This is a genomic window from Cryptocyanus atlanticus LEGE 06306 (assembly GCF_056633155.1).
The window spans coordinates 1-102,678 of sequence record NZ_JBSJOZ010000010.1 but is presented as its reverse complement, the minus strand read 5'-3'; the positions used below and the strand labels follow the sequence as shown (position 1 = coordinate 102,678).

Annotated in this window: 98 protein-coding genes, 1 tRNA gene, 1 other RNA gene, 1 pseudogene and 2 riboswitches; of the genes and pseudogenes, 49 read left to right on the top strand and 52 right to left on the bottom strand. The window is 69.1% G+C overall.

The window, feature by feature from the left end; genetic code table 11:
- Nucleotides 1–224: 224 nt before the first annotated feature.
- From ACWJI7_RS11185 to ruvB, 7 genes are all read right to left on the bottom strand, one after another.
- Nucleotides 225–1,196 carry an integron integrase gene (locus ACWJI7_RS11185; RefSeq protein WP_479937999.1) on the bottom strand — a complete coding sequence of 324 codons (972 nt, stop codon included), beginning with the start codon at nucleotides 1,194–1,196 and terminating at the stop codon, nucleotides 225–227.
- A 676-nt stretch (nucleotides 1,197–1,872) separates the two neighbouring features.
- Nucleotides 1,873–3,276, bottom strand: coding sequence for a phosphomethylpyrimidine synthase ThiC (gene thiC, locus ACWJI7_RS11180; protein WP_479938006.1), 1,404 nt, complete (start codon nucleotides 3,274–3,276; stop codon nucleotides 1,873–1,875).
- 94 nt (nucleotides 3,277–3,370) lie between these two features.
- Nucleotides 3,371–3,473: riboswitch (TPP riboswitch) on the bottom strand.
- Nucleotides 3,474–3,518: 45 nt separating this feature from the next.
- Entirely contained in the window at nucleotides 3,519–4,148 is a 630-nt protein-coding gene (locus ACWJI7_RS11175) for a HEAT repeat domain-containing protein (protein WP_479937997.1), read from the bottom strand.
- A gap of 42 nt (nucleotides 4,149–4,190) precedes the next feature.
- Nucleotides 4,191–4,433 carry a DUF3188 domain-containing protein gene (locus ACWJI7_RS11170; RefSeq protein WP_479937995.1) on the bottom strand — a complete coding sequence of 81 codons (243 nt, stop codon included), beginning with the start codon at nucleotides 4,431–4,433 and terminating at the stop codon, nucleotides 4,191–4,193.
- Nucleotides 4,430–5,698 carry an amidohydrolase gene (locus tag ACWJI7_RS11165; RefSeq protein WP_479937993.1) on the bottom strand — a complete coding sequence of 423 codons (1,269 nt, stop codon included), beginning with the start codon at nucleotides 5,696–5,698 and terminating at the stop codon, nucleotides 4,430–4,432. Before ACWJI7_RS11165 ends, ACWJI7_RS11170 begins: the two co-directional genes overlap by 4 nt.
- Complete coding sequence (locus tag ACWJI7_RS11160; RefSeq protein ID WP_479937992.1) at nucleotides 5,695–6,555, bottom strand: tetratricopeptide repeat protein; 861 nt, start codon at nucleotides 6,553–6,555, stop codon at nucleotides 5,695–5,697. Before ACWJI7_RS11160 ends, ACWJI7_RS11165 begins: the two co-directional genes overlap by 4 nt.
- Nucleotides 6,555–7,616, bottom strand: coding sequence for a Holliday junction branch migration DNA helicase RuvB (ruvB, locus tag ACWJI7_RS11155; protein ID WP_479937990.1), 1,062 nt, complete (start codon nucleotides 7,614–7,616; stop codon nucleotides 6,555–6,557). Before ruvB ends, ACWJI7_RS11160 begins: the two co-directional genes overlap by 1 nt.
- Before the next feature lie 67 nt (nucleotides 7,617–7,683).
- Between ruvB and smpB the strand changes: the two genes are divergently transcribed.
- The 6 genes from smpB (at nucleotide 7,684) to ACWJI7_RS11125 (ending at nucleotide 13,036) form a co-directional block, all read left to right on the top strand.
- A complete protein-coding gene (smpB, locus tag ACWJI7_RS11150; protein WP_479937988.1) occupies nucleotides 7,684–8,181 on the top strand; it encodes an SsrA-binding protein SmpB in 498 nt (165 codons plus the stop codon).
- A 58-nt stretch (nucleotides 8,182–8,239) separates the two neighbouring features.
- Nucleotides 8,240–9,235: a KpsF/GutQ family sugar-phosphate isomerase gene (locus tag ACWJI7_RS11145; protein ID WP_479937986.1), complete on the top strand. Its 996-nt coding sequence runs from the start codon at nucleotides 8,240–8,242 to the stop codon at nucleotides 9,233–9,235.
- Between the two features lie 80 nt (nucleotides 9,236–9,315).
- On the top strand, nucleotides 9,316–10,338 hold the full coding sequence (locus tag ACWJI7_RS11140) for an NAD-dependent epimerase/dehydratase family protein (RefSeq protein ID WP_479937984.1): 1,023 nt from the start codon (nucleotides 9,316–9,318) through the stop codon (nucleotides 10,336–10,338).
- 36 nt (nucleotides 10,339–10,374) lie between these two features.
- Nucleotides 10,375–11,562, top strand: a complete 1,188-nt coding sequence (locus tag ACWJI7_RS11135; protein ID WP_479937982.1) for a DegT/DnrJ/EryC1/StrS family aminotransferase — start codon at nucleotides 10,375–10,377, stop codon at nucleotides 11,560–11,562.
- 74 nt (nucleotides 11,563–11,636) lie between these two features.
- A complete protein-coding gene (locus tag ACWJI7_RS11130; protein ID WP_479937980.1) occupies nucleotides 11,637–12,635 on the top strand; it encodes a glycosyltransferase in 999 nt (332 codons plus the stop codon).
- Entirely contained in the window at nucleotides 12,632–13,036 is a 405-nt protein-coding gene (locus tag ACWJI7_RS11125; RefSeq protein WP_479937978.1) for a GtrA family protein, read from the top strand. The genes ACWJI7_RS11130 and ACWJI7_RS11125 overlap by 4 nt, the downstream gene beginning before the upstream one ends.
- Here the strand turns inward: ACWJI7_RS11125 and kdsB are convergent.
- Genes kdsB through ACWJI7_RS11105 form a run of 4 tightly spaced genes read right to left on the bottom strand, consistent with a single transcriptional unit; the run spans nucleotide 13,033 to nucleotide 16,409 of the window.
- Nucleotides 13,033–13,833, bottom strand: a complete 801-nt coding sequence (kdsB, locus tag ACWJI7_RS11120; RefSeq protein WP_479937976.1) for a 3-deoxy-manno-octulosonate cytidylyltransferase — start codon at nucleotides 13,831–13,833, stop codon at nucleotides 13,033–13,035. The two genes, ACWJI7_RS11125 and kdsB, sit on opposite strands and share 4 nt — an antisense overlap.
- Nucleotides 13,834–13,880: 47 nt before the next feature.
- Nucleotides 13,881–15,215: a tRNA nucleotidyltransferase/poly(A) polymerase family protein gene (locus ACWJI7_RS11115; protein ID WP_479937974.1), complete on the bottom strand. Its 1,335-nt coding sequence runs from the start codon at nucleotides 15,213–15,215 to the stop codon at nucleotides 13,881–13,883.
- Between the two features lie 25 nt (nucleotides 15,216–15,240).
- The gene (locus tag ACWJI7_RS11110; RefSeq protein ID WP_479937972.1) at nucleotides 15,241–15,711 is read right to left on the bottom strand and encodes an HIT family protein; all 471 of its coding nucleotides are present in this window, start codon (nucleotides 15,709–15,711) and stop codon (nucleotides 15,241–15,243) included.
- Nucleotides 15,702–16,409: a glycosyltransferase gene (locus ACWJI7_RS11105; protein ID WP_479937970.1), complete on the bottom strand. Its 708-nt coding sequence runs from the start codon at nucleotides 16,407–16,409 to the stop codon at nucleotides 15,702–15,704. The genes ACWJI7_RS11110 and ACWJI7_RS11105 overlap by 10 nt, the downstream gene beginning before the upstream one ends.
- 21 nt (nucleotides 16,410–16,430) lie before the next feature.
- Here ACWJI7_RS11105 and ACWJI7_RS11100 point away from each other — a divergent pair, with 21 nt between their 5' ends.
- The 9 genes from ACWJI7_RS11100 (at nucleotide 16,431) to ACWJI7_RS11060 (ending at nucleotide 28,077) form a co-directional block, all read left to right on the top strand.
- On the top strand, nucleotides 16,431–17,639 hold the full coding sequence (locus ACWJI7_RS11100; protein WP_479937968.1) for a glycosyltransferase: 1,209 nt from the start codon (nucleotides 16,431–16,433) through the stop codon (nucleotides 17,637–17,639).
- A gap of 10 nt (nucleotides 17,640–17,649) precedes the next feature.
- Complete coding sequence (locus ACWJI7_RS11095) at nucleotides 17,650–18,639, top strand: glycosyltransferase family 2 protein (RefSeq protein ID WP_479937966.1); 990 nt, start codon at nucleotides 17,650–17,652, stop codon at nucleotides 18,637–18,639.
- Nucleotides 18,632–19,579, top strand: coding sequence for a hypothetical protein (locus ACWJI7_RS11090; RefSeq protein ID WP_479937964.1), 948 nt, complete (start codon nucleotides 18,632–18,634; stop codon nucleotides 19,577–19,579). The genes ACWJI7_RS11095 and ACWJI7_RS11090 overlap by 8 nt, the downstream gene beginning before the upstream one ends.
- On the top strand, nucleotides 19,579–20,730 hold the full coding sequence (locus ACWJI7_RS11085; protein WP_479937962.1) for a glycosyltransferase family 4 protein: 1,152 nt from the start codon (nucleotides 19,579–19,581) through the stop codon (nucleotides 20,728–20,730). Before ACWJI7_RS11090 ends, ACWJI7_RS11085 begins: the two co-directional genes overlap by 1 nt.
- On the top strand, nucleotides 20,727–21,914 hold the full coding sequence (locus ACWJI7_RS11080; protein ID WP_479937960.1) for a glycosyltransferase: 1,188 nt from the start codon (nucleotides 20,727–20,729) through the stop codon (nucleotides 21,912–21,914). The genes ACWJI7_RS11085 and ACWJI7_RS11080 overlap by 4 nt, the downstream gene beginning before the upstream one ends.
- 61 nt (nucleotides 21,915–21,975) lie before the next feature.
- Nucleotides 21,976–22,830, top strand: a complete 855-nt coding sequence (locus tag ACWJI7_RS11075; RefSeq protein WP_479937958.1) for a sulfotransferase — start codon at nucleotides 21,976–21,978, stop codon at nucleotides 22,828–22,830.
- 31 nt (nucleotides 22,831–22,861) lie between these two features.
- Nucleotides 22,862–25,294: a UvrD-helicase domain-containing protein gene (locus ACWJI7_RS11070; RefSeq protein WP_479937957.1), complete on the top strand. Its 2,433-nt coding sequence runs from the start codon at nucleotides 22,862–22,864 to the stop codon at nucleotides 25,292–25,294.
- Nucleotides 25,287–26,687: an O-antigen ligase family protein gene (locus ACWJI7_RS11065; RefSeq protein WP_479937955.1), complete on the top strand. Its 1,401-nt coding sequence runs from the start codon at nucleotides 25,287–25,289 to the stop codon at nucleotides 26,685–26,687. Before ACWJI7_RS11070 ends, ACWJI7_RS11065 begins: the two co-directional genes overlap by 8 nt.
- A 73-nt stretch (nucleotides 26,688–26,760) precedes the next feature.
- Complete coding sequence (locus tag ACWJI7_RS11060; RefSeq protein ID WP_479937953.1) at nucleotides 26,761–28,077, top strand: O-antigen ligase family protein; 1,317 nt, start codon at nucleotides 26,761–26,763, stop codon at nucleotides 28,075–28,077.
- Here the strand turns inward: ACWJI7_RS11060 and ACWJI7_RS11055 are convergent.
- The 8 genes from ACWJI7_RS11055 to ACWJI7_RS11020 form a co-directional block, all read right to left on the bottom strand.
- Entirely contained in the window at nucleotides 27,981–28,457 is a 477-nt protein-coding gene (locus ACWJI7_RS11055; protein WP_479937951.1) for a hypothetical protein, read from the bottom strand. The genes ACWJI7_RS11060 and ACWJI7_RS11055 overlap by 97 nt on opposite strands.
- Nucleotides 28,454–29,545 (bottom strand): hypothetical protein, encoded by a 1,092-nt coding sequence (locus ACWJI7_RS11050; RefSeq protein WP_479937949.1) that lies wholly within the window; start codon nucleotides 29,543–29,545, stop codon nucleotides 28,454–28,456. Before ACWJI7_RS11050 ends, ACWJI7_RS11055 begins: the two co-directional genes overlap by 4 nt.
- Nucleotides 29,538–30,119 (bottom strand): KdsC family phosphatase, encoded by a 582-nt coding sequence (locus ACWJI7_RS11045; protein ID WP_479937947.1) that lies wholly within the window; start codon nucleotides 30,117–30,119, stop codon nucleotides 29,538–29,540. Before ACWJI7_RS11045 ends, ACWJI7_RS11050 begins: the two co-directional genes overlap by 8 nt.
- Before the next feature lie 21 nt (nucleotides 30,120–30,140).
- The gene (gene kdsA / locus ACWJI7_RS11040) at nucleotides 30,141–30,953 is read right to left on the bottom strand and encodes a 3-deoxy-8-phosphooctulonate synthase (protein WP_479937946.1); all 813 of its coding nucleotides are present in this window, start codon (nucleotides 30,951–30,953) and stop codon (nucleotides 30,141–30,143) included.
- A 75-nt stretch (nucleotides 30,954–31,028) separates the two neighbouring features.
- On the bottom strand, nucleotides 31,029–32,807 hold the full coding sequence (locus ACWJI7_RS11035) for an ABC transporter ATP-binding protein (protein ID WP_479937944.1): 1,779 nt from the start codon (nucleotides 32,805–32,807) through the stop codon (nucleotides 31,029–31,031).
- An 88-nt stretch (nucleotides 32,808–32,895) separates the two neighbouring features.
- A complete protein-coding gene (locus ACWJI7_RS11030) occupies nucleotides 32,896–33,954 on the bottom strand; it encodes a glycosyltransferase (RefSeq protein WP_479937942.1) in 1,059 nt (352 codons plus the stop codon).
- A 34-nt stretch (nucleotides 33,955–33,988) separates the two neighbouring features.
- The gene (locus ACWJI7_RS11025) at nucleotides 33,989–34,702 is read right to left on the bottom strand and encodes a biliverdin-producing heme oxygenase (protein WP_479937940.1); all 714 of its coding nucleotides are present in this window, start codon (nucleotides 34,700–34,702) and stop codon (nucleotides 33,989–33,991) included.
- A 78-nt stretch (nucleotides 34,703–34,780) separates the two neighbouring features.
- A complete protein-coding gene (locus ACWJI7_RS11020; RefSeq protein WP_479937939.1) occupies nucleotides 34,781–35,233 on the bottom strand; it encodes a hypothetical protein in 453 nt (150 codons plus the stop codon).
- 161 nt (nucleotides 35,234–35,394) lie between these two features.
- Between ACWJI7_RS11020 and ACWJI7_RS11015 the strand changes: the two genes are divergently transcribed.
- The 5 genes from ACWJI7_RS11015 (at nucleotide 35,395) to ACWJI7_RS10995 (ending at nucleotide 41,944) form a co-directional block, all read left to right on the top strand.
- Nucleotides 35,395–36,879 (top strand): NADP-dependent isocitrate dehydrogenase, encoded by a 1,485-nt coding sequence (locus tag ACWJI7_RS11015; protein WP_479937938.1) that lies wholly within the window; start codon nucleotides 35,395–35,397, stop codon nucleotides 36,877–36,879.
- Nucleotides 36,831–38,966: an acyltransferase family protein gene (locus ACWJI7_RS11010; protein ID WP_479937936.1), complete on the top strand. Its 2,136-nt coding sequence runs from the start codon at nucleotides 36,831–36,833 to the stop codon at nucleotides 38,964–38,966. Before ACWJI7_RS11015 ends, ACWJI7_RS11010 begins: the two co-directional genes overlap by 49 nt.
- A gap of 35 nt (nucleotides 38,967–39,001) precedes the next feature.
- Nucleotides 39,002–40,375, top strand: coding sequence for a (Fe-S)-binding protein (locus ACWJI7_RS11005; protein WP_479937934.1), 1,374 nt, complete (start codon nucleotides 39,002–39,004; stop codon nucleotides 40,373–40,375).
- Nucleotides 40,376–40,723: 348 nt separating this feature from the next.
- Nucleotides 40,724–41,368 carry a Crp/Fnr family transcriptional regulator gene (locus tag ACWJI7_RS11000; RefSeq protein WP_479937932.1) on the top strand — a complete coding sequence of 215 codons (645 nt, stop codon included), beginning with the start codon at nucleotides 40,724–40,726 and terminating at the stop codon, nucleotides 41,366–41,368.
- A 27-nt stretch (nucleotides 41,369–41,395) separates the two neighbouring features.
- Nucleotides 41,396–41,944 carry a phosphate-starvation-inducible PsiE family protein gene (locus ACWJI7_RS10995; RefSeq protein WP_479937931.1) on the top strand — a complete coding sequence of 183 codons (549 nt, stop codon included), beginning with the start codon at nucleotides 41,396–41,398 and terminating at the stop codon, nucleotides 41,942–41,944.
- Nucleotides 41,945–41,953: 9 nt separating this feature from the next.
- Here ACWJI7_RS10995 and ACWJI7_RS10990 read toward each other — a convergent pair whose 3' ends face one another.
- Entirely contained in the window at nucleotides 41,954–43,354 is a 1,401-nt protein-coding gene (locus ACWJI7_RS10990) for a four-carbon acid sugar kinase family protein (protein ID WP_479937929.1), read from the bottom strand.
- A gap of 14 nt (nucleotides 43,355–43,368) precedes the next feature.
- Here ACWJI7_RS10990 and ACWJI7_RS10985 point away from each other — a divergent pair, with 14 nt between their 5' ends.
- The 3 genes from ACWJI7_RS10985 to ACWJI7_RS10975 are packed head-to-tail and all read left to right on the top strand — an operon-like array spanning nucleotide 43,369 to nucleotide 46,697.
- On the top strand, nucleotides 43,369–44,559 hold the full coding sequence (locus tag ACWJI7_RS10985; RefSeq protein WP_479937927.1) for an FAD-binding oxidoreductase: 1,191 nt from the start codon (nucleotides 43,369–43,371) through the stop codon (nucleotides 44,557–44,559).
- Nucleotides 44,560–44,574: 15 nt separating this feature from the next.
- Nucleotides 44,575–45,429 (top strand): formyltetrahydrofolate deformylase, encoded by an 855-nt coding sequence (purU, locus tag ACWJI7_RS10980; protein WP_479937925.1) that lies wholly within the window; start codon nucleotides 44,575–44,577, stop codon nucleotides 45,427–45,429.
- Entirely contained in the window at nucleotides 45,426–46,697 is a 1,272-nt protein-coding gene (locus ACWJI7_RS10975) for an O-antigen ligase family protein (RefSeq protein WP_479937923.1), read from the top strand. The genes purU and ACWJI7_RS10975 overlap by 4 nt, the downstream gene beginning before the upstream one ends.
- Here the strand turns inward: ACWJI7_RS10975 and ACWJI7_RS10970 are convergent.
- The 5 genes from ACWJI7_RS10970 to acnB form a co-directional block, all read right to left on the bottom strand.
- Nucleotides 46,667–47,851 (bottom strand): acyltransferase family protein, encoded by a 1,185-nt coding sequence (locus ACWJI7_RS10970; RefSeq protein ID WP_479937921.1) that lies wholly within the window; start codon nucleotides 47,849–47,851, stop codon nucleotides 46,667–46,669. The two genes, ACWJI7_RS10975 and ACWJI7_RS10970, sit on opposite strands and share 31 nt — an antisense overlap.
- The gene (locus tag ACWJI7_RS10965; RefSeq protein ID WP_479937920.1) at nucleotides 47,844–49,436 is read right to left on the bottom strand and encodes a B12-binding domain-containing radical SAM protein; all 1,593 of its coding nucleotides are present in this window, start codon (nucleotides 49,434–49,436) and stop codon (nucleotides 47,844–47,846) included. The genes ACWJI7_RS10970 and ACWJI7_RS10965 overlap by 8 nt, the downstream gene beginning before the upstream one ends.
- A 134-nt stretch (nucleotides 49,437–49,570) precedes the next feature.
- Complete coding sequence (locus ACWJI7_RS10960; RefSeq protein ID WP_479937918.1) at nucleotides 49,571–50,032, bottom strand: hypothetical protein; 462 nt, start codon at nucleotides 50,030–50,032, stop codon at nucleotides 49,571–49,573.
- Nucleotides 50,033–50,138: 106 nt separating this feature from the next.
- Complete coding sequence (locus tag ACWJI7_RS10955; protein ID WP_479937917.1) at nucleotides 50,139–51,548, bottom strand: ClC family H(+)/Cl(-) exchange transporter; 1,410 nt, start codon at nucleotides 51,546–51,548, stop codon at nucleotides 50,139–50,141.
- An 8-nt stretch (nucleotides 51,549–51,556) separates the two neighbouring features.
- Nucleotides 51,557–54,205: a bifunctional aconitate hydratase 2/2-methylisocitrate dehydratase gene (gene acnB / locus ACWJI7_RS10950; protein WP_479937915.1), complete on the bottom strand. Its 2,649-nt coding sequence runs from the start codon at nucleotides 54,203–54,205 to the stop codon at nucleotides 51,557–51,559.
- A gap of 155 nt (nucleotides 54,206–54,360) precedes the next feature.
- Between acnB and ACWJI7_RS10945 the strand changes: the two genes are divergently transcribed.
- Nucleotides 54,361–55,470 carry a 3-deoxy-7-phosphoheptulonate synthase gene (locus tag ACWJI7_RS10945; RefSeq protein WP_479938004.1) on the top strand — a complete coding sequence of 370 codons (1,110 nt, stop codon included), beginning with the start codon at nucleotides 54,361–54,363 and terminating at the stop codon, nucleotides 55,468–55,470.
- 181 nt (nucleotides 55,471–55,651) lie between these two features.
- Nucleotides 55,652–56,002, top strand: a complete 351-nt coding sequence (locus tag ACWJI7_RS10940) for a hypothetical protein (RefSeq protein WP_479937913.1) — start codon at nucleotides 55,652–55,654, stop codon at nucleotides 56,000–56,002.
- Nucleotides 56,003–56,062: 60 nt separating this feature from the next.
- On the opposite strand, the gene ACWJI7_RS10935 is transcribed toward ACWJI7_RS10940, so the two are convergent.
- From ACWJI7_RS10935 to ACWJI7_RS10920, 4 genes are all read right to left on the bottom strand, one after another.
- Nucleotides 56,063–56,761 (bottom strand): diacylglycerol/polyprenol kinase family protein, encoded by a 699-nt coding sequence (locus ACWJI7_RS10935; protein WP_479937911.1) that lies wholly within the window; start codon nucleotides 56,759–56,761, stop codon nucleotides 56,063–56,065.
- A gap of 58 nt (nucleotides 56,762–56,819) precedes the next feature.
- Entirely contained in the window at nucleotides 56,820–57,800 is a 981-nt protein-coding gene (locus ACWJI7_RS10930; RefSeq protein WP_479937909.1) for an RpoD/SigA family RNA polymerase sigma factor, read from the bottom strand.
- A 185-nt stretch (nucleotides 57,801–57,985) separates the two neighbouring features.
- Nucleotides 57,986–60,124: a polyphosphate kinase 1 gene (ppk1, locus tag ACWJI7_RS10925; protein ID WP_479937907.1), complete on the bottom strand. Its 2,139-nt coding sequence runs from the start codon at nucleotides 60,122–60,124 to the stop codon at nucleotides 57,986–57,988.
- Between the two features lie 41 nt (nucleotides 60,125–60,165).
- A complete protein-coding gene (locus ACWJI7_RS10920; RefSeq protein ID WP_479937905.1) occupies nucleotides 60,166–61,449 on the bottom strand; it encodes an MFS transporter in 1,284 nt (427 codons plus the stop codon).
- Nucleotides 61,450–61,513: 64 nt separating this feature from the next.
- Here ACWJI7_RS10920 and moaC point away from each other — a divergent pair.
- Nucleotides 61,514–61,990: pseudogene (gene moaC / locus ACWJI7_RS10915) on the top strand (cyclic pyranopterin monophosphate synthase MoaC); the annotation flags it as partial.
- A 30-nt stretch (nucleotides 61,991–62,020) separates the two neighbouring features.
- Nucleotides 62,021–63,274: a molybdopterin molybdotransferase MoeA gene (locus ACWJI7_RS10910; protein WP_479938003.1), complete on the top strand. Its 1,254-nt coding sequence runs from the start codon at nucleotides 62,021–62,023 to the stop codon at nucleotides 63,272–63,274.
- A 22-nt stretch (nucleotides 63,275–63,296) separates the two neighbouring features.
- Here ACWJI7_RS10910 and ACWJI7_RS10905 read toward each other — a convergent pair whose 3' ends face one another.
- The 5 genes from ACWJI7_RS10905 to ACWJI7_RS10885 form a co-directional block, all read right to left on the bottom strand.
- Entirely contained in the window at nucleotides 63,297–63,788 is a 492-nt protein-coding gene (locus ACWJI7_RS10905) for a molybdopterin synthase catalytic subunit (protein WP_479937903.1), read from the bottom strand.
- Nucleotides 63,751–64,026: a MoaD/ThiS family protein gene (locus ACWJI7_RS10900; protein WP_479937901.1), complete on the bottom strand. Its 276-nt coding sequence runs from the start codon at nucleotides 64,024–64,026 to the stop codon at nucleotides 63,751–63,753. The genes ACWJI7_RS10905 and ACWJI7_RS10900 overlap by 38 nt, the downstream gene beginning before the upstream one ends.
- A 50-nt stretch (nucleotides 64,027–64,076) precedes the next feature.
- Complete coding sequence (locus tag ACWJI7_RS10895; RefSeq protein ID WP_479937899.1) at nucleotides 64,077–65,120, bottom strand: class I SAM-dependent methyltransferase; 1,044 nt, start codon at nucleotides 65,118–65,120, stop codon at nucleotides 64,077–64,079.
- Nucleotides 65,121–65,401: 281 nt separating this feature from the next.
- Entirely contained in the window at nucleotides 65,402–65,770 is a 369-nt protein-coding gene (locus ACWJI7_RS10890) for an AbrB family transcriptional regulator (protein WP_479937898.1), read from the bottom strand.
- A gap of 705 nt (nucleotides 65,771–66,475) precedes the next feature.
- Nucleotides 66,476–66,850 (bottom strand): AbrB family transcriptional regulator, encoded by a 375-nt coding sequence (locus ACWJI7_RS10885; protein ID WP_479937896.1) that lies wholly within the window; start codon nucleotides 66,848–66,850, stop codon nucleotides 66,476–66,478.
- A 240-nt stretch (nucleotides 66,851–67,090) separates the two neighbouring features.
- Between ACWJI7_RS10885 and ACWJI7_RS10880 the strand changes: the two genes are divergently transcribed.
- The 7 genes from ACWJI7_RS10880 (at nucleotide 67,091) to ACWJI7_RS10850 (ending at nucleotide 72,239) form a co-directional block, all read left to right on the top strand.
- Nucleotides 67,091–67,978 (top strand): GNAT family N-acetyltransferase, encoded by an 888-nt coding sequence (locus ACWJI7_RS10880; protein ID WP_479937894.1) that lies wholly within the window; start codon nucleotides 67,091–67,093, stop codon nucleotides 67,976–67,978.
- Between the two features lie 33 nt (nucleotides 67,979–68,011).
- Nucleotides 68,012–68,923, top strand: coding sequence for an ion channel (locus tag ACWJI7_RS10875; RefSeq protein ID WP_479937892.1), 912 nt, complete (start codon nucleotides 68,012–68,014; stop codon nucleotides 68,921–68,923).
- On the top strand, nucleotides 68,889–69,317 hold the full coding sequence (locus ACWJI7_RS10870; protein ID WP_479938002.1) for a thiol-disulfide oxidoreductase DCC family protein: 429 nt from the start codon (nucleotides 68,889–68,891) through the stop codon (nucleotides 69,315–69,317). Before ACWJI7_RS10875 ends, ACWJI7_RS10870 begins: the two co-directional genes overlap by 35 nt.
- 26 nt (nucleotides 69,318–69,343) lie before the next feature.
- Nucleotides 69,344–69,766 (top strand): hypothetical protein, encoded by a 423-nt coding sequence (locus tag ACWJI7_RS10865; RefSeq protein ID WP_479937890.1) that lies wholly within the window; start codon nucleotides 69,344–69,346, stop codon nucleotides 69,764–69,766.
- Nucleotides 69,767–70,717, top strand: coding sequence for a gamma-glutamylcyclotransferase family protein (locus ACWJI7_RS10860; protein ID WP_479937888.1), 951 nt, complete (start codon nucleotides 69,767–69,769; stop codon nucleotides 70,715–70,717).
- Nucleotides 70,718–71,145: 428 nt separating this feature from the next.
- Nucleotides 71,146–71,337, top strand: coding sequence for a hypothetical protein (locus tag ACWJI7_RS10855; protein WP_479937887.1), 192 nt, complete (start codon nucleotides 71,146–71,148; stop codon nucleotides 71,335–71,337).
- A gap of 44 nt (nucleotides 71,338–71,381) precedes the next feature.
- On the top strand, nucleotides 71,382–72,239 hold the full coding sequence (locus ACWJI7_RS10850; RefSeq protein WP_479937886.1) for a sugar phosphate isomerase/epimerase family protein: 858 nt from the start codon (nucleotides 71,382–71,384) through the stop codon (nucleotides 72,237–72,239).
- On the opposite strand, the gene ACWJI7_RS10845 is transcribed toward ACWJI7_RS10850, so the two are convergent.
- The 8 genes from ACWJI7_RS10845 to speB all read right to left on the bottom strand — a co-directional run bounded on the left by ACWJI7_RS10845 (nucleotide 72,175) and on the right by speB (nucleotide 79,671).
- Entirely contained in the window at nucleotides 72,175–73,290 is a 1,116-nt protein-coding gene (locus ACWJI7_RS10845; protein WP_479937885.1) for an aromatic ring-hydroxylating oxygenase subunit alpha, read from the bottom strand. The two genes, ACWJI7_RS10850 and ACWJI7_RS10845, sit on opposite strands and share 65 nt — an antisense overlap.
- 4 nt (nucleotides 73,291–73,294) lie before the next feature.
- Complete coding sequence (locus ACWJI7_RS10840; RefSeq protein WP_479937884.1) at nucleotides 73,295–74,062, bottom strand: ABC transporter ATP-binding protein; 768 nt, start codon at nucleotides 74,060–74,062, stop codon at nucleotides 73,295–73,297.
- A gap of 1 nt (nucleotide 74,063) precedes the next feature.
- Entirely contained in the window at nucleotides 74,064–74,840 is a 777-nt protein-coding gene (locus ACWJI7_RS10835; protein ID WP_479937882.1) for an ABC transporter permease, read from the bottom strand.
- Nucleotides 74,841–74,850: 10 nt separating this feature from the next.
- On the bottom strand, nucleotides 74,851–75,921 hold the full coding sequence (locus tag ACWJI7_RS10830) for an ABC transporter substrate-binding protein (protein WP_479937880.1): 1,071 nt from the start codon (nucleotides 75,919–75,921) through the stop codon (nucleotides 74,851–74,853).
- A 75-nt stretch (nucleotides 75,922–75,996) separates the two neighbouring features.
- Entirely contained in the window at nucleotides 75,997–77,358 is a 1,362-nt protein-coding gene (glnT, locus tag ACWJI7_RS10825; protein ID WP_479937878.1) for a type III glutamate--ammonia ligase, read from the bottom strand.
- Nucleotides 77,355–78,068, bottom strand: coding sequence for a hydrogenase nickel incorporation protein HypB (gene hypB, locus ACWJI7_RS10820; RefSeq protein WP_479937877.1), 714 nt, complete (start codon nucleotides 78,066–78,068; stop codon nucleotides 77,355–77,357). Before hypB ends, glnT begins: the two co-directional genes overlap by 4 nt.
- 4 nt (nucleotides 78,069–78,072) lie before the next feature.
- A complete protein-coding gene (locus ACWJI7_RS10815; RefSeq protein ID WP_479937875.1) occupies nucleotides 78,073–78,465 on the bottom strand; it encodes a hydrogenase maturation nickel metallochaperone HypA/HybF in 393 nt (130 codons plus the stop codon).
- Nucleotides 78,466–78,468: 3 nt separating this feature from the next.
- Nucleotides 78,469–79,671: an agmatinase gene (speB, locus tag ACWJI7_RS10810; RefSeq protein ID WP_479937873.1), complete on the bottom strand. Its 1,203-nt coding sequence runs from the start codon at nucleotides 79,669–79,671 to the stop codon at nucleotides 78,469–78,471.
- 26 nt (nucleotides 79,672–79,697) lie between these two features.
- A riboswitch (guanidine-I (ykkC/yxkD leader) is annotated at nucleotides 79,698–79,817 on the bottom strand.
- 103 nt (nucleotides 79,818–79,920) lie between these two features.
- On the opposite strand from speB, the gene ACWJI7_RS10805 reads away from it, so the two are divergent.
- Entirely contained in the window at nucleotides 79,921–80,616 is a 696-nt protein-coding gene (locus ACWJI7_RS10805) for a class I SAM-dependent methyltransferase (protein WP_479937871.1), read from the top strand.
- Here the strand turns inward: ACWJI7_RS10805 and ACWJI7_RS10800 are convergent, their stop codons facing one another.
- Complete coding sequence (locus tag ACWJI7_RS10800; RefSeq protein WP_479937869.1) at nucleotides 80,617–81,480, bottom strand: aldose epimerase family protein; 864 nt, start codon at nucleotides 81,478–81,480, stop codon at nucleotides 80,617–80,619.
- Nucleotides 81,477–82,403: an alpha/beta fold hydrolase gene (locus ACWJI7_RS10795; RefSeq protein ID WP_479937868.1), complete on the bottom strand. Its 927-nt coding sequence runs from the start codon at nucleotides 82,401–82,403 to the stop codon at nucleotides 81,477–81,479. Before ACWJI7_RS10795 ends, ACWJI7_RS10800 begins: the two co-directional genes overlap by 4 nt.
- A 52-nt stretch (nucleotides 82,404–82,455) precedes the next feature.
- On the opposite strand from ACWJI7_RS10795, the gene ACWJI7_RS10790 reads away from it, so the two are divergent.
- Nucleotides 82,456–82,752: a hypothetical protein gene (locus ACWJI7_RS10790; protein ID WP_479937866.1), complete on the top strand. Its 297-nt coding sequence runs from the start codon at nucleotides 82,456–82,458 to the stop codon at nucleotides 82,750–82,752.
- A gap of 31 nt (nucleotides 82,753–82,783) precedes the next feature.
- Here the strand turns inward: ACWJI7_RS10790 and ACWJI7_RS10785 are convergent, their stop codons facing one another.
- Together ACWJI7_RS10785 and ACWJI7_RS10780 are read right to left on the bottom strand one after the other, a co-directional pair.
- Nucleotides 82,784–83,350 (bottom strand): methyltransferase family protein, encoded by a 567-nt coding sequence (locus tag ACWJI7_RS10785; RefSeq protein WP_479937864.1) that lies wholly within the window; start codon nucleotides 83,348–83,350, stop codon nucleotides 82,784–82,786.
- Complete coding sequence (locus ACWJI7_RS10780; protein WP_479937863.1) at nucleotides 83,319–84,656, bottom strand: cation:proton antiporter; 1,338 nt, start codon at nucleotides 84,654–84,656, stop codon at nucleotides 83,319–83,321. Before ACWJI7_RS10780 ends, ACWJI7_RS10785 begins: the two co-directional genes overlap by 32 nt.
- Nucleotides 84,657–84,960: 304 nt before the next feature.
- Here ACWJI7_RS10780 and ACWJI7_RS10775 point away from each other — a divergent pair, with 304 nt between their 5' ends.
- From ACWJI7_RS10775 to ACWJI7_RS10765, 3 genes are all read left to right on the top strand, one after another.
- Nucleotides 84,961–87,396 carry a phosphoketolase family protein gene (locus ACWJI7_RS10775; RefSeq protein ID WP_479937861.1) on the top strand — a complete coding sequence of 812 codons (2,436 nt, stop codon included), beginning with the start codon at nucleotides 84,961–84,963 and terminating at the stop codon, nucleotides 87,394–87,396.
- A gap of 72 nt (nucleotides 87,397–87,468) precedes the next feature.
- Nucleotides 87,469–89,991 (top strand): glycogen/starch/alpha-glucan phosphorylase, encoded by a 2,523-nt coding sequence (locus ACWJI7_RS10770; protein WP_479937859.1) that lies wholly within the window; start codon nucleotides 87,469–87,471, stop codon nucleotides 89,989–89,991.
- Between the two features lies 1 nt (nucleotide 89,992).
- Complete coding sequence (locus ACWJI7_RS10765) at nucleotides 89,993–91,057, top strand: acetate/propionate family kinase (protein WP_479937857.1); 1,065 nt, start codon at nucleotides 89,993–89,995, stop codon at nucleotides 91,055–91,057.
- Here ACWJI7_RS10765 and ACWJI7_RS10760 read toward each other — a convergent pair.
- Both ACWJI7_RS10760 and ACWJI7_RS10755 read right to left on the bottom strand, forming a co-directional pair.
- Entirely contained in the window at nucleotides 91,054–91,533 is a 480-nt protein-coding gene (locus ACWJI7_RS10760) for a hypothetical protein (RefSeq protein ID WP_479937855.1), read from the bottom strand. The two genes, ACWJI7_RS10765 and ACWJI7_RS10760, sit on opposite strands and share 4 nt — an antisense overlap.
- 27 nt (nucleotides 91,534–91,560) lie before the next feature.
- Nucleotides 91,561–91,890, bottom strand: a complete 330-nt coding sequence (locus tag ACWJI7_RS10755; RefSeq protein ID WP_479937853.1) for a hypothetical protein — start codon at nucleotides 91,888–91,890, stop codon at nucleotides 91,561–91,563.
- Nucleotides 91,891–92,116: 226 nt separating this feature from the next.
- On the opposite strand from ACWJI7_RS10755, the gene ACWJI7_RS10750 reads away from it, so the two are divergent.
- From ACWJI7_RS10750 to ACWJI7_RS10730, 5 genes are all read left to right on the top strand, one after another.
- Nucleotides 92,117–93,700 carry a SulP family inorganic anion transporter gene (locus ACWJI7_RS10750; protein ID WP_479937851.1) on the top strand — a complete coding sequence of 528 codons (1,584 nt, stop codon included), beginning with the start codon at nucleotides 92,117–92,119 and terminating at the stop codon, nucleotides 93,698–93,700.
- Nucleotides 93,701–93,717: 17 nt separating this feature from the next.
- Nucleotides 93,718–94,206, top strand: a complete 489-nt coding sequence (locus ACWJI7_RS10745) for a GNAT family N-acetyltransferase (RefSeq protein WP_479937849.1) — start codon at nucleotides 93,718–93,720, stop codon at nucleotides 94,204–94,206.
- Nucleotides 94,207–94,345: 139 nt separating this feature from the next.
- Entirely contained in the window at nucleotides 94,346–95,032 is a 687-nt protein-coding gene (locus tag ACWJI7_RS10740) for a DUF6629 family protein (protein ID WP_479937847.1), read from the top strand.
- Nucleotides 95,025–95,555 (top strand): hypothetical protein, encoded by a 531-nt coding sequence (locus ACWJI7_RS10735; RefSeq protein WP_479937845.1) that lies wholly within the window; start codon nucleotides 95,025–95,027, stop codon nucleotides 95,553–95,555. Before ACWJI7_RS10740 ends, ACWJI7_RS10735 begins: the two co-directional genes overlap by 8 nt.
- A 19-nt stretch (nucleotides 95,556–95,574) precedes the next feature.
- Nucleotides 95,575–96,717, top strand: a complete 1,143-nt coding sequence (locus tag ACWJI7_RS10730; protein WP_479937843.1) for an alpha/beta hydrolase — start codon at nucleotides 95,575–95,577, stop codon at nucleotides 96,715–96,717.
- Here the strand turns inward: ACWJI7_RS10730 and ACWJI7_RS10725 are convergent.
- Nucleotides 96,701–98,134, bottom strand: a complete 1,434-nt coding sequence (locus ACWJI7_RS10725) for a hypothetical protein (protein ID WP_479937841.1) — start codon at nucleotides 98,132–98,134, stop codon at nucleotides 96,701–96,703. The two genes, ACWJI7_RS10730 and ACWJI7_RS10725, sit on opposite strands and share 17 nt — an antisense overlap.
- Before the next feature lie 20 nt (nucleotides 98,135–98,154).
- Between ACWJI7_RS10725 and ACWJI7_RS10720 the strand changes: the two genes are divergently transcribed.
- Nucleotides 98,155–98,394 (top strand): hypothetical protein, encoded by a 240-nt coding sequence (locus tag ACWJI7_RS10720; protein WP_479937839.1) that lies wholly within the window; start codon nucleotides 98,155–98,157, stop codon nucleotides 98,392–98,394.
- A gap of 77 nt (nucleotides 98,395–98,471) precedes the next feature.
- Here the strand turns inward: ACWJI7_RS10720 and ACWJI7_RS10715 are convergent, their stop codons facing one another.
- Nucleotides 98,472–99,242 carry an alpha/beta hydrolase gene (locus tag ACWJI7_RS10715; protein WP_479937837.1) on the bottom strand — a complete coding sequence of 257 codons (771 nt, stop codon included), beginning with the start codon at nucleotides 99,240–99,242 and terminating at the stop codon, nucleotides 98,472–98,474.
- Nucleotides 99,243–99,730: 488 nt separating this feature from the next.
- Here ACWJI7_RS10715 and ACWJI7_RS10710 point away from each other — a divergent pair, with 488 nt between their 5' ends.
- The gene (locus tag ACWJI7_RS10710; protein ID WP_479937835.1) at nucleotides 99,731–100,309 is read left to right on the top strand and encodes a hypothetical protein; all 579 of its coding nucleotides are present in this window, start codon (nucleotides 99,731–99,733) and stop codon (nucleotides 100,307–100,309) included.
- 102 nt (nucleotides 100,310–100,411) lie between these two features.
- Here ACWJI7_RS10710 and ACWJI7_RS10705 read toward each other — a convergent pair.
- Nucleotides 100,412–100,485 (bottom strand) — tRNA-Arg (locus ACWJI7_RS10705).
- 72 nt (nucleotides 100,486–100,557) lie between these two features.
- On the opposite strand from ACWJI7_RS10705, the gene rnpB reads away from it, so the two are divergent.
- Together rnpB and rnc are read left to right on the top strand one after the other, a co-directional pair.
- Nucleotides 100,558–100,963: RNase P RNA component class A (gene rnpB / locus ACWJI7_RS10700), an RNA gene on the top strand.
- 18 nt (nucleotides 100,964–100,981) lie between these two features.
- Complete coding sequence (gene rnc, locus ACWJI7_RS10695) at nucleotides 100,982–101,722, top strand: ribonuclease III (protein ID WP_479938001.1); 741 nt, start codon at nucleotides 100,982–100,984, stop codon at nucleotides 101,720–101,722.
- Here rnc and ACWJI7_RS10690 read toward each other — a convergent pair.
- Complete coding sequence (locus tag ACWJI7_RS10690; protein WP_479937833.1) at nucleotides 101,688–101,900, bottom strand: NAD(P)H dehydrogenase subunit NdhS; 213 nt, start codon at nucleotides 101,898–101,900, stop codon at nucleotides 101,688–101,690. The two genes, rnc and ACWJI7_RS10690, sit on opposite strands and share 35 nt — an antisense overlap.
- A gap of 78 nt (nucleotides 101,901–101,978) precedes the next feature.
- Between ACWJI7_RS10690 and rimM the strand changes: the two genes are divergently transcribed.
- Nucleotides 101,979–102,539, top strand: a complete 561-nt coding sequence (rimM, locus tag ACWJI7_RS10685) for a ribosome maturation factor RimM (RefSeq protein WP_479937831.1) — start codon at nucleotides 101,979–101,981, stop codon at nucleotides 102,537–102,539.
- The last annotated feature ends 139 nt before the right edge of the window (nucleotides 102,540–102,678 follow it).

Genomic DNA, 102,678 nt, shown 5'->3' with positions numbered 1-102,678 from the left:
ACAAGAGTTGGCTATGATTATTCTTGGAACCTGCCGCGAAGCGGCTTAGTTCAACGCTGATTCTGCAGGTCCGTTAACCGGCTCACAGACACTGCACTCGCCAGGATAAGCAACCATGGCACAGCACTCATACAAGCGAGGACTCAGTGGCAGCAACCCATTTCGGTCTTGGGCCCCAAGTGGTCGGCAATTTATGCGGACCCGTTAACCATCTGTTCCTTTCGCTACAGAAGATCTGCGGGACTGCTCACCCCCAGCGGGCCACGGTTCAGCACATGGGTGTAGATCATGGTGGTTTTGACATCGCTGTGACCCAGAAGCTCCTGGATGGTGCGAATGTCCTGCCCGCCCTCAAGGAGATGGGTGGCGAACGAATGGCGGAGGGTGTGGCAAGTGGCTGGCTTGGTCAGGCCAGCCGCCAGTACGGCCCGACGCACCGCCTTCTGGATCAGGCTGGAGTCGAGATGGTGACGGCCCTGTTGGCCGGAGGAGGTGTCGCACCACCGCTGATGCTGGGGAAACACCCACTGCCAGCCCCACTCCACGCCGGCATTTGGATACTTACGGCCCAGGGCATGGGGCAGCATCACGCGTCCCCAGCCTTGCGCCAGATCCTGCCGATGGGTCTGCCTGACCGCCTCCAGGTGCCCTCGGAGCTGGCCTCCGATCCGGCTCGGCAGCAGGGTGCGGCGATCTTTGCCCCCTTTGCCATCACGCACCATGAGCTCGTGGCGGCTGAAGTCAAGATCGTGGACCCGCAGCCGCAGGGCTTCGATCAGCCGCAGCCCGCTGCCATAGAGCAGGCCCGCCACCAGCGCCTCCACCCCATCCAGTCGTTGGAGCACGGCTCGGACCTCCTCCGGCGTCAGCACCACCGGCAGCCGCGGGCGCTGACGCGCCCGAACCACCCCCTCCAGCGCCAAGTCCCGGTCCAGAAGCTCTCGGAAGAGAAACAGGAGCGCCGCCAGCGCCTGGTTCTGGGTGGAGGCGCTCACCTGCTGCTCGACGGCCAGGTGGCTGAGGAAGGCATTCACCTCGGCGCTACCCATCGTGCGCGGGTGACGCAGACGGTGAAAGCGCAGGAAGCGCCTCAGCCACTGCTCGTAGGTGTTCACGGTGCGGCGAGCGTAGTGCCGCACCTGTAGCTCCTCCCGGTAGCGCTGGATCAGTCCGACCTGGCGTGGGGTGTTCTCCATGACGGTTGGTGCTGCTTCAGCTAGAGCATTCCCCCAGAGGTCGTCCCCGCTGGTCTACTCTCCCCGTGGTTCTGGCCGGCTCCGTTGATCCCCTGGCTACCTGAGGGCCACCAAGCCCGGCCGGAGGTGGAGCCTGCAGGCCAGAAGCATTCCGCTAGAGAGCCACTGCGGCGTCTTGCGGCTGGGTTTCGACGAGAACAGCGTGGGCCCCAGCCCCCGCCGCGTTCATGGATGGTCAGCTGGAGGGATTGGATCTCCAAGCGATTCAGGCGGCGAACGCGGAGTGGTTGCAGGGGGACAACGGCATGCCCATTGGTTCAAGCCCACGGTCGATTGGGCACCATGGCTGGCTGAACGGCTGGACCCATGAGGCTAGGGAACGGTTGGAAGCCGCTGCTGTTGGTCGAGGAGAGCAGCCTGCATGAGGCCCAGAGGGTGCTGGGGGAGGTCGATACAGCACGCGCAGCGTTGCTCGACGTCCCAACGTGAAGCCTGCTCTGTCGCGACTGCAGTCCGAATCCAGGGTTGACGCCAGACATCCCCATCAAGCTGAATGGTCCCCCTAACCCTCGAGGCCGTTCATCCAGAGCAAGGGATGACACCTTGGCCCACAAGGAAACTCAGGTGAATGCTGCCGGATTCGGTGCAGCATGGGAGGGCCCCAGCGCCTCCTGTCTCAGACCCCCACAGGCTGGCCAGTGGATAAGGCCTCCTTTGCCTTCTCCTGCTCCGCGAGCACGTCGGCGAGGCCTTCGAGATCCTCATCGGTGATCTTGGTCTGCATCGGGCAGTGCTTGGGTCCGCACATCGAGCAGAACTCGGCCTGCTTGTAGATGTCAGCCGGCAGGGTTTCATCGTGATATTCCTTGGCCCGCTCCGGGTCCAGGCTGAGCTCGAACTGTCTGTTCCAGTCGAAGGCATAGCGGGCGCGGCTGAGTTCGTCGTCGCGATCGCGGGCTCCCGGGCGGTGGCGGGCGAGGTCGGCGGCGTGGGCGGCGATCTTGTAGGCGATCAGGCCCTCACGCACGTCTTCGGCGTTGGGCAGGCCGAGGTGCTCCTTGGGGGTCACGTAGCAGAGCATCGCCGTGCCGTGCCAGCCAGCCAGGGCGGCGCCGATGGCGCTGGTGATGTGGTCGTAGCCGGGGGCGATGTCCGTCACCAGCGGGCCGAGCACATAGAAGGGCGCCTCGCTGCACTCCTCCATCTGCTTCTTGACGTTGAACTCGATCTGGTCCATCGGCACATGGCCCGGACCCTCCACCATGACCTGGATGTCGTGCTCCCAGGCGCGGCGGGTGAGCTGACCCAGCGTCTTCAGTTCAGCCAGCTGGGCGGCATCGGAGGCGTCGTGCTGACAGCCGGGACGCAGCGAATCACCCAGCGAGAAGCTGCAGTCGTAGCGCTTGAAGATCTCGATGATGTCATCGAAGCGGGTGAACAGCGGGTTCTGCTTGTGGTGGTAGAGCATCCACTGGGCCAGGATGCCGCCGCCGCGGCTCACGATGCCGGTGAGGCGACCCTTCACCAGGGGCAGGTGCTCGATCAGCAGACCGGCATGGATGGTCTGGTAATCAACGCCCTGCTGGCAGTGCTTCTCGATGATGTGCAGGAAGTCGTCGGCATCGAGCTTCTCGATCGAGCCGTGCACACTCTCCAGCGCCTGATACACAGGCACGGTGCCGATCGGCACGGTGGAGGCGTTGATGATCGCCGTGCGCACCTCATCGAGGTTGACACCGCCGGTGGAGAGATCCATCACCGTGTCGGCGCCGTATTTCACGGCCAGGCGCAGCTTGGCCACCTCCTCATCGAGGTCGGAGGCGTTGGGGGAGGCGCCGATGTTGGCGTTCACCTTGCAGCGGCTGGCGATGCCGATCGCCATCGGCTCCAGGTTGGGGTGGTTGATGTTGGCGGGGATGATCAGGCGGCCCCGGGCCACCTCCTCCATCACCAGCGATGCGGGCAGGTTCTCCCGCTGCGCCACATAGGCCATCTCCTCGGTCACCACGCCCTGGCGGGCGTAGTGCATCTGCGACACGTTGGCGTCGCCACGACGCTTCTCAATCCAGGCGCTGCGCATGATCGGCTCGGGCAAGGGGCGTTCGGACCGGGGGCCGCTGGGAGGCGAGGGCACAACTCCGGATCCGGACGCCCCCGGGACCGAGCGGGCCGCGGTGGCATTCGGGACACTTCCCTGCGCCGGCATGACCCGGATCAGGTTCGGAGGGTGTGATCTCAGCCCCCGGCCTGTTCCGGTGGGCACCCCTAGTGACTTACGAAACCTAGCAAGGCTGAAAGGATCCAGGCGGCCCCCTGCGGCGATCAGGGCTGCAGGCCATCGAGAGCGGCGGCCACCACCCGGTGATCGGGATCCTGGCGCATCCCGGCGAGCCAGTCGCGGGCCGTGCGGCCCGGCTCGTCGCAGCCGGCTGCGGCGGCATCGCGCACCACCCGGCCCAGAATCTCGGCACCCCCCGCCCGCACCGTGCCATCGGCATCGGCGATCGCCATGCGGGCCAGCTCCAGCAGCACCTCAGGAGCGATCAGCGGCTGCTCAGCCAGGGCGGAGAGGATGCTGCAGCGCACCAGCCACTGGTCATCGCCCGCAAAGGACTCCCGCAGCAGCGGCCAGGCCCGCTCCACCCCATAGCTGGCCAGGGCGTTGGCCGCTTCAGCCCGCACATTGGCGTCCTGGTCCTCGACCAGGGCACGCACCAGGGCCTGCCAGCCCGCTTCGTTGCGTTTAATGCCCAGGCCGGCGCAGCTGATCGAGCGCACGATGAACGGGTTCTGCTCAAGACCCAGCAGCAGCAGCGGCACGGCCCGCTCCACCTCCAGCCGGCGCAGGCCCGCCAGGGCCGGCATGGCACGGGCCGGGTCCCCCGACACGATGGCCTCGCGCAGGGACTCGGAATTGGGATCCGGGGCGGAAGGGACTGGGGCGTCGCTCATCGGAGCAGAATCTCGGCCCCTCTCACCCTCCCATGGCCGGGCTCAACCGCCCTGGCCGAGGCCGGGGCCGGGCGGCTCGCCCCGCAGGGCCTCCAGCAGAACCCGCCGCCGCTGCGCCCGGCGCACCCCGCTGCTGACCAGCAGACCCGAGCCGATCAGCAGGGCCGGCACCGCCTGCAGCCGCTGATTCCCGTGGCGCGAGAACAGGCTGACCAGCGCCAGCAGGATCAGCAGGGGGGCGGAGAGCGCCACCAGCAGTCGCACGGCCGGAGGGGTGCGGCTCAAGGGCAACGCTCCATCCAGAGCAGCAGGCTCAGCGTCAGCACCTGCACCCCGACCGCAAGGGAGCGCTCATCGGGATTGAAGCCACCGTTGTGCAGGGGCGCGCAACCCTGGGCACCGGCCACCCCGAGGCGAAACATGGTGCCCGGGCTGGCGGAGAGCAGCTCGGCGAAATCCTCGGCGCCCAGGGAGGGATGCTCCAGCCGCTTCACCTGCCGCGGCCCCAGCAGCGCCTGGGCGGCCGCCTCCACCAGGGCGGTGAGCGCCTCATCGTTGTGCACCGGCGGCGAGATGCAGCGGTAGCGCACCCGGGCCTCGCCCCCATACCCCCGGCAGATGGCATGGACGGTCTCCTCGATCCAGCCCGGCAGCTGGGCATGCACGGCGGTGTCGAGGCAGCGGACGGTGCCGAGCAGCCGCACGTGGTCGGCGATCACGTTGAAGGCCTTGCCGCCCTCAATGCGGCCGAAGCTCACCACCACGGGGTGGAGGGCATCGAGCCGGCGGCTGATCGCCTCCTGCAGGCCGCTCACCACCCGCGCCGCGATCCAGATGGCATCGGTGGACTGGTGGGGCCTGGCCCCATGGCCACCTTCCCCCAGCACCTCCACCTCCAGCTCACCGGCCGCCGCGGTGAGGCTGCCGCTGCGGACGCCGATACTCCCCACCTCCAGGCTGGGGAAGACATGCAGACCGAACAGGGCCAGGACCCCCTGCATGGCGCCGTCGGCCAGCATCCAGGCGGCCCCTTCGGCCGTCTCCTCCGCCGGCTGGAACAGCAGCCGCACCCGGGCCGTGAGCTGGTCCGCCAGGGGGGCCAGCAACCGGGCGACCCCCAGGCCCACGGCGGTATGGACATCGTGACCGCAGGCATGCATCAGCCCCTGGTGGCAGGACGCGAACGGCAGACCGGTGCGCTCCTCCACCGGCAGAGCGTCCATATCCACCCGCAGGGCCACCAGCGGGGCCAGTTCGGGACCCAGCTCCGCCACCACTCCGGTACGCCCGACCCCCTCCCGCACCCGCCACCCCAGCAGACGCAGCTCACCGGCCACCAGGGCCGCCGTCTGGTGTTCGCCGCCGCTCAGCTCCGGGTGGGCATGGATGTGGCGGCGCAGGCCCACCAGCTCCGGCAATGCCTCCTCCAGGGCGCGGTCCAGGCCGTGCCGCCTCCAGAGCACCGCCGCTCCGCCGACCACGCTGTCCCCGGCGCCATCGGTGACGAGCGGGTGGGACCCCGGGGAGGGGGGAGCGGCAGCAGGACTCATCGACTGACCAGGTGGAGAAAATCCTCGAGAGCGTGGACCGGCCCGGGTGGCCAGCGCCGTATCTCCAGAAGCCATTCTGGCTGGCGGTAGCGGGCATCCAGTCCGGAGGCCGCCGCCCAGTTGCTCTCGGCCTCTCCGGCGGCGCCGCGACGCCAGAGCAGGGCGGTGAGAGCGGCCCGGGCGTCGGCGAACAGGGGATACCGGCGCACCAGATTGCGCAGGTCCCGTTCGGCCTGGGCCAGGTCACCCAGCTGGAAGGCCGCCAGGGCGGCGCTGGACCGGGCCATGGCGAAGCCGGGCCGGGCCGCCGCGGCCGCCTCGAAGCAGCGGCGGGCCTGGGGCCAGTGGCCGAGTGATCCCTCCACGTTGCCCAGGTTGTAGAGGGCCGACGCGTCCGCGGGGTCCCGCTCAAGGATCCAGCCGTAGTCGGCGGCGGCCTCCTCCCAGCGGCCCAGCGCCTCCTCGGCGGTGCCCCGGTTGAGGTGGGGATCCGCACTGGCCGGCTCGAGGGCCATGGCCCGGTCCTGATCGGCGATGGCGGCTTCGGGGCGACCCAGGGCCAGCTGGACGTTGCCCCGGTTGCTCCAGGCGGAAGCGTCCTCGGGAGAGCGCTCCAGCACCCGGTCCCAGAGGGGCAGAGCGTCCCCGAACCGCCCGTCGCGGCTGGCCTCGAGAGCCTGGCCGAACAACTCCGCCAGCGGTGCCTCCGGGCCGCTGCGCCCCGAGGCACCGGCCGAAGCGGCCCGCACGGCGCCCGGCGCCAGGAACAGCCAACTGGCCAGCAGCAGCACGGCGGCCAGCGGCCAGCCCGAACTCCGCCGGCACAGGCCAGCCCTGCCCGGGGGCCGGCGCCCCATCAGGCGGCCTCCGGCCAGCCCAGATGACGCCGGGCCGCCGCCGTGGCGACGCGACCGCGGGGGGTGCGCTGCAGAAAACCCAGCTGGAGCAGGTAGGGCTCCACCACGGTTTCGAGAGTGGTGGAATCTTCGCCGAGACCGGCGGCCAGGGTGTCGAGACCGACCGGCCCGCCGCCGTAGCCGTCCAGCAGCAGCTCCAGCAGGCGCCGATCGCTGGCATCTAGGCCCCGGTCGTCGACCCGGTGCAGGCTGAGCGCTTCGGCCACCAACGCAGGGGCGATGCGGCCCTGGCCCCGCACGCTGGCCACGTCCCGCACCCGCCGCAGAAGGCGGTTGGCGATGCGGGGGGTGCCGCGGCAGCGGCGGGCCACCTCCAGGGCCGCTTCCGGCTCCAGCTGCAGGGAGAGCAGGCCGGCGGCCCGCTCCACGATCGCCCGCAGATCCTCCAGTCCATAGAACTCGAGCCTCTGGATCAGCCCGAACCGATCCCGCAGCGGCGAACTGAGGGCCCCGGCCCGGGTGGTGGCCCCCACCAGGGTGAAGGGAGCGAGCGGCACGGCCCGGGTGCGGGCAGTGGTGCCCTTCCCCACGGTGAGATCAAGGCGGAAATCCTCCATGGCGGGATAGAGCAGCTCCTCGGCCACCCGATTGAGCCGGTGGATCTCGTCGATGAACAGCAGATCGTGGGGCTGGAGATTCACCAGCAGGCCCACGATGTCGCGGGGGCGCTCCAGGGCGGGGGCGCTGGTGATGCGGCAGCGCACCCCGAGCTCCTGGGCCAGCACCAGGGCCATGGTGGTCTTGCCCAGGCCGGGGGGGCCGTAGAGCAGCACGTGATCGAGCGCCTCGCCACGGGCCAGGGTGGCCTCCACGGCGATCCCGAGCACCTGCTTGAGCTCCCGCTGGCCGATGTAGTCGCTCAGGTGCCGCGGACGCAGGCCATCCTCCCGGCCGACGACACCTGCTTCGGGGGGTAGAGCCGGCTCCGGCTGCGTGCGGGGATCGACCAGGCGGGGCGACCGCCTGGCCCCGGATCCGTCGGCGGAGGAGACGATCGCCATGGCCCTGAGCGTAGGCAGACCGGGGCCTCGATAGGGTCGAAGGGAAGGAACCGGCAAGGGCACAGCGATGGCGAAAGCCGCCGGCAAGAAAGCGGCCCGGGCGGCGCGGGATGCCGCCAACCGGCTGCTGGCTGACAACCGCTTCGCCCGCCATCAGTACGAGATTCTCGAGACCCTCGAGACCGGCATTGAACTGGTGGGCACCGAAGTGAAGTCCATCCGCGTCGGCAAAGCCAACCTGCGCGACGGCTTCTGCCTGATCCGCAGCGGGGAGCTGCAGCTCCACAACGTGCACATCTCCCCCCACAGCACTGCCGGCGCCTACTTCAACCACGAACCGCTGCGGGTGCGCAAGCTGCTGGCCCATCGCCGCGAGATCGATCGCCTGCGGGTGGCGCTCGATCAGAAAGGTCTGACCCTGATCCCCCTCAACCTGCACCTGAAGGGCTCCTGGATCAAGCTCAGCCTGGGGCTGGCCAAGGGCCGCAAACTGCATGACAAACGTCAGGAGGAGAAACGCAAGCAGGACGCCCGCGAGGTGCGCACGGCCCTGGCCCGCCTCTGAGGGCACCCTGGGCCACCACCCGCCAGCCATACAGTCCGCCCAGATCAGGGACCCGGGGATGTCGGCACTGACGCGTTGTCTGCAGGAGGAGGCCGCGGCGATCGCGGCCGCGGCCGAGCGGCTCGACGGCCCCCAGGTGGATGCCGCCCTGGACCTGCTCAATCGCTGCGCCGATCAGCGCGCCAAGCTGGTGATCACGGGCGTGGGCAAGAGCGGGATCGTGGCGCGCAAGATCGCCGCCACCTTCTCCTCGATCGGCCTGATGGCCCTGTACCTCAATCCCCTCGACGCCCTGCACGGGGATCTGGGGGTGGTGGCCCCCGAGGACGTGGCCCTGCTGCTCTCCAACAGCGGGGAAACCCAGGAGCTCGTCGAGATCCTCCCCCACCTGCGCCGGCGGGGCACCGCCCGGATCGCCCTGGTGGGCCGGGTGGCCTCCAGCCTGGCCCGGGGCTGCGATGTGGTGCTCGACGGGTCCGTGGACCGCGAGGTCTGCCCGCTCAACCTGGCCCCCACGGCGAGCACGGCGGTGGCGATGGCGATCGGGGATGCCCTGGCGGCCGTCTGGATGGAGCGGCGGGGCATCTCACCGGCGGACTTCGCCCTCAATCACCCGGCCGGCGCGCTCGGCAAGCAGCTCACCCTCACCGTGGCCGACCTGATGGTGCCCGCCGAGCGGCTCCATCCCCTGGAGGAGACCGCCCCATTGAGCGAGGTGATCGCCCTGCTCACCCGCGACGGCGTCGGAGCCTGCTGGGTGCGGCGGGCCGGGGCGGTGGGGGGGCTGGCCGGGCTGATCACCGATGGGGACCTGCGTCGCGCCCTGGAGCAGCATGCCCCCGCCCACTGGGCCCGCCTCCGCGCCGGCGAGCTGATGACCGCCGATCCGATCACGGTGGGGCCCGAGCTGCTGGCCGTGGCGGCGCTCGAGCGCATGGAACGGAACCGGCGCAAGCCGATCGGGGTGCTGCCAGTGCTGGCGGCGGAGGGACCGATGCTGGGCCTGCTGCGGCTGCACGATCTGGTGCAGGCGGGCCTTACCACGGCAAGCTGAGCGGGACCCCTCCCTTCCAGTCCATCCCGGGGGGGCGACGGCACCGGTCCTAGTTTCAGGACTGACCTCCGGGGACCGGTTTGCACCCCCACAATCAGTCCTTTCCTGCAGCGGATCCGGCAGCCGAGCCCTGGCGCGGCCGGCGCGTTCTGATCACCGGGGGCGCCGGCTTCATCGGCTCCACCCTGGCCATCCGCCTCAGCACCCTGGGAGCGGCGGTCACGGTGGTGGACAGCCTGATCCCGCAATACGGCGGCAATCTGTTCAACCTGCGGGGCCATGAGCACACGATCCGGGTGAATCTCTCGGACATCCGCGACCGCTATTCCCTCGAGGTGCTCCTGCAGGAAAAGGAGGTGATCTTCAATCTGGCCGGGCAGACGAGTCATCTCGATTCGATGCACGACCCACAGACCGATCTGGCCATCAACGGCATCGCCCAGCTCAGCCTGCTGGAGCTCTGCCGCCGGTTGAATCCTGAGGCCCGGATCGTGTTCGCCAGCACACGGCAACTCTACGGGCGACCCCGTTATCTGCCGGTGGACGAATCCCACCCGATCGAGCCGGTCGACATCAATGGCATCAACAAACATTCCGCCGAGCTTTACCATCGCCTCTACAAGGATGTGTATGGCCTGAGCAGTTGCGTGCTGAGGCTCACCAACACGATCGGCCCCCGGATGCGGATCCGTGATGCCCGCCAGACCTTCGTGGGGATCTGGATCCGGCAGCTGCTGGAGAGTCAGCCGATTCAGGTCTGGGGTGGCGATCAGATCCGCGATTTCAATGATGTGGAAGATGTGGTCGACGCCCTGCTGCTGGCGGCCCTGCGCACGGATCTGGAAACAGTTCCATACAATCTGGGCTCCAGCGAGCGGATCACCTTGCGGGCCCTGGCCGAGCTGATGATCCAGCTGCATGGATCCGGGGATCTGGTCGTGGTTCCGTATCCAGCCGAGCGCAAGAAGATCGACATCGGCGATTACTACTCCAGCCACGAGCGCTTCACAGCCGCCAGTGGCTGGAAGCCGCTCCAGCCCCTGGCGGCCACGCTCGAGCGCACCCTGGCCTACTACCGCGAACACAGCGCGCACTACCTCTGAAACCTCCCGCCCCCAGGTCCGATCGAGCTGATCCCGATGCCCCAGGCCCCCAGCCCCGACCCCTTCAACTTCCCCCAGCGGGACTGCCGGCGCTACGGCCATCTGCTGATCGAGGGCCTCGAGCGGATCCAGGCCTCCGGCCAGTTGATCCTGGGCGAAGGGGTGCGGCGCTTCGAGGCCGCCTTCGCCGGCTGGCTCTCCCCCGACCTCGATCCCGACCAGGTGATCGGCGTGGCCAGCGGAACCGACGCGCTCGAACTGGCGCTGAGGGCCTGCGGGGTGAAGGCCCGGGAGCGGGTGCTGCTGCCCTCCCACACGGCCTACGCCACCCTGGCCGCGGTGCTGCGCCTGGAGGCGGTGCCCATGTTCGTGGATCTGGAGCCGGGCCGGGCGGTGCTCTCGCTGGAGCATCTCCGCCGGATCCTGGAGGGCGAGGCCGGCCCGGGGCCGGCGGCAGCGGATGGGGCCGGGCCGATCCGGGCCGTGATCGCCGTGCATCTCTATGGCGAAGCCTGTGATCTGGCCGCCCTCAGCCGGCTCTGCCACTCCCAAGAGGTGGCCCTGGTGGAGGACTGCGCCCAGGCCTGCGGCACCACCGTCAACGGTCGGCCGGTGGGCAGCTGGGGCGACGCCGCCGCCTTCAGCTTCTATCCCACCAAGAATCTGGCCGCCTTCGGCGACGGCGGTGCCCTGGTGATCCGCCGGCCGGAAGGGGTGGAGAGGGCGCGCCGCAGCCGCTTCTACGGCTGGGACGGGCAACGCCGGGCCGTGCAGTTCGGCGTGAACAGCCGCCTCGATGAACTGCAGGCCTGGGTGCTGCTGGGGAAACTGACCGAGCTGGAGCAGCGGATCCAGGATCGGCGGCAGGTGGCCGGTTGGTATGCCGAACGGCTGGCCCCGCTGGGGGAGGCGGCCCTGCTCCCCGGCGACGGCGCTGACTGGCGCCACGGCTATCACCTGTATGTGATCCAGCTGCCCGGGGTGGATCGCGACCGGCTGCTGCGCCGGGGGGCGGAGCTGGGACTGCCGCTGGGGGTGCACTATCCGCTCGCCTGCCACCAGCATCCCTACGTGATCGAGCGGTTCGGAGCGACCGGCGGCCTGGAGGAAACCGAGCGCAGGGTGGAGCACATCCTCACCCTCCCCCTCCATCCCTACCTGGAAGAGGAGCGGGTGGAGCACGTCTGCCGCGGGCTCATGGCTCTGCTGCGGGAGGAGACCTGAGCACGGCCGGCCATGGTTGAATCAGCACCCGAAGCGGGGCTTCGAATCCCAGATCAGACGGGAGGACCTTGATGATGACGGTGGCATCGGAGAGTCCCCTCCCGCCCGCGGTGCTGGACCCTGGCTCCACGCCGGAACTGAGCCTGGTCATCCCCCTGTATCGCAGCAGCGGCTCGATCGATGCCCTGATCGATCGTCTGGAAGGCCTGGCGCTTCCCTGCCTGTGGGAAGTGGTGTTCGTCGACGACGGCAGCCCCGACGACACCGCCGCCCGGCTGCGGCGGCGACTGAAGGGAACGCGTCTGCAGGGTCTGCTGATCTGCCACGGCCGGAACTTCGGCGAACACCAGGCGGTGCTCACCGGCTACCGCCATGCCAGCGGTCGGTACGTGCTCAATCTCGATGACGACCTGCAGAATCCCCCCGAGGAAGGCCTGCGGCTCTGGCGCAAGGCCGTGACCGACGGCCTTGACGTGGTGTACGGCGATTACCGCCAGAAGCGGCACGCCGGCTGGCGCAACCTGGGCAGCCGCTTCGCCAACCACACGGCCTACTGGCTGCTGGATCTTCCCGAGCGCTTCTATCTCTCCAGTTTCCGCTGCGTGGCCGGGGTGATCGCCCATCACGCCGCCCACTATCAGGGCCCCTATCCCTATATCGACGGCCTGCTCTCCCAGTACACCCGCTCGATCGGCAGCCTGGAGGTGCAGCACGATGCCCGCAGCGTGGGGGAGAGCGGCTACAGCCTGCGGCGCCTGATCCGCCTCTGGCTGAACATCTTCACCAGTTTCTCGATCATGCCCCTGCGGCTGGCCTCGTTGCTCGGGGTGGGCATGGCCCTGGCGGGACTGTTCACCATCGTCACCCTCCTGCTGCAGAGCCTGATCAACGGGGTCCAGGTGCAGGGCTGGCTCTCGATCGTCTCGGCGATCCTGCTGTTCGGAGGCATTCAGTGCCTGCTGATCGGCCTGCTGGGGGAGTACCTGGGCCGGATTTTTCTCACCGTGAGCGGAAAACCCCAGTCCTTCGTCCGCAGCCTGGACACGATCGGACCTGGTGCGCCTCCCCGATGAACAACGGAGCCTGGCGAACGCTGCGGCGTCCGCTCGATCGCAGCGCGGTGCGCTTCCTGCTGGTGGGTGGCTGCGGGGAACTGCTCTATCTGCTGGTGTTCTGGGCCATGACCCGGACCGGCGCCACGGCCGTTCAGTCGATCGCCGTGGCGGGGGGGCTCTGTCTGGTGGTGAACGCGGTGCTCCACGCCCGGATCAGCTTCCGGGTCCGGTTTCGCTGGCCGTTGCTGGTGGCCTACCTGGGGGTGCAGCTGATCGGTCTGCCGCTGGGGCTGCTGGTGGGCTGGGGACTGGAACGGCTGGCCGTCCCGCCCCTGTGGATCGCCCTGGTGAGCATGGCCGTCTGGTCGGTGACCTCGTTCCTGCTGACACGGCGCACCTATCGGAGGGCCGGGCCCTAGGCCTGTTGCACCAAGGATCGGGCCTGCTCCAGCTGATCGGCCGTATCCACCGAGAGGAAATCTCCCTCCACCTGGAACGTGCCGAAGCGCACCCCCGCCTCGATGAGCCGCAGCTGCTCGAGCCTCTCGGTCTGCTCCAGGGCGGAGTGCGGCAGGGCGGCCCAGCGGGAGAGCAGCTCGGCCCGGTAGCCGTAGATCCCCACGTGGCCCCAGTAGGGGGAGTGGCGGTGCCACTGGGCGGGGTCTACACCCCGCACATGGGGGATCGCCGAGCGGGAGAAGTAGAGCGCCCGGCCATCGCCGGCCAGCAGGGTCTTCACCACGTTGGGGTCGTGCACCTTCTCGGGCCCGAGCCGGTAGACTGGGGTGAGCACCTCCGGGGCTGGCTGGCGGCGCTCGAACTCCGCTGCCATCGCGTCGATCACGGCGGGATCGATGAAGGGCTGATCCCCCTGGACATTGAGAATGACCGTGCGGGCAGCCGCATCGCCGCCGATGGTGACGAGGTCGTTCACCACCGAGGCCAGCCGGTCGCTGCCCGAGCTGCAGGCCGCGCTGGTCATCAGCGCCGGGAAACCCCAGCCGACGGCAGCCTGGTGCAGCGCCTCGCTGTCGGTGCAGAGCACCACCGCGACGGGACGGGAGGCGGAGCGGCAACGCTCCAGCACCCGCCGCAGCATCGGTGTGCCGCCGATGTCGGCGATCACCTTGTCGGGAAGCCGCGAGGACTCGAGCCGGGCCGGCACGGCCACCACACAACGCCAGCTGGGCGCCCCGCCTGATCCCGTCTGGCTCACCCGCATGCCGTCCGCTGCCGCGGAGCCTATAGCCGCCACCCTGGCCCCTAGAGCCGTTCCCGATCGAGCCGGGTTGCCCTGGAGCGGCGCAGCCGCTCCCCCAGGGCCGGGCCGGGGGCGACCCCTTCGGCACGCAGATCAGCCACCGTCAGGGGCCCCCGCAGATGGCGCCAGCGCAGCCACCAGCGCAGCAGGGGTCGCCGCGGCCCGGTGCCGGCGGCCAGGGCCAGGGCCACCGCCGCCGGGCTGAGTCCCTGGCCCTCCAGCAGCGACGACCAGCGCGAGGGAGTCCAGTCCTCCCCGGAACCCGGCCAGCCCGCCCGCTCCAGCCGCTCCCCCAGCAGCAGCCACTGGGCCAGCAGCTGATGCTGGCGGTGGGGCACCTGCAGCCGTTCAGCCACCGCCAGCGGATCGCTGGCACCGGCCAGCAGGGCCACCAACGGAGGAAGATCGAAGCGGTTCGCCCGGCGCAGGCGCCGCGGCCAGTGCCGGTCGGCCTGAAGCCCGTCATCCAGCAGCGCCAGGGCTCCCCAGCCCTGCAGGGCCGCCAGGGCTTCCCGCCAGGGCTCCCGCTGCAGCAGCAGCTCCAGTTCCCGCCGCAGGCGGGTGCCCAACGCCGCCGGCGCCAGGGCGGGATCCTGACCCTGCCGCCAGGCCCAGGGCCAGGCGGCCAGGGTGGCCGCCGCCTGCTCCCGGCCCTCCGGCGCCAGCCGGAAGCCGAGCCGGGCGGCATAGCGGGCGGCCCGAATCAGGCGGGTCGGATCGTCCCGAACGCTGTCGGCGTGCAGAAAGCGGAGCTCCCGGCGGAGCAGGTCCGCCTGGCCCCCATGGGGATCGAGCAAGTCCAGGGGCAGGCCGTCCCGAGCGGACGCCTCGGGGTCGTGCGACAGCACCAGGGCCATGGCGTTGATGCTGAAATCGCGGCGGGCCAGGTCGTCCTCGAGCCGGCCCGCCCGGACCACCGGGTTCTCCCCCGCCACCGGATAGCTCTCCAGACGGGCAGTGGCCAGATCGAGCAGCAGGGGGCCTTCCGGCAGCAGCAGCTCCAGTTCCACCGTGCCGTAGGCCCCATGTTCCTGAAAACCGAGCAGCCGCCCGGGGGGCAGCTGCTGGCCCAGCGCCCGCCCCAGCCGGGGAGCGGCCAGCGAATCCGGCCGGACCGGCCCCCCGGGCCCCGCCTCGCCGCCATCCACCACCAGGTCCAGATCGGTGATGCCGCGCCAGGGATCCCGGTGCACGGTGTGCAGCAGGAGATCCCGCACCGCACCTCCCACCAGCGCCAGCCGATCACCGCCGGCCGCCCGCTGCAGCAGCGGCCAGAGGGAGAGGGGGATGCCGGGGATCTCCACGGCGCGGAACGGACCGGTGGGCGGTGGCTGCATCATCCCCGAGCACACTGCGCCGCCCTCACCAGGAGGCGCAACGGGCCCGGGCCCGGCGCAGAAACGACGCCACGGCAGCGGGATCGGCCGGCGGCTGCCGGCCGGAGGCCACGGCCCGGTAGAGATCCGCGACCCGCCAGCTCTCGGTGTCGGCGTCGGCACCATGGCGCGGGATCAGATGCAGATGGAAGTGGCGGGCCCCCTCCCCGAAGGCGATGGCATAGACCCGATCACAGCCGACCAGCTCCTTCACCAGCGCGCAGCTGCGCCGCAGCACCGGCCCCAGACTGGCAGCTTCCGCAGCATCGAAGCGGTCCGGGCCCGGCACGTGCCGGCGCGCATCGAGCAGAATCCAGCCCACCAGAGGACTGGGGTGGGGATGGTGCCGCAGCAGCCAGGGGCCCTCGTGGTGCAGCAGCGGGTCGTCACCGGGTTCAAGCGTCGCCTGGATCGCGCAGACCCCGCAGCCGAGGTCGGCCGCTCCGCTCAGTCCCACAGGGCCATGGCGTCGTCGCGGGCGCCGAACCACTCGGCCGCCAGCGGACCGCCCGTGGCGCGCTGCTGGCGGAACCAGGGACCGCCCAGGGTCCAGTGCAACAGGGTCGGCCCCGCGTCGGCGCCGGAGCCGGGCTCCGGTGGGGCCAGCACATCGACCAGATGGTTCCAGCCGACGGGAAGCGCACCAATCTCATGGTCGCCGGCCAGCCAGTGGAACCGATGCAGGTCCAACCCGCTGGCGGTCTCGACGTACGCAGGCGTGAGGGCGGAGCAGCGGCCGCAGTTGAGCAGCATCAGCGAGCTCCAGTTCTTCTTCGGATAGGCGCTCTGCACCTCCCCGAGAAACTTCGCCGCCTCGGTGGGCGCATGCTCATGCTGCACGCACATCACGGCGTAGCGGTCGTCGCGCAGCGCCCAGAGATCGGCGATGTCCCCCCGGCAGAGCATGTCGCAGTCCATGAAGAGGGCCCAGCCCTGGTAGTCCATCAGGGAGGGCACCAGAAAGCGGGTGAAGGAGAAGGCCGTGCTCTGCTTCGGATCGCGGGGGCGGTTGTGCAGAGCACTCAGTTGCTCCGCCACGATCGGGGTGATCGCCAGGGGCAGGCTGCTGTGCTGGTACAGGCTGTCAATCAGCACGTTGGTGGCGGCCCGCTCCCGCGGGTCGTAACCGATGAAGATGGGGACCGGTCGGTTCATGGACAGAGGGTAGGGGTCGAGATGGTGACGACCAGGATCGCGCCGGAGCAGGGGGGACAGGCCAGGCCGGCCGACATCACGCTCCTGGCCACGGCCGACTGGGACCATCCGCTCTGGACCAACAAGCAGCATGTGGCCTGCACCCTCGCCGAGCTGGGTCACCGCGTGCTCTACGTGGAGTCGCTGGGTCTGCGCCCGCTGCGCGCGGGCGGCTCCGACTGGAAGCGTGTGCTGCAGCGGCTCCGCCACGGCCTGCGGCCGCCGCGGCCGGTGCGGGAGCGGCTCTGGGTCTGGTCTCCGCTGGTGCTGCCGGGGGCCCGCGGCGGCCTGGCCGCCTGGCTGAATCGCCAGGTGCTCCGGCTGGGGCTGGCCCGCTGCCGCCGCCGGCTGGGCCTGCGCCGTGACTGGCTGTGGACCTACAACCCCCGCACCCTCGAGGTGCTCGATGCCCGGGCCTACGACCGGCTGATCTATCACTGCGTGGACGCCATCCAGGCACAACCGGACATGCCGGCCGCCGCCATCGATCACGGCGAAGCCCGCCTCTGCGCCGAGGCTGATGCGGTGTTCGTCACCTCCCCCCAGCTGCTGAGCGATCTGCGGCCGCTGAATCCGGCCACCCTCTACTACCCGAACGTGGCCGATGGCGCCCACTTCGCCCAGGCCCGGGATCCGGCCTTGGCCATCCCCGCCGAGCTGGTCGCCCTGCCGCCCCCCCGGATCGGTTTCGTCGGCGCGATCAGCGCCTACAAGCTGGATCTCTCGCTGCTGGAGACCCTGGCGCGGCGCCATCCCCACTGGTCCTTCGTGCTGATCGGTCCGGTGGGCGAAGGGGATCCCTCCACCAACGTGGCGGCCCTGGCGGCCCTCGAGAACGTGCACCTGCTGGGCACCCGGCCCTACGACGCCCTGCCCTCCTGGCTGAAGGGCCTCGATCTGGGGCTGCTGCCCCTTCGCCAGACCCCCTACACCCGGGCGATGTTCCCGATGAAGTTCTTCGAATACCTGGCGGCGGGCCTGCCCGTGGTGGCCACGGCCATCGACGCCCTTCAGCCGTTCGGCGATCTGGCCCTGCTCTGCCCGCCCACTCCGGAGGCCTTCGCCACCGCCATCGCCGCGGCCCTGCGGGGGGACGGGCCGGGCCGGCCGGAGCGGCTGGCGGGGGCCGCGGCCCACACCTACCGGGGCCGAACCGAAGCGATGCTGCAGGATCTGAGCCGACTGGAGTGAAACCGATCCCATGCCCCGATCAACCAGCATCGTGACGGCCTGCATGAACCGCCAGGCCCACCTGCTGGAATCGGCCAGGCGGGTGGCGGCCTGGACCCACCACGAGGAACATCTGATCGTCGACTGGAGCAGTGAGATCCCCCTGCGGCGCGGCGATCTTCCGGCCGATCCGCGCATCCGGATCCTGCGGGTGAGCGGAGAAGACCGCTGGAATCTCTGCCGGGCCTACAACTTCGCCCTGGCGCGCGCCCGCGGCTCCTGCCTGTTCAAGCTCGACGCCGACTGCTGGCCGGAAGCTCTCGCCCACCCCGACGCGCTGGCCGGCACGGCGCCGCTCTGCCGCTTCGGCAGCGGGCCCGACGGCCGACTCGGGCAGTGGATCATGGACCGGGCCCTGATCGAGCGCGTGGGCGGCTTCAACGAACTTCTCTGGGGCTACGGCTTCGACGACAAGGATCTGAAGGCGCGGCTGGGCTGCCTGCTGCCCCTCCCCCTCGAGACCCTGCCGGATCAGGCGATCGGGGTGATCCCGCATTCGATCCACTACCGGGCCGCCCGCCGGGACGGCAGGGAGACGGAGAGCCCCGGCCTCGACCTGCGCCGCAGTCAGGCCCTGAAGTCGGCCACTTCACTGGCCAACCGGGTGGTGGCGGCCCACTGCCCCTGGCATGCCGGTGCCGCCCCCAGCCGCTACCGCCGGACCGACGCCGGCGACTGGGTGGCCGAGGCCGGCACCCCGCCACGCCCACCGGCACCGGTGGCCAGGGAGGTGAACCGCCTGCGGCGGGTGGTGTTCTGGAGCCGGTTCCTGGCCATCCCCGAGATCTGCGTGGAGCGGCTGCCGGAGAAGCTGCTGCCGGCCGGGACGCTGGGAGACATGCCGATCGCCTGGTGGCATCGGGGCTACTGGCACACAATCCGGCGGCTCATCGAGCTGCCGGTGAACGTCCTGGCCAGCCTGCGCGGCAGCCTGCGGGCGACCCGGGGGATCCGTGGGTAGGCGGGCGGCCCTGCGGCTGATGCTGGAGCGCCGCAGTGGAGCCCCGGCCACCTGGCTGCTGAGCCGCCCGATCGGGGCGGTCCTGCCCGCTTCCCTGCGCAGCGTTCTGCTGGGCGCCCGGGTGCACCGGGCCGTCGCCGGCAACGACGACGCCACGGCCCTCGCCGACCTCCACACCCTGGCCGAACGGCACGGCCGGCACGAACTGGTGCATCGGCTGCTGTTCCGCCGCGGCTTCCGGCCCAAGGACCCCGCCAGCCAGCGCCGGCTGCTCTGGGGTGTGGCCGACGACCCGGTGTTCCAGCCGTCGCACCGCTCCTATGCCCTGATCAGCCTCTCCTACCGAAGCCTCAAGGATGGGGATCGCCCCCAGGCGGCGGTGCTCATCCCCCCGATCGAGGCGATGGCCGCAGGGCTGGAGAACGATCCCGCCACCCTCTCCTGCCCCCAGGGCAACCGCCGCAACCGGGCCAAGCTGCTGATCTCCTCCTATGCCACGCTGATCCATCTCCATCTGCTGGTGGGCGACGGGGACGCGGTGGCACGCATCGGCGCGAGGGCGCTCGCCCTGGCCGAGCGGATCGACTACGGCCAACTGCCCGCCGACGTGGCCTACCGGCTCACCACCAACTTCGCCCGCAGCCTGGGCATCGGCCTGCTCGATGCCTGGCGCCGCCAGGACGACGGGGGGCAGCGGCGGGCGCTCGCCGCCCTCGAGACCCTCCGCCTCGAGACCCTGAATCCCCGGCACGGCGGCAGCGGCGCCCAGGAGAACCACCGGCGGTTCGTGGCCGGCCTGCTGGAGTCGTACGCCACAAGCGTCGGGGAGCCGGCCGGCTCCGGACTCCTCCCCCGTCCGGAGCCGATCGAACCGGGGCGGATCCTCAATGTGGCCACCGCGGAGCTGAACGAGCGGCTGGCGGAGTTCCTGACCCCCTGATGCGGATCCTCCTCTACATCGATTCGCTCAAGGCCGGCGGCGCCGAACGGGTCACGCTCCAGTTCGCCGCCTGGCTCAGGCAGGCGGGCCATGCGGTGACCGTGCTCACCCGTCATGGGCCGTCCTGGGACTTCTATCCGATCGGCGCTGATGTCCGGCGCGTCGTGGAAGTCGACGCCGCCCGCGCCCTCGGTCCGCTCGGCTTTCCCTGGCGCCTGCTGGCCCTGCGGTGCCAGCTTCGGCGGCTGAGGATCGAACTGGCCATCGGCATGACCACCCTGCCGGCGATCAAGCTGCTACTGGCCAGCCGCGGCCTGGGTGTGCCCGTGGTGGTGTCGGAGCGGAACTACCCACCCGCCAAGCCCCCCTCGGCGCCCTGGCGGTTGCTGCGGCGGCTCGTCTACCCCTGGGCGGCCCTCCATCTGGTTCAGACCGAAGCGATCGCCGCCTGGCTGCGGCGGCAGGGCCTGGCCCGGCGGACCGCCTGCCTCCCCAACGCGGTGGCCTGGCCGCTGGCGAGCTTCGAGCCCCGCCTCGATCCCGCCGACTGGCTCCAGCCGGCCTGGCCGGTGATCCTGGCGGTGGGAACCAAATCCCACCAGAAGGGGTTCGATCGGCTGGTGGGCGCCTTCGCGCGGATCGCCGCCGACCATCCGGACTGGCGGCTGGTGATTCTGGGGCTTGAGGCCCGCCCGTATCACGGTGCCGATCAGGTGGCCGCCCTGCGGGCACGGCTCCCGGACGACGACTCCCTGCAGCACCGCCTGGTGCTCCCCGGCAGGGCCGGCAACGTGGCCGACTGGTACGGCCGGGCCGACCTGTTCGTGCTGAGCTCCCGCTACGAAGGCTTCCCGAACGTGCTGCTGGAAGCTATGGCCTGCGGTTGCCCCTGCCTGGCGCTCGATTGCCCCACCGGTCCGGCCGAGATCCTCGAGCCGGGACACAACGGCTGGCTGCTGCCCGCCGCCGCGGACGAGGCGGAGCTCGCGGGCGCCCTCACCCGGCTGATGGCCGATCCGATGCTCCGCCAGGGGCTGGGCGACGAGGGCCGAAGGGTGCGGGAACGCTTCGCACCCGAGCGGATCAGGGGCCACTTCCTGGAGCTGCTCGAGCCCCTGCTCGGCCGCGACCGCGATGGTGGAGGCGGATGACCGTCCCATCCGTCGGCGAGCGGCCGGCCCCACTCAGGCTGCTGGTGTTCGCCCCGAGCCGCCGCACCCCGTCGGAGACCTTCATCCGGGCGAACCTGCGCGCCCTGCCGTGCACCACCACCGTCTACTGCGGCGACGAGCGGCCCTGGGGTGGCCCGCCGCTGCGGTTGGCCTTCGGCCTGGCGATCCTGGCCAGCAAGGTGCTGGACCGGCTGGGCTGGCAGCGGGCCGCCAGCTGGATGCCCTCCCGGCTGGCGATCACGATCTGTCGGCGGGAGCGGCCCGATGTGGTCCTGGCGGAATTCGGGTTCCACGCCGTGCGGATCATGGAGCTCGTGCCCGCCACCGGACTGCCACTGATCGTTCACTTCCGCGGGGCCGACGCCTCCTCCCGCCGCTATCTGGAGCGGCTGCGGCCGCGCTACCGGCGTCTGCTGCGGCTGTGCAGCGCCGTGGTCGTCAAATCGCGGCCGATGGCGAACACCCTGCGGGCCCTGGCGCCGGAACGGACCACGCCGCTTCCCCTCCTGATCAGTCCATCGGGCGCCGATCCCGATCGCTTCGGCGGGGCCGATCCGGCCGCGGCGCCGCCCCTGTTCCTGGCGGTGGGACGGTTCGTGGCCAAAAAGGGTCCGCTGATCACCCTGGAGGCGTTCGCCCGGGCCGCCAGGGGTCGTCCCGCCGCGCTGCAGCTGGTGATGGTGGGAGCCGGCCCGCTGCTGGCGGAGGCCCGGCGGCAGGCGGTGGCGCTGGGGGTGGAGGAGCAGGTGCAGTTCCCCGGCCTGCAGACTCCGGAGCAGGTTGCCGGCTGGATGCGGCGCAGCCGGGGCTTCCTGCAGCATTCCCTGACCGGACCCGATGGCGACCAGGAAGGCTCCCCGGTGGCGGTGATGGAAGCCCAGCTCAGTGGTCTGCCGGTGGTGGCCACGCGCCATGCGGGCATTCCGGAGGTGGTGCTGGAGGGGGAGACGGGTCTGCTGGTGGAGGAAGGGGATCTGGAGGGCATGGCCACCGCGATCGCCCGCCTGGCCGACGATCCGCCGCTGGCGGCGCAGCTGGGGAACGCCGGGCGGGACCGCTGCGCGGCCCGCTTCACGGTGGCCCATCACATTGAGCAGCTCATGGCCCTGATCGAGCGGGTCCGCTCCGAGGGTCCGCCCCCCAACTCCCGGCCAGGGCCGTAGGGTCGCCCCCGATCCGGGGTCAGGGCTCCGGATCGCGCCCCTGTCGTGCCGCCCCCCCGCCATGGCCGACCCGAACCTTCTGCTGATCCGGGGCCTCGGCCACAGCGGCACCACCGTGCTCGATCTCCTGCTCGGCAGCCACTCCCGCATGGTCGGGCTGGGGGAGGCGGTGCGGATCCTGGAGCCGATCGGCCCCGGCGAGGAACAACGGGGACCGGCCCAGCTGCGCCAGGAGCTCCGGCACACCCGCCGCTGCACCTGCGGGGAAACGGCGGCCCGCTGTCCGATCTGGGGGCCGCTGCTGGAGTGGCTGCCGGCCCATGACGGGGCCTCGATCCGCGCCAAGCTCCAGCGGCTCCTGGGCCAGGTGGGCGCCCAGAACCGCGGCGATCAGCCGATCGCCTGGGCCGTCGACTCCTATCAATCCGATCTGGAGGTCCCCCTGCTGCCGTTTCCGGGGGTGGAGGTGCGGTTGATCCACCTGGTGCGTGACGTGCGCTCCTGGGTCCACTCCCGCTCCGCCGGCTCCCGCTCCGCCCCCGGAGCCGCCTGGCGATCGATGGCCCGCTGGGCCCGCACCAACGGGCAGGTGGCGGAGGTGCTCCGCCGCTCCGGGCGGCCGGTGTTCCAGCTCGGCTACGAGGAGCTGGCCCTGGCTCCGGAGGCGGCGCTGAACAAGCTCTGCACCTGGCTCGACCTCGACTACGAACCGACGATGCTCAGGCCGGCCCAGGACGCCCAGGGCAGCCACATCCTCTCGGGCAACCGGATGCGGTTCGATCCCTCCCGATCCGCCGCCGTCCGCTATGACGGCGGCTGGCTCAGCGGCAGTCATCCCTGGATCGGGCTCGCCGCCCAGCTCCCACCGCTGCAGGCCATGAACCGCCGCCTCGTCTACTCCAACCAGCTGCTCTGAGCCAGCCGCGCCAGGGCCGTAGGCTGGTCGGATGGTCGGTCCCAGCCACGCTCCCTCTGACTCGGGCGGCTTCCTGGGTGGACTCAACGAGGCCCAGCGCCGCGCCGTGGACCACCACACCGGCCCCCTGCTGGTGGTGGCCGGCGCCGGCAGCGGCAAGACCCGGGCCCTCACCCACCGCATCGCCCACCTGATCGGACACCACGGGGTCGATCCCCATCAGGTGCTGGCGGTGACCTTCACCAACAAGGCCGCCCGGGAGATGAAGGAGCGGCTGGAGCTGCTGCTGGTCCAGCGGCTGGCCACCAGCCGTTTCGGCCAGCCGCTGAGCACCCTGCCGCCGCAGGAGCAGCGGCAACTGCGCAACCGCATCTACCGCGAGGTCACCAAGGATCTCTGGATCGGCACCTTCCATGCCCTGTTCGCCCGGCTGCTGCGCTTCGACATCGACAAGTACAAGGACCCGGAAGGGCTCCGCTGGACCCGCCAGTTCTCGATCTACGACGAGGCCGATGCCCAGAGCCTGGTCAAGGAGATCGTGACCCAGGAACTGGGCCTCGACCCCAAGCGCTTCGAGCCCAAGAAGGTGCGCTGGGCGATCAGCAACGCCAAGAACCAGGGCTGGCTGCCGGATGGAATGGAGGCGAAGGCCGAGGGCCTGCGGGGCCGCAAGGAGGCCGAGGCCTACCGGCTCTACCGGCGTGCCCTGGCGGCCAACAACGCCCTCGACTTCGACGACCTGCTGCTGCTCCCGGTGCAGCTGCTGCAGGGCAACGAGCAGGTGCGCCACTACTGGCACGGCCGCTTCCGCCATGTGCTGGTGGATGAATACCAGGACACCAACCGCACCCAGTACGACCTGATCAAGCTGCTGGTGACCAATGGCCGCGAGCCCGAGCACTTCGACGATTGGGGCAGCCGCTCGGTCTTCGTGGTCGGCGACGCCGACCAGAGCATCTACAGCTTCCGCGCCGCTGATTTCACCATCCTGATGGGCTTCCAGGAGGACTTTGGCGACAAGGCCAGCGATGAGGCCACCCGCACGATGGTGAAGCTGGAGGAGAACTACCGCTCCACCGCCACGATCCTGGAGGCGGCCAACGCCCTGATCGCCCACAACAGCGAACGGATCGACAAGGTGCTGCGCCCCACCCGCGGCGAGGGGGAGCCGATCCTCGTGACCCGCTGCGACGACGAGATCGCCGAGGCCGAAGCGGTGGTGCATCGGCTGCGGATGCTGGAGGCGGCCCACCCGGAGCTGCGCTGGGGCGACATGGCCGTGCTCTATCGCACCAACGCCCAGAGCCGGGCGATGGAGGAATCCCTGGTGCGCTGGGGCATCCCCTACATCGTGGTGGGGGGCCTGCGCTTCTACGACCGGCGCGAGATCAAGGATGTGCTCGCCTACCTGCGGCTGCTGGTGAACCCGGCCGACAGTGTCAGCCTGCTGCGGGTGCTCAATGTGCCCCGACGGGGGATCGGCAAGACCACCGTGCAGCGGCTCAGCGATGCCGCCGCCCAGCTGGGCCTGCCCCTGTGGGAGGTGGTGAGCGATCCGGAGGCGGTGCGCTCCCTGGCGGGCCGCTCGGCCCGGGGCCTGCTGCAGTTCAGCGAGCTGATCCGCGATCTGGCGGAGCGGGTGCAGGAGGCGCCGCCGGCGGAGCTGGTGCAGCGCGTGATGGAGCAGAGCGGCTACCTGGCAGAACTGATCAGCGACGGCACCGATGAGGCGGAGGAACGGCGCCGCAACCTGCAGGAGCTGGTGAATGCCGCCCTGCAGTACCAGGAGGAGAACGAGGAGGGATCGCTGGAGGGCTTCCTGGCCTCCGCCGCCCTGGCCAGCGATGCCGACAGCAAGGACACGGCCGCCGACCGGGTCACCCTGATGACCCTCCACGCCAGCAAGGGGCTGGAGTTTCCGGTGGTGTGCCTGGTGGGGCTGGAGCAGGGGCTATTCCCCAGCTACCGCTCCCTGGAGGATCCCTCCGCCCTCGAGGAGGAGCGGCGCCTCTGCTATGTGGGCCTCACCCGCGCCAAGGAACGGCTGTTCCTCTCCCATGCCAGCGAGCGGCGGCTCTGGGGCGGCATGCGGGAGCCGGCGGTGCCGTCGGTGTTCCTCTCGGAGCTGCCCGAAGAGCTGCTGGATGGGGACACCCCCCGCAGCGGTGGCGCGGCCCTGCGACGGGAGCAGCGCCTGGATCGCCTCACCCGGGTGGACCGCCCGGAGAGCCGGCGGGTGGAGTCGGGGGGCGTCGCGGGCGGGGCGACGAACGCGGTGCGCCGGCGCGCCCCCTCCCGCCCCTGGGCGGTGGGCGAGCGGTTGCGCCACGCCAGCTTCGGGGTCGGCACCATCACCCACCTGTTCGGTTCCGGTGAGAAGGTGTCGATCGCCGTGAAGTTCGAGGGGATGGGGCCGAAGATCCTCGACCCCCGCCTGGCCCCGATCGAAACTCTCGATGCCTGAGGCCGGCCCCCTCTGCCGATCGGAGCGGGAGACGCCCCGCTGGTGGATCGAGCCCATGCTGGAACGGTCCAGGGCCTGGATCGAACGGCGGCGCGAGCCCCTGGAGCGCGGCAGCGACCTGCTCCTGGGCCTGGGGGTGTTGATGGCCTGGACCCAGAACGACACGACCAGTGCCCTGGTGGCCCTGCTCTGGCTGGTGCTGCGGCTGGCGATCAGTCCGGGAAGCGGAAACTTCAACTGGGTGCTGATCCTGATCCTGCTGCTGAATCTGCGGGGCGTGGTGCTGCACGAGGGCCCCAAACCCTTTTCCCACATCGAATACATCGTGCTGATCGCGGCCTTCGTGGCCGGCGTGGGACGGCCCCTGCGGCACTGGCAGGCCTCCCTGGTCGCGATCGCGGCGGCGGGTGTGGTCGGCTTCGTCTTCAACCTCACCCCCTTGAGCGCCTCCCTGCAGGCCATCTGGGTCGGCCAGGCCGATCTGTCCGGCTACCTCGGCCAGACCTGGGGGGGGCAGTATTTCCGGGTCGGCGCTCTGAGCGTCAACCAGACGGCCTTTCTCTGCGGCCTGACCCTGTGTCAGAGCGCTGCTGTCGCGATCCGCAGCCGGGGTCGCCTGCGGATGCTGATGACCCTGGCGGCCCTGACCAGCGCCCTCGCGGCCTTCGCCACCGGCTCCCGCCTGGCCGTGCTGCTGCCCCCGCTGCTGGTGGGGACCGGACTGGCCCTGACCGGCCGGCCCTCCGCCTGGCGCCCGCGGCGGATCGCCCTGGTGTTCGGAGCCGGGGTCCTGGCCCTGGTCCTGCTCCACCAGAGCGGGCTCGACACCCGGCTGCTGCAGATGTTCAGCGAGCGGAAAACCACTGGGGATGACGGCCGCCTGGCGGTGCTGGGCTGTTACCTCGGCCTGCCGTTCCTGGAGCCGGGCTTCTGGTTTTTCGGGGCGGGGTACGGGGCGGCCAGGATCCGGTTCTGCGATGAGGACGTGGGAATCTCCGTGAGCCACGCCCACAACTTCATCGTTCAGATCATCGCGGACTCCGGACTGATCAGTGCCGCCGCCGTGACCCTGGTCGCCATCCTTGTCTTCGGCCGTCTGAACCGGCTGCTGCCGGCCAGCACCGACACGGGCGAAGATGGCCGGAGGGCCCGGGTGATCGCACCGGCGCTGCTGGCCAGCTGCCTGTTTCTGTTGATCTTCAACATCTTCGAACTGACGATGCTGAAGGTGACGATGCTCATCGTGCTGTTCGGCTTTCTACCGGCCTGCAGCTTCTGGGTCCGCTCCCCCTCCGATGCCCCAGCGGGGCGAGGGCAGACCAACGGCCCCGGCCCCGGCCGCCCGGAGGCAGAGCCTCTGGGCACCCCTCCACGGCCCGCACCGGACCCCTGACCCCCTTCGCCAGCCCCCCCCCTTGAAACCAACGGATCCGTCGACGCGCAGCCGGTTCAATCTCCAGGCTTTCGTGTCACTGATCAGCGACGCGTGCCTGGTGCTGGCGATCGTGATGCTGTTCATCGAGGACGGCAAACGCTTCAGTGCCGGAGCCACCACGGTCTGGCTCGCCATCGAGACCGTGCGCCTGACCAGCGCCCTGCCCTGGTCGTGGGGGGTGCTGGCCATCCTGGCCCTGAACGTGCGCGGGATCGTGCTCGACGACGGTCCGACTCCCGTCTCCCACATGGACTACGTGGTGGTCATCATCGCCTTTCTGGTGGGCTTCGGCCGCGACGCCGGCCACTGGCGCCGCACCGCCACCCTGGTGAGCGGAGCCTGTCTGGTGGGCGTGCTGCTCAACGCTGAGGTCATCGTCGACTTCGCCTGGTGGTCGATCGAGTATCAGGCCCACAGCCTCACCAAGAACCAGACGGCCCTGCTGGCCGGACTGGGGGCCCTCAGCGGCGTGACGGCGGGGGTGCTGGGCCGGCGCCAGCTGCACGGGTGGCTGCCGATGATCCCCTGCATCGCCGCCAGCCTGATCCTGGCGAGAGCCACCACCTCCCGGGCCGCCATGGGGCTGGTCCCCCTGTCCCTGCTGCTGGCCGGTCTGCTGATCGTCCGCGATCGGCTCGGCGCAGCCGTCCGCGGCCGGCTCTCGGCACTCACCCCCGCCGCCCGCCGCGGACTCGCCCTGCTCGCCGTGGTGCTGCCGGCCTCGCTGGTGGCCATCGCCCTGATCGTGGAGATCACCGCCCCGGGAGGGCTGCTGCGCTGGTTCAGCGACCTCTACGGGGCGGAAAACCTCGCCAACGACATCGGCAGATTCCGGGTGTGGGAGTGCTATCTCGGGCTGCCGTTCAAGGGTGAGAACCGGTTCATCTATGGAGTCGGGTTTCAGAACTCCTGGCAGGTCTGGTGCACTCCTGAGGTCACGGGCCGGTTCCTGACCCATTCCCATAACCTCCTGCTGCAGATCTGGGCGGAAAACGGGGTCCTGCCCTTCGCTCTGGTCCTGGGGCTGCTGGGGCTGATGGTCCGTCGGGTGCTGCGCAACACGGCGCACCGCGCGAAACCGGGCCGGGGCCGGGAGATGGGGGCGGCGATGGCCTTCACGAGCACCGCGCTGTTCCTCTACCTGATCGGCTTCCACATGGTGGAACTGGGCATGATGAAAGTCCCCATCCTCACGGCCCTGTTCGGGACCTTCCTGGCGGCGATCTATCCCCCCCGGAACCGGCGCAGAATTCACTCCAGATCGATCACCACGGCACCGGATGAGACCGCCAGCTCACTGACATGGCGCCGGACGCCGAACTTGCCCTGGGCCACCTCAATGCTGTAGATCCGGGCGGGCCCCCGCAGCGCAATGGTGGGGGAGAACCGGCAGCCCCGGTAGACCCAGCTCCCATCGGCATCCCGCTCCTTCGCCAGCACCGTTCCCGGCCCCAGGGGAGCCGAACCGATCTCACGGCCCCGTTCGTCGCGGATCACCACCTCGGTGGTGGGGCTGACCTGGCGGTACTCCCCGATGCCCTGACAGGCGAGGGTGTCGGGATCGAAACGCATGGCCCGCTGGCCCGCGGTCGCCACCGGGGTCACCGAGGCCTGCTGATTGCTGGAGGCCACGATGAAGGACAGATCGATGGCCTGGGGCGGATCATGCCGACCACAGCCGCTCAGCAGAGCCAGCCCGCAGAGGGCTCCAGCCCCGGCGGGGATCATTGAGGATCGGCAGGGCATGGGGGGTGAACACCGCCCCGGAGGATAGAGCGCATCTGGGCCGGGCTCCGAACCCGGTCGAATCCCCAGTAGGGCTGCAGCAGGGAGCGCACGGCGGCGCAGGCGTCGACCCGGCCCAGGAGGGCGGCCAGCTGGCGGCTGAGGGCGGCGCGTTCCTCCCACTCGACGGCCTCGACGTCGGCCTGGCCGCGGCGCAGGGCGGAGAGATCCTGCTCCGGAGCCACCTCGATCCAGTGCAGGTCGAGATCCAGCGCCAGTCCGTAGCCGAGATGGGTGCCGAAGGCGTTCGTCGCCAGGCCCTGGCTGAGCTCCATCAGGGTGCGCAGGGCATCGAGGAACCAGGGGTTGGAGCGATGGCCGTTGCAGGCCACGATCCACTCGGCCGGAAGCCCGGGCCACTCGGGATCCTTCCAGTGCCGCAGCCAGATCACCGATCGGTAGCCTCCCGAGGCCTGGATACTCCGGACAGCGGCGAGACAGGCGGGCAGATCCATCCGGCGCTCCACCGCGTCCCAGCTGTGGGCCAGCACCACCAACAGGGTGGGGCCAAGCTCCCGCCGCAGCGCCTCCTGGCGTCGGGGGTCCAGCAGGGATCGGGCGTAGGCGATCCAGGGGCCGATCGCCAGGGCCGGCTGACCGAAGCGCTCCTGAACCCACCGGGCTCGGAGGGGGCCCATGCACAGGAAGGCCTTCGACCAGGGCCTGGGGCTCTCGAAACCCGACTCCCGCGACACCTTGAGTCCATGCTCGAGCAGCAGGGGCAGGGGGGCTCCGATCAAGGGCAGACCGCCGTGCCGCTTGAGCAGGATGTCGTGGCCGTAGTGATGCGACGACTTCTCGCGCTCCCTCCGCACCGGCGTGTGAAACGCCGGGAGATCACGGCTGGGACGGAACCGACCGTCCTCCCAGAGATCGGGACAGACCCGGGGGGCGAAGGGTTCACTGTGGAAGGCCTGGTGCACCAGACCGGCATAGGCCGAGAGCGCCGCCTCCTCCTCCGGCTCGCCCAGGAGCCGCCGGCGCAGGCCCCTCCGCCACCAGTGGAGATCCTCCCGGCGGCGCCTAAGCATTGCGATCCGTCCAGCCGTGACGCAACAGGGCCTCCATGCGGCCCCGCCGGCAGGCGATCGCCTCGGCCAGGGCGCGGATGGCACCCCGGCCGCCGGGCTCAGGCAGCACCAGATCGGCCCGGTGGCGGAACCAGCCCGGTGCATCGGCCGGAGTGAGCAGCAGCCCGACGTGATCCCGCACCACCAGATCGTTGAGGTCATCGCCCACGTAGGCCGTCCGGTCCGGTGCCACGCCCAGGAGTGCGCCCAGCTCCACGATCGCGGCGGCCTTGTCCTGGACACCCACCAGGGCATGGCGGATCCGCAGATGGGCGGCGCGCAGCTGGGTGGCCCCGCCGCGACCACCACTGAGGCAGGCCACCTCGATGCCCAGCGACTGGATCAGGCGGATGCCCAGGCCATCGCGCACATCGAACCGCTTGAGCGGTTCACCCTCGGATCCGTAGAAGAGGCCCCCATCGGTGAGCACCCCATCGACATCGAGCACGAGCAGCCGGAGTCCATCCAGGTGGCGGCCGCAGCGGCGCAGCCCCAGCTGGAACCGGAGGTGACGCAGAAGGGAAGGGTGCTGCACGGGGGGAGCCGGACGTTGGGCCTAGAGCGTGCTGACGGCCACCGGACCCTTCTGGAGCGGGGCACGGATCGCCAGCAACTGCTCCAGCAGGGGTTCGAGGCGATGCAGGGGCACCATGTTGGGACCATCACTGAGGGCCTGGTCCGGATCGGGGTGCACCTCCATGAACAGCCCGTCCACCCCCACCGCCACGGCGGCACGGGCCAGGGGAGCCACGAATTCCCGCTGCCCCCCACTGCTCGTGCCCTGACCCCCGGGCTGCTGCACCGAATGGGTGGCATCGAAGATCACCGGGCAGCCCAGATCACTGAGCTGGGGCAGGCTGCGGAAATCCACCACCAGGGTGTTGTAGCCGAAGCTGTTGCCTCGCTCCGTCAACCAGATCTCGGGAGCGCCCGCCTGCCTGAGCTTGGCCACCACCTGGGCCATGTCCCAGGGAGCGAGAAACTGACCCTTCTTGACGTTGATCACCTTGTCGGTGCCGCTGGTGGCCTCGGCGGCCGCGATCAGCAGGTCGCTCTGCCGGCAGAGGAAGGCCGGGATCTGCAGCACATCGACCACCTCCGCCACCGGGGCGGCCTGCAGGCTCTCGTGGATGTCCGTGAGCACCCGCAGGCCGTGGCGCCGTTTGACTTCGGCCAGCACTTCAAGGCCGGCTGTCACACCCGGACCGCGGAAGGAACCCCCCGAACTGCGGTTAGCCTTGTCAAAACTGGCCTTGAAGATATACGTGATCCCCAGACGATCGGTGATCGCCTTGACCTTCTCAGCAATCTCGAACACCAGCTCCGGGCTCTCGATCACACAGGGACCAGCGATCAGGGTAAAGGACATCGGGGCAAGGGGGGAATGGGGGAATGGTGTCCACCCAACGGGACCAGACAGGGAGCCAGCTGGCCGGATCAGCGGTCAGGATCCAACGAGATTGCGCTCCAGTGAGGCAAGATCCCTGAAGGAATCAGAACGCTCCAGCAACTCACGGAAGCTGCCGAACGCCTTGATCCGGCCCTGGTGAAACTCATAGATCCGATCGCAGCGCATCACCGTGGAGAGGCGGTGGGCGATCACCACGGTGGTGCACCGCCTGCCAATCACATCCAGAGCCTCGATCACATCACTCTCGGTGCGATTATCCAGGGCACTGGTGGCTTCATCCAGCAGCAGAAATTCCGAGCCGCGGTAGAACGAGCGAGCCAGCGCCAGACGCTGACGTTGCCCGCCGGACAACTGCAGGCCATTCTCTCCGATCGGCGTGTGGAGGCCATAGGGCAGTTCACTGACGAATTCATCGAGCTGGGCGGCCTCCAGGGCCGCCCAGACCGAATCCTGATCAGTCTCGTCGGCATGCTGGCCGAAGGCCACGTTCTCGATCACGCTGGCATCCAGCAGGTTGATGAACTGCGGAACCTGGGAGCAAGAGGCCTGCCAGGCCGGCACATCGAAGCTCGAGACGGGAATTCCGTCGAGGGAGAGGTGCCCCTTCCCCGGGCTCAACAGGGCCAGCAGGAGCTGGGCGGTGGTGGTCTTACCGCTGCCTGTGGCCCCCACGAACGCCACGCGGGACCCCACCGGAATGGTGAGATCAATCCCCTTGAGCACCCAGTCGTGGGCGCCGGGATAGGCATACCAGACATCCTCCAGCCCGATCGTGCGCGTGGGCATCACACCCCTGGGGGTGGGAACGCCCGGATCGCCCAGAACGGGATTTCCGGTGGGCAGCGTCAGGTACTCGATCGTCTTGTCGATCACCGGCAGGCCGCCTCGCAGCTGATTGAGTGAGCTGAAGAATTCCTGCAGCGGGGGGGTGAGGCGAAGGGCCGCAATCGCCAGGGAGGAGATGAAGGGGATGATTTCGGTGACGCTGGAGCGATTCCCGTTCAGCAGGGCGGGAACGGCCCCGACCGCGAAGATCAGGGTGATCCCCAGCGGTTCGATCAGAAAGCGGGGAACAACCGGCAACAGCTCGGCGGACCAGGCGTACTCCTTGGCTTTCTCCCCGGTTTCGATGAACCCCTTGCGGAAGAAGGCCTCGGAACCGGTGAGCTTGATATCTCGGATGGAGCCCAGGGACTCGAGCAGAATATGGGCCGTACGGGCCTCCAGCCGCAGTTTCTGCTTGGAGGCATGGCGCAGGTAGGGGGTGATCAGCTGGGACAGCAGCAGATAGGAGCCGACCAGCGACACGATCAGGACGACGGCCGACCAGCGACCGATCACCAGCACGCCGAAGGACAGCAGCAGAATCGAGAAGATGCTGCTGAACATCTTCAACAGGGGATTGACCACCGAGTTGGATGTTTTCTTGATATGGCTCAGCAGCATGGCCGATAATTTGGCCGTGCTTCTCGAGAGATGATATTCATAGCCCTGGGCCAGAACATTGGCGTGGATTCTGTTCGACAGATCAATCCAGACCCGAGCCGTGAGCCGTTGCTGAAAGAACTGCAGCCCCAGCTTGCTGAACGAGGCCGCCCAGGCCAGCACCGCAAACAGCAGGATGAGCCAGAGGCTCTGATCGATCTGATCTCCGCCGAAAACACGCACACCAGGGATGCGATCCTCCAGGGGGCGACCGACGAGCGCTCCCATCAACCGGGCGATCACTCCCACCGAGGCCAGGTCGATCAGGCCAGGAAGAATCGACAGCGGCACCAGAATCTTCAGCTGTTTGATGCGTTCCTGGGGCAAGAACGCGAGCAGGGTGCGCAGCTGTCGGTACGTCCGGCTCTTCGAGAGCGGGTTCAATCGCCTGACGGACTCAACGTTCAGGCCAACCCTATGGGAGACGGCCTCCTTTCCCGCTCCGAAGCGGCCAGCGCCTTAGCCGCCCCCGGACCTGCCTCAGCCACAATCTCCAGCCAGGAGGAGAGCGCAGCGCCGAGGCCTGACCCTGGAGGAGCCGGCTCCAGTGCGCGTCGATCTCCAGCAGTGCCCGCTCCCAGCGCCGGCGCAGCACCGGCTCCGAGCCGGTCTCGAGCAGGGCCTCCAGCCGCTCTGGAGGGGGGAGCCAGGCGGCGGGGTCGGCCACGGCCGCCATGATCCGCTCCAGGTCGGCCTCGAGGGTGCCGCAGCCGATCTGATGGCCGAGGAGTCCGGGATCGAGGCTGTCGGCCAGGGCGTGATTGAGGCTGCTGAACACGACGCAACCGCAGGCCAGGGCCTCAATTGGCGGCAATCCGAACCCTTCACTGACGCCCCGCCCACGCCAGTAGTCGGCCGAGTCATAGAGCACCACGGCGGCGCCGTTGCACAGCCCGACCAGATCCTCCACCCAGCCGCGCTGAACCTCCACCCGCAGCCCCCTGGCGCGCAGGGCGGGCACCAGCCGATCCAGGACATAGGGACTGCTCTTGCGCTCCTGCACCAGCACGTCGATGGGTCGCGGTCCCGCGGCGGCCAGGTCCGGCCGGCGCTCCCCCCGCTCCAGCCACGGGGACTCCAGGGCATTGGGCACCAGATAGAGCGGGTTGCGAGGGGCTCGGTCCCCCCAGTAGCCGAGGGTGTTGCGACTCACCGCCAGCACCGGGACGCCGGGGGGCAGAGCGAAGCCATAGCCGCTGCTGTGGGCGTGGTACGCGGTGGGCCGTCCCCGCAGCCGACGCAGCTGCCGGGGCACGTCAAAACCCCAGCTGACGATCCAGAGGGCCTCACCCGGGGGAGCCTCCCGGGCCAGTAGATCCTCCAGATAGGGCCGACCCTCTTCGCGCTGGCGGTAGGTCACCACGGAGGTCGGCCGGAGCGAGGCGGTCAGCTGTGCCGTCTGGAGTTCGACCTGAAGGCCACCGCAACGGAACCTGCCGGTGGTGCCGGGAACGAGGAAGCGAAGGGGTCGCACGGGAGGGGCGCAGATCAGCCGCCCCGACTCTGACTCAGGCGACGACGGGCTCGGTGCTGCCGGTCCGCTGGCGACGGGTGAGGAAGCCGAAGAGCACCTTGCCGATGGCGGCCACGAGGTTCCCTTCCAGTTCCTGGAACATGACCATGTTGAGATGGAAGGCGTGGTTGGCCTCCTCCACGATGCGGTCGGCCGTGGGCTGATCGATCGGCAGCTGATCCAGGCTGGTGCGGTAGTTGGCCTTGAACGCCTTCTCGTCGGGGATGGCGTCGAATTCGTAGAAGCGCAGGCCCTCGTGCTCGCCCAGGTTCATCGCTTTCTGGGCGATGGCCTTGAGGATCTGACCGCCGGAGAGATCCCCGATGTAGCGCGTGTAGTGGTGCCCCACGAGCAACTCCGGGGCCTCCTGGGCCACCTGGCGGAGGCGGGCCACGTAGGCGGTGGCTCCGGGGGTGGGCTGCACCTGCTGGCGCCAGTCGGAGCCGAAGTAGAAGGCCAGATCCTGCTCAAGGGCGGAACGGCGGTTGAGCGCGTCACTGGCGATCGGCCCCACCACGGGGTGGGCCTTGAGCTTGCCGATCTCCTCCTCCATGGCGCAGTACACGACATAGAGGTCGGCGACCAGCTTGCGATAGCTGATCTTGTCCACCACCCCCTTGAGGAAGCAGGTCACGAAGCCGGTGTTCTCGGCCATCGTGTGGGCTTTCTTGGTGCCTTCGCGCAACTGAGAAGCAAGGGCGACAGCCATCTCGACGGGGGTGCTGTTTGTGACGAACAGACAAATTAGGGCCGATGGGAGAGCAGAGTCGCTGCAGGTTGCGAAGGGTTAAGCGGCCCTGTCCCCACGGTCGCTCTGAGGGTCCAGCAGGGCGAACAGCTCGCGGCAGATCTGCTGGAGCTTCTCCACGACCTCGGGCCTCGGCAGGTTGGGGCCACTCGGTCGCCAGTCCCCCACGGTGGCCAGGCGCCACTGCTCCCCCTGGAAGGTCATGCCGCTGATCAGCACACCCAGCAGGCGGGGCGGCCCCTGGGCGGGCCCCGGGGCCTCGATCAACCGCAGCTGCATCAGCAGGCTGCGGCACTGGAGCCGGGGACTCCAACCGGGGAAGTGAAAGGCCAGATCCACCGACTCCTCCTCCTCGAAGCGACGGGTGACCGGATCGTCGCGCCAGGGGGTGAGATTGGCTCTGGCATCGGGGAAATGGCGGCGCAACAGACCGGCGGCCGAAGCGATGGCCTGGGCCATCTCCGGACTGCGGGCCAGATCTGCCGCATTCATGGCGTTTCCCCTGAGCAGAAGGGCGGATCGGGCGGAACCTAGGCTCGCCCCAACGATCCCATGCTGCAGCGCCCCGCAGGCCGCTGCGCGAAATGGTCGTTGGATGACCACGGGTCCACCCCTGGTCGCCGTCCCGTCTCACCCCGAACGTCCTGCCGCCGATGGCGACCACCTCCCCGGCCCCCCTCCGCACCGACAGCCCGGCTCCCGGTCAGGTTGCCTACGAGAAACTCACTCCCCCCGGCAGCGGCACCGCCATCCGCTTCGAGAACGGCCTGCCGGTGGTACCGCCCGATCCGATCATCCCGTTCATCCGCGGCGACGGCACCGGCGTGGACATCTGGCCCGCCACCCAGCGGGTGCTGGATGCGGCGGTGGAGCGGGCCTACGGCGGTGAGCGCCGCATCGAATGGTTCAAGGTGTTCGCCGGCGATGAGGCCTGCGACCTCTACGGCACCTACCAGTACCTGCCCCAGGACACCCTCACCGCCATCGAGCAGTACGGCGTGGCGATCAAGGGCCCGCTCACCACGCCGATCGGCGGCGGCATCCGCTCCCTGAACGTGGCCCTGCGCCAGATCTTCGATCTCTACTGCTGCGTGCGCCCCTGCCGCTACTACGCCGGCACCCCCAGCCCCCACAAGCGCCCCCAGGACCTCGACGTGGTGGTCTACCGGGAGAACACCGAAGACATCTACATGGGGATCGAGTGGGAGGCCAGCGATCCGGTGTGTGTGGAGCTGATCGCCCACCTCAACGACGTGGTGATCCCGGCCAATGGCAAGCTCGGCAAACGGAGCATCCCGGAGGGCTCCGGCATCGGCATCAAACCGGTGAGCAAGGCCGGCACCCAGCGCCACGTGCGCAAGGCGATCCAGCACGCCCTCGGCCTGGAGGGGGCCAAGCGCCACGTGACCCTGGTGCACAAGGGCAACATCATGAAGTTCACGGAAGGGGCCTTCCGCGACTGGGGCTATGAGCTGGCCACCAGCGAGTTCCGCGAGGTCTGCATCACCGAGCGGGAAAGCTGGATCCTGGGCAACCTGGAGCGCAACCATGGCCTCACCATCGAGGACAACGCCCGCCTGATCGAGCCCGGCTACGACAGCCTCACGCCCGAGAAGAAGGCGGCGGTGGACGGCGAGGTGAAGGGGGTGCTGGCGGCCATCGGCGAGAGCCACGGCTATGGCAAGTGGAAGGCGATGGTGCTGGTGGACGACCGCATTGCCGACAGCATCTTCCAGCAGATCCAGACCCGCCCCCAGGAGTACTCGGTGCTCTGCACCCTCAACCTCAACGGCGATTACATCTCCGATGCGGCGGCCGCCGTGGTGGGCGGCCTGGGCATGGCGCCGGGGGCCAACATCGGCGACAACGCGGCGATCTTCGAGGCCACCCACGGCACAGCGCCCAAGCACGCCGGCCTCGACCGCATCAACCCCGGCTCGGTGATCCTCAGCGGCGTGATGATGCTCGAGTACCTGGGCTGGCAGGAAGCCGCCGACCTGGTCACAGCCGGCCTGGGCGCCGCCATCGCCAGCGGTCAGGTCACCTATGACCTTGCCCGGCTGATGGAGCCGCGGGTGGAGCCGGTGAGTTGCTCGGGCTTCGCGGAGGCAGTGATCACTCGCTTCAGTGCGGGGTAGGGTCGCCCTCCCATGGGCAGCAGGCGATCGGTGAGATCCGGCAGCAGAGCAGTCGCCGCGGCGAGATCGATGGCCTCCGGGCCGTCGCGATTGTGGCGGTCATCCTCAACCACCTGAACGAATCGCTGCTGCCAAGCGGCTTTGTCGGGGTTGACGTCTTTTTCGTGATCTCCGGCTACGTCTGCACGCGATCGCTGGAACACAAGCCACCGGCCGGCAGCGGCGGGGCCCATCTGGCGGCGTTCTACCGCCGGCGCATCCAGCGGCTGGTGCCGGCCCTGGCGGCCTGTGTTGTCGTCACAGCCCTGCTGACCTGCCTGGTGGTTCCTGATCCGACCGCTTCGCTCTGGACCGGACTGCTGGCGCTGGCCGGTGCCTCCAATCTGTTTCTGTTCCAGCAGGCCACGGATTATTTCGGCTCCAGTGGGCTGCTGAACACCTTCACCCAGACCTGGTATCTGGGGGTGGACTATCAGTTTTATCTGATCTTTCCCCTGGCCTCCTGGCAGCTCGGTCTGGGCCGGACCGGCGCCCCGGGTCGCCGGCGCTTCCGCCTCGCGATGGCCGTGGTGGCCGCGCTCTCGTTTCTCCTATTCCTGCACCGGCGGGAACTGGATCCGTCCGCCGCCTTCTTCCTGCCGGGCCCCAGGATCTGGGAGCTGGCGGTGGGCTGTCTGCTGGGCGTGGCCGGGGAAGGCCAGCGGGCGGATCAGGACGGGGCCAGGGGTGGTGACTGGCTGGCCTGGGGGGCGTTGCTCGCCCTGGCCGGGGCGACCCTGGCCCCCCAGGGGCAGGGCCCGATTCCGTTGCTGGTCAGCGTGGCGGCGACCTGCGCCCTGATCCGGACCCTGAGGGCAGGATCACCGCTCGGGCGGATCCTCACCTGCCCACCGGTGCTGCGCCTCGGTCTGATCTCCTATTCGCTGTACCTCTGGCACTGGAGCGTGATCGCCCTCAGTCGCTGGACGGTCGGGATCCATGCCTGGAGTGTGCCGATTCAGCTGCTGCTGATGCTGGGGCTGGCCGAACTCTCCTACCGGTGGATCGAAACCCCAGCGGCCATGACGCTGGGGGCCGCCAGGAACCGGCGCAGCCTCCTGATCGGCTTCGGCCTCAACGCCGCCGCCGCCACCCTGCTGCTGCTGCTGATCGGCGGGGGGCTCGGGGGCCGTCTCTATGCCGGAGAGCGGCCGGCCACATTGTCGGAGCAACGGCAGAAGCAGCGCATCGCCGGCACGGCCATCACCGCCTTCGAGTGTCTGGCCGATCGCAAGGCCCGGCTCGACGGCCGCCGGATCGAGGCGCTGTTCACCACCTGCTCGGCCCCTCCCACCCCGGAGGGCGGGGCCGAGGCCGGAACACTCTTCGTCGTGGGCGACAGCCACGCCGCGGCCCTGATTCCGCTGGCCGCCGATCTGCACCAGGCAGGACTGGGCATCACCCTGGTGGCCAAGGCCGGCTGTCCGTTCCCGGCCACATCCCACGGCCATCTCGATCCCGGCTGTGCACGCTTCCAGCGGAAGGTCGCCAGCCGGATTCTGGCCGTGGGCCGGCCCGGGGACGCCGTGCTGGTGGCGGGCTATCAGCTGAGCCATCTGGCCAGTGGCCAGGAGGCCAGCCGTGATGGCTTCCTGGATCGATCCGGTGAACCGATCCGGGGCACCCAGGGCAAGATGGCGACCTACGCCCAGGCCCTGGAAACCTTTGCGGCCAAGACCGAGGGGGCCGGCCTGCGGGTCATCCTGCTCGGGGCTGGGCCGAGACTGATCGGGCGTGACACCTGTCTGCCGGAATGGTTCCGACCGGCCCGGTGGAATGCAACCTGCCTGGAGGCTCTCCGGGAGGAAGCGGTCGACGCCGACAGGATGAACACCCGACTGCGCCGGACCCTGCCCGCGGGTGTGCACCTCATCGATCCGATGCGTTGGATCTGCCCGAAGGGTTGCTCGCTGACTGATCTGAGGGCATTGCTGGCCGACGACGACCATCTCACCGACACGGCAGTGCGGCGGTTGAAGCGGCCGGTGCTCGACGCCTTGCCTTCGACGAAGCCTCCCCCAGGGTCGGCGGCAAGCCGGGCAGACTGAACGCCATGAGCTGTCCATCCACCGGCCCCGACTCCATGGTCCGTGCTGCCGATGCCGTCAGCGCGGCCGGTCGCGCCAGCGCCGCCGATCCCTGCATCCACTGCGGGTTCTGCCTGCCCAGTTGCGCTAGCTACCGGGTACTGGGAACCGAGATGGACTCGCCCCGGGGGCGGATCCACATGCTTAAGGCGATCGAAGCCGGCGAGCTCAGCCTCGATGCCACGGTGGCGGGCCATTTCGACTCCTGTCTGGGTTGCCTGGCCTGTGTGAGCGCCTGTCCCTCGGGAGTGCGCTACGACGAGCTGATCGAGGCCGCCCGCCCGAAACTGAACGCGCCGGAGTTGCGCAGCCCCTGGCAGCGGAGTTTCCGAGCTCTCCTGTTCCGGCTGCTGCCCTACCCCGCCCGGCTGCGGGCGGTGCTGCAGCCCCTGCGGTTCTACACCGGCACCCCCCTGCAGCGCCTGGCCCGCCGCAGCGGCCTCACCCGTCTGTTCGGACCGGAGATCGCCGCCATGGAACGGCTGCTGCCGCCCCTCGCCCCCGAAGCCTTCCGCGACACCCTGCCAGTGGTGGTGCCCGCCCAGGGGCCGCGGCGCTACCGCGTGGGGCTGGTGCTGGGCTGCGTGCAGCGCCTGTTCGATCCGGAGGTGAACCAGGCGGCGGTGCGGCTGCTGAGCGCCAACGGCATCGAGGTGGTGATCCCGCCGGCCCAGACCTGCTGCGGCGCCATGACCCATCACCAGGGAGTACTGGAACAGACCCGCGACCTGGCCAGCCGCCTGATCGAGAGCTTCGAGGCCGTGATCGGCCCCGGCCGGGCGGCGGGCACCGCCCCCCTCGACGCGGTGCTGGTGGCCGCCTCCGGCTGCGGCCACACCCTGAAGTCCTACGACACGATCCTGGCGAGCGAACCCGCCTGGGCGGCCAGAGCCGGAGCCTTCACCGACCGGGTGGCCGACATCCAGGAGTTCCTCGAGCGCGTGGGCCTGAGCGAGACCTTCGCCTCCCAGCTCCGGCCGCTTCACCACGCCGATGGCACACCGGCCAGCGCCGAGCGGCCCCTGCGGCTCGCATATCACGATGCCTGTCACATGATCCATGGCCAGGGCCTGCGTGAGCAGCCCCGCCGGCTGCTGCGCCACATCCCGCACGTGCGCATCGTGGACGCGGTGGAGGCGGGGGTGTGCTGCGGCAGCGCCGGCATCTACAACCTCGTGCAACCGGAGGAGGCCGCCGAACTGGGCCGCATCAAGGCGGCCGATCTCAGCGCCAGCGGTGCCGATCTGGCCGTGAGCGCCAACATCGGCTGCAGCCTGCAGATCCGCCAGTTCATGGACGGCACCTCCCGTCCGATCGCGGTGCTCCATCCCGTGCAACTGCTGGAGCGCAGCGCCCGGGGAGGGGGATGAGCCCGGCGGCTCATCATCGCGACTTATCGGCTGGATTCCGAATGCTGTGGGATGAAACCGACTGGTCCGGCAAAAGGGAAACTAGGGTTCAGCAACTCTGAAGGAGGACCAGTTCTTGAGCAAACGCTTCGACTGCCCCGCCTCCTATCCCAGCCTCCCCAATTCCACCACTGCCAAACCCATCTGCGCCAAACCCATCCGCGCCAAACCAGATCGACATTGTTCGATTTCCTTGAATTGGGATGAACACAGATCTCCACGGCCATGCTGTCCAAACAGGCAAGGAGCTTGGATGATCCTTCTGCACAACCGATTCAACCCTCCATTCACCTACGGATCAGTTGCCCCATGCCGTTCTACACCTCCGGGAACAGACTGCGCCTCTCCCTGAGCGTCAACGACCAGATTCCCCTGAGTCGCCATTGGCTGGTTGAGGATGGCTATGTCCGCTGGGCCTGCTGGAACGATCAGTACGAACTGGTCAGCCTGGGCGTGTGGGGGCCAGGCGATCTGATCCTGGTTCAGCCCGACTGGATTCAATCCGGCCACGAGCTTCGATGCCTGACCCGTGCGGTTGTCGAGGAAGCGAAGCCATCAGCGGAGGAGATTCACCTCAGCGTTCACAGGCAGTTGCGGCAGCTCAGTCAGCTCACACTGATCGGCCGCATCCGGCCGGCCGATCAGCGTCTGATGGAGCTTCTGGTCTGGATCGGAGAAACATTCGGCAGTGTGAACTCCAACGGTATCCGCCTGTCACTGGTTGACATGAATCTCACCCACCGGGGCCTGGCTGAGCTCTCCGGACTGACCCGGGTCACGGTGACGAAATCCCTGAATCGCTTCAAAGCCGAAGGGCTGATTCGCTCCCTGGGAGACACGGATCTGCTGGTGCCGAGGCCCCAGCGGTCGACACCGCTGATCCGCGTCAGCCGCTTGCATCACAGCAACACTGAAGGAGCTGCGATCTCCATCCCCACATCGCAACAGCCATGACCATCCCCCTCCCGACGGACACCCCCCATGCAGACCTCGATTCTCGATTCACCCAAGGGGTCCACCCCACGGCCTGAGCCCATCGTGGAGCAGGCCAGACCGGCCCGAATTCCCTGGCACCAGCAGTTCCGGCGCGTTCAGATCGTGCAGTCCCTGGAGGCGGTTCAGGACCTGATCGCCATCTCACTCTGCGTCGGCCTGTTCTGCGTGATGGTGCTGCAGCTGTGGGCGATCTTCCGGTCGCTGTTCTCCACGCTGCAATTTCATGCGGTGACGGCGGACATGCTGTTCATCCTCATTCTGGTGGAGCTGTTCCGGTTGCTGATCATCTATCTGCAGGAGCAGCGGGTGTCAATCGGGGTCGCGGTGGAGATCGCGATCGTCTCGGCCCTGCGGGAGGTGATCGTCAAGGGGGTACTGGAAACCGACTGGCGTCAGATCCTGGCCGTCTGCGTGTTCCTGATGGCGATGGCGGTGCTGCTGGTGGTGCGGGTCTGGTTGCCGCCCACCTTCGAAGGGGTGGATCCGGAAGCGCGGATCTCGGCCCGGGTCCGTCAGGCCTGCGAGCGGCATTGAGCGGGAGGACTAGGCGATCTCCTCCACGGCGAGAGCCCGGCCCCGCTCCATCCAGTGCCAGGCCCGATGCAGGCAGCCGGCCTGGCCCAGATTGCCCGGAAAGGTGAGCAGGGGCAGCCCCGGGAAACGTGGGTGATCGGGGCCGAGCCGGAGCAGCGATAGTCCGGGCAGAAGCTGACCCTCCAGCCGCACCGATGCCAGATCGAGCCCGGAGGTGAGCAGGGTCTGGCTGGTGGTTCCCCCCTTGCTGATCAGATACCCGAGCTGGGGCGGCAGGTCGGCGGCGATCCGGGCCATCAGCCCCGCCAGGGCCTGCCCGAGCGGCCCGCTCACGGCCGGATCTCGTCCGCCCCACAGCCCCCGGCTGGTGGCCAGCACCGGTGTGCGGCCGGCCAGCCAGAACGCCACCATCCGCTCCAGCAGCTCCCCGTGCAGCCCAGCCAGTCGCTCCTCCAGCCGGACCGGGTCGCCCGCCGATCCGTGCAGGCACTCCACCACCCACTCGACCGGGATCTCCACCCTGGCGCAGGCCGGTTCGGCCAGCAGCATTGCCAGTTGGCTGTCCGTGAGCGGCACATGGGACCCCACCAGCACCGCCCCGGGCGCGGCTCCGCGCCGCAGCGCCGCCAGAGCGTCGGGGGCCAGGGGCTGGGGGGGGAGATCGGCCAGTCCCGTCAGCAGGCTGGCGGCCGAGTGCACCAGCACGCGCCGCTCCGGCAGCACCGCCCGCACCGCCCGCCCCAGGGCCTGCAGGTGTCGGGGGCACTCCGCATCCACGGCCACGAGGGGGTTGCCTCCCAACCGCCGCAACCTCGACTCCAGGGCCTGCCCACGGGACGGCTCCAGATCGGGCAGGGCGATCAGCTCCACCGAGTCGGCCGGTCTCCGACCACCGCTCTTCTCCTCCACCCAGGCCGGCAGATGGCTGGTGCCGTAGCCGAAGCGGAGATCCCGGGCGAAGGCACTCAGGTGCACCGGCTGGCCGTGCAGCCGATGGACCCCCCCGACCGTGGTGCGCCCCCCCTCCACGAAAGCCGGCACCAGCAGCGTGACGTCGAAGGGACCGAGGGCGGCATCGATCGCCTCGATCTCCAGCGGGAAATGGCCCCGCAGAGTGGAATCCCCCCGGCTCACCAGCAGCCACGGTCCGATGCCTGCCTCCGCCAGCGCCGGAGGCAGGGCACGGCAGATCTGGGTGATCCGCTCCCGCGCCGCTGCCGGCTCCAGTGCCCGGGTATCGGCCAGCAGGAACAGCAGCGGCGAAGGATCCCGCAGCCCCGCCACCAGGGTGGCGTGGTCCCAGCGCAGCAGCAGGGGGCAGCTGTGCACCGCCTGGGATCCGGTGGGATCGTCGTCGATGACGACGATCTTCAGCGGCGGGGTGAAGCTGGAGGCGGGCTGGGCGTCCATGGCACCATCGTGCCGTGATCACTCCCGAGCCCCACGAGCTGGCCGACCTGGTGCGGCATCTGCATGCGGACGGCACCCCGTGGATGCCCGCCGGCAGCGGCAGCCGACTGGCCTGGGGCCCGCCGGTGCGCGACACCTCCACCGAGCTGAGCACCGTCCGCCTGAATCGGATCCTCGAGCACGCCAGCGGCGACTTCACCGTGACGGTGGAAGCGGGTACCCCCCTGCGGGAGCTGCAGGAGAACCTGCGGGCCGAAAATCAATGGCTCCCGCTGGACTGGCCCTGGGGCAGCGGCGCCGACGGAGCGGGCGCCGGCACGGTGGGGGGACTGGTGGCTCGCGGCATGGCCGGCGGGCTGCGCCACCGCTATCTGGGAGTCCGCGACCAGCTGGTGGGCATCGGGTTGCTGCGGGCCGACGGCACCGCTGCCCGAGCCGGCGGCAAGGTGGTGAAGAACGTGGCCGGCTACGACCTGATGCGGCTGTTCACGGGGAGCTGGGGATCCCTGGGGCTGATCACCGAACTCACCCTGCGCACCCAGCCCCTGCCGCCCCAGCGCCGTGGCCTGCTGCTCCAGGGCAGCCTTGACGGACTCGACGCCCTGCGCCGCTGGTTGCTCCGCTCCAGCCTCACCCCCGAACTGATCGACTGGTGGAGCGCGCCGCTGGCCGCCCGGGCCGGGGCCGACCCCCTGCCGGGGCTCCTGCTGGGCCTGGCCAGCGTCAGTGATGCCGCCCTGCGGGCCCAGTGCCTCGAGATCCGGGCCCAGGCCAAGCGGGACGGGCTGCACAGCCAGCCCCTGGATCCGGAACGGCTGGAAGCCCTGCGGGCCGTGGCCCTGGGGGAACCGGCCGAGGCCGGCTGGCTGCTGCGCCTCGGGGTGCTCCCCGCCCAGGCGGCCTCCCTGCTGGCGGAGCGGACCCTGCGCGATCTGCCGGTGGCGATCGGTGGCGGGAGTGGTCTGGGAGACGGCTGGGCACCGGCCTCTCTGCCGGCCTACCGGGTGGAGGAGCTGCGCCGCTGCTGCGCCGCCCGCGGCGGCCTGCTCACGGTCCTGCTCCAGCCGGACGGCCAGCGGGTGCCCGCCTGGGAGGACGCGCCGGCCCGCACCCTGATCGAGGCGGTCAAGCGGGAGTTCGACCCCCGACAGCAGCTGGCCCGGGGCCGATTGCCGGGGGTGGCGGCGGCACAATGCGCACTGTGACGGCCCCCGGCGCCGATGAGTGTCCCCACCGCGATCCTGCAGGTGATCTGCCCCGACCGTCCCGGTCTGGTCAGCGATCTGTCCGGCTGGGTGGCCCGCCACGGCGGCAACATCCGCCACGCCGACCACCACACCGATGCCGGAGCCGGGCTGTTCCTCAGCCGGATCGAATGGCAGCTGGAGGGCTTCCAGCTGCCACGGCCGGCCATCGGTCCGGCCGCGATGGCCCTGGCGGAGAGTCTGGGCGGCCAGGGGGAGCTCCACTTCTCCGATCAGCCGCCCAGGGTGGCGATCTTCGTGGGCCGGCAGGAGCACTGCCTGGTGGATCTGCTCTGGCGCACCCGCTCCGGTGAGCTGCCCATGGAGGTTCCGCTGGTGGCCTCCAACCACCCGGATCTGGCTGAGCTGGCCGAGGGCTTCGGCGCCCGATTCGTGCACGTGCCCGTGGATCGAAGCAACAAGGGGGCGGCGGAAGAGGTGCTGCTGCGGCTCCTCCGGGAGCGGCGGATCGAGCTGGTGGTGCTGGCCAAGTACATGCAGGTGCTGAGTCCCCAGTTCCTGGAGCGTTTCTCCCCGGTGATCAACATCCACCACTCCTTCCTGCCGGCCTTCAAGGGGGCCCAGCCCTACCAGCGAGCCTGGGAGCGGGGGGTCAAACTGATCGGCGCCACCGCCCACTACGTGACCGAAGATCTCGACGGCGGACCGATCATCGAACAGGCCACCGTGGCGGTCAGTCACCGCGACGAGGTGGAGGATCTGATCCGCAAGGGGAGGGACACCGAACGACTGGCGCTCGCCCGGGCCCTGCGGCTGCATCTGCGCCGCCAGGTGATGGTCTACCGGAGCCGCACAGCCGTCTTCTCATGATCCTGGCCACGCTGCGGCGCCTCGACGGGGCCCGCCCCGAGGAGGCCTCCCTGCTGGGGTGGCGCTGCTTCCAGCTGGGCCTGGTCCTTCTGGCCAGCAGCGCCCTGCTCGCCGGTCTGCTGCTGCTGGTGGCCCTGGTGCTCGGCAGCCGCCATCGCCCCCGCCCCTTCGAGGACCACGTCAACCTGGTGATGCTGCTGGCGGCGGTGCTGATGCTGCTGGGCTGCCTGGGGGCCTCCAGCGGCTGGCTGGCCTGGGTCGGGCTGGGGAACTGGCTGCCGTTCTTCTGGGCGTTCTGGGGTTTCCAGCCCTATCTGGCCGGCGAAGGCGCCCGCCGCCGGGTGGGGCTGCTGCTGGTGGCCAGCACCGTGCCGGTGATCATCACGGGCCTGGGGCAGCTCTGGTGGGGCTGGAGCGGGCCGTTTCAGAGTCTCGGAGGGGCGATCATCTGGCACCTGGTGCCGGGGGGAAACCCGGAGGGCCGGCTGGCCGGTCTGTTCGATTACGCCAACATCGCCGGGGCCTGGCTGGCCCTGGTCTGGCCCTTCGCCCTGGCCTCCCTGCTGGAGCGCTCCCTCCCCTGGCGCCGCCGGTTGCCGGCGCTCGGAATCGGCATCGCCCTGGTGGTGTCCCTGGCGCTGACCGATTCCCGCAACGCCTGGGGCGCCCTGGTGCTGGCCCTGCCGCTGGTGATCGGTCCGGCCCGCTGGGGCTGGCTGCTGCCGCTGCTGCTGCTGGGCCTCCTGCCGGTGGCCCTGGCCAGCCTGGCGGGGGTGCCCCCCTGGCTGCAGCAGCCCGCCCGCACCCTGGTGCCCGGCGGAATCTGGGGGCGGTTGAGCGATCTGGAGCATGCGGGCCGCCGACCCCTGGCGATCACCCGACTCAACCAGTGGGGCGTGGCTCTGACCCTGGTCGGTGAGCGGCCGTGGCTGGGCTGGGGGGCAGCCGCCTTCAGCGTCATCTATCCCCTGCGCACCGGGAAATGGCACGGCCATCCCCACAACCTGCCGATCGACCTGGCCGTCAGCCATGGGCTGCCGGTGGCTGGGCTGGTGGTGGCTCTGGTGCTCTGGCTGCTGATCCGGGCCGTCCGCCGCGGCATGGCCACCGGCAGCCTGTTCGATCGGGCCTGGTGGGCCGCCGCCCTGGTGCTGGCCTCCCTGCATGCCACCGATATCCCCTCGTACGACAGCCGGATCAACATCGCCGGCTGGATTCTTCTGGCCGGATTGCGGGGCTACGGCCTCCGTCCGCTCCCGGCACGCTGATCCGCCGATTCCAGGGGGGACGCGGGAATCGCCAGACGTTTGAGCAGGATGCCGCTCAGGGCCGCCGCCGGACGTTCCACCAGGAGCATCGACAGAATGCAGACGACAAAGAGGATCAGCAGAACGGTGAGATCGCGGCTGGCGATGGGCCATCCCAGACGAGCCAGGTCGGGCAGAAACTGGAGCACCGCCTCCACCAGCCAGATATGGAACAGATAGATTGCGTAGGTAAGGCCAGAAATCCAGAGGATCCCTCTGGGCGCCTTGATCCTGTGCCTGAAGACCCAGCCGAGGGCAAACAGGGCGAGGGCCAGCAAGGCATGGTGATCATGACTCCAATTGGGCTGATAGCGGGGAAGCAAAGTCCAATACTGCCCCATCACGATGAGAAACAACAGGGCAGCGGCCAGCCCCGACGTCAGCTTCCTTTCGTAGAGATACAGCGTTGAACCGACCAGCAGAAACGGGAAGTACAGCGTGACCGAACCGGTGGCGGGCCATTCAGGCGACCAGATGATCGTTCCGTTGGTCCAGGGGGGGAGCCAGCCGCTCAGCAGGGTGATGCCGGCGTAGACCAACACAATCCTGCCCCAGGACAAGGCGCGCCCAGGCGCCCTCAGCACGACCAGAAGAACAAGCATGAACAGATAGAACAGCAGCTCGATTCGCAAGGTCCATTCAGCTCCACCAATCGAATAGGGCGTCCCAAAGAAATCACCCAACAAGGTCATTTGCTGAATCGCCGTGATTGGGCTCGGCGCCTGCCCGAACCAGGCCAAAACGGCGATCTGACAGATCAGCACGAAGATATACAACGGATAAATACGAAAGAATCGCTTAACGGCAAACTGAACCGGGGTTTCACGACGAACCACATGGGTGACGATGTAGCCTGAAATCAGAAAGAAGAGCACCACCCCCACACCCCCTTCGAAGCAGAACGGGAGAACTGCCATCAGCAAGAGTTTCAGGGGTCCAGGTGTGTCGGGATTGCCGAGCAGAACACTGAGTCTTTCATAGTAAAGATGGCTGACAAGAACACTCAAAAAGGCGGCAATCCGCAGATAGTCGAGGAAGGGGATTCGCGGGGGCTGCTGCTCGGCGGCGGTTTCGGACATCCCGGCGCCGCGCTCCGGGTCGTGGCGTTCAGGCACCGACCGGAGCACTGGGCTGTCCAGGGGGTGTGAGTGCTTCGGCGCGATGCCGTCGCAGCGTGGCCGCCGGCAGGGGACCTTCCAGATGGTCCCAGGGCAAAATGCACCCGTCATCCCAGACCGCGTGGACCGTCTCTGCCCAGGCGGGCGGAGGCGGCAGCGGTGGAGTGACCACGGCCGCATCGCCGGCCCGCACGGCCCGGTGGGCGGCCTTCCACCCCCCCAGGCTGCTGTGACGTCCGCGCACGGCGGCGATCACTGGCGCCAGACGCCGGTCTCCGCGGGAGAGCAGAGCCTGGATCACGCTCCAGCCATAGCTTTCCGGCCGCAGCTCGATGCCCTTGGGCTTCAGGCGTCGGGCCAGCCGCTGGAGGCGTTTCTCCGCTTCGGGTCGCACCGGCTCCCACTGGAAGGGCGTGTGGGCCTTGGGCACGAAGGTGCTGACGCCCAGGGTGAGGCGCAGCCCGGGGGTGGCGGCCCGCAGGGTCAGCAGCAGGTCGGCCGTGGCCTCGATGTCGGCGTCCTCCTCGGTGGGGAGCCCGGCCATGCCGTAGAGCTTCAGCCCGCTCAGGCCGCCCTCCCTGGCGTAACGGGCTGCCGCGACGATCTCCTCGGTGGTGAGCTTCTTGTTCACCAGCTGCCGCATCCGCTCGCTGCCGCTCTCAATCGCGATCGTGAGCGACTTGCTGCCCCGCCTGGCCAGGATCCGCCCCAGCTGGGGTGTCACCGTGGCGGCCCGCACGGAGCTGACGCTCAGCCGGATGCCCTCGAAGCGATCGGCATCGAGCCAACTGAGCAGGTCGGCGAACTGGGGATGCTGGGTGACCGAGGCACCGAGCAGCCCGAGCCGCGATGTGACCGCCAGGCCGGTCTCCACCGCGGGGATCAGGCCGTCGTCGAGGGAGGGGGTGCGAAAAGGGAGGGTGAGGTAGCTGGCCAGGCAGAAGCGGCAGAGCTCGGGGCAGCTGCGGACCACCTCCACCATGTGGATCGAGGGCCAGGCCGCTTCGGGGGTGATCACCGTAGAGTGGCTGAGGGTATTGCCCCTCCAGGTCTGCTTGGCGACCGTGGCCGGGATGCCCGCTTCGGTGGGTTCCACCACGAGCAGGGCGCCACCGGCGTCGTAGCGGGGGGCGTAGAAGGCCGGCACATAGACCCCCGGCACCCGGGCCAGGGCCCGGAGCCGATCCGCCCGGGGGGCATCTCGGTGGGCCACGAGGGCCTCGACGAAGGCGGGCAGCAGCGACTCCCCATCGCCTAGCAGCACCGCATCGAAGAAGGGAGCGAGCGGTTCGGGGTTGGCGGTGAGCACGGGGCCGCCACCGAACACGATCGGATCCTGCTCATGTCGGTTGTGGCTCCAGATCGGGATCCGCTCCCGCTCCAGCAGGTCGAGCAGCACCGGGCCGTCGAGTTCCCAGCTCAGGGAGAGGCCGAACAGATCGCACCGGCGGTGGGGCGGATCCGCCTGATCGGTGAACAGCCGGCGCACATCCAGATCGCGGCGCCGCGCCAGCGTGGCCCAGACCACCTGATACCCCAGGCTGGTGATCCCCACCGCGTAGGTGCTCGGAAAGGCCAGCACCGTGCGCAGCGCGTCAGCGTCCGGGCGGGCGGGCTCGAACAGCAGGGTTTCCTGGTTCAGGGAACGGGCTCAGGTCGTGACTCCAGGGTGTCATCCCCGGGGTCTGGATGCCGTGCCGCGCCCGGCGGGCGGACCTACCGCGCCAGCAGGGCCAAGAGCGGGGCGATCAGGCCGCTGATCGCCGAGCCCGCCGCATCGGCCGTGGGGAAGGAGCCGCCATCGAAGGTCTGGATCACCTGGGCCGCCGCCGCTTCGATGGCGGGCCAGCGGTCGCCGGCCAGGGGTTGGATCAGCGGCGTCGCTTTCTCGAACAGGGCCGGAAAGCCGCCCATGCCGGCGATCGCCCCCTGCAGATTTCCCGCCTTGATCTGAGTTTCACTGCGCTGGAGGAGGTCCAGGATGGGCTGCACGGCCGGGGCAAGGGCCGTCATCGAGGCATCGGCGGCGGTGTTCCGCACCGCGTCCGCCATGCCTCCACCCGCCTGGCCGGCGGCGTCCTTGATGGTGCCGGCGGTCTGGCCGCAACCCGCCACCGCCAGGCTGAGCGCCACCGCCAGGACCCAGCCGGTGCGACCCAGGAGGTCAGCTCGTGGCATCGGCGAGGTGCGGCAACGCCCGAAGCGTAGGAACCACCCCCGGGCCCTCCGGCTGGCCAGGGGCGTTCGTAACAGCAGCTACCGAAATCCACAGGGCCTCGGCCCCTCAGAGCTTGCGGGGCCGCAGTGGCACGGAGCGCACCGCCCCAGCCGCCGGCGGTTGGGGCGGGAGCGGCGGCATCAGGCGCTCGAACAGGGAGTGGCGGTGCAGCATCTGCGCCACCAGAAAGCCACCCAGACAGGCCACCAGCAGGGGTTTGAGGATCAGTGGATCCTTGGTGAGGGCGAAGGTGAGGAACATGGCCGTGATCGGGGTGCGCGAACAGGCCGCCACGAAGGCCCCCATGCAGGCGAACACCACCGTGCTGGGGGCCGCGCCGCCGAGCTGCTCGATCGCACCGGCTACCCCCAGCCCCAGGGCACCGCCCAGGGTCAGCATCGGCGCGAACAGCCCCCCCGGGGTCCCCACGGCGGCAGCCAGACCCGTTGTCACGAACAGCACCACAAAGATCGCCAGGGCCCGGGAGATGTCCAGATCCCCTTCCGCCACCGCCTGACGGATGCCGGCCCGGTTGATGAAATCGGCCGGTAGCAGGGCGTCGATCAGGCCGATCAGCACGCCCACCCCGGCCATGCCCGCCGCCAGCGGGAGTCGCCAGCGCCGGCGCAGGGTGTGCAGCCCCACCACGAAGCGGCAATAGGCCTCGGCGGCACAGGCCACCAGGGCACCAAGGCCGAACAAGACGACCAGATCGAGTGGACGCACCTCGAAGAAGGCGAACACCTGGCGCTCCAGGGGCAAGGTGCCCGACGGACCCAGGCCGGCGAGGGCCGGGCCCAGGCCCGCCAGCCCCAGCAGATCGGCCCAGGTGTCGGCCCAGAAGGTGGTGAACAGCACCAGCAGCATCACCACCGGCCGGGCACCGCGCAGCAGCTCCTCGAGGGCATAGAAGAAGCCGCCAATCGGCGCGTTGAACACCGCCGCGATGCCCGCCCCGCCGCCGCCGGCAACAATCATCCGCAGGAAGGCCTTCGGCGCCTGGATGCGACGGGCCATCTCATGACCCACCGAGCTGCCCATCTGGATCGAAGGGCCGGATGGGCCGAGCGGAAAACCGCAGCCGATCGCCACGATGCCGGCCGCCAGCTTCACCAGCGCCACGGTCAGATCCATCGGGACAGGGCGACCCTGCAGGAACTGCTTCACCTGGGGGATGCCCGATCCCTGGGCCGCCGGGGCCAGGTGTTGCACCAGCAATCCTGCGATCAGGCCACCGCCGCCGCCGATGGCCGGCAACAGCAGCAGATCGGGACCGGAGCCCAGCAACCCCAGCCGCCAGCGCCCCAGGCCATCGAGGCCGATCTTGAACAGCAGACCGGCGGTGGCCGCCCCCAGACCGGTGAGGATCAGGGCCAGGACCACCGGCAGCAGCCGATGCTCCAGCAGGCGGCGCAGGGCGCTGGTGCGCGCCTGATCCCGTTGCAGCTCCCGCCTGACGAGTTCGTCCGCAGGCACCGTCCGCCTCAGACCTCCGCCAGGACCCGCTCCTCCTCGGCGCTGCTCACCACCCGGCCCTCGTCGCGGAAGCCCTCGATCTGATCGAAGTTGAGGTAGCGGTAGAGCTGATCGGAAAGGGGATCGATCTTGGCCGCCGCGATCTCCAGGTATTCGGCCGGTGTGGGGATGTGGCCCAGCAGGGCACACACTGCCGCCAGTTCGGCGCTGCCCAGGTACACCTGGGCACCGTTGCCGAGGCGGTTGTTGAAGTTGCGGGTGCTGGTGGAGAACACCGTGGTGTTGTCGTCGACGCGGGCCTGGTTGCCCATGCAGAGCGAGCAGCCGGGCAGCTCCATGCGGGCGCCGGCTGCCTCGAACTTGTTGGTGTAGCCCTCGGCGCGCAGCACCTCGTCGTCCATGCGGGTGGGGGGACAGACCCAGAGCTTGGCGGCGCTGCTGCCGGCCCCATCGAGCACGGTGGCAGCGGCGCGGTAATGGCCGATGTTGGTCATGCAGGAACCGATGAACACCTCATCGATGCGGTCGCCGGCCACCTCGGAGAGCAGCTTGACGTTGTCGGGATCGTTGGGGCAGGCCAGCACCGGTTCAGTGAGTTCATCGAGGTTGATCTCGATGATTTCGGCGTACTCGGCGTCGGCATCGGCGCTCATCAGCTGGGGATCGGCCAGCCAGGCCTCCATCGCCTGGATGCGGCGGGCCATGGTGCGGGCATCGCTGTAGCCGCGGGCGATCATGTTCTTGAGCAGGGCCACGTTGCTGCTCAGGTATTCGGCCACGGTGGCTTCCGAGAGTTTGATCGTGCAGCCGGCGCAGGAGCGCTCGGCGGTGGCGTCCGTTAACTCAAAAGCCTGCTCCAGCTTGAGATCGGGCAGCCCCTCGATCTCCATGATCCGGCCGGAGAACACGTTCACCTTGCCCGCCTTCGCCACGGTCAGCAGCCCCTTCTGGATCGCTACCCAGGGGATGGCGTTGACCACATCGCGCAGGGTGACGCCGGGCTGGAGCGAGCCGGTGAAGCGCACCAGCACCGATTCGGGCATGTCGAGCGGCATGGCGCCGATGGCGGCGGCAAAGGCCACCAGGCCCGAGCCGGCCGGGAAGGAGATGCCCAGCGGGAAGCGGGTGTGGCTGTCGCCGCCGGTGCCCACGGTGTCGGGCAGGAGCATGCGGTTCAGCCAGCTGTGGATGATCCCATCGCCGGGACGCAGGGCCACACCACCGCGGGAGGCCATGAAATCGGGCAGCTCGGCGTGGGTTTTCAGGTCCACTGGCTTGGGGTAGGCGGCGGTGTGGCAGAAGCTCTGCAGCACCAGATCAGCGGAGAAGCCCAGGCAGGCCAGCTCCTTCATCTCGTCGCGGGTCATCGGCCCTGTGGTGTCCTGGGAGCCCACGGTGGTCATCAGCGGCTCGCAGCTGGTGCCGGGGCGCACGCCCGGCAGGCCGCAGGCCTGGCCCACCATCTTCTGGGCCAGGGTGAAGCCCTGGCCGGTTTCCGCCGGTGCGGCCGGCCGGATGAACAGCTCCGAGGGCGGCAGGCCCAGCTGGGTGCGCACTTTGTCCGTCAAGGAGCGGCCGATCAGCAGGGGGATGCGGCCGCCGGCGCGCACCTCATCGGCGATCGTGCTGGGTTTGAGCTCGAAGCGGGCCACCACCTCGCCGGCGTCCGGTTCGCCCGCGGCCCGCTCGATCGTGCCGGCGAAGGGCCTGATCGTGATCACATCACCGGAGTTCAGCGCCGAGACATCGCACTCGATCGGCAGGGCGCCGGAATCTTCGGCGGTGTTGAAGAAGATCGGCGCGATCTTGCCCCCCAGGATCACGCCGCCGCCCCGTTTGTTGGGCACGTGGGGGATGTCGGTTCCGGTGTGCCAGAGCACCGAGTTGATCGCCGACTTGCGGGAGCTGCCGGTGCCCACCACATCGCCCACGTAGGCCACCGGGTGGCCCTTGGCCTTGAGCTGCTCGATCAGCTCCAGGCCGCCCGGCATCCGGGTTTCCAGCATCGCCATGGCGTGCAGGGGGATGTCGGGGCGGGTGGTGGCGTGGGTGGCGGGGGAGAGGTCGTCGGTGTTGGTCTCGCCCTCCACCTTGAACACCGTGACGGTGATCGCCTCGCTCAGGCCCGGCCGGGCGGTGAACCACTCGGCGGCGGCCCAGGACTCCACCACCTGCTTCGCCCAGGGGTTGCCGGCGGCCAGCTCCAGCACGTCGTGGAAGGCGTCGTAGACGAGCAGGGTGCGGCTCAGGCCCGTGGCCGCCTCGGCGGCGATGGCGGCGTCGGCGTGGCCCAGCAGGGCGATCAGGGCGCCGACGTTGTAGCCACCGATCATGGTGGCCAGCAGGCGGGTGGCCTCGATCGGATCCACCAGGGGGCTGGCCAGCTCGCCCCGGGCCAGGGCGCTCAGCCAGCCCGCCTTGACGTAGGCGGCCTCATCGACGCCCGGCGGGATGCGTTCGCTGAGCAGATCGAGCAGGAAAGAGACCTCCCCAGCCGGCGGCTGCTCCAGCAGGGCAGTGAGCGCCTGGGCCTGGGTGGCCGTCAGCGGCAGGGGGGGGACCCCCATGGCCTCCCGGGCCGCCGCCTCCTGGCGGTAGCTGGAGCCCGGGCCGAATCCTGGTGCGGCTTCCGGGCTGGAGGGGGGAGCGCCGACCATGGCTGTCACTGGCATCGGTGTCCATTCTCGTCGCCAGGGGGGCGAATCGGTGGTCACCGTCGCTGCCAAAGACTTCGGCCGGGCCTCCCCCCGGGTCCCCAACGGATGAGTCCTTAGGGTGGATGGTCAGCTTGCGCGACGGGGCCGTGTCCGGCATGAACGCCACCTCCGACCTCCATGTGGTAGAGACCCGGCCGCTGGTGGCACCCGAGGTGCTCCATCATGAGCTTCCCCTGACGGAGCGGGCCGCCGGCACGGTGCTGCAGGCGCGCCAGCGGATCCAGGACATCCTGCACCGCCGGGATTCGCGCCTGCTGGTGATCGTGGGCCCCTGCTCCGTGCACGACGTGGAGGCCGCCCGGGCCTACGCCGACGCCATCGCCGAGGTGCGCCGCCGCCATCAGGACCAGTTGGAGGTGGTGATGCGGGTCTACTTCGAGAAGCCCCGCACCACGGTGGGCTGGAAGGGCCTGATCAACGACCCGCACCTGGACGGCAGCTACGACATCAACACCGGCCTGCGACTGGCGCGGGGTCTGCTGGTCCATCTCGCCGAGATGGGGCTGCCGGCCGCCACTGAACTGCTCGACCCGGTGGTGCCCCAGTACATCGCCGACCTGATCAGCTGGACGGCCATCGGTGCCCGCACCACTGAAAGCCAGACTCACCGGGAGATGGCCTCGGGCCTGTCGATGCCGATCGGCTTCAAGAACGGCACCGACGGCAGCACCGCCACCGCCATTCACGCCATGCAGGCGGCATCCCGCCCCCACCATTTTCTGGGCATCAGCCGGCTCGGCCATGCCGCGATCGTTTCCACCACCGGCAATCCGGATGGCCACCTGGTGCTGCGGGGGGGCAAACAGGGAAGCAACTACCACCCCGAAGCGATCGAGGCGGCCGCGGCCAGCCTGGTGGCCGAAGGGCTGCCCCCCCGCCTGATGGTCGACTGCAGCCACGGGAACTCCAACAAGGATTACCGCCGCCAGGGGGAGGTGCTCGAAGCGGTGGCGACCCAGCTGCGGGGTGGCTCCCGCCATGTGATGGGCGTGATGGTCGAGAGCCACCTGGTGGCGGGCCATCAGAAGATCCCCACCGATCTCACCACCCTCACCTACGGCCAGAGCATCACGGACGCCTGCATCGATCTGGCCACCACCCGGGGGCTGCTCGAACGGCTGGCCGAGTCGGTGGCGGCGGCGATGGCCTCGACGGGGGATCCCGGCCAATCCGCCAGCGGGGCACGGGCGGCCCTGCCAGTCTGAGCGAATCCCGGTGGCCCAGGCTGCCCCCCGGGACACTCGCATGGGGCTTCATTTGGCACTCCCATCAACCGAGTGCCAGGGGAATTCCAGTCCACTCAATGATACCGAGCGCTACAAACTGTTCTGTCTGAACGTTGTCTTGCCAGGGCTTCTCTAGTTTGCACCCACGTCGTTCCAGGAGGTGCTGAAGTTGTCCTATCTCCTTCAGTTCTGCGGGCTTTCCGAGCCGCTGCAGATGTTCTACCTCGAGCAGAGTGGCGAAACCGCCGCCGCCAGCGGCCCCGTCTTTGCCGGATTCCGTCCTTTTCAGCTTGATGATCTGCTCCACTGGGCCCAGGCCTCAGCGCGCCGGAGGGGCTGGGATGCCGACGGCATCGAGAGCACGGTGCTGCAGGTCTGGATGGAGCGGGCCGAGGTGATCCGCCAGTGGCAGCGGCGGCTCAAGGAGGAGCCGGCCGATCGCCTGATGGTCGCCGCCCTGGGCACACGGGCCGACTGGCAGCGGCGCTGTGAAGGCATGCTGCGGGCCTGAACGACCTTCGGACCGGCCAGGGGCTCAAGAGCTCAGGGACCCCTCTCGGCGGGGAGGTCGTCAGCCGGCACCACTCAGCCAGTTCCAGAGCAGACCGGTGGCCACCGGAACACTGAGGTTGTCGAGACCGAGCACGGCGCACTGCTCGAGCAGCACCGCCACCGCGCCGATCAGCGCCAGGGCGGCCAGCGGGGGGGACTCCCCGGGGGCCAGCCGCAGCAGCAGCAACACCGCCAGGGAGCCAGCGGCCATGGCCAGGGTGCCCGCCACGGACTTGCGCTGGCCCCAGACCTGCCACTGCGGGGACGGGATCAGGGGTCCCAGCAGACCGGCCAGCCCGTCGCCGCAGGCCATCACCAGCACCCCAGCCGCCACGGCGGCGGGCTGGCCCGGCCAGAACAGCGCCAGCAGCACCGTGATCGCCCCCCCGTAGGCCACGGTGCCGTAGCTGTCGCGACCCACGTCCTCGATGGCCGGCAGCAGCCGATAGCGATGGTTGAGGGCCGTGAGAAGCGTCACCAGGCCGGCAGCGGGCAGGGCGATGACCCGGTCCAGCTGACAGGCCCAGGCGATCAGGGCGACGGGACCCGTGCCGATGTGCACCAGCTTGCGGCTCCATTCCGGCTGCAGGGGCCAGCGCCGGCGCAGCAACAGCGCCAGACCCACCACCAGGGCCAGCCAGAGCACCACGAGCAGGACCCCCAGCCCCTGAGCCGCCAACCCGCCGGGCTCTGGGGCGCTATCCAGCCACGACTGCATCCGGCCAGGGATCCTCGAACCGGCTCAGCCTGGCAGGTCGGCCAGCCCCGGCGGCGGCTCAGGCGGCCTGCTGCAGATTGCTCATCAGCCGCAGCTTCATGATGGCCTTGGCCTCCAGCTGCCGCACCCGCTCCCGGGAGACATTGATCTGGCGGCCGATCTCGGCCAGGGTGAGGGGCTCCTGACCCTCCAGGCCGAACCGGAGCTTGAGAATCTCCTGCTCCCGCTCATTGAGCTGGGAGAGCCAGGCCCCGAGGTGCTCCTTCTGGATCGAGCGATCCATGTGGTCCATCGGCTCGGCGCTGGCCGGGTCGGCGATCAGCTCACCGAGCGTGCTGCGATCCTCCTCCCCGCGGGCATGGGCATCAAGGGAGGCACAGGGAGCGCTCTGGGAAATGAGATCCTCCAGATCACGGGTCTCCATGCCCATGGCATGGGCCAGTTCCAGGCGATTGGGCTGGCGACCGAAGCGGTGAGAGAGCTCGCGGGTGATGCGCCGCATCTTCGAGAGCTTCTCGCTCACATGGATCGGCAGGCGAATGGTCCGGGCGCTGTTATCGATCGCCCGCGTCATCCCCTGGCGGATCCACCAGTAGGCGTAGGTGGAGAATTTATACCCCATGGCCGGATCGAACTTGTCGACGGCTCGCTCGAGCCCGATCGCGCCTTCCTGGACCAGATCGAGTAATTCAAGGCCCTGATTCTGATACTTCTTCGCGACACTGACCACGAGCCGGAGATTGGCGGCCATCATCCGATCACGAGCCCGCACGCCCATGCGGATCTGATGGCGCTGGCGAGGAGTGAGGCCAGGTTCCGGCAGCTCGTGCAGACGTTTCATCGCCTGCACATGGTGAGCCAGTTCAATTTCCTCGGCCGCCGTGAGCAGAGGCACACGCCCGATGTTGCCAAGGTACCAGCCGATGGAATCGGCGCTGAGCCGACCTCCCCCGGTCTTCGACTGCACCACCCGCGCTTTGGGCCTGGCACCGGATGGCGCCTTCCCCGTGGCGGGAGTGGATCGCAGAGGTGTCCCCATCACCCCAGGCTCCCATTGAGTTGTGGCCGGAACATAGCAGGGTTGGGGCTTGAGCAGCGGTATCAATGCGAAGAATTTCCGCCGATGCGTCACTGAAATTTCTTCATTGAGTTATGCATGATGCGCTTGGCGATCCTTTGGTAGCCGACAACACTGGATCCAGGTGAGCATGGCGGCGGCGCCGGTCAGGACCTGGCGATGTCCAACCCGGTGCGCCAGCTGCGGATGAGATCAAGCTGGGCACAACGGATCTCCCCATCCGGTTTCCGAGGGATGAAACTGCCGTCGCCGTTCATGTCCCAGGCAGCGGAATTGTCCTCGAAATAGGTGTCGAGCAACCGCTCCAACTGGGCGCGCAGATGTGGATCCTCCACCGGCGCCACCGCCTCAACCCGACGATCCAGGTTGCGGGGCATCCAGTCGGCACTACCGAAATACATCTCCTGGTCACCACCGTTGCCGAACCAGAACAGACGGGAGTGCTCCAGAAAGCGGCCGATGATGCTGATCACCCGGATGTTCTCGCTGACCCCCTCCAGACCGGGACGGAGACAGCACATGCCGCGGATGATCAGCTCGATCATCACACCGGCCTGGGATGCCTCGTAGAGCAGGGCGATGATCGCCGGATCCACCAGGGCATTCATCTTCGCCCGGATGCGCCCGCCACGACCCCCGCGGGCATGATCAATCTCACGACGGATCAGCGCCTCCATGCCCTTGCGCAGGGTCACGGGGGCCACCAGCAGCCGGCGGAAACTCTGCTGCTTGGAGAAACCGGTGAGGTAGTTGAACAGCTCCACCAGATCCTGACCCAGCTCGGGCCGGGATGAGAGCAGGCCGATGTCGGTGTAGAGGCTCGAGGTCTTCGAGTTGTAGTTCCCGGTGCCGATGTGGACGTAGCTGCGCAGCCGCTCCTTCTCCTTGCGCACCACCAGCATGATCTTGGTGTGGGTCTTGAGGCCGAGCACTCCATAGACGACATGCACACCGGAATGCTCCAGCTGGCGGGCCCACTGGATGTTGTTGTCCTCATCGAAGCGGGCCTTGAGTTCCACCAGGGCCATCACCTGCTTGCCGTTCTCGGCCGCCCGGATCAGCGCCGCAATGATCGGGGAGTCCTTGGAGGTGCGGTAGAGGGTCATCTTGATGGCCAGCACCGATGGATCGTCGGCGGCCTGGCTGATGAATTCCTCCACGGAGGTGGCGAACAGGTCATAGGGGTGATGGAGCAGCACATCACCGCGACGGATCGCCGCGAAGACGCTCTCGAACTCCTCCCCCTTGATCGAGCCGTCCCCGAGACGGCTCTTCTGGGCCCGCGCCAGGGAGGAGGCTGTCCGGCCCTGGTGGGGCTTGTCCTTGAGCGTGGGCAGCGGAATGGCCAGCAGGCGCATCAGGTCGTCGAGGCCAAGGGGTCCATTGATCCGGTAGAGGTCGGCCGGATCCACGTCGGTGCCCTCCATCAGCAGGTCCACCACCTCCTCGGGCATCTCATCGGCGACCTCGAGCCGCACCACCTCACCGCCCCGACGGCGTTTGCGCAGGCCCTCCTGCAGGGCCTCCATCAGGTCGTCAGCCTCCAGGTCCCGCAGTTCCAGGTCGGCGTCGCGGGTGACGCGGAAGAAGTAGTGCCCCTCGATCGTCATGCCCGGGAAGAGGAGCTCGAGGTTGAAGGCCAGCACCTGCTCAAGCGGCACGGCGGTGTAGACCGGCGCGGGCTTGCGGCTGCAGAGCTCGGTGGGAATCTCCACGAACCGTGGCAGCGTTTTCTGGGGCACCTTGACCCGGGCGAACTGTTGCTGTCCGGTGTCGGGGTCGCGAATCAGGGCGGCCACGTTCAGGCTGAGGTTGCTCATGAACGGGAACGGGTGGGCCGGATCCACCGCCAGGGGGGTGAGCACCGGGAAGATCGCGGTCCGGAAATAGGTGTCGATCCAGCTCTTCTGCTGTTTGTTGAGGCGCTGGTAATCGATCAGCTGCACCCCCTGCTCGAACAGTTCCTGCTTGAGCTTCTGGCGGTAGTGGGCCTGCTGCTGCTCGAGCAGGGGCCGGAGCGTCGTCTGGATGGCTTCGAGCTGCTGGCGGGGAGTGAGTCCATCGTCACTGAGGCTGGTGACCCCCGCTTCCAGCTGGGACTTCAGGGAGGCGACCCTCACCATGAAGAATTCATCGAGATTGTTGCTGAAGATGGCGCTGAATTTCGCCTGCTCCAGCAAGGGGGTACTGGGGTCGAACGCCTGGGCCAGGACCCGGCTGTTGAACGCAATCCAGCTCAGCTCACGGTTGATGTAGAGCTCCGGAGCCACCACTGAATCGCTCATCGCCGAACCATCGCCTGCAGCTGCCGCCGGCAACGTAGCAATCAGAGGGTGGGGGATTCGGTATGGGGCTTGCTTGCCCGGGAGCCATCCGCCGTGGGAAGACCGCCGATCACCAGCGCGATCACCCCCACGAACAGCACGATGCCGAACCAGAACGGTGTCCGGCGTCCCAGCAGGTCGTAGGCCAGCCCGGCCAGGGGCGGACCGACAAAGCTGCCCAGACTCTGGAGACCCTGGAGGCTGCCCAGGGCGGCCCCCTGGCCACCGGCCGCCAGCCGCCGGGACACCTGGCTGCGCAGACAGGGGGTCACCAGGCCCGTGCCGCAGGCCAGGAGCGCCACGGCGCTGAACACGAGCGGCAGGGCATTGCCCCGGTCGGCGATGGGCACCAGCAGGCAGCCGGTCACCACCAGGCCCAGCCCCGTCACGGTCAGGCGCGATTCCCCGAAGCGCGCCACCAGGGGACCGATCAGCCCCCCCTGCACCACGGTGGCCACGACGCCCACCACCAGGAATGCCGCTGCCGAGAGCCCCGGCCCCCAACCGAAGCCCTGCTTGAAATAGAGCACCAACACGGCGGTGAAGCCGTTGAATCCCAGAAAGAAGAGGAAGAAGGCCAGGCAGAGCCGCCGCACCCGCGGATCCCTGAACAGGCGCCTCAGCTGGACGACGGGATTGAGCTCCCGCTTCCGGGGCAGGGCAAGGCGGGCCGCCGGCGGGTGGGTTTCCGGCAGCACCGTGAGCACCAGGACCAGGTTCAGTGCTGCCACCCCCACGGCCAGCAGCAGGGGCAGGGTGATGCTGACGCCAGCCAGCAGGCCGCCCAGGGCCGGACCCAGGATGAAACCCAGCCCGAAGGCCACACCGATCAGCCCGAAGGCCTTGGCCCGCTGCTCCGGCGGGCTGATGTCGGCCAGCACAGCCCCGGCGGTGGCGGCGGTGCCGCCGCTCACCCCATCCACCAGGCGGGCCCCGAACAGCAGGGCCAGGGGCCAGGCGCTGCCCGCCGGCCAGGGCAGGGCCAGGGTGAGGGCGAAGCCCCCCAGCCCCAGCACCGATCCGGCCACGCAGGTGGCCAGCACCGGCCGGCGGCCGAAGCGGTCGCTCAGGGCCCCAATCAGGGGGGTGACCAGGAACTGGGCCAGGGCGTAGCTGCCGGCCAGCAGGCCGAGGGTGCTGCCATCGCTGGTGAAGCCCGCCAGCAGGAACGGAAGCAGCGGAAAGACGATGCTTTCCGAGAGCCGGTCGTTCAGCAGGGTCAGGAAGACGCAGGTGGTGGTGGTGGGGCGGGCCCAGCGCACGGGGTCGGCTCGACGCGGATTCACCTTCCCATGGGGCCGGCGGGAAACCCGCCAAGCTGGGTGGGACGTTCTGATCGGGGACACGCCGATGGCCGAGCCGGCCGGGGGATTGACCCACCTCAACGCCGCCGGCGAGGTGCACATGGTGGAGGTGGGGGATCGCCCGGCCACCGACCGCCGTGCCGTGGCTGAGGGGTTCCTCACCATGGACCCTGCGGTGCTGGCCCTGGTGCTCGAGGGGCGCGCCCCCAAGGGGGATGTGCTGGCCGTGGCGCGGGTGGCGGCGATCCAGGGGGCGAAGCGCACCTGGGAGCTGATCCCCCTCTGCCATCCGATCGGGCTCACGGGTCTGGAGGTGACGATCGGCCCCAGCGCCGATGGCCGCGGACTGCGCCTCGAGGCGGCGGCCCGCACCACGGGCCCCACCGGCGTGGAGATGGAAGCGCTCACCGCAGTCCAGGTGGGGCTGCTCACCCTCTACGACATGGTCAAGTCGGCCGATCCGGCCATGACCATCGGGCCGGTGCGCCTGCTGGCCAAGACCGGGGGCCGCGGCGGCCCCTGGAGCCATCCCGCCGTGGCACCTCCTGCCCCCCTGCCCGCAGCCCAGCCCCGCTCCGACCCCTTCCCCGCCGAAGGTCTGCCGCTGGTGCAGGCCCGCGAGCGGGTGCTGGCCGCCCTCACCCCGCTGGCCGGCCAGGAGTGGCTGCCCCTGGAGCGGGCCCTGGGCCGGGTCAGCGGGGAGCCTGTCCTGGCCCCGGCCGCGGTGCCGGGCTTCCCGGCTTCGATCCTGGATGGCTACGCCATTGCGGACGTGGAGATTCCCCAGGCCGGTCGCCACTGGCCCGTGGTGGGCCGCTCGGCCCCCGGGGCACCCCACCATGGTCCCCTGCTGGCCGGTGAAGCGATCCGCATCCTCACCGGCGCGCCGCTGCCGGCCGGGGCAACACGGGTGCTGCCCCAGGAGCTGGTGGCGTTGATGGAGGCACGGATCCAGCTGCGCAGCGACGCCGGAGCGCAATCCTGGATCCGGGCCGACGACGAGGAGACAGCCGCCGGGGCCGAGCTGCTGGCGGCGGGACGACGGCTCGGACCCGCCGACCTGGGCCGGCTGGCCAGCTGCGGGGTGGCGGAGCTGGCGGTGCGGCCCCGGCCCCGGATCGGGCTGCTGATCAGCGGGGATGAGCTGGTGCCGGCCGGAGCGGTCCGCGGGCCGGGGCAGATCTGGGAAAGCAATGGCCTGTTGCTGGCGGCCCTCCTGGAGCGGCTGGGGCTGCCGGTGACCCGAAGGCAGGTGGTGGCCGATGATCCCGAACGGCTGCGCGCCGCCCTGACCGAACTGGCCAGCGCTTGCGATGTGGTGGTAAGCACGGGAGGGGTCTCCGCCGGCGACACCGACTGGATTCGCCCCCTGTTGGCGGACCTGGGGCAGGTGGGTTTCTGGAAGCTGTTTCTCAAGCCCGGCCGACCCTTCGCGTTCGGAAGCCTGGGCGGCCGGCCGTTCTTCGGCCTGCCCGGTAACCCGGTGGCCGCAGCGATCACCGCCCTGCAGCTGCTCTGGCCGGCCCTGCAGAAGCTGGAGGGAGGCCCCCAGGATCCATGGCCGCGGCTGCAGGTGCGTCTGGCGGCGGAGCTGCGCCGCGGCGCGGGTCGGCCCGAGCTGGCCCGCGGGCGGCTGCGGGTGGGCCTGGAGGGGGAGCTGCTGGCGGAGGTGGCGGGCAGTCAGGCCTCATCCCGGATCGGCTCACTCCAGGGGGCAGACCTGCTGTTGGAGATCCCGGCGGAGCTGGGGACACTGCCGGCGGGCACGGCGCTCTGGGCCCAGCTGCTGCGTCCCAGTCTGTTCTGATCCCCGGCTGGGGCTGGGCCGCTCAGAAGCGGGTGTTGCCCTGCAGCCAGCGACCCTCGCCACCGCTCCACTCCCGTTTCCAGAAGGGAGCGTCGTGCTTGAGGGCCTCCAGCAATTCCTGGCAACCCCGCTGGGCGGGGCCGCGCCGGTCGGCGGCCGCGGCCACCAGCACGATCGTTTCCCCCGGCAGCACCCGGCCGACGCGGTGGTCGACCCGCAGGCCCCGCAGCCCGTGACGCGTGGCGATCGCCGTAGCCAGGCCCTCGATCTGGGCCTCGGTCATACCCGGATAGTGCTCCAGCTCGAGGGCATCGAGGGGTGTCCCGGCAGCGGTGACGCCGCGGACCCGGCCGATGAAGTGAGCTTCAGCCGCCGGGGGTGGTCCCGGGATGGCGAGGGCGGCTTGCCACTCGGCCAGGGCCTCGAGCGGATCGAAGGGAGTGAGCCGAAGCCGTAGCACCAGGGGGGGCACCGGCTCAGCCCCCGCTGATGGGCGGGAGGAAGGCCACCTCATCCCCGGGCCGAAGGGGCTGGTGCAGGGAAGCGAAGGCCCGGTTCACCGCCACCCGCACCGGGACCGGCGGTTCCCCCTCGGGGGAGACCTCCCCCAGGTCCAGCTGCCGCCACAGACCAGCCGGGGTGAGGAGGGCCCCAGCACCGCCCAGGGGCACGCAGCGCTCCGTCCAGCCGGCGCGTTCCCGCAGGGAGGCGAACAGCCGCACCGTGACGGTGACCTCCGGGGTGGCAGGCATCGGGGACGGGAGCTCGGACATCGGGGGAGTGGGCACGATGGCGGAAGGACTCAGCGGCTGGCGACCATCACCCGGTGGCGATGGTCGCAGGCAACCCGTCGAACGCCGTGGAGGCCGGCGCCGGTGAGGGCCGCAGCCATGTCGAGGCGGAAGTAGTCCTCCAGGTAGGGCTCCGTGCTCTTGAGCAGGGTGGCCAGCGGGGGTGGCATGGCCCGGATCACCGCCGATTGAGGATCCTGGTCCACCAGCGCCAGAACCCCTCCGGGACGCAGCAGCCGCCACGCCTCGCGCAGGACGGCGTGGGTGGCCTGCGAGGGCAGCTCGTGACAGACGAACTGCAGGGTGATCAGATCGAAGCTGGCCTCCGGCAGACCGGTGGCTTCGGCGGCGGCGTGATGCCAGGCCCGGATCCGGCCGGCCGTGTCACGCACCCTGGCCACGGCAAGCATCTCGGCCGAGAGATCCAGGCCACTCACCTCCGTCGGCGCACCACGGCCATCGAGCCAGTCCTTCAGCGCCAGGGTGCCGACCCCCACCGAGCACCCGATGTCGAGCGCCTGACGCACCGGCCCGCCCAGGTTCGGTTCGACGGCGGCGAAGATCGCCTCCCGCAACCGTTGCTGGGCCTGCTCGGGGGTGAGCGCCTCCTTCGGCCAGAGCCGGAGGGCCACCGAGGCGGTGGCCTGCTCCGCCTCGGTGGCGGCCTCCCAGCAGAGGTTGCCGGCGGGGTAGGCGTGGAACGGAGCGCGGTAATAGGCGGGAATGGCGACCGCCCTATCGGTGCCGGCCGCCAGCAGCGGCTTCGCCCGGCGGCGCAGCTCCTCGCGACGGGCGCGCCAGGGGATCCCCCGCGACTCGGCGGTGCGGATCATCAGCCGACGGGCCTGCCACACCAGCAGCCTTCTCAGCGGCTCCACGGCCAGGATCGTCTGGATCAACCCCCCCAGAAGGGTGCGGTCGTCCACCCAGTTGGGCGGAACCCCAGCGGCCACTTCACCGCCGGCGGACGGAGCGGCGATCGCAGGGGAGGAGGAGCGGGACATCGCGGCCGGCTGATCAGCGGAGAGGGTGCCGTCGCCGGAACCGACGCCCATCCTGGCGGCTGGGCTCCGAAGCCAGGCAGCCGTCGACGGGCCGCGACCCCCCGCTCACGAGAAGGCCGTGAGCATCAGCTGAATCAGGGTGAAGCCCGCCAGACAGGTGGCGGCCAGCAGGGGGATGGTATGGAGCACGATCCTTCCGGCGCCGTTCCAGGGTTCTAATCCGTCCCACCGAGTCCCCAATCCCGGCGTGGCCCGAGGTGTGCAAGCGCGCAAACACATCTCTTCATCTGCTGGAGCCGCCCGGGGGTGCGGCTCCAGCCGGTACCGACGACTCAGTCCTCGTCATCGGCGCCGCCCACGGGCACCAGGCGGATCTGCTTGCGGCCGAGCTTGATCTCGAACTCGTCACCCGGCTGGAGGTCAAGCATGGCGGTGTAGGCCTTGCCCACCAGGAGATTGCCGTTGAACTGCACCTTGGTGGCATAGCTGAGCTTGCGACCCCCTTTGCCCAAACCGCGTCCGGAGCCATCGCCCAGATTCACGCCCTTGGCCTCCAGTAGCGCCTCATAGAAGGCTGTGAAGTTCAGGCGCTCGGAGCCGTCCTTCTTGCTGCTCACATATCCGCAGGAGCGCACCAGATCGCTTTTGCTGGCGTCGCCGAGTTCTTTGACTTTTGCGAGCAGATCAGGACCAGTCAGCATGGTGTTTCTGTTGAACGTTCCTTCCCAGGATAGCTCTTAAACGGACAACCCTCAACAGAAGTACAGCAAGACTGGATCTGGATCTGATGACAACCTATGTACGCCCTTCCGCCTGGGGTCGCTAGACACCAGAGGCCTAGGGGAGTCGACCCGTCGAGTGGGTCAGACCGGCGGCCTTCACGTGGGACGAAGAACGATCTCAGGCCCGTTCACGCTGCCGCAGACAGCCAACTTCTCGCCAGACGCAGAGATTTCCAGGCTGTCTCATCCGGTGAGCTCCAGACGCCAGCCAGACCAGACAGCGCGGGCACCCGCCACCCATGATCCCCACAGGATCCAAAACGCTGAGGCTTGGTCCAAACCAAACTCACCGGTCCTCAACCTCACGGAACACCGCAACATCCAGCGGCGCCGTTCCAGCGGCCCCATGGCCAGGCGCGCGGCCCTCGGCCATGGGGCCGCTGGTGCCGGCCCGGACTGCTGGGTGTGATCGACCGGATCAATCTCGACCCAGCCCAGCCGGCCTCCAGCGACCTCGCGACGCCGAAGCCGAATGATGTCCCGTCACCGCAGCGGGCCGCACCGGGGCCCAGCCCGGCGGGAGCGGGCCTGGAGATCGACGGGTCCCCAACCGACCACCGGAGATCCCCAGGACGAACTTGCCGACTCCCGGGCCGGAGGCCTTGGCCTGAAAGCCGGCCCGGATCAGTCCTCATCATCCTCGCCGCCCACGGGCACCAGGCGGATCTGCTTACGGCCGAGCTTGATCTGGAATTCGTCACCCGGCTGGAGGTCGAGAAGGGCCGTGTAGGCCTTGCCCACCAGGAGATTGCCATTGAACTGAACCTTGGTGGTGAAACTGAGCTTCCGGCCACCCTTCCCAGAACCCGCCAGGGCGCCGGATCCGGAGCCGAAATTGACACCTTTCGCCTCCAGCAGGGCCTCATAGAAAGCTGTAAAGTTCAGACGCTCAACGCCGTCATTCTTCGCACTCACGTAACCGCAACCACGAACCAGCTCAGACTTGGAAGCCTCTCCCAGCTCCTTGACCCTGGCCAGCAGATCAGCTCCGGTGAGCATGGCACATTCTTGACGTAATTGCGCAATCCTAGCAATCGGGGAGATGATTCCGCCGCTGCAACCTCCTGAACGTGGCTGGAAGAGAGACGGCGTTGCCGATCACACCTATCGGCCCTTCATGCCGAGACCACCCATGCAGCGCCTGTCGAGCGTCGCCGCTCCCGGACCGGAACACCCCGACGGCCGCCATGCCATCGACGCCTGGGGGAAGATGACCCGCAAGCGAGTGCGGCCGCCTGGATGGACGCCTTCACGATCCGGCCGTTGGCCGATCACGACCTGCCCACGGTCACCGAATGGGCCCGTCAGGAAGGATTCTGTCCGGGCAGCGGCGACGCCGGGGTCTTTCACCACACCGATTCTCAGGGGCTCTGGGTGGGTTGCCTCGATGGAGAGCCGGTGGGCTGCATCGCCGGAGTCCGCTATGACGCCCGCTACGGATTCATCGGGCTGTTCCTGGTGCGACCGGCTTTCCGGGGACGGGGCTTCGGCGTGGCCCTCTGGCGGCAGGCCCTCGCCCATCTGGGAGATGTGGCCTGCATCGGCCTGGAAGCCGCACCGGATCGGTTAACGGATTATGCGGGCTGGGGATTCGTGCCCGCCTACGACACCCTCCGCTGGCGCCTGCCCGCCGCGATCAGGCCCCGCTGCGCTGCCGTCGAGCTCCCACCGGGCCATGACCTGGTCGCTGGCACGGCCGTAGGCCCATCCCTGGTGGAGGCCTATGACGCCCGTCATGGGGCCGTGCCGCGGCCGCTGTTCCTGGCGGAGTGGCTGGGCCAGCCCGTGGGGGACGTGAGTGTGGTCCGCGATGACCTGGGCTGCTGCCGTGGCTTCGGCCGCATCCGCCCCTGTCTGCTGCCCGATGGGGCCGGTGACAGCGGTTGGCGTCTCGGTCCCTTGCTGGCGGATGGGGCCGGCCTGGCCGGGGCCCTGCTCGACCGGCTCTGCTCCGATCGGGTCGGGCCGGTGCTGATCGACGCGCCGGAGGCCCATCCCCGCGCCCATCGCCTGCTGGAGGAACGGGGTTTCCTGGTGGTCGGACGGACGGTCCGGATGTACCGCGGTGCCCCTCCGGCCCTGCCGCTCCAGGATGTCTACGGTCTCGCCTGCCTGGAGCTGGGCTGAGATGCCTCGGTCGGCCCACCTCCCACTGCTGCCATGAACGCCCGCGAGATCCGCCGCCGGACATCCCGCCAGCTGCGGCCCGTACGACTGAGGCGCCAGAACGGCGTGATCCGTGCCGCCGACATCGATGGTCTGCTGAGCCAGTGGCGGGAGCCCTATCGGCTGATGCTCTCGATCCCCTGGCCGGGCTTCCTCCTGGTGATCGCCCTGGCCTATCTGGGCACCAACGGGGTCTTCGCCCTTCTCTATCTCACGGATCCGGCGGGGATCGGCGGAGTCCCGCCCCCCCGGGTGGCCGGCTTCCCGGAGGCCTTCTTCTTCAGCGTCCAGACCCTCGGGTCGATCGGCTACGGGGTGCTCCACCCCCTCTCCCTGACCGTGAACCTGCTGGTGACGCTGCAGGCCTTCGTGAGCCTGGTGTTCGTGGCGGTGACCACCGGGCTGGTGTTCGCCCGCTTCTCCCGCAGCCGGGCGGAGATCCGCTTCAGCGAGGTGGCCACGATCCAGAGCTGGAACGGCGAACCCTGCCTCACCTTCCGGGTCGCCAACGTGCACCACACCAGCATCGTGGGGGCCCATCTGCACGCCTATCTGGCCATCGACGAGCGCAGCACCGAGGGGGAGCCGATGCGCCGCCTGCGGCCGCTTCCGCTGGTACGGGACCATTCCTTCCAGTTCCAGCTGATGTGGACGGCGATGCATCCGATCGGTGCGGACAGCCCCCTGCATGGCCTGGACCTCGAGGCCCTCGAGCGGGCGCATGGCGAAGTGCTCGTCTCTTTCGAGGGCCTGGATGAACGGGTGCGCAGCCCCGTCCACGCCCGGGCCAGCTACGGGTCCTCCCAGCTGCGTTTCGACCATGTCTTCGTCGATATCGTGCAGGAGGACGAGAGGGACTTCCGCCTGCTTGATTTCAGCCGCTTCGACGACACCCGACCCCGCTGAGGCCCCCAGGCCAGCCCCGCTCCGCCTCGTCTACGACGGGGGCTGTCCGTTCTGCCGCCACTTCGCCCTCACCTGCGAGCTGCGCGGTGGGCTGGGCGGACTGGAGATCGTTGACGGCCGCGCCGAAGCGGGGCTGCGCCGGGCCTTGAACCAACGGGGCTACGATCTGGCCGAAGGCGCCGTGCTGATCGAGGGTGACCGCCTCTGGCACGGGGCGGATGCCATCGCACGGTTGTGCGCCCAGCTGCGTCCCAGCCCCGGCCTGCTGGCTCTGCTGGCGGCGGTGTTCGGCAGCCCGGCTCGCAGCCGCCGCCTCTACCCCCTGCTGCTGGCCCTGCGCCAGGGGGCCCTGGCCCTGAAGGGGCTGCCGGTGGACCCCGACAGCCAGCCCTAGGCTCCGATCAGCGCCAGCGCCGAACGATGAGTTACCTGCGCGAGATCATGGGCCGACTGCGGGAGCGGGCCGCCACCGCGCCGGCCGAAGCCTCCCCGCTCCCCGCTCCGGGCGAGGGAACGGCAGCGCACCTGGGCGCCTACCGCGAGACCCTGCGCGGCTGTGGGGACGCGATGCTCCGCTACGAGTGGGCCTGGCTCGCCGATCATCTCTCCAGCCTGAGGCTCTCCCTGGGCCATGAGGTCATGCGCCAGACCCTGGGGGGCCGCGGCCATGTGGACCAGCTGCTGCGGGAAGCGGACGCCTTCCAGGCGGAACTGGCGCGCGAAATGCGGGACCGGCGGCTGAAGCCCTCCAGCCGCACGGCGCCGCTGGTGCCCCAGGAGCATGCCTGGGAGCTGAGCGACCCGGCCGTGCGACGGGCCTGGGGCATCGAGACGCCGACCTGAATGCCTGAGGTCTTCGTCTACGGCACCCTCAAACGGGGGGAGGCGAACCACCACTGGCTCCGCGGCGCCCGATTCCTGGGTCGTCGCCGGCTGGTTGGTGCCCGCCTTCACGATCTGGGTCCCTACCCGATGGCGATTCCGGTGGACGCGGCCGAAGCCGGTCCCCAGGACCAGGGGACTCCAGCGGACCCCCTGGTCCACGGCGAGCTGTACGGAGTGGGCCGGGCCGACCTGGCCTGGCTGGACGGCCTGGAAGATGTGCCCAGGGAGTACCGGCGGCTGCGGCGGCGCCTCAGCGACGGGCAGCGGGCCTGGGTGTATCTGGGGCGGCCGGAGCAGGTGCGGGGACACCCCCTGGTGCCCTTCGCCGACTGGGGCAGCACTCCGGTGTTCAGCTATGGATCGAACCTCTGCCCCGACCAGTTGCGCCACCGTTGTGCCGACTGGGATGGCTCCGGCCTGGTGGTCCGGCTAGAGGGATGGCGCTGGGGGATCTGCAAGATCCTATCCGGCCAAGACCCTGCCGGGACCCAACCCGAAGGCGCCGCCGGGATCCAGCCCGATCCTGGCACCCACTGCTGGGGGGTGATCCACCACCTCCGTCCTGCCGATCGGGGCAGGATCGACCGGCACGAAGGGGTGGCTCTGGGGCACTACCGGCGGATCAGCGTGGCGGTGACCACCGAGCAGGGGGAACGATTCGAAGCCTTGACCTACGCCCCGTCGGCCGCGTGGAGCGCGCCAGGACTGCGGAGCGGAGAACCCTACGCTCAGCGCATTCTGGCCGGACTGGCGCATTGGCCGTTCCCGGAGGAATGGAGACGCACCCTGGCGGAGCACCTGGGGCCCGCCATGATCGGCGGAATCCGATCCGCTCGGCCGATTGATGACAGCCCCGGTGCGTCCGTCTCGACAGCGATCTGCCCAGACTTGAGCAGCCGTCCGCACTGATCGTCGGGGCCCTGAGCGCCGGCGTGGGTCCCAAGGCAGGGATCGTCCACCCACCCCTGCCATCGTTCCGGAAGACCCTGGCAACACTCGCCGGAGAATCGGCCGCCCCAGCGCCTTCTGCGGGATCCGCACCGTGGGGACCCCACTGGATCTCACCCGAGACAGGGGTGGTGCTGGCTGGGGCTCTACCAAGTGGGCGCGTTGCCATCAGATCCTCCTCGATCTCACTCCATCGGAGTCCGTCGCGGCCTCCAGCCTCGACCGGCTGTGGCAGGCCTTCCTCCAGGGCTGCGGTCCGCATCTGGGGCCGGTGGGCCTGGAGCTGGCGAGGCCGGGGCGGTCTGCCGGGTATCCGCCCCGGCCCCCCGAACGGGCCTCGGTACGCTGGAGCCGTCCCTCTCGACCCGGCCGGTCCAGGAGTGAGAACCATGCTCACTGCGAAACGGAATGCGCGCCCCCGGACCCCTCGCCAGCAGGCGCTGCTCCTCTCCCTGCAGCAGCGGATCGCCGCGGCCCGGGGCCGTGAGGATGCCGACACCATCCACGCCCTGTTCCGCGAGGCGGTCTATCTGGGGATCCAGCCGAAGTTCCTCGATCGCGACAGCGGCTCGGCCGGCTGATCGCTCCAGCGGATCAACCCTGCTCCACCCACCCCCCGGCACCCATGGATCTGGTGGTCCTCCAGAGCCTCTGGGGTTTCAACGGTGAGCTGAGGCAGGCGATCCGGCGCGCCCGCACCCACGGTTTCGATGGGCTGGAGGTGAACCTGGATCATCCGACACTGGCCCCCTGCGATCCCTCCCGCGTAAGTGAGGCCCTGGCCGATGCCCGCCTGGCCCTGATGCTGGAAGTCGTCACCGGTGGTGGCTACGTGCCCGACCTGGCCGCAGGCCCCGAAACCCATCTCAGCGAACTCACCGACCAGCTGGAGGCCTGCCGGGCTTTCCAGCCCCTGGGGGTGACGGTGATCACCGGCAGCGACAGCTGGAGCTGGTCGCAGCAGACCTGGTTCTGGGACCGGGCCCTGGAGCTGGCCACCGCCAGCCCCCTGCCGGTGACGTTCGAGACCCACCGCTCCCGCAGCCTCGCCGATCCCTGGCGCATCGGCGCCTGGCTGGAGCGCCATCCCCAGCTCCGCCTCACGGCCGACCTCAGCCACTGGTGCGTGGCCAGTGAACGGCTGATGACACCGGAGCTGGAGCCCGTGGCGGCCATCGCCGGGCGTGTCGATCACATCCACGCCCGGGTGGGCCATGCCCAGGGTCCCCAGGTGAGCCATCCGTTCGCCCCCGAGCACGCCGGTGCCCTGGCGGCCCATCGGGCCTGCTGGCAGCTGTTCGCCGAACGGGCCCGGCAGCGGGGCCTCCCCCGCCTCACGCTCACGCCGGAGTTCGGACCCGACGGCTATCTGCCCACCCTGCCGTTCACCGATCAGCCGGTGGCGGATCTGCTGGAGATCAACCAGGCCATGGCCGGCTGGCTGCGGCGGGAGCTCGGGAGTCCGGACCCACCTCCGCCATGAGGGCCGCATAGAGGGCCTGCTGATGCAGGATCCGCTGCTCCAGCCGGTGGGGCGGCCCGGGGTTCAGGCCACTGGCATAGCCCCGCTGGGCCGATTCCATCAGGGTCCGGTCCTCCTCCAGGAAACGCCGAAGCTCCTCCAGCCAGCCCTCGGCCCGATCCTGATGGGCGGGATCCCCCAGCAGCCACAGTTGCATCCGGCATTGGCCGGTCCCCAGGGGCTGGAACTGGATCCAGGCCAGGCGGTCGTCCGGCCAGAGCAGCAGGTGGGTCCAGGGGGGCAGGCCGAAGGTGAGAAACTCCGGGGCGGGCCCATCGGCTGCGCCGGAGGCGACCGGATTGGGGGTGGCCAACAGGTTGGCGTGGGCGCCGAACCGGTAGCGGTAGTGCCGCACCGGACCCTGGACCCGGTGCAGCGTGGTGGGGTGGGCGATCGCCACGTGGTAGTCATCCAGGGTGTTGTCGTGGGCGATCTTCCAGTTGCAGGCCAGCTGACGCTCCAGGCCGGCCAAGGGCCGCCGCGGCCGGGCCAGCCGCTCACCGGCCAGCTCCACCACCAGGTCGCATTGGCTCTCCAGGGGCAGGGGATCGGGCCCGATCGCCACCCAGAGCAGGCCCCCGAACGCCTGGCAGGGGAGGGATTCCAGGGGCCAGGCGCTCCGCTCGAAGGGATCGAGGAAATCCGCTTCGCGGGCCGCGGCCAGCAGCTCCCCCCGCAGGTCGTAGGTCCAGCCGTGGTACGGACAGACCAGCCGGCGGCGGCAGGCGGCCACCGCCAGCGGCGCTGGTCCGGACGGGGGCTCCAGGCCCACCCCGCGATGGGGGCATCGGTTGAGGAAAGCCCGCGGCCCCTCCCCGCTCTGGTGGGTGAGCAACACGGGCAGATCCAGTAGCTCGATCGCCAGCACCGAACCGGCCGGAAGGGCGGCGATGGCCGCCACGGCATGCCAGAAGCGGGGGGCGTACCGCTCCCGTTCATGGGCCGCCACCGCCGCGGAGCCGTAGAGCCCGGCGGTGAGGAAACGGTGGGGCGCCAGGTCGTGGGGAGTCACCGGCTCAGGCGGCGGCGGCGTTGAGACCCCGCAGGCAGGCGGCCAGATCCTCGCGCAGCTCCAGGAAGGGCCGGGACACCCGCAGATGGGCCAGATCCGAGCGGTCGAGCTGGGCGGCCACGCTGCGCACGATCCGACCCGGCCGCGGCGCCATGATGTGGACCCGCTGGGCGAGCAGCAGGGCCTCCTCCAGGTCGTGGGTGATCAGCAGGGCGGTGAGACCGGAACGCTCCCAGAGCTGGTAGAGAAACTCCTGCATCGATTCACGGATCTGCAGATCGAGGGCACCGAAGGGCTCATCCAGCAGGACCACCTGGGGATCGGCGGCCAGGGCCCTGGCGATGGCCACCCGTTGCTGCATCCCCCCCGAGAGCTCCTTGGGCAGGCGGCCGGCGGCGTCCTGCAGGCCGACCACCTCCAGGAAGTAGGCCGTGCGTTCCCGCACCAGAGCCCGGCGCAGCCCCTGCAGCTGCATGCCGAAGGCTACGTTCTGGGCGGCGGTCATCCAAGGGTAGAGGCTGTATTTCTGGAAGACCATGCCCCGGTCGGACCCTGGCCCCCGCACCGGCCGTCCATCCATGGTGATCACACCGCCACTGGGGCGCTCGAGGCCGGCGATCAGCCGCATCACCGTGGACTTGCCCGAGCCGGAGCTGCCCACCAGCGCCACGAACTGGCCGGAATCGATCTCGAAGCTGATGTCGTCCAGCACGAGCTTGGCAGCGCGGCCATGGCCGAACGACTTGCTGACGCCATTGACGGAGAGATGCATCTCAGCTGGCCCAGCGGCAGGATCGGCGCAGGAGGGCGCGGAAGCCCAGATCGATCAGCAGGCCGATCAGCCCGATCACGATCAGACCCACGAAGATGTCGTCGGTGCGCAGGAAGCGCTGGGCCAGACTGATGCGCTTGCCCAGCCCCTCGTTGGCCGCCACCAGCTCGGCCACGATCACCAGGTTCCAGGCCGAGGCCATGTTGATCCGGTACGCGTCGATCACCTGGGGGGCCACGAAGGGGGCCACTACCCGGGTGAGGATCGGCAGGCCGCGGCCGCCGAGGGTGAGCGCCGTTTCCAGCAGTTCGGCCGGCACGAACTTGACCGCATCCATGATCATCAGTGTGTTGAAGAAAAAGGTGCCGATGAAGATCAGCAGCACCTTCGGCAGTTCACCGAGACCGAAGTAGATGATCAGCAGGGGGATAAACGCCGGCGCCGGCATGTAGCGGATCAGCCCCAGCAGCGGCTCCAGCAGCCGGCAGATCAGTCGGCTGCTGCCCATGGCGATGCCCAGGGGCAGGGCCAGCACGGCGGAAAGGGCGAAGCCCAGGAAGACTCGCTGGATGCTGGCGAGGGCATCGGTGAGCAGGAGGCCGGAGCCAGCCTGGTCCCCGGCTGCCTCCAGCACCCCGGCGGGGCTGGGCAGAAACAGCGGATCGACCGTGCCGCTGACGCTGATCAGCTGCCAGAGCAGCAGCACGATCAGAATGCCGAGCGGACCCAGCAGCCAGGGGTTCTGGAGGGCCCGTTCCAGGTCTGGAGGCAGCCTCACTGCTCTCGCCTCACTTGGCGCCGTCGACGAATCGGGCGTCGAACAGGGTGGTGAGATCGGGCGGGTTCTCAGCCAGACCCACATCCTGCAGGAAGGTGCTGATCTCACCGGCGGCGAACGGCAGGGACGCCATGGTGTCCCCCGGCTTGAGGGCCTCGCGGTTCTGCTCAAGCGTGAAGATCGTGGTGCCGGCGTCGTACTCCGTGTACTCGGCCTCGGTGACCCCGGCCCGCTCGGCCATGATCGCCAGGCTGGGACCCGGGTTCGCCTGGATCTCGTCGAGGGTGGCGAACCAGGCGTTCACCACCATCTGGATCGCCTCGGGATTGTTCTCGACGAACTCGGCGTTGCAGACCAGGTGATCACTGATAGCACCCGGGAAGTCCTTGGAGGAGAACATGGTGGTGCTGCCCGAGCGCTTCAGGGCCTGGGTGGTGAAGGGAGCGAACACGCCGACCGCATCCACCTGACCGGCGACGAAGGCGGCCGCCGCCGCACCGGTCTCGAGCGGCACGAACTCGATGTCCTTTGCGGAGAGACCCGCTTGCTTGAGACCGAGCAGCAGCAGGTAGTGGTCGACGGTGCCTTCCTCGGCGGCCACCTTCTTGCCCTTGAGCTGCTCGATGCTGGTGATGCCATCGGCGGCGATGATCTGATCATTACCGGTCGAATTGTCGTTGGTCAGCACCACCCGCAGTTTCGCCCCGCCGGCGATCGAGCTGATCGTGTCACCGAGGGTCTGGCTGTTGCAGTCGAGCTGGCCGGCGTTGAGGGTGTTGATCGAATCGAGATAGCCGTCGAACCACTGCATGGTGACGGGAACTCCAGCCTGCTCGAACAGCCCTTTCTCTTCGGTGACCTTCCAGGGGAACCAGCCGGGCCAGGCGCTGTAGCCGATCCGCACCGGTGTGGCGCTCTGATCGGCAGGCGGCTGGGTCTGGCAGCTGGCCAGCAGGCCACCGCCGAGCAGGGCCACCAACAGCAGACTCACCTGCCGGCGCAGGCCCGGGCGCCGGCGGCCGGATGTCGATCGGCCCGGGGAGCCGGGCTGGGGGGACGTGGAACGGGAAGTTGGGCGCATGGTCATCGGATGGCTGGGGTGGGATGGATGGGGTCGTGGGCGGGGTCGGGACGGGTCCAGGGGAGCGGCGGCCCTTCAGAAGGCTTCGAGGTAGCGCCTCACCTCCCAGTCGGAGACATCGCCGTGGTAGTCGGCCCATTCGGCCCGCTTGAGCGAGACGAAGGACTCGAACATGGCCTCGCCGAACACCGATCGGGAGAGCGGATCGGCCGCGAACGCCTCGATTGCCTCGCCGAGGGTCCTCGGCAAGGTGTGCAGGCCCCGCTCCCTGCGCTGCTCGGCGCTGAGGCGGTAGGCGTTGGTCCGATTGGGCGGGCCGGGATCCAGCTCCTCGCGCACCCCTTCCAGGCCGGCGGCCAGGATCATGGCCGCCCCCAGGTAGGGGTTGGCGGAACTATCGGCGGCCCGGCATTCCACCCGGGCGCCGGCGGAGGGAATGCGCACCATGTTGGTGCGGTTGTTGTGGCCGTGGGAGAGGAACACCGGCGCCCAGGTGAAGCCGCTCATGCCGCCCCTGGCCACCAACCGCTTGTAGCTGTTCACGGTGGGGGCAATCGCGGCGCAGATCGCCGGGGCATGGCGGAGGATTCCGGCGACGAAGTGCTCGCCCAGGGGGGTGATCGTGCCGGGACGGCCGGTGGCGAAGAGATTGCGGCCGCTGTCGGCATCAGCCAGCGAGAGGTTGTAGTGGGCGCCGCTGCCGGTCCGATCTCCGAACGGCTTGGGCATGAAGCTGGCGATCAGCCCGTGGCGATGGCAGATCTCCCGGGCCATCAGCCGGAAGAAGGTGAGCCGGTCCGCCATCGTCATCGCTTCGGCATGGGCGAAGTCGATCTCGAACTGGCCGTTGCCGTCCTCGTGGTCGAAGGAATAGACCCCCCAGCCCAGCTCGTTCATCGCCCCCACCAGCTCCTCAAGCCAGTCGAGGTTGTCGAGCAGGCCGCTCAGGTCGTAGCAGGGCTTGTCGAGCCGATCGCGGCGGCTGGCGGGCACCAGGCGGCCGTCCTCGGTGCGGCGCACCACGTAGAACTCGGCTTCGATGCCGAGATCGAAGCGATAGCCCAGGCGGGCGGCTTCGGCCAGGGAGCGGCTGAGGATGGTGCGGCAGCAGGCCTCAAACGGTTCGCCATGGAGCTGCAGACTGCTGGCCAGCCAGACCACGTGGCGGCGCCAGGGCAGCACCGTGGCGGAGGCGGGATCGGGAACGGCCGCCACCTCGTCATCGCTGATGTCCTGGGGTACTCCATCGAGGGCCGCTCCGGTGAACAGCTCGGAGCCGGCCAGCATCGCCTCGAAGTGGTCAAGCGGCACCGCCTTGGCCTTGCAGGTGCCGTGCACGTCCACGAAGCTCGCCAGGGCGATGGTCACGCCGCGGCTGAGCAGATCGAGCTTGAGGTCCCCTCCGGAGGTGGGGGAGAGTGGGTGCAGGGTGGTCATGGGACCTCCGCCAGCGAAGGGGTCGCGGCCTCGCCCGCGAACGCGCGCACCTGATCGAGCAACCAGCGGTGCCAGACCCCCATGCCCTGGCCACTGCTGGCCGAGAGCTGGACGATGGCGGCTTCCGGGTTGACGGCGCGGATGTGGGCTTCGATGCGGCTCAGCTCCACCGGCAGATAGGGGAGCAGATCCACCTTGGTGATCAGCACGCAATCGGCCTCGCGGAACATCACTGGATACTTGAGCGGCTTGTCCTCGCCCTCGGTGACGCTGAGCAGGGCCACCTTGCGGTGCTCCCCCACCTCGAATTCGGCCGGGCAGACCAGATTGCCCACGTTCTCCACCCAGAGCAGATCGAGGGCGGCCGGGTTCAGCTGCGCCTGGAGCTGGCGCAGGCCGCCGCTCACCATCGCGGCATCGAGATGACAGGCCCGGCCGGTGGTGATCGGCACCACCGGCACACCGACGGCCTCGAGGCGCCGGGCGTCGAGCTGGGTGGTCATGTCACCCTCCAGCACCGCCATCGAAAGCTGCGGCGCGAGCGCCGTGATCGTGCGCTCCAGCAGGGAGGTCTTGCCGGCGCCGGGGCTGCTCATCACGTTGAGGCAGAGCAGCGTCCAGGCCTCGAACTGCTCGCGGTTGTGCTCGGCCTGGTGGCGGTTCGCGGCCATCAGGTTGAAGCCGAGGGTGTCGCTGAGGGGCAGGTGCATGGAATCAGCGCCGGGAAACGGCGGGGGCTTCGGGAGCCCGCTGGAGCAGGCTGTAATCGACGGAGCGGATGCGCAGCTCGCGGCCGCTGACGATCTCCTCCATGGGCCGGTCGCAGCAGGGGGAGCGGTAGGCCCGCTCCGGGTCGGGGCTGTACTCGCTGCTGCAACCCAGACAGCGGGCCCGCAGGGGAACGGTGTCGATCTCGAGCGTCGAGCCATCCAGCCAGGTGCCCTGGATGGCGGCGGCGAAGGTGAACCGCAGCGCCTCCGGCTCCACACAGGTGAACTCACCCACCTGCAGATGCACGGCCTCCACCACGGGGATCTGGGGCCCATGCCCCCGCTTCCACTCCTCCATCGAGAGCAGCAGGCAGCGGGTCATGTCGACTTCATGCATGACTCACCTCCACGTCTGATCGACCTGCATGTTGCAGACCTCATGCAGCCAGGCCGGCTTCTGTTTGCGCGGCAGCTGGCCGCTCACCACCAGGTGGGCCATGGTGTCGCAGATCACCCGGGTGGCCATCAGGGAGGTCATGTCGCTGATGTCGTAGGGGGGCGACACCTCCACCAGCTCCAGGCCGCAGACCGGCACGTTGCGCACGATCAGCTCCAGCAGCTTCAGCGCTTCTCTGGGCAGCAGGCCGCCGGGTTCTGGCCAGCCGGTGCCGGGCACGAAACCGGCGTCGATGCAGTCGATGTCGAAGGAGATGTAGACGCAGTCGGTGCCATCGGTGGCGCGCTCGATCGCGTACTGGGCGGCCGCCTCCAGGCCCATGTCGCAGATATCGGTGACGGTGAGCACGTTGGTGCCCCGCTCCCGGCACACCTTCACCCCTTCGCGCGGCACCTGCCAGCCGCCGATGCCAAGTTGCACCAGGTTTTCGGCCGGGGCGTTGGCCATGTTCGTGGCGTGGAACCACGGACAGGTGTGCATGCGTTCGTCGAGGTCGATCTCCTGGGTGTCGACGTGGCGATCGAAATGGATGATGCCCACCTTCTTGTCGCCCAGGTGGCGGCACACCCCCCGCACGGTGGGAAAGCCGATCGAGTGATCGCCGCCGAGGATGATCGGGAAGGCGCCGCTGGCGAACACGTGCGCCACGCCCTTGGAGATCTGATCGAAGCTCTTCTCGTTGTTGGCGGGAATCGTGAAGATGTCGCCCACATCGCAGAGCCGGATCGACTCACGCAGGTCGACCCCCATCTCGTAGTTGTAGGGCGTGTAGAGGGCCGAGATGCGGCGGATGCCCTGGGGGCCGAAGCGGGTGCCGGGCCGGTAGGTGGTGCCGGAATCGTGGGGCACCCCCAGGATCGCCACATCGAATTCGCCGACGCGGTTCACGTCTTCGATGTAGGGCGCCTTCATGAAGGTGTTGATGCCCGCGTAGTGGGGCAGCTCGCCGCGCGAGAAGGTGGAGATGCGCCGGTCAACGATGCTCTCAGCCGCCTCCAGCCCGTAGCGCAGGCCCTGGTCCACCTCCTGCTGCCAGCCGGTGAGCGGCAGGCGGGCTTCTTTCTCCAGGGCTTCAGCGCCCTGACGGCCAGCGGGCGCCGTGGTGCGGCGGTCAAAGGCCCCTTCAGGGCCTGGCGATGCGGTCATGGCACAACACGGAGGTGGGGGTGGCGGTCTCCCGGGCTTTTATCCCTCCGTGCAACCGGGTGACCCCGGTGAGCTTCTCTCGGACCAGACATCCCCAGGCGCGTGGGGACGCACCGGAGGGGATCGGAACCCTAGAAACTTCTTCCGCCGCTCGAATCTCAACCGAGTGGGGTCTGGCTGCTGTTGTGATGGCTACCGAGTGCGCCCCCCCTGCGGCGTCCACGCTCCAGGATGGTGCGGAGAGGACCGGTGACGGACGCACTCAGGAGGGACCCCATCGCCACGATCAGCCCCGAGGCCCACGCCGGCCAGGCCGTCTACACCACAGCCACCCTGAGAACCTATGACCTGGTGGTGCTGGGCCTGTCCAACCAACTGGTCTGGCGATGCCCGAGCCGACACCTCCGGGATCTCTACGACCGCTCGATCACTGCCAATCATCTCGATGTGGGGGTGGGAACCGGCTACTTCCTGCGTCACGGCCGGGTTCCCTGCGTGAGCCGACGCATCGCCCTGATGGATCTGAACCCGAACTGCCTGAACGCCGCCTCGGCCGCCCTTGCGCCCCATCGCCCCGAAACCTACCGATGCAATGTGCTGGAGCCGATCAGCCTGGCCATGGAACCGTTCGATTCGATCGGACTCAATTACCTGCTGCACTGCCTCCCCGGAGGCATGGCGCGAAAGGCCGTGGTCTTCGATCACCTGAAGCCGCTGATGCGGCCCGGGGCCTGCCTGTTCGGATCCACCCTGCTGCAGGGGGATCGAGTCCCGCGCTCCTGGGGGGCGCGGCGGTTGATGGAGGCTTACAACGCCAGAGGGATCTTCTCCAATCGGCAGGACACCCTGGGGACCCTCCAGCAGGAACTGGAGCGGCGCTTCCGCCAGGTGACGGTGGAGCTGAGGGGCTGCGTTGCCCTGTTCACGGCCCGGGACGGGACCTGATCAGGTCGGGGGGAAGGCCCGCGCCTCGTAGCGACAGCTGAGCTCGACCACGTCCCCCGGCTCGACCTCCAGCCTCCGCTCCCCGGAGACCAGGGCTCCCCGGGGGGCACTCCAGGGCTCAAGGCAGACCATCGGCCGGGGCGGGTCGCTCCAGACCACCGCGAGATCGAAGGGGTGGGTGGGTTGCAGCTCCACCTCCAGGCCGGCCGGCGGGTCCAGCAGGCGCACGGGACCGAGGGGCTCGACCAGCAGATCCACCCCCTGTTCCAGCTCACCCAGCTGGGCGGCGGTGGGAGCGTGGGCCATGCTCCGGTGATCGAAGCAGCGCTCGGGCAGGCCCTCCAGGGTCGCGGCGGCCAGCGAGCTGACGGCGAAATAGGGATGGAGGCCGAGGGCAAAGGGCAGGGGGCGATCGCCGCGGTTGGCCACCACCGCAAGGATCGCCAGGGCGGAGGGTTCGAGCCGCAGCTCAAGCCGCAGCTCGAAGGCGAAAGGATAGTGGGCACGGCTGGCAGGGCTGTCCCTCAGGCTGAGCGCCACGCCGCCCCCGTCAGCGAGCTCTGCCAGCTCCCAGGGGAGATCCCGGGCGAACCCATGCTGCCCGAGGTGGAACACCCCCTCGGGCAAGGGGAGCCGATTGTCCGGCAGGTTGCCGCAGATCGGGAACAGCACGGGCATGCCTCCCCGCACCGAAAGGGCCGGATCCGCGAAGCGGGCCTCATCGAGGTAGAGCAGCTCCCGCCCGTCGCAGCGCCAGCCACTGAGTAGGCCACCCCGTTCAGGCACCAGCCGCAGCCGATCGGCACCGTCGGCGGCGCTGAACTCCCAGTGGGGGTAAGGGGTCTGTCGGTGGGTGAGGCTCACGGGGCCAGGGGGGAGGGAAGGTCGGCGATCCACTCCAGCAGGGCGGCATTCACCGGAACGGGGACCTCGTCATGGGGGCAATGCCCGGCCTCCAGCACCACTTCGGTGGTGACGGCCGGGGCATGGCGCTGGAACGAGGCCCGCCGGCCGGCGGCGTTGATCCAGGGATCGCGGATCCCCCAGAGCAGCAGCAGGGGGCACTCCAGTTCGGCGAAGAGCTCGTCAAGGGGCTGGCCACGGGGGATGTCGAAGACGGTGCGGAACACCCCGAAGGCACCCGGATCCAGGGAAGGGCGACGGATGGCCTCCACCAGGTCGTCGGTCACGTTGGTGCGGTCGACGTAGACCTGATTCAGGGTGCGGCGGATCGTGGCCGGTCGCCGCAGATTCTCGAACAGCAGCCGCTGCAGCACTGGACTGCGCAGCAGGGCGCCGCCGATCGTGCGGCGGGCGATCGCCCCCCAGCCCATCGGTTCGGCCTGCTCATCGCTGAATGGACCGGCGGCGTTGAGCAGGGCCACCCCCGCCGCCCCAGGGCCCAGGGCCGCCCCGGCGGCCAGGGCGGCGAACCCGCCCAGGGAATTGCCGACCAGCACGGTGGGCCGGCCGATCCGCTCGTGCACGTAGGCCATCAGCTGGTCACGCCAGAGGGCGCCGCCATAGGCGAGGCCGGCCGGCTTGGCGCTGCGGCCGAATCCGAGCAGATCGAGCGCGTGCACCTCATGGCGTTCGGCCAGCACGGGGATGTTGAAGCGCCAGTGGTCGGTGGAGGCGCCGAAGCCGTGCACCAGAAGGATCGCGGGTCCAAGCGGCTGCTCCGGGCGCCGGCTCAGGCTGTGGACCGCATGCCCCCGGTACGACCAGCCCCGGGCGGGCTCGGAGCGGATGGCGGTGGTCGCGGGCTCCGGGCTTGGGCTGGACAACAGGGGTGTGACGTGGTGGTCGATGCTAGGGATCCCTTTGGGAGTCCGCTCCGTGACCGACTGGTCGAGCCTGCTGCCCGGAACCGCGCTATGGGCCCTGGCGCTCTACCTGCCCTTGTCGGTGCCGCTGGGCCGGTTCGAGGCCGCCCTGGCCGAGGGCCCGCTGGGGGAAGGCCCGCGCCAGATCCTGCTGCTGCTCAGCAGCCTGCTGCTGGCCCTGGCGGTGGGAGGGATCACCCAGCTGGGTCTGAGCTGGACCCTCAGCCCCAGCTGGGCCGCCAGCCTGGGGTTGATGGCAGTTCTGGCCGGAGCGTTCTGGACCCTGGCCTCCCGGCGGGAGGAGAGCTGAGCGGAACGACCGGGCCCTGCGGCGGGAGGGTTCAGGAGCGCCAGTCGAGCCAGGGCAGGCCGCTCATGATGGCGGGGGTCTGCCGGCAATAGGCCCGATAGCCGGGATGGCGTTGCAGCAGGGCTCGCTCCTCGCGCCGGGCCTTGCCGCCCAGCACGGCGGCCAGGGCCAGAAACAGGGCGAGGTGCAACAGGCTGCCGAGGGCCAGGGTCAACCCCAGGGAGCTGATCAGGATCGCCCGATAGAGCGGATGGCGGCAGCGGGCGTAGGCGCCGTGGGTGATCAGCCGGGCCCCGGGCTTGGGGTCGGGCAGGGGGGTGAGGCTGGCGCCGAGATCGAAGAAGGCGCTGGCGGCCAGCAGGAGGCCCACGCCCAGCAGCACCCAGCCGGCCAGACTGAGGGCCACGGGCCAGCGCAGACCCAGGGCGGCCGGCGGGGGCGTGGCCGGCAGCAGATGCAGGGCGATCAGCAGGAGCTGGGCGACCAGCCACCACTCGCCGCGGCGGTGATCGAACCAGCCCCCGACGCTCAGGCCCCAGTCCCGCAGGGCCGGGGGCAGGCGGCGATCAGGCCGGTTGATTGGCCAGGGTCTCCTCACGACTCAACACCACCCGCAGCAGGATCGGGGACAGGAAGGTGGTGCCGATCACCATCAGCAGGATGGCGGCTTCCAGGGCCGGGGTGAGCAGGCCGGCCTGGGTGCCGAGACCCAGGAAGATCAGCCCCACTTCTCCGCGGGGCATCATGCCCAGCCCCACCACCAGCCGGTTCGTTTTCTCCTTGCTCACGTAGGTCCAGCCCGCGGCCACCTTGCCGATGATCGCCACGACCAACAGGAAGGCCGCCATCACCAGTCCGGCCCGGTTGGAGGGATCCATCGGATTGAGCACCGACAGATCCATGCTCGTGCCGATCAGGACGAAGAAGATGGTGGCGAACAGCGACACCAGAGGCTTGACGGTCTCCTGGATCGCGTGGGTGTGGCGCGAGCCGCTCAGGATCAGACCGGCCGCGAAGGCCCCCAGGGCCGCCTCCAGTCCGATGGCCTGGGCGGCGAAGCAGCAGAGGCAGAGCACCACGAAGGAGGCCACCACCACCTCGCCGGGGGCCTTGAGCCGATCGAGCAGCCAGTCGAAGGCGGGGGCGGCGGTGCGGCTCAGGAAGAGGGAGGCGGACACGAACACGGCGGCCGCGAGCAGCAGCTTGATGATCGGGCCGAGCTCGAGGGAGCCCCCGCCGGCCACGGCCACCACCACGGCGAGGATCACGATGCCGAGGATGTCATCGAGAACGGCGGCGCCGATCACGGTCTGGCCCTCCCGGGTCTTGAGGTACTTCAACTCCCCGAAGACACTGGCCGTGATGCCGATGCTGGTGGCCGTCATGGCGGCGCCGGCGAACACCGCCGGGATCATCGGCACGTCGAAGAAATAGAGCAGTCCGAAGGTGCCCAGGGCAAAGGGCAGGGCCACGCCGGTGACGGCCACCGTGGTGGCCTGGGCACCCACCGCCACCAGTTCGTCCAGTTCGCTTTCCAGACCGGTGAGAAACAGCAGGGCGAACAGGCCGAGGGTGGCGACGGCCTGCAGGTTCGGGAAGGTCTCCATGTAGATCGCCTGCACCGCATCCGGGGGGAGATCGGCCAGGGATCCCACCGCCGCCGTGAACCAGTTGCTGAGATCGGCCCCCGTTTCGGGCGGCAGGATCAGGTGCAGCCCGGAGAGACCGATCAGGACCCCGGCGACCAGCTCACCGAGGATGGTGGGCAGCTGGAGCCGCACCATCAGCTCGGCCAGGCTGCGTGCGGCCAGGAAGATCAGCAGAAACCGTCCAACCCCGATCAGGGTTTCGGCCACCTCGCCGTTGTGGTTGCCGATCTCGAGCAGGAGGGTCGGGAAGGTCATGGATGCCTGGAAGGGTCCGGAACCGGAAGTTGGCGGTGACGTTAATGCCGATGGAGCCGCTCCATGGCGGTTGCTCCGCTCCGGGACCGCGCGGCGATCAGTGAATCCACATCGAGCGGCGTGGAACGGCCGGGCCCGCCAGGATCCCTCCTCCAACCGGGGCCCTGACCGGACCGGGTGGTTCGAGCGGTCGCCGGAGGGTCTCCGGGAGCACACCGGCGGCACTCAGGGCACCACAGGACCATGCCGGCACCCCCGAAACGCCATAGCGTGATGGCGAGATTCGATCCATCCCGGCAACGCCATGACCCTCAGCACCGAACGCTCCCTTGCCGGGGATGCCTTGGATCCGATCGATGAGGCCGAGCTGCGCCTGATCGACGCCTGGTGGCGCGCCGCCAACTATCTGGCCGTGGGGATGATCTATCTGCAGGGCAATCCCCTGCTGCGGGAACCCCTGCATCCCGATCAGATCAAGAATCGCCTGCTCGGCCACTGGGGCTCCAGTCCGGGGGAGTCCTTCATCTGGGCCCACGCCAACCGGCTGATCCGTCGCCATGACCTGGAGATGATCTACCTCTCCGGGCCCGGCCATGGGGCCCCGGGGGTGCTGGCTCCCACGTACCTCGATGGCAGCTACAGCGAGATCTATCCGGACAAATCCGAAGATCTGGTCGGTCTGACGCGCTTCTTCAAGCAGTTCTCCTTCCCCGGCCACATCGGCAGCCACTGCACCCCGGAGACCCCGGGCTCGATCCATGAGGGCGGCGAGCTCGGCTACGTCCTCTCCCATGCCTGCGGCGCCGTCTTCGACAATCCCGACCTGATCGCCCTGGCCTGCGTCGGGGACGGCGAGGCCGAAACCGGCCCCCTGGCCACCTCCTGGCACATCAACAAGTTCCTCAACCCCCGCAGCGACGGGGCCGTGCTGCCGGTCCTGCACCTCAACGGCTACAAGATCGCCAACCCCACCCTGCTGGCGCGGATCAGCCACCAGGAGCTCGAGAGTCTGATGCGGGGCTATGGCTGGACACCGCTGTTCGTGGAGGGCCATGACCCCGCCCGGATGCACCGGGCGATGGCCGAGGCGATGGAGGAGGCGGTGGGGCGGATCCAGACGATCCGACGCCAGGCACGCAGCGGTGCGGAACTGGTGCGGCCCGCCTGGCCCATGATCGTGCTGCGCTCCCCCAAGGGGTGGACCGGACCGACCCAGCTCAACGGCCACAAGCTGGAGGGTTTCTGGCGCTCCCACCAGGTTCCCCTGCCTGCCCCCCGCCAGGATCCCGAGCAGCTCCGCATGCTCGAGATCTGGCTGCGGAGCTACCGCCCCGAGGAGCTGTTCGACGCCAACGGCACCCTCCGTGCCGAGCTGAAGGCGCTCTCCCCCAGCGGCCAGCGGCGGATGGGATCAAGCCCCCACGCCAACGGCGGCCTGCTGCGCCGCAAGCTGCGCCTGCCGCCGATCGCCGACTACGCCGTGCCGGTGAGCCAACCGGGCCGGATTGAGGCGGAGAACACGGCCGCGCTCGGAGCCCTGCTGCGGGACAGCATCGCCCGCAATCCCGATTCGCTGCGCGTCTTCGGCCCCGACGAAACGGCCTCGAACCGGCTGCAGGCCATCTACGAGGTGAGCAAGAAAGTGTGGATGGAGGAGTTCCTGCCCGAGGACCTCGACGGCAGCGAGCTGGCCCGCGAGGGCCGGGTGGTGGAGATGCTCTCCGAGCACACCCTGGTGGGGATGATGGAGGGCTATCTGCTCACCGGCCGCTACGGCTTCTTCCACACCTATGAGGCGTTCGCCCATGTGATCGCCTCGATGTTCAACCAGCACGCCAAATGGCTGGAATCCTGCATCCACCACGCTTCCTGGCGGGCGCCGATCGGCCCCTGGAACTGCCTGATCTCCTCCACCGTCTGGCGGCAGGATCACAACGGCTTCACCCACCAGGACCCGGGCTTCATCGATCTGGCCGGCAACAAGAGTGGGGAGGTGGTGCGGGTCTACCTGCCCGCCGACGCCAATGCCCTGCTGGCTGTGGCGGAGGAGGCGTTCGTGGAGACGAATGTCTGCAACATCATTGTTTCCGACAAGCAGAAGCACCTGCAGTACCTGTCTCTGGAGGACGCGCGCCGGCATGTGGCCAAGGGCATCGGTCTGTGGGCCTGGGCCAGCAACGACCATCAGGGCGAATCCCCCGACGAACCGGATGTGGTGATGGCCTGCGCCGGGGACATCCCCACCAAGGAAACCCTGGCGGCGGTGGAGATCCTCAACCGGGAGATCCCCTCTTTGCGAATCCGGGTGATCAATGTGGTCAAGCTGTTCGCGTTGACGGAGCCCAGCGAGCATCCCCACGGCCTGTCGGATCGGGATTTCGACACCCTGTTCACCACAGACCGGCCGGTGATCTTCAACTTCCACGGCTATCCGTGGCTGATCCACCGGCTCACCTATCGCCGCACTAATCACCTGAATTTCCATGTACGCGGGTACAAGGAGAAGGGCAATATCAACACCCCGCTCGAGTTGGCGATGAACAACCAGATCGATCGCTTCAACCTGGTGATCGATGTGATCGACCGGGTCCCGGCCCTCGGCTCACGGGCCGCCCACGTCAAGGAACGCATGAAGGAAGCGATCCTGGCCAACCGTGACCATGCCCACACCCACGGGATGGATTCCCCTGACATCACTCATTGGCGCTGGGGCGCCAGTCAGACTGTCGGCAGCCAATGACCGGGTCGGCGGGCCGTTTCAGGCCCTCACCTCCACCCTCTCCGCTGTCCTCCACCCCCGCCGAACCCTGCGATGACCGAAGCCCCACCGCGCCAGCTCAGGCTGCCGACCCCGGGCTGCTATGCCGATCCGGACCGGAGCGGCCTCACGGCCGACGGGGTGTTCGACGGCATGACCGAGCACCTCTTCTACACGCTGGGCAAGCTGGCCCCCACCGCGAGCCGCCATGACCTCTACATGGCGCTCAGCTACGCCATCCGTGACCGGCTGATGACCCGCTACCTGGCGGGCATCGAAGCGATCTCGGCCAACCCGATCCGCGTGGTGGCCTATCTCTCGGCCGAATTCCTGATCGGCCCCCAGCTCAGCAACAACCTGCTGATGCTCGGCATCGAGGACGAGGCGGCCGAGGCGCTGAAACGCTTCGGCGTCGCCGGCCTTGAGGAGATTCTCGAAGTGGAGGAGGAGCCGGGCCTCGGCAACGGGGGGCTGGGCCGCCTGGCGGCCTGTTACCTGGAATCCCTGGCCAGCCTCGAAATCCCGGCCACCGGCTATGGCATCCGCTACGAATTCGGCATCTTCGACCAGCTGATCCGCGATGGCTGGCAGGTGGAGATCACCGACAAGTGGCTCAAGAGCGGCTGGCCCTGGGAGCTGCCCCACCCCGACCAGGCCTGCTTCGTGGGCTTCGGTGGCCGCACGGAGAGCTACCGCGACGTCCGGGGCCATTACCGGGTGCGCTGGATCCCCTCGGAGCACGCCATCGGCATTCCCCACGACGTTCCCGTGCTGGGCTACCGCGTCAACACCTGCGACCGGCTGCGGCTCTGGCGGGCCGAAGCCTCCGAGAGCTTCGATTTCTACGCCTTCAACATCGGTGACTACTACGGCGCCGTGGAGGAGAAAGTGGGCTCGGAAACCCTCTCCAAGGTTCTCTATCCCAACGACGGCACCGACGAGGGCCGGCGGCTGCGCCTGAAGCAGCAGCACTTCTTCGTGAGCTGCTCCCTGCAGGACATGCTGCGCAGTCTGGAACTGCGGGGTCTGCCGATCAGCGATTTCCCCGAGCACTGGGCGGTGCAGCTCAACGACACCCACCCGGCGATCGCCGTGGCCGAGCTGATGCGGCTGCTGATCGACGACAAGCTGCTCGGCTGGGACGCGGCCTGGGACATCACCACTCGCTCGCTTTCGTACACCAACCACACCCTGCTGCCGGAAGCCCTGGAGAAGTGGGGGCTGGCCCTGTTCGGCAGCCTGCTGCCGCGCCACCTGGAGTTGATCTACGAGATCAACCGCCGCTTCCTGCAGACGGTGCGGTTGAAGTTCCCCGGCAACGACCAGATTCTGCGGCGGGTCTCGATCATCGATGAAGCCGATCCCAAATCGGTGCGGATGGCCAACCTGGCCACCGTGGGCTGCCATCACATCAACGGCGTGGCGGCGCTGCACAGCGATCTGGTGCGCACCGAGCTGTTCCCCGACCTCGCCTCCCTCTGGCCCGAGAAGTTCACCAACGTCACCAATGGTGTGACCCCACGCCGCTGGATCGCCCTGGCCAACCCGTTGCTGCGCGGACTTCTCGATGAGACGATCGGCGCCGACTGGGTCCGCAACCTCGATGAGCTGCGGCGGCTGGAGGCCTTCCAGCACGACGCCTCCTTCCTGCAGCGCTGGGAACAGACCAAGCTCCAGGTGAAACGCCAGCTCGCCCAGTACATCCACCGCCAGAGCGGGCTTCTGGTGGATCCCGCCTCGATGTTCGACGTGCAGGTGAAACGGATCCATGAATACAAGCGGCAGCACCTCAACGCCCTGCAGGTGATCGCCCAGTACGTGCGGATCAAGACCGGCCAGGCCGATGGGCTTGCTCCGCGCACGGTGATCTTCGGGGGGAAGGCGGCGCCGGGTTATTACATGGCCAAGCTGATCATCCGCTTCCTGAACGGCATCGCCGAGACGATCAACGCCGACCCCGACATGGACGGACGCCTGCGGGTAGTCTTCCTGCAGGATTACAACGTGAAGCTCGGCCAGAGAGTGTATCCCGCCTCCGATCTCTCCGAGCAGATCTCCACCGCCGGCCTGGAGGCTTCCGGCACCGGCAACATGAAATTCGCCATGAACGGAGCGCTCACGATCGGCACCCTCGATGGAGCCAACGTGGAGATCCGGGAGCAGGTGGGAGCTGACAACTTCTTCCTGTTCGGCCACACCACCGACGGGATCAGCGCACTGCGGGAGCAGGGTTATCGGCCCTGGGAACTGATCCGCAGCATCCCGGAGCTGCCTGAGGTGCTGCGCCTGGTGGAGCAGGGGCATTTCAGCAACGGCGACGGCGATCTGTTCAAACCGCTGCTGGAGAACCTCACCGGCCGCGACGCTTACTACGTGTTCGCCGATTTCACCGATTATCTGCGCGCCCAGGCTGCGGTCAGCCAGGCCTGGGCCGACCGACCCACCTGGAATCGCATGTCGTTGCTGAACACGGCCCGCACCGGCTTCTTCTCTTCCGACCGCTCCATTCGCGACTACGCGGGGCGCATCTGGAAGGCGGAGCCGTTCCCGGTGACGATCAGCTGCGAGATCGACTGAGATGGCCGCAGCCCAGCGCCCTCTGCTGGTGCTCAACGTGGGTAGTTCCAGCCTCAAGGCCTGCGTGATCGATGGCCACGGCAGCCGTCTTTGGGAGGAGCAGCGGCCCTGGAGCCTGGATCAGCAGCCGGCTGAGGCGACGGGGCTGGCCGAGGCCCTGGCCCCCTGGCTCGATCGGCTGGAACTGGTGGCCCACCGGGTCGTGCACGGCGGGGAGCGCTTCACCGCTCCCAGGCGGATCGACGCCGAGGTGGAGCGCGGCCTGGGGGCCCTGGTGCCCCTGGCCCCGCTGCACAACCCTCCGGCGCTGGCCGTCATCCGCTGGCTGCGGCGCTGGCGACCGGAGTTGCCACAATGGGCCTGCTTCGACACCGGCTTCCACCGCACCCTGCCGGCCGAGGCCTTCACCTATGCCCTGCCGCCGGCCTGGCGCCGACAGGGGTTGCGGCGTTTCGGCTTCCACGGGCTCAACCATCAGCATGTCAGCGAAGTGGTGGCGGCCCGGCTGGATCCCCCCCCCGGGCTGAACCTGATCAGCGCCCACCTGGGAGCGGGCTGTTCGCTGGCGGCCATCCGGGACGGTCGCAGCCTGGACACCACGATGGGTTTCACTCCCCTGGAGGGGCTGGTGATGGCCAGCCGCAGCGGTTCTCTGGATCCGGGTCTGCTGCTGCACCTGCTCCGCCAGGGGGTGTCGGTGGACGCTCTCGAGACGGGTCTGCAGCGGGAGGGGGGCCTGAGGGGGCTCTCGGAGCTGTCCGGCGACATGCGGGAGCTCAGGCATGAGGCCGGACGGGGCCACGCCGGCGCCCAGCTGGCCCTGGCCGTGTTCCGCCACCGCTTGCTGCAGGGCATCGGAGCCATGGCGGCGAGCCTGGGGGGGCTCGACGTGCTCGCCCTCAGCGGAGGGATCGGCGCCAACGACAGCGCCCTGGAGCAGGAGCTGATCGAAGCGCTCGGCTGGCTGAAGCCCTTCACCTGCCTGCGCATCCCAGCCGATGAGGAGGGGATGATCGCCAGACTCTGCCGGCGGGCGCTCGCTGGGGGAGGGCCTGGAGGGTCCTAGCTCCGGTGGTCGGGCAGGTCGGGCGTCTGATGGAGCAGGCGGTTGAGACGCAGCCGATCGGCGTTGAGCGGATCGGGGGCCAGTTCACCGGCCAACTCCCGGAAGCTGCGCTCCACCTCCTCGGGCACCCGGACATCGAAGATGCGCTCCATCAGGGCCTCGATCGAAAACAGATGGGCGTTGATGTTCTCGAGGTCCCCGATCGCCTGCTGGAGCGGCTCATTCTCCGGATCAGTGCTGGATCCGCCACCGGGCTGGGCCGCAGCGGCGGGCTCCGCGGCAGAGGGTTCCGTCTCAGCATCCCCGTGGGCCTTCTGCAGCTCTTCCAGCACACGGCCCGCCAGAGTGCGGAACGACTGAAGGGCCGCCCAGTTGAGTTCCTGCTGCTGACGCAGGGTGGGATTTTCGCGGATCAATCGGTCGTGTTCCCGATAGAACCGTTGACAATCAGGGCATTGGCAGGGCTCTTCGGGCACCGCGCTCCCTTGGTTCCTCTGCGCCCATCATGGCATTGGATGTGAAGTGCCGCCGGGGAGAGGATCCTCTCCGCCGTCCCCCTGGAGAGCGGGAAGGGGGATCTCGATCGAACTGACCAGCTGGATCACGTCACGGAGCCGCATCGAATCGGCGAACCAGCCCATCGCCTGCTCCACATCGCCCCGGCGTTCCGCCTCGCCCGACTGGTCTTCGTGGGCTTCCGCCAGCAGGGCCAGCCAGCAGAGGCAGCGGGCCTGCACCACCGAGAGATCGATGTCGTCGGGCTGGCTGCGGGCGATGCGCTCACTCTCCTGCTGGACCAGCAACCTCAGGCGCAGATCGTGAAGCTGGGTCATGGAGACATCACGGCCAAACCCACGCTAGCGACGGAGGGGGAAGATGCCAGACCACTACAGGTAGTGGTCACTACCGGAGTCCTGGACGGATGGTACGGTCACTTCATGCGTCCCCTTCCCCCGTAGGTCATGCAGATGAGCGGGTGGAGCCCAGGCTCCCCGCATCCGAGCAAGACCACCGGGGCTGCCCCGGTGCCCCGAGCCTGGCTCCCCAGCACCGTTCCAGATGACGCAGACGTTGATCGATTCGACGCGACGCCCGCCGCCACGACGCGATCCAGGGCCGACGAACTGGTGGGGCCGTCCCCACCGGGAGATTCTCTCGGGGCTGGTGGTGGCCTTCGCGATGATCCCGGAGGCGATCGCCTTCTCCGGCATCGCTGGGGTGGCCCCGCAGGTGGGTCTGTTCGGCGCCTTCTGCCTGGCCGTGACCCTGGCCGTGGTGGGGGGACGCACCGCCATGATCACCTCGGCCACCGGCTCCACCGCCCTGCTGATGACGGGGCTGGTCCAGCAGGGGGACCTGCAGGGTCCGGGCCTGGGGCTGCAGTTCCTGCTGGCGGCCGGCCTGCTCACCGGTGTGCTGCAGATCGCCTGGGGATACCTGAGGCTGGCTCACCAGATGCGCTTCGTGCCCCAGCCGGTGATGGCCGGCTTCGTCAACGGCCTGGCGATCCTGATCCTGCTGGCCCAGCTCCCCCAGCTGGGGCTGGATGTGTTCCATCCGGAGACGGTGGTGGTCACGGCCGGTCAGCTGCCGGCGGTGTGGGGGCTGATGGCCCTGACCCTGGCGATCATCTATGCCCTGCCCCGTCTCACCCGGGCGGTGCCTTCGGCCCTGGTAGCCATCCTGGCCACCACGGGCCTCTCGATCGCCCTCGGGCTCGATCTCCCCACCGTCTCGAGCCTGGGCACCCTGCCCGTCGGGCTTCCCGGGTTCGCCCTGCCACAGGTGCCGTTCGATCTCGCCACCCTCGGGCTGATCCTGCCGACGGCGCTGGCGATCTCCCTGGTGGGTCTGATGGAAACATTCCTCACCCAGGACATCCTCGATGACCTGACCGACAGCACGACCCACAAGAACCGCGAGGCGCGGGGTCAGGGCATCGGCAACATCGTCAGCGCCCTGTTCGGCGGCATGGCCGGCTGCGCCCTGGTGGGGCAGTCGGTGATGAACATCAACAACGGCGCACGGGCCCGGCTCTCCACGCTGGTCTCGGGCGTCAGCCTGCTGGCGATGATCCTGCTGGCCGGGGAATGGGTGAACCGCATCCCGATGGCGACCCTGGTGGGGGTGATGGTGATGATCGCCCTTAACACGGCCAACCTCCGCTCGATCACCGATCTGCGGGTGGCGCCCCGAAGCGACAGCGCCGTCATGCTCACCACCGTGGTGCTCACGGTGACCACCCACAACCTGGCGATCGGCCTGCTCACCGGCGTGGCCCTGGCCGCCCTGCTGTTCAGCCGCAAGGTGGCCAAGGTGATCGCCGTCGACAGCTATCAGGAGAACCCCGGCCACCGGATCTACATCGTCCGGGGACAGCTGTTCTTCGTGAGTGCGATCTATTTCCGCCAGGGATTCGAACTGCATGAGCATCCGGCTCGGGTCACGATCGACATGGCCGAGGCCCATCTCTGGGATCAGAGCGGCGTGACAGTGCTTGATCAGGTGATCCGCCGTCTGCGGCTCGGGGGCAGCGTGGTGGAGGTGCTGAATCTCAATCCCGAGAGCGCCGATCTGTTCTCCCGCATCGGAGCGGCCCCGGAGGCCGGCGGACGCGGCGGAGCCGTGGGGGCGGGGCACTGATCCCACCGGGTCGCATCATGATGCTTGGATGGCAAGAACGGATTGGACTGTGTTGCATGGAGTGGCAGAAAGGCGCGTTCACCATTTCCTGCGATCCCGCCCGGATCAACCTGGATCTTGTCGTGGATTTTCTTGTTCAGTCCTACTGGGGCAGTGGCATGGAACGCAGCAAGATCCAGACATCCCTGCACCATTCATTAACGTTCAGCCTGCTCAAAGAAACGGATCAGATCGGCTTCGCACGGGTGATCAGCGATCGCTCGACCTTCGGCTATCTCACGGATGTCTTCGTGCTGCCGGAGCAGCAGGGTCAGGGTCTGGGCACATGGCTGATCGACTGTGTGTTCGCCCACCCGGACCTGCAGGGCTTCCGTCGCTGGATTCTGGCCACCAAGGATGCCGAATCCCTCTATGCGAGGTATGGATTCAGCCGTCGGGATGACTCCGGCATGCTGATGCAGAGATTCAACCCTGATGCCTATGCAGAGCCGGGCCAGGCGGACTGATCTCCCCTTCAGACTGGAGGGAGATCCTGACCGGCTTGAGCCGCCGCGGCCAGCCTCTGAGAAGCCTTTGGCAGTTTGTGAAGCAAGGGGCTGGCTTTTGCGCTGATTCTTCTGAGAATGGTCGATCCGCTGATTCCCCATGTGTTTCTCCGCCTCGGCCAGTTTCACGGCCGCCGCCGTACTGATGCCGATGGGGCTCTACAGCATCCAGATCGCCCGCTCCATTCCCCGGCGGGGCTATGGGCCCCTAGCGGCCATCCCCCTCTTCTTCGGGCTGCAGCAATTCGTCGAAGGGCTGGTCTGGACCGGCCTCGACAGCGGCCGCCTGGAACCCCTCACCACCGCCGCATCGGTGGGGTTCCTGTTCTTCGCCTACTGCTTCTGGATGATCTGGGTCCCCTGGTCGGCCTATGCGATCAGCGCGGCCAACGAACCACCCGCCCGCTCGAAGCGATTGCGCTGGGTCTGGATCATCGCCAGTGTGCTGGGAATCGGCTTTTTCCTGCCGGTTCTGATCCACCCACCGCTGGTGCAGCCCAATGTGTTCACCGATGGGCGCATCACCTATCAGGTCCAGACCGTGCTGCACAATTTCATCAACACCGAACCCCTCGGCCAGCTGCTCTACTGGGGCTTCATCGTGGCCCCACTGGTGGCCCTGCGGGACCCTGCGGTGAAGCTGTTCGGCATCTTGATCTTCGTGTCGATCTTTCTCACCTGGTTCACCTACAGCCAGGCGTTCAACTCCGTCTGGTGCTTTTACTGCGCCATTCTTTCCATCGTGGTGATCTGGATCGTGAACCGCCCCGCACTCCGTGATGCCTGAGCAGCTTCTCGTCCAGCTCGCCAACCAGCTGCAGCGGGCCCATCTGGAGGTGGGGCTGATCCTGCTGGTGGGGCTGTCCATCTCCCTGTCCCAGGTGTTCGCCCTGTTGGCCAACCGCATGACACCCCGCCAGATCGCCCTGCAGCTGGTGCTGACCGTGCTGCTGCTCGCCCTGGCCCTGCTGATCGTGGGCCTGGTGGACATGCTGCTGCTCGCGGCGTTCAGCAGTCGCCCGGTGCCGCCCACTGCCTTCCTCAGCCATCTGGGCTCCGCCCTGCTGCCCGGCCTCTTCTACGTGTTGGCGGCCGCTCCGTTCATCGGGGATCTCATCGCCGTGGCCATCTGGGCCCTGATCCAGCTCAATGTGGTGCTGCTGCTGCACAGCCTCTTCGCGGTCCCCTATCGGGAGGCGCTGCTGCTCGCGACGCCCGGCTACGTGCTGGGCCTGGTGGTGGTGGCGATCCTGTTCGGCCAGAGTTGGCATGCCGGTTACCGCCGGCTTGTCGCCGATCTCGATGGCTGAACCGGGTCACCCTGCCGCCATGGCGGCCCCGACCGCGGGCGCGATCCGCAGCCTGCAGCGCAGCCATCGCCTCGCCCAGCGCGGCCTGGTGGTGGTGCTGCTCATGGTGGCGCTGTGGGTGTCGCTGAGCCTGGGGGTGCTCCTGCCGGCGCTGGACGCGGTGTTCAAGCTGGCGGACCTCCGCCTGCTCGCCAGCGTGAGCGGCATCCTGCTGCTGCTGTTGATCCCCACCGCGGGCATCTATTCGCTGATCGGGCAGTACGCCTTCTGGGAGGGCTGGCTGAAGGACCTGCCCCGGCCCGCCGAACTCTTTCCCGCCAGCGCCGCTCCGGCCCGGGTGGCGCTGCCCGCCGGCGTCCCGAGCCGCTTCCTCGTCTACCTCGACGGCATCCATCAGGTGGAGCGGGACCATCCGCCGCGGGTGCTGCGCCTGCTCGAGGAGATCGAACGGGGCCTCGATCCCCACACGGTGCTGATGAAGGGGCTGGAGTCGTACACCGTGCTGCCGGTGAAGCTGGCGGAAGACCGGGGCAGTGCCTGGCTCTGGCGCCGGTTGTTCGCCCTGCAGGAGGAGCACCCCCGCCCCTGGATCCGCTTCCTCGCCGCCTTCCTCGTGCAGGCCAACAACGTGATCAAGGTGGGGATCTCCTCCGACCGGCGCTACGGGCCGATCGCCAACTATCTGCTGGCGCTCAAGATCGTTCACAGCCTGCGGCCGCTCGGCTTCGTCATCGGCTCCCAGCAGCAGGTGGTGCTGCTGGGCTACAGCGGCGGCGGCGAGATGGCGATGGGGGTGGCCGACTATCTCCAGCAGCTCTGTCGGGGCCCGATCCGCATCCTCACCTTCTGCGGCGTCTTCAGCGGCAATCAACAGCTCGCCCGCGTCGAGGCGATCCAACTGGTGGTGGGCAGCCGTGATCCGGTGGCCGCCTTCGGCCGCCTCGCCTATCCCGGCCGCCTGCCCCTGCTGCCGCTCTCCCTCTGGAACCAGGCCCGGCGCCGCGGCCAGGTGTCGCAGCAGCGGCTGGTGGGCATGGGCCACAACGGCGAGCACGGCCCCTTCTCCGACCGCTTCCGCTCTGCCCTGGCCCGCTGCCTGCTGGATCTGATCGGTTCGCCGCCGCCCCGCCGCCGCGGCCCGGCGCTCAACCGGCGCGGCTGAGCTGGAAGGGGCTGGAGGCGGGCGCGCTGCTGCGGATCCGCCCGGCCGCCTCAGCTGCCGCGTCCTTCCCCAGGATGGAGAGATCCAGCGGGAGGGCCTCAAGGGCCCGGTCGTGGCGCTCCAGGGCCCGCTGGTGGCCCTCGCTCCAGCGCCCGGCACCCACCTGCTGGCGGAGGCGCTTGCCACTGCGGCGCAGCCGCTCTCGCCAGATCCCGCTCAACAGAATCGGGAAGAGGGAACAGCGGCCGCGCATGGCCTGCTGCAGCAGCGCCGTGCTGTCGATGCAGAAGCCGAGGCTGCCGTAGCCGCCCACAGGCAGTCTCAGCTCAGCGGCGGTGACGTTGTGCAGCAGGGCCACCACCTCGCACAGATCGAGCAGCTCCAGCAGCTCCTCAGCGTCGAAGGGGGCGTCGAAGTAACGCACCGTGCCGTTGCAGCGGTCGTTCTGCCAGGGACGGTGCAGGTCGTTGAGGCCCTCCCAGCCACACAGCCCCTCGGTGCCCTGGTAGTACTGCAGCACCAGGGACGCCGACGCCGGTTGCCCGGGCGGTGCCAGCTCCAACTCCAGGCAGCTGTGGGGCAGAAGCATGCGCCGTTCCTGCCGATCGGCCCCAGGAGCCCCCGCCGGCTCGAGCAGGCCGGTGCGCAGCGGCAGAGCCAGGGGCACCTGGGCCCAGCCGCCGTTGGGCAGCGGCAGGCTGGCACCCATCCCGAAGCTGGCGACGCTGCTGCGCAGGCGGGCCCGCACCCTCCAGCCCAGGCCCTGCAGCGCCACCACCAGCAACCGGCCCGATCCGCTGCTCTCCAGGATCCAGGGTCGCTCGCTGATCAGATTCGCCGCCAGGCGGTTGAACACCTGGGCCAGCAGGGCATTGCGGCGCCGGCAGGGCTCACTCTGCAGGAACGGCAGCCCGGTGTTGCGAAAGCGCAGGCCGCCGCCCGGGGGGATGGGGCGATCGGTGGGGGGAGCCTCAGGAGTGTCTGGCGGCGGCGCCGCCACCAGGGCGGCGATCGTGCCGGGCAGCGGCAGGGTCGCGCCGCCCCAGCCCAGCGTCTCGGCGCTCCAGCGCTCCAGCGCCGAGGGCCCCCGCCCCTGGCCGGGCATCAGGCCGGGCAGTTCGTCCACCAGGGCGTGAAGCAGGGCCGGGCTGAGCAGCTGTGCCTCCAGCAGGTCCACCAGGCTGCGCAAGCGCGCGGGAACCTGGGCGGGAGCCAGCCGCCAGTGGGGCGGCAGCAGCCAGAGGAGCGGCAGCTGGATGCGGTGGTGGAGGGAACGCCCCAGGCCCTTGAGGAGGTCTTCGCGGCTGATGCCCCGCCGCAGCACGGTCTGACGCAGCGCCTCATCCAGGCAGACCAGGGGAACCGGCGAGGGCCAGGCCGGATCGAGGGCCAGGGGATCGGACTCCAGGCTTGCCAACGACCGTGTGACCCCCAGGGTTGCGTGCCGACCTTCCAGCATGCCGGCCCCCCTTCGCCGCCGGCAGCCCGGTGGCATGCTCCAATTTCATCGCCCGCCTGCGCCATGCCGCCATGGACCGTCGCCACTGGGGGTTGCTGCTTGCCGCCCTGGCCTGCCTGGCGGGGCTGGTGCTCTGGATCGGCGAAATCGACCTGGTGCTGGAGGAGTCCGTCCCCCCAGCCCCTGCCGCTCCACCGGCTCCCGCCGCCGGGCCCTGAGCTGAGCCCGTAGGGGGACATTCCAGAAAGGATGGACCCTGACCGGTCGGTTTCGGTCTCCCCGAGGCTTGGACTCCTCAGAGTCCGGTTCCGGCCAGCAGCGCCGTGCGGAAGGCCGCGGCATCCAGGATCGGTGTGTTGTGGTCGAGGTCGGCAACTACCACCAGCTCCGCCACGCCCGGCCGGAAGGCGCGGTGCAGGGCCCGGGCCCGGGCCACCGGCACCACCGCATCGAACTGGGCCGCCACGATCGTGGTGGGGGCTTGCACCAGGGGGGCCTCGGCCGCCGCCTCCCAGCGGTCGCGCAGCAGCAGGTCCACCGGCAGCCAGGGCATGGCGCCGTGGGCCACCGCCAGCAGGCTGTCGAACGGCACCAGCAGCACCAGCCGCTGCACCGGCTGGGTGGCGGCCAGGTGCACGGCGGGTCCGGTGCCCAGGCTCCGGCCCACCACGCTCACGGCGCTGTGGCGCCTCGCCACCTCGGCGTAGAGGGCCTGGGCATCGGCGCGCAGGGCCGCTTCGCTGGGGCGGCCCTCACTGCCGCCATAGCCGCGGTAGTGGAGCAGGTAGAGGGCGGTGTCCGGCAGCAGGGCGGCCAGCTCGGCGCGGGTGAGCGACACGTCCTCGGCATTGCCGCCGAAGTAGATCAGCGCCTCTGGGCCGGGGTGGGGCCGATGGGCCACCAGCACCCGTTTGCCCTCCACCGGCAGCTCCAGCTGAGCGGTGGGGTCGGCGGCGGGCCGGGGGATGTAGATGAAGGAGCGCTGGGCCACGGCCATCAGCAGGCAGATCCCGCCGTAGCCCAGCGCCAACCAGCCGGCCCAGCCCAGCCAGCGCGCCACGGTCATCGGCCCTGATGCTCAGCCGCGGAGGCTGGGCTCCTGAGGGGAGGACGATCCAGTTCAACCACCAGCACGACTCCCCAGAATGGCGGCTCACCGCTCCCCCCGGCCCGGATCGCTCCACCGACTGCCACCGCCGGCGGGACCTGGGCGCGCAGCCTGAGCAGGGCCGGATTCCGGGGGGGGGGGGGGAGCGGGCCAGATCGGCGCCACAGCAACGGGCTAAGCCAAGGCATTTCACCCTATTGATTCAGGAGATACTCAACCCTGGAGATGATTCGCTTCGGCGGTCCACTCCAGGGTTGGCCATGGTCAGCGAATGGCCACAGTGAAGGCCACGGGTGAGCACTCCGGACTGCAAAAATTGGATCCGCCAGAATGAGCGAAGCCCTTCGGTGCCCCTTCCCCCGATCAAGCAACTGCTCCGGGTGGGAGCAGGGTGCGCTGCTGCCCTGGCTGTGGGGGCTAGCAGGCCCGCCGGGGCCATTCAGTATGTGTTCACCGGAACCACATCTGGAGCCACCTTCATCGACGATTCGGGGCCTAGCTTCAACGGCACCATTTCCGGGTCGTTCAACTTCACGAACCCAGGGGGAAATAATCCAACATTCACAGACATTTCCGTGACCGCCGTCTGTTTCGAAGGGGCTAGCGGCCAAAGCGACCCATGTGATTTTTTCGGCCCAGAAACTGGAAGCAGGGAAAATACGACGACCTTCACAAATGTCATCTTCTACAACGGAACCAATACCCTCACATTCAATAACAATCCAACAGGCAACGTGGATGTGCTTCAGATCACTTTTTCTGGCGGAGCCCTCACCGATTCCGTCGGCACAAGGCCTCTTACGGGAGGGTTCTATTGCAGCGCCAGTACTCCCACCTCGGGCCTGAACGCTGGTCAGAATTGCGGTGGGGGCGAACAAGCGATCTTCACCTCCATCACCGGATCCTTGGTTGCCGTTCCTTCCCCTGTCTCCGGACTGGCTCTGCTGCCGGTTGTCGGTCTGGGTGTCCTCCGCCGGCGCTACCGAAGGCCGACTGCCGCACGATCTCCCTCCAAAGCCCGCTGAAGCGTCGGCTCCGCGCTGCGATCGGATCCACTGCCGGGTGGGTCGGGAAGCGCCGAACGGCCCCGGATGGGCGCGGCCCTCGGAAGGCGGGCCAGGGAAGAACGGGGCTGGCGGGACTCGAACCCACGACCTACGGTTTAGGAAACCGTCGCTCTATCCGGCTGAGCTACAGCCCCCGAGGCAGCCATTATCGGCATGGACCGGCCCCCCGGGAGCATGGACCGCCCCCCTGCCTAGAGTCAGGGACGAAAGCAGGCGAGGTGGTCGCGATCGGAGGGGCGGACGGTCTTCGGACCTCCAACGGCTCCGGTTGAGGAAAGTCCGGGCTCCCCAATGGCCAGGCCTGCTGGGTAACGCCCAGTGCGGGCGACCGTGAGGACAGTGCCACAGAAACACACCGCCGATGGCGCCGGGTTCGCCGGGCGCACAGGCAAGGGTGCAAGGGTGCGGTAAGAGCGCACCAGCAGCATCGAGAGGTGCTGGCTCGGTAAACCCCGGCTGGGAGCAAGGCCCAGGGACAACGGTTGGCCATGACACCCGTCCCGACACCAGCGCGCCGCTCGAGGCCGTCGGTAACGGCGGTCCCAGACAGATGATCACCCCGGGTCGCCATGGCGACCCGGAACAGAACCCGGCTTACGTCCTGCTTTCACCCCTTCTGCCGCCGTGCCCCTGAGCCACGACCGCCGCCACCGGCTGCTCGAGTTCCTGGCCCGTCTGGAACTGGGGCCGAGCCTGCCCGCCGATCTCGACCTGGCGCCGATCGAGGAGGCCCTCACCCACAGCTCCGCCGGCCGGCCCAGCAACCACGAGCGTCTCGAGTTCCTCGGCGATGCCGTGCTGCGGCTGGCCGCCTCCGATTATCTGGAGCGTCACCATGGTCCGCTCAACGTCGGGGAACGCTCGGCCCTGCGCGCCCAGCTGGTGAGCGACCGCTGGCTGGCGGAGCTCGGGGAGTGCTGCGGCATCGAAGCGATGCTCCATCTGGGCCCGATCGCCGCCGCCGACCGGGCGGCCCGTCGCACGATCCGCGCCGAGGCGATCGAAGCCTTGGCCGGCGCGCTCTACGAGGCCTCCGGCAGCCTGGAGCCGGTGCGGCACTGGCTCACCCCCCACTGGCAGCGCAGCGCCGACGAACTGCTGGCCGACCCCTTCCGCCACAACTGGAAGACCGGCCTGCAGGAATGGAGCCAGGCCGCCGGCCTGGGGTTGCCCTCCTACCGGTGCGAGGAACGCAGCCACCGCCACGGGGATCCCCGCCGCTTCCAGAGCTGGGTGGTGCTGGGCGGCACGGCGATCGGAGAAGGCTGGGGGCCGTCCCGGCGCGAGGCTGAACAGCAGGCGGCCCGGGCCGCCCTTGCCGGTGGGGCGGTCTGTCTCAGGCCGGCTCCAGGGTCGCCAGAGGCATCGTGACCAGCTTGTCCCAGTTGCCCCCTTCGAACAGCACCGCCGCCCGGCTGCCGCTGATGCGCTGCACGAAGCCGCGGTAGCCGTTGTAGATCGAGCGAGCGTCGCGCACGACGACCGTGGTCCCGGGCAGGATCGGCAGGGCCGCTTCAGCAACCGCTGGAGATGCGTCAGGTGAAGCCATCGATCGCCCGGTCTTGGTGGGCTCCATTATCGAGCCGAAGGGCAGCATGGTGGGGCGGATGCGGAGCGACGAAACGGCATGGTGACCAGGCAGGGGACCAGGCAGGACGACCCGGAGGCGTTGCTGCTGGTGGGCCGGGTGGTGGCGGCCCAGGGACTCCGGGGCGAGCTGCGGGTCGTTCCCCGCAGCGACTTCCCCGAACGCTTCACCCGCCCCGGCCCCCGCTGGCTGCGCCGGGCGGACGAGCCGGCCCGGCCGGTGACGCTGCTCAGCGGGCGCCAGCTGCCGGGCCGGGAGCTGTTCGTGCTGCGACTGGAGGGGGTGGACAGCCGCCAGGCCGCCGAAGCCCTCGTGCAGCAGGACCTGCTGGTGGCCGCCGGCGACCGCCCCAGCCTGGAGGAGGGCGCCTTCCACCTGCTGGACCTGGAGGGCCTTGAGGTGCGCCTGGCGCCGGCGGGGGTGCCGATCGGCACGGTGGTGGATCTGATTCATGCCGGCAACGACCTGCTGGAGGTGGAGCTGCTAGCGCCGGCCGGCCGCCGGGTGCTGATTCCGTTCGTGATGCCGATCGTGCCGCGGGTCGACATCGCCGCCGGCTGGCTGGAGATCACGCCACCGGCCGGCCTGCTGGATCCCTGAGCCGTACGAACGGACCCGAACAGACCCGGACGGACCGGATCGGCCAATCCCCATACGATTGCCTCAGATCCTTCCTGGTCCCCCATGAGCCCAGCCACGCCCCTGGTGCCCGTGATTCTCTGCGGCGGCACCGGCACCC

Bases quoted from the DNA above. Each gene is read 5' to 3' on its own strand.
- ACWJI7_RS10750 (WP_479937851.1), top strand. From the start codon at position 92,117: ATGACGCAGACGTTGATCGATTCGACGCGACGCCCGCCGCCACGACGC.
- ACWJI7_RS11160 (WP_479937992.1), bottom strand. From the start codon at position 6,555: ATGGGGCGCCGGCCCCCGGGCAGGGCTGGCCTGTGCCGGCGGAGTTCG.
- ACWJI7_RS10905 (WP_479937903.1), bottom strand. From the start codon at position 63,788: ATGAGGTGGCCTTCCTCCCGCCCATCAGCGGGGGCTGAGCCGGTGCCC.
- ACWJI7_RS11020 (WP_479937939.1), bottom strand. From the start codon at position 35,233: ATGAATGCGGCAGATCTGGCCCGCAGTCCGGAGATGGCCCAGGCCATC.
- speB (WP_479937873.1), bottom strand. From the start codon at position 79,671: ATGACCGCATCGCCAGGCCCTGAAGGGGCCTTTGACCGCCGCACCACG.
- ACWJI7_RS10765 (WP_479937857.1), top strand. From the start codon at position 89,993: ATGGCCGCAGCCCAGCGCCCTCTGCTGGTGCTCAACGTGGGTAGTTCC.
- ACWJI7_RS11100 (WP_479937968.1), top strand. From the start codon at position 16,431: ATGGTGACGACCAGGATCGCGCCGGAGCAGGGGGGACAGGCCAGGCCG.
- ACWJI7_RS10755 (WP_479937853.1), bottom strand. From the start codon at position 91,890: ATGACCCAGCTTCACGATCTGCGCCTGAGGTTGCTGGTCCAGCAGGAG.
- ACWJI7_RS10690 (WP_479937833.1), bottom strand. From the start codon at position 101,900: ATGGCTTCACCTGACGCATCTCCAGCGGTTGCTGAAGCGGCCCTGCCG.
- ACWJI7_RS11000 (WP_479937932.1), top strand. From the start codon at position 40,724: ATGCCGTTCTACACCTCCGGGAACAGACTGCGCCTCTCCCTGAGCGTC.
- ACWJI7_RS10745 (WP_479937849.1), top strand. From the start codon at position 93,718: ATGATGCTTGGATGGCAAGAACGGATTGGACTGTGTTGCATGGAGTGG.
- ACWJI7_RS11015 (WP_479937938.1), top strand. From the start codon at position 35,395: ATGGCGACCACCTCCCCGGCCCCCCTCCGCACCGACAGCCCGGCTCCC.
- ACWJI7_RS10730 (WP_479937843.1), top strand. From the start codon at position 95,575: ATGGCGGCCCCGACCGCGGGCGCGATCCGCAGCCTGCAGCGCAGCCAT.
- ACWJI7_RS10960 (WP_479937918.1), bottom strand. From the start codon at position 50,032: ATGCCACGAGCTGACCTCCTGGGTCGCACCGGCTGGGTCCTGGCGGTG.
- ACWJI7_RS11085 (WP_479937962.1), top strand. From the start codon at position 19,579: ATGCGGATCCTCCTCTACATCGATTCGCTCAAGGCCGGCGGCGCCGAA.
- ACWJI7_RS10895 (WP_479937899.1), bottom strand. From the start codon at position 65,120: ATGGGCGTCGGTTCCGGCGACGGCACCCTCTCCGCTGATCAGCCGGCC.
- ACWJI7_RS11075 (WP_479937958.1), top strand. From the start codon at position 21,976: ATGGCCGACCCGAACCTTCTGCTGATCCGGGGCCTCGGCCACAGCGGC.
- ACWJI7_RS10735 (WP_479937845.1), top strand. From the start codon at position 95,025: ATGCCTGAGCAGCTTCTCGTCCAGCTCGCCAACCAGCTGCAGCGGGCC.
- ACWJI7_RS10975 (WP_479937923.1), top strand. From the start codon at position 45,426: ATGATCCTGGCCACGCTGCGGCGCCTCGACGGGGCCCGCCCCGAGGAG.
- thiC (WP_479938006.1), bottom strand. From the start codon at position 3,276: ATGCGCAGCGCCTGGATTGAGAAGCGTCGTGGCGACGCCAACGTGTCG.
- ACWJI7_RS10775 (WP_479937861.1), top strand. From the start codon at position 84,961: ATGACCCTCAGCACCGAACGCTCCCTTGCCGGGGATGCCTTGGATCCG.
- purU (WP_479937925.1), top strand. From the start codon at position 44,575: ATGAGTGTCCCCACCGCGATCCTGCAGGTGATCTGCCCCGACCGTCCC.
- smpB (WP_479937988.1), top strand. From the start codon at position 7,684: ATGGCGAAAGCCGCCGGCAAGAAAGCGGCCCGGGCGGCGCGGGATGCC.
- acnB (WP_479937915.1), bottom strand. From the start codon at position 54,205: ATGGTCGGCGCTCCCCCCTCCAGCCCGGAAGCCGCACCAGGATTCGGC.
- ACWJI7_RS11025 (WP_479937940.1), bottom strand. From the start codon at position 34,702: ATGGCTGTCGCCCTTGCTTCTCAGTTGCGCGAAGGCACCAAGAAAGCC.
- rimM (WP_479937831.1), top strand. From the start codon at position 101,979: ATGGTGACCAGGCAGGGGACCAGGCAGGACGACCCGGAGGCGTTGCTG.
- ACWJI7_RS11175 (WP_479937997.1), bottom strand. From the start codon at position 4,148: ATGAGCGACGCCCCAGTCCCTTCCGCCCCGGATCCCAATTCCGAGTCC.
- ACWJI7_RS11105 (WP_479937970.1), bottom strand. From the start codon at position 16,409: ATGAACCGACCGGTCCCCATCTTCATCGGTTACGACCCGCGGGAGCGG.
- ACWJI7_RS10715 (WP_479937837.1), bottom strand. From the start codon at position 99,242: ATGACCGTGGCGCGCTGGCTGGGCTGGGCCGGCTGGTTGGCGCTGGGC.
- ACWJI7_RS10855 (WP_479937887.1), top strand. From the start codon at position 71,146: ATGCTCACTGCGAAACGGAATGCGCGCCCCCGGACCCCTCGCCAGCAG.
- ACWJI7_RS11135 (WP_479937982.1), top strand. From the start codon at position 10,375: ATGCCCCAGGCCCCCAGCCCCGACCCCTTCAACTTCCCCCAGCGGGAC.
- ACWJI7_RS11125 (WP_479937978.1), top strand. From the start codon at position 12,632: ATGAACAACGGAGCCTGGCGAACGCTGCGGCGTCCGCTCGATCGCAGC.
- ACWJI7_RS11065 (WP_479937955.1), top strand. From the start codon at position 25,287: ATGCCTGAGGCCGGCCCCCTCTGCCGATCGGAGCGGGAGACGCCCCGC.
- ACWJI7_RS10890 (WP_479937898.1), bottom strand. From the start codon at position 65,770: ATGCTGACTGGTCCTGATCTGCTCGCAAAAGTCAAAGAACTCGGCGAC.
- ACWJI7_RS11095 (WP_479937966.1), top strand. From the start codon at position 17,650: ATGCCCCGATCAACCAGCATCGTGACGGCCTGCATGAACCGCCAGGCC.
- ppk1 (WP_479937907.1), bottom strand. From the start codon at position 60,124: ATGAGCGATTCAGTGGTGGCTCCGGAGCTCTACATCAACCGTGAGCTG.
- ACWJI7_RS10990 (WP_479937929.1), bottom strand. From the start codon at position 43,354: ATGGACGCCCAGCCCGCCTCCAGCTTCACCCCGCCGCTGAAGATCGTC.
- ACWJI7_RS10880 (WP_479937894.1), top strand. From the start codon at position 67,091: ATGGACGCCTTCACGATCCGGCCGTTGGCCGATCACGACCTGCCCACG.
- ACWJI7_RS10830 (WP_479937880.1), bottom strand. From the start codon at position 75,921: ATGCGCCCAACTTCCCGTTCCACGTCCCCCCAGCCCGGCTCCCCGGGC.
- ACWJI7_RS11115 (WP_479937974.1), bottom strand. From the start codon at position 15,215: ATGCAGCCACCGCCCACCGGTCCGTTCCGCGCCGTGGAGATCCCCGGC.
- ACWJI7_RS11005 (WP_479937934.1), top strand. From the start codon at position 39,002: ATGGTCCGTGCTGCCGATGCCGTCAGCGCGGCCGGTCGCGCCAGCGCC.
- ACWJI7_RS11050 (WP_479937949.1), bottom strand. From the start codon at position 29,545: ATGCTTAGGCGCCGCCGGGAGGATCTCCACTGGTGGCGGAGGGGCCTG.
- ACWJI7_RS10900 (WP_479937901.1), bottom strand. From the start codon at position 64,026: ATGCCTGCCACCCCGGAGGTCACCGTCACGGTGCGGCTGTTCGCCTCC.
- hypB (WP_479937877.1), bottom strand. From the start codon at position 78,068: ATGCACCTGCCCCTCAGCGACACCCTCGGCTTCAACCTGATGGCCGCG.
- ACWJI7_RS10780 (WP_479937863.1), bottom strand. From the start codon at position 84,656: ATGACCTTCCCGACCCTCCTGCTCGAGATCGGCAACCACAACGGCGAG.
- ACWJI7_RS10875 (WP_479937892.1), top strand. From the start codon at position 68,012: ATGAACGCCCGCGAGATCCGCCGCCGGACATCCCGCCAGCTGCGGCCC.
- ACWJI7_RS10885 (WP_479937896.1), bottom strand. From the start codon at position 66,850: ATGCTCACCGGAGCTGATCTGCTGGCCAGGGTCAAGGAGCTGGGAGAG.
- ACWJI7_RS10930 (WP_479937909.1), bottom strand. From the start codon at position 57,800: ATGGGGACACCTCTGCGATCCACTCCCGCCACGGGGAAGGCGCCATCC.
- ACWJI7_RS11185 (WP_479937999.1), bottom strand. From the start codon at position 1,196: ATGGAGAACACCCCACGCCAGGTCGGACTGATCCAGCGCTACCGGGAG.
- ACWJI7_RS11130 (WP_479937980.1), top strand. From the start codon at position 11,637: ATGACGGTGGCATCGGAGAGTCCCCTCCCGCCCGCGGTGCTGGACCCT.
- ACWJI7_RS11055 (WP_479937951.1), bottom strand. From the start codon at position 28,457: ATGATCCCCGCCGGGGCTGGAGCCCTCTGCGGGCTGGCTCTGCTGAGC.
- ACWJI7_RS11070 (WP_479937957.1), top strand. From the start codon at position 22,862: ATGGTCGGTCCCAGCCACGCTCCCTCTGACTCGGGCGGCTTCCTGGGT.
- ACWJI7_RS10850 (WP_479937886.1), top strand. From the start codon at position 71,382: ATGGATCTGGTGGTCCTCCAGAGCCTCTGGGGTTTCAACGGTGAGCTG.
- ACWJI7_RS10740 (WP_479937847.1), top strand. From the start codon at position 94,346: ATGTGTTTCTCCGCCTCGGCCAGTTTCACGGCCGCCGCCGTACTGATG.
- ruvB (WP_479937990.1), bottom strand. From the start codon at position 7,616: ATGGCGATCGTCTCCTCCGCCGACGGATCCGGGGCCAGGCGGTCGCCC.
- ACWJI7_RS10770 (WP_479937859.1), top strand. From the start codon at position 87,469: ATGACCGAAGCCCCACCGCGCCAGCTCAGGCTGCCGACCCCGGGCTGC.
- ACWJI7_RS10865 (WP_479937890.1), top strand. From the start codon at position 69,344: ATGAGTTACCTGCGCGAGATCATGGGCCGACTGCGGGAGCGGGCCGCC.
- ACWJI7_RS10860 (WP_479937888.1), top strand. From the start codon at position 69,767: ATGCCTGAGGTCTTCGTCTACGGCACCCTCAAACGGGGGGAGGCGAAC.
- kdsA (WP_479937946.1), bottom strand. From the start codon at position 30,953: ATGTCCTTTACCCTGATCGCTGGTCCCTGTGTGATCGAGAGCCCGGAG.
- ACWJI7_RS10815 (WP_479937875.1), bottom strand. From the start codon at position 78,465: ATGCATGAAGTCGACATGACCCGCTGCCTGCTGCTCTCGATGGAGGAG.
- ACWJI7_RS10995 (WP_479937931.1), top strand. From the start codon at position 41,396: ATGCAGACCTCGATTCTCGATTCACCCAAGGGGTCCACCCCACGGCCT.
- ACWJI7_RS11145 (WP_479937986.1), top strand. From the start codon at position 8,240: ATGTCGGCACTGACGCGTTGTCTGCAGGAGGAGGCCGCGGCGATCGCG.
- ACWJI7_RS10935 (WP_479937911.1), bottom strand. From the start codon at position 56,761: ATGCAGTCGTGGCTGGATAGCGCCCCAGAGCCCGGCGGGTTGGCGGCT.
- ACWJI7_RS10945 (WP_479938004.1), top strand. From the start codon at position 54,361: ATGAACGCCACCTCCGACCTCCATGTGGTAGAGACCCGGCCGCTGGTG.
- ACWJI7_RS11165 (WP_479937993.1), bottom strand. From the start codon at position 5,698: ATGAGTCCTGCTGCCGCTCCCCCCTCCCCGGGGTCCCACCCGCTCGTC.
- ACWJI7_RS10840 (WP_479937884.1), bottom strand. From the start codon at position 74,062: ATGCATCTCTCCGTCAATGGCGTCAGCAAGTCGTTCGGCCATGGCCGC.
- glnT (WP_479937878.1), bottom strand. From the start codon at position 77,358: ATGACCACCCTGCACCCACTCTCCCCCACCTCCGGAGGGGACCTCAAG.
- ACWJI7_RS11080 (WP_479937960.1), top strand. From the start codon at position 20,727: ATGACCGTCCCATCCGTCGGCGAGCGGCCGGCCCCACTCAGGCTGCTG.